This is a genomic window from Butyrivibrio sp. VCB2006 (genome assembly GCF_000420945.1).
Classification (GTDB): domain Bacteria; phylum Bacillota; class Clostridia; order Lachnospirales; family Lachnospiraceae; genus Butyrivibrio.
The window spans coordinates 115,344-230,686 of record NZ_ATVX01000001.1 but is presented as its reverse complement, the minus strand read 5'-3'; the positions used below and the strand labels follow the sequence as shown (position 1 = coordinate 230,686).

Annotated in this window: 99 protein-coding genes and 1 tRNA gene (2 of these 100 cut by a window edge); 9 read left to right on the top strand and 91 right to left on the bottom strand. The window is 41.6% G+C overall.

Annotated elements, in window-relative coordinates; all coding sequences use genetic code 11:
• Both G613_RS0100995 and glyA read right to left on the bottom strand, forming a co-directional pair.
• Window positions 1-110, bottom strand: the start of a protein-coding gene (locus tag G613_RS0100995; RefSeq protein ID WP_029230870.1) for a glycoside hydrolase family 3 N-terminal domain-containing protein. It extends 1,171 nt beyond the left edge of the window; the window shows 110 of its 1,281 coding nt (coding positions 1-110); it begins with the start codon at window positions 108-110; its stop codon lies beyond the left edge, outside the window.
• A 996-nt stretch (window positions 111-1,106) separates the two neighbouring features.
• Window positions 1,107-2,345 carry a serine hydroxymethyltransferase gene (gene glyA / locus G613_RS0100990; RefSeq protein ID WP_029230869.1) on the bottom strand — a complete coding sequence of 413 codons (1,239 nt, stop codon included), beginning with the start codon at window positions 2,343-2,345 and terminating at the stop codon, window positions 1,107-1,109.
• A gap of 211 nt (window positions 2,346-2,556) precedes the next feature.
• On the opposite strand from glyA, the gene G613_RS0100985 reads away from it, so the two are divergent.
• Window positions 2,557-3,546 carry a diacylglycerol/lipid kinase family protein gene (locus G613_RS0100985; RefSeq protein ID WP_029230868.1) on the top strand — a complete coding sequence of 330 codons (990 nt, stop codon included), beginning with the start codon at window positions 2,557-2,559 and terminating at the stop codon, window positions 3,544-3,546.
• A 66-nt stretch (window positions 3,547-3,612) separates the two neighbouring features.
• Here G613_RS0100985 and G613_RS0100980 read toward each other — a convergent pair whose 3' ends face one another.
• The 15 genes from G613_RS0100980 to argC all read right to left on the bottom strand — a co-directional run bounded on the left by G613_RS0100980 (window position 3,613) and on the right by argC (window position 19,885).
• Entirely contained in the window at window positions 3,613-4,326 is a 714-nt protein-coding gene (locus tag G613_RS0100980) for a phosphatase PAP2 family protein (protein WP_029230867.1), read from the bottom strand.
• A gap of 101 nt (window positions 4,327-4,427) precedes the next feature.
• Window positions 4,428-5,453: a glycosyltransferase family 2 protein gene (locus G613_RS0100975; RefSeq protein WP_029230866.1), complete on the bottom strand. Its 1,026-nt coding sequence runs from the start codon at window positions 5,451-5,453 to the stop codon at window positions 4,428-4,430.
• 32 nt (window positions 5,454-5,485) lie between these two features.
• Entirely contained in the window at window positions 5,486-6,103 is a 618-nt protein-coding gene (locus G613_RS0100970; RefSeq protein ID WP_029230865.1) for a DUF1653 domain-containing protein, read from the bottom strand.
• Between the two features lie 122 nt (window positions 6,104-6,225).
• The gene (holA, locus tag G613_RS0100965; RefSeq protein WP_029230864.1) at window positions 6,226-7,236 is read right to left on the bottom strand and encodes a DNA polymerase III subunit delta; all 1,011 of its coding nucleotides are present in this window, start codon (window positions 7,234-7,236) and stop codon (window positions 6,226-6,228) included.
• 28 nt (window positions 7,237-7,264) lie between these two features.
• Entirely contained in the window at window positions 7,265-9,529 is a 2,265-nt protein-coding gene (locus G613_RS0100960; protein ID WP_029230863.1) for a DNA internalization-related competence protein ComEC/Rec2, read from the bottom strand.
• Window positions 9,530-9,574: 45 nt separating this feature from the next.
• A complete protein-coding gene (locus G613_RS0100955) occupies window positions 9,575-10,522 on the bottom strand; it encodes a GerMN domain-containing protein (protein WP_029230862.1) in 948 nt (315 codons plus the stop codon).
• Window positions 10,519-12,033, bottom strand: coding sequence for a sensor histidine kinase (locus G613_RS0100950; protein ID WP_029230861.1), 1,515 nt, complete (start codon window positions 12,031-12,033; stop codon window positions 10,519-10,521). Before G613_RS0100950 ends, G613_RS0100955 begins: the two co-directional genes overlap by 4 nt.
• Window positions 12,034-12,045: 12 nt before the next feature.
• Window positions 12,046-12,726 carry a response regulator transcription factor gene (locus G613_RS0100945; protein WP_029230860.1) on the bottom strand — a complete coding sequence of 227 codons (681 nt, stop codon included), beginning with the start codon at window positions 12,724-12,726 and terminating at the stop codon, window positions 12,046-12,048.
• Between the two features lie 14 nt (window positions 12,727-12,740).
• Window positions 12,741-13,382 (bottom strand): helix-hairpin-helix domain-containing protein, encoded by a 642-nt coding sequence (locus G613_RS0100940; RefSeq protein WP_029674348.1) that lies wholly within the window; start codon window positions 13,380-13,382, stop codon window positions 12,741-12,743.
• A 97-nt stretch (window positions 13,383-13,479) separates the two neighbouring features.
• Entirely contained in the window at window positions 13,480-14,979 is a 1,500-nt protein-coding gene (locus G613_RS0100935) for a sugar ABC transporter substrate-binding protein (RefSeq protein WP_029230858.1), read from the bottom strand.
• A complete protein-coding gene (locus G613_RS0100930) occupies window positions 14,976-16,175 on the bottom strand; it encodes an aspartate aminotransferase family protein (protein WP_330361432.1) in 1,200 nt (399 codons plus the stop codon). Before G613_RS0100930 ends, G613_RS0100935 begins: the two co-directional genes overlap by 4 nt.
• Window positions 16,175-17,065: an acetylglutamate kinase gene (gene argB, locus G613_RS0100925; protein ID WP_029230856.1), complete on the bottom strand. Its 891-nt coding sequence runs from the start codon at window positions 17,063-17,065 to the stop codon at window positions 16,175-16,177. Before argB ends, G613_RS0100930 begins: the two co-directional genes overlap by 1 nt.
• 66 nt (window positions 17,066-17,131) lie before the next feature.
• Window positions 17,132-18,355 (bottom strand): bifunctional ornithine acetyltransferase/N-acetylglutamate synthase, encoded by a 1,224-nt coding sequence (gene argJ, locus G613_RS0100920; protein WP_029230855.1) that lies wholly within the window; start codon window positions 18,353-18,355, stop codon window positions 17,132-17,134.
• A gap of 23 nt (window positions 18,356-18,378) precedes the next feature.
• The gene (locus G613_RS0100915; protein ID WP_029230854.1) at window positions 18,379-18,822 is read right to left on the bottom strand and encodes a GNAT family N-acetyltransferase; all 444 of its coding nucleotides are present in this window, start codon (window positions 18,820-18,822) and stop codon (window positions 18,379-18,381) included.
• Between the two features lie 10 nt (window positions 18,823-18,832).
• Window positions 18,833-19,885: an N-acetyl-gamma-glutamyl-phosphate reductase gene (gene argC / locus G613_RS0100910; RefSeq protein WP_029230853.1), complete on the bottom strand. Its 1,053-nt coding sequence runs from the start codon at window positions 19,883-19,885 to the stop codon at window positions 18,833-18,835.
• 328 nt (window positions 19,886-20,213) lie between these two features.
• Here argC and G613_RS0100905 point away from each other — a divergent pair, with 328 nt between their 5' ends.
• Genes G613_RS0100905 through G613_RS0100895 form a run of 3 tightly spaced genes read left to right on the top strand, consistent with a single transcriptional unit; the run spans window position 20,214 to window position 22,522 of the window.
• Window positions 20,214-21,437, top strand: a complete 1,224-nt coding sequence (locus G613_RS0100905) for an argininosuccinate synthase (protein WP_029230852.1) — start codon at window positions 20,214-20,216, stop codon at window positions 21,435-21,437.
• A 3-nt stretch (window positions 21,438-21,440) separates the two neighbouring features.
• The gene (locus G613_RS0100900) at window positions 21,441-21,734 is read left to right on the top strand and encodes a DUF1294 domain-containing protein (RefSeq protein ID WP_029230851.1); all 294 of its coding nucleotides are present in this window, start codon (window positions 21,441-21,443) and stop codon (window positions 21,732-21,734) included.
• Between the two features lie 50 nt (window positions 21,735-21,784).
• Entirely contained in the window at window positions 21,785-22,522 is a 738-nt protein-coding gene (locus G613_RS0100895; protein ID WP_029230850.1) for a LytR/AlgR family response regulator transcription factor, read from the top strand.
• 28 nt (window positions 22,523-22,550) lie between these two features.
• Here G613_RS0100895 and G613_RS0100890 read toward each other — a convergent pair whose 3' ends face one another.
• A complete protein-coding gene (locus G613_RS0100890) occupies window positions 22,551-23,573 on the bottom strand; it encodes a substrate-binding domain-containing protein (RefSeq protein ID WP_029230849.1) in 1,023 nt (340 codons plus the stop codon).
• A 225-nt stretch (window positions 23,574-23,798) separates the two neighbouring features.
• Between G613_RS0100890 and G613_RS0100885 the strand changes: the two genes are divergently transcribed.
• Window positions 23,799-24,302: a DUF5721 family protein gene (locus G613_RS0100885; RefSeq protein WP_029230848.1), complete on the top strand. Its 504-nt coding sequence runs from the start codon at window positions 23,799-23,801 to the stop codon at window positions 24,300-24,302.
• On the opposite strand, the gene G613_RS0100880 is transcribed toward G613_RS0100885, so the two are convergent.
• The 29 genes from G613_RS0100880 to G613_RS0100730 form a co-directional block, all read right to left on the bottom strand.
• On the bottom strand, window positions 24,293-24,652 hold the full coding sequence (locus tag G613_RS0100880) for an Hpt domain-containing protein (RefSeq protein WP_029230847.1): 360 nt from the start codon (window positions 24,650-24,652) through the stop codon (window positions 24,293-24,295). The two genes, G613_RS0100885 and G613_RS0100880, sit on opposite strands and share 10 nt — an antisense overlap.
• 124 nt (window positions 24,653-24,776) lie before the next feature.
• Entirely contained in the window at window positions 24,777-25,844 is a 1,068-nt protein-coding gene (gene prfA / locus G613_RS0100875) for a peptide chain release factor 1 (RefSeq protein ID WP_029230846.1), read from the bottom strand.
• Between the two features lie 64 nt (window positions 25,845-25,908).
• Window positions 25,909-26,754, bottom strand: a complete 846-nt coding sequence (prmC, locus tag G613_RS0100870; RefSeq protein WP_029230845.1) for a peptide chain release factor N(5)-glutamine methyltransferase — start codon at window positions 26,752-26,754, stop codon at window positions 25,909-25,911.
• Window positions 26,747-27,739, bottom strand: coding sequence for a DUF1385 domain-containing protein (locus G613_RS0100865; protein ID WP_029230844.1), 993 nt, complete (start codon window positions 27,737-27,739; stop codon window positions 26,747-26,749). Before G613_RS0100865 ends, prmC begins: the two co-directional genes overlap by 8 nt.
• A gap of 75 nt (window positions 27,740-27,814) precedes the next feature.
• Window positions 27,815-28,021, bottom strand: coding sequence for a 50S ribosomal protein L31 (gene rpmE / locus G613_RS0100860; protein ID WP_026488091.1), 207 nt, complete (start codon window positions 28,019-28,021; stop codon window positions 27,815-27,817).
• A 157-nt stretch (window positions 28,022-28,178) separates the two neighbouring features.
• A complete protein-coding gene (locus G613_RS0100855; protein ID WP_029230843.1) occupies window positions 28,179-28,919 on the bottom strand; it encodes an amino acid ABC transporter ATP-binding protein in 741 nt (246 codons plus the stop codon).
• 22 nt (window positions 28,920-28,941) lie between these two features.
• Window positions 28,942-29,643, bottom strand: coding sequence for an amino acid ABC transporter permease (locus G613_RS0100850; RefSeq protein WP_029230842.1), 702 nt, complete (start codon window positions 29,641-29,643; stop codon window positions 28,942-28,944).
• A gap of 3 nt (window positions 29,644-29,646) precedes the next feature.
• Window positions 29,647-30,498 (bottom strand): transporter substrate-binding domain-containing protein, encoded by an 852-nt coding sequence (locus tag G613_RS0100845; RefSeq protein ID WP_155827999.1) that lies wholly within the window; start codon window positions 30,496-30,498, stop codon window positions 29,647-29,649.
• A gap of 179 nt (window positions 30,499-30,677) precedes the next feature.
• Complete coding sequence (sigH, locus tag G613_RS0100840; protein WP_029230840.1) at window positions 30,678-31,301, bottom strand: RNA polymerase sporulation sigma factor SigH; 624 nt, start codon at window positions 31,299-31,301, stop codon at window positions 30,678-30,680.
• Window positions 31,302-31,345: 44 nt separating this feature from the next.
• Window positions 31,346-32,095 (bottom strand): 23S rRNA (guanosine(2251)-2'-O)-methyltransferase RlmB, encoded by a 750-nt coding sequence (rlmB, locus tag G613_RS0100835; RefSeq protein ID WP_029230839.1) that lies wholly within the window; start codon window positions 32,093-32,095, stop codon window positions 31,346-31,348.
• Window positions 32,096-32,111: 16 nt separating this feature from the next.
• Window positions 32,112-32,552, bottom strand: coding sequence for a Mini-ribonuclease 3 (locus tag G613_RS0100830; RefSeq protein WP_029230838.1), 441 nt, complete (start codon window positions 32,550-32,552; stop codon window positions 32,112-32,114).
• Entirely contained in the window at window positions 32,537-33,961 is a 1,425-nt protein-coding gene (gene cysS / locus G613_RS0100825) for a cysteine--tRNA ligase (RefSeq protein ID WP_029230837.1), read from the bottom strand. Before cysS ends, G613_RS0100830 begins: the two co-directional genes overlap by 16 nt.
• An 88-nt stretch (window positions 33,962-34,049) precedes the next feature.
• The gene (gene ispF / locus G613_RS0100820; protein ID WP_029230836.1) at window positions 34,050-34,598 is read right to left on the bottom strand and encodes a 2-C-methyl-D-erythritol 2,4-cyclodiphosphate synthase; all 549 of its coding nucleotides are present in this window, start codon (window positions 34,596-34,598) and stop codon (window positions 34,050-34,052) included.
• Between the two features lie 46 nt (window positions 34,599-34,644).
• A complete protein-coding gene (locus G613_RS0100815) occupies window positions 34,645-34,953 on the bottom strand; it encodes an AzlD domain-containing protein (RefSeq protein ID WP_029230835.1) in 309 nt (102 codons plus the stop codon).
• Window positions 34,946-35,662, bottom strand: coding sequence for an AzlC family ABC transporter permease (locus G613_RS0100810; protein ID WP_029230834.1), 717 nt, complete (start codon window positions 35,660-35,662; stop codon window positions 34,946-34,948). The genes G613_RS0100815 and G613_RS0100810 overlap by 8 nt, the downstream gene beginning before the upstream one ends.
• 103 nt (window positions 35,663-35,765) lie before the next feature.
• Window positions 35,766-37,070 carry an alanyl-tRNA editing protein gene (locus G613_RS0100805; protein WP_029230833.1) on the bottom strand — a complete coding sequence of 435 codons (1,305 nt, stop codon included), beginning with the start codon at window positions 37,068-37,070 and terminating at the stop codon, window positions 35,766-35,768.
• A gap of 143 nt (window positions 37,071-37,213) precedes the next feature.
• Entirely contained in the window at window positions 37,214-37,984 is a 771-nt protein-coding gene (locus tag G613_RS0100800) for a response regulator (protein ID WP_029230832.1), read from the bottom strand.
• Between the two features lie 13 nt (window positions 37,985-37,997).
• Window positions 37,998-39,029, bottom strand: coding sequence for a response regulator (locus G613_RS18290; protein ID WP_029230831.1), 1,032 nt, complete (start codon window positions 39,027-39,029; stop codon window positions 37,998-38,000).
• Window positions 39,004-40,929: an EAL domain-containing protein gene (locus G613_RS0100790; protein WP_029230830.1), complete on the bottom strand. Its 1,926-nt coding sequence runs from the start codon at window positions 40,927-40,929 to the stop codon at window positions 39,004-39,006. The genes G613_RS18290 and G613_RS0100790 overlap by 26 nt, the downstream gene beginning before the upstream one ends.
• Window positions 40,930-40,932: 3 nt before the next feature.
• A complete protein-coding gene (locus G613_RS0100785; protein WP_029230829.1) occupies window positions 40,933-43,608 on the bottom strand; it encodes a DegV family protein in 2,676 nt (891 codons plus the stop codon).
• Window positions 43,609-43,664: 56 nt separating this feature from the next.
• Window positions 43,665-46,139 carry a response regulator gene (locus G613_RS18285; protein ID WP_051151009.1) on the bottom strand — a complete coding sequence of 825 codons (2,475 nt, stop codon included), beginning with the start codon at window positions 46,137-46,139 and terminating at the stop codon, window positions 43,665-43,667.
• Window positions 46,140-46,283: 144 nt separating this feature from the next.
• Window positions 46,284-48,005 (bottom strand): methyl-accepting chemotaxis protein, encoded by a 1,722-nt coding sequence (locus tag G613_RS0100765; protein ID WP_029230825.1) that lies wholly within the window; start codon window positions 48,003-48,005, stop codon window positions 46,284-46,286.
• Window positions 48,006-48,142: 137 nt separating this feature from the next.
• Window positions 48,143-48,661 carry a CarD family transcriptional regulator gene (locus G613_RS0100760; RefSeq protein ID WP_029230824.1) on the bottom strand — a complete coding sequence of 173 codons (519 nt, stop codon included), beginning with the start codon at window positions 48,659-48,661 and terminating at the stop codon, window positions 48,143-48,145.
• 223 nt (window positions 48,662-48,884) lie between these two features.
• A complete protein-coding gene (locus G613_RS0100755) occupies window positions 48,885-49,436 on the bottom strand; it encodes a GNAT family N-acetyltransferase (protein WP_081647716.1) in 552 nt (183 codons plus the stop codon).
• Window position 49,437: 1 nt separating this feature from the next.
• Window positions 49,438-49,875, bottom strand: coding sequence for a hypothetical protein (locus G613_RS0100750; protein ID WP_029230822.1), 438 nt, complete (start codon window positions 49,873-49,875; stop codon window positions 49,438-49,440).
• Window positions 49,876-49,888: 13 nt separating this feature from the next.
• The gene (locus G613_RS0100745; RefSeq protein ID WP_029230821.1) at window positions 49,889-51,742 is read right to left on the bottom strand and encodes an EAL domain-containing protein; all 1,854 of its coding nucleotides are present in this window, start codon (window positions 51,740-51,742) and stop codon (window positions 49,889-49,891) included.
• A gap of 95 nt (window positions 51,743-51,837) precedes the next feature.
• The gene (locus G613_RS0100740; RefSeq protein WP_029230820.1) at window positions 51,838-54,141 is read right to left on the bottom strand and encodes a hypothetical protein; all 2,304 of its coding nucleotides are present in this window, start codon (window positions 54,139-54,141) and stop codon (window positions 51,838-51,840) included.
• Between the two features lie 56 nt (window positions 54,142-54,197).
• Window positions 54,198-55,502 carry an alpha-amylase family glycosyl hydrolase gene (locus tag G613_RS0100735; RefSeq protein WP_029230819.1) on the bottom strand — a complete coding sequence of 435 codons (1,305 nt, stop codon included), beginning with the start codon at window positions 55,500-55,502 and terminating at the stop codon, window positions 54,198-54,200.
• Between the two features lie 29 nt (window positions 55,503-55,531).
• A complete protein-coding gene (locus tag G613_RS0100730) occupies window positions 55,532-56,473 on the bottom strand; it encodes a phosphatase PAP2 family protein (RefSeq protein ID WP_029230818.1) in 942 nt (313 codons plus the stop codon).
• Between the two features lie 201 nt (window positions 56,474-56,674).
• Between G613_RS0100730 and G613_RS0100725 the strand changes: the two genes are divergently transcribed.
• Window positions 56,675-56,748 (top strand) — tRNA-Met (locus tag G613_RS0100725).
• 110 nt (window positions 56,749-56,858) lie between these two features.
• Here the strand turns inward: G613_RS0100725 and G613_RS0100720 are convergent.
• The 29 genes from G613_RS0100720 to G613_RS0100580 all read right to left on the bottom strand — a co-directional run bounded on the left by G613_RS0100720 (window position 56,859) and on the right by G613_RS0100580 (window position 88,736).
• A complete protein-coding gene (locus G613_RS0100720) occupies window positions 56,859-57,491 on the bottom strand; it encodes a L,D-transpeptidase (RefSeq protein WP_029230817.1) in 633 nt (210 codons plus the stop codon).
• Window positions 57,492-57,537: 46 nt separating this feature from the next.
• The gene (locus tag G613_RS0100715; protein ID WP_196805021.1) at window positions 57,538-60,042 is read right to left on the bottom strand and encodes an EAL domain-containing protein; all 2,505 of its coding nucleotides are present in this window, start codon (window positions 60,040-60,042) and stop codon (window positions 57,538-57,540) included.
• A gap of 134 nt (window positions 60,043-60,176) precedes the next feature.
• Entirely contained in the window at window positions 60,177-61,517 is a 1,341-nt protein-coding gene (locus G613_RS0100710; protein ID WP_029230815.1) for an MATE family efflux transporter, read from the bottom strand.
• A gap of 178 nt (window positions 61,518-61,695) precedes the next feature.
• On the bottom strand, window positions 61,696-63,465 hold the full coding sequence (argS, locus tag G613_RS0100705; RefSeq protein WP_029230814.1) for an arginine--tRNA ligase: 1,770 nt from the start codon (window positions 63,463-63,465) through the stop codon (window positions 61,696-61,698).
• A 112-nt stretch (window positions 63,466-63,577) separates the two neighbouring features.
• On the bottom strand, window positions 63,578-64,078 hold the full coding sequence (locus G613_RS0100700; protein ID WP_029230813.1) for a hypothetical protein: 501 nt from the start codon (window positions 64,076-64,078) through the stop codon (window positions 63,578-63,580).
• 1 nt (window position 64,079) lies between these two features.
• Window positions 64,080-64,778, bottom strand: a complete 699-nt coding sequence (locus tag G613_RS0100695) for an epoxyqueuosine reductase QueH (RefSeq protein ID WP_029230812.1) — start codon at window positions 64,776-64,778, stop codon at window positions 64,080-64,082.
• On the bottom strand, window positions 64,778-66,268 hold the full coding sequence (locus G613_RS18960) for a shikimate kinase (protein ID WP_029230811.1): 1,491 nt from the start codon (window positions 66,266-66,268) through the stop codon (window positions 64,778-64,780). The genes G613_RS0100695 and G613_RS18960 overlap by 1 nt, the downstream gene beginning before the upstream one ends.
• A 101-nt stretch (window positions 66,269-66,369) precedes the next feature.
• A complete protein-coding gene (locus G613_RS0100685) occupies window positions 66,370-66,798 on the bottom strand; it encodes a hypothetical protein (protein ID WP_029230810.1) in 429 nt (142 codons plus the stop codon).
• Between the two features lie 144 nt (window positions 66,799-66,942).
• Window positions 66,943-67,701 carry an ABC transporter ATP-binding protein gene (locus G613_RS0100680; RefSeq protein WP_029230809.1) on the bottom strand — a complete coding sequence of 253 codons (759 nt, stop codon included), beginning with the start codon at window positions 67,699-67,701 and terminating at the stop codon, window positions 66,943-66,945.
• 16 nt (window positions 67,702-67,717) lie between these two features.
• Window positions 67,718-68,518 (bottom strand): ABC transporter ATP-binding protein, encoded by an 801-nt coding sequence (locus G613_RS0100675; RefSeq protein WP_029230808.1) that lies wholly within the window; start codon window positions 68,516-68,518, stop codon window positions 67,718-67,720.
• Complete coding sequence (locus G613_RS0100670; RefSeq protein WP_029230807.1) at window positions 68,509-69,324, bottom strand: ABC transporter permease; 816 nt, start codon at window positions 69,322-69,324, stop codon at window positions 68,509-68,511. The genes G613_RS0100675 and G613_RS0100670 overlap by 10 nt, the downstream gene beginning before the upstream one ends.
• Before the next feature lie 9 nt (window positions 69,325-69,333).
• A complete protein-coding gene (locus G613_RS0100665) occupies window positions 69,334-70,278 on the bottom strand; it encodes an ABC transporter permease (protein WP_029230806.1) in 945 nt (314 codons plus the stop codon).
• A gap of 33 nt (window positions 70,279-70,311) precedes the next feature.
• Window positions 70,312-71,916 carry an ABC transporter substrate-binding protein gene (locus tag G613_RS0100660; protein ID WP_051151008.1) on the bottom strand — a complete coding sequence of 535 codons (1,605 nt, stop codon included), beginning with the start codon at window positions 71,914-71,916 and terminating at the stop codon, window positions 70,312-70,314.
• A gap of 321 nt (window positions 71,917-72,237) precedes the next feature.
• Window positions 72,238-72,750 carry a transcriptional regulator NrdR gene (gene nrdR / locus G613_RS0100655; RefSeq protein ID WP_029230804.1) on the bottom strand — a complete coding sequence of 171 codons (513 nt, stop codon included), beginning with the start codon at window positions 72,748-72,750 and terminating at the stop codon, window positions 72,238-72,240.
• A gap of 143 nt (window positions 72,751-72,893) precedes the next feature.
• Complete coding sequence (locus tag G613_RS0100650; protein WP_196805020.1) at window positions 72,894-73,664, bottom strand: HD domain-containing protein; 771 nt, start codon at window positions 73,662-73,664, stop codon at window positions 72,894-72,896.
• 81 nt (window positions 73,665-73,745) lie between these two features.
• Entirely contained in the window at window positions 73,746-74,987 is a 1,242-nt protein-coding gene (gene ftsZ / locus G613_RS0100645) for a cell division protein FtsZ (protein WP_029230802.1), read from the bottom strand.
• Between the two features lie 111 nt (window positions 74,988-75,098).
• Window positions 75,099-75,956, bottom strand: coding sequence for a cell division protein FtsQ/DivIB (locus G613_RS0100640; protein ID WP_029230801.1), 858 nt, complete (start codon window positions 75,954-75,956; stop codon window positions 75,099-75,101).
• A gap of 30 nt (window positions 75,957-75,986) precedes the next feature.
• A complete protein-coding gene (locus tag G613_RS0100635; protein WP_155827998.1) occupies window positions 75,987-77,159 on the bottom strand; it encodes a peptidoglycan glycosyltransferase FtsW in 1,173 nt (390 codons plus the stop codon).
• A gap of 50 nt (window positions 77,160-77,209) precedes the next feature.
• On the bottom strand, window positions 77,210-78,583 hold the full coding sequence (gene murD / locus G613_RS0100630) for a UDP-N-acetylmuramoyl-L-alanine--D-glutamate ligase (protein ID WP_029230799.1): 1,374 nt from the start codon (window positions 78,581-78,583) through the stop codon (window positions 77,210-77,212).
• Between the two features lie 49 nt (window positions 78,584-78,632).
• Window positions 78,633-79,601, bottom strand: a complete 969-nt coding sequence (gene mraY, locus G613_RS0100625) for a phospho-N-acetylmuramoyl-pentapeptide-transferase (protein WP_029230798.1) — start codon at window positions 79,599-79,601, stop codon at window positions 78,633-78,635.
• A 50-nt stretch (window positions 79,602-79,651) separates the two neighbouring features.
• Window positions 79,652-81,940 carry a penicillin-binding transpeptidase domain-containing protein gene (locus G613_RS0100620; protein ID WP_029230797.1) on the bottom strand — a complete coding sequence of 763 codons (2,289 nt, stop codon included), beginning with the start codon at window positions 81,938-81,940 and terminating at the stop codon, window positions 79,652-79,654.
• Window positions 81,941-81,949: 9 nt separating this feature from the next.
• A complete protein-coding gene (locus G613_RS0100615; RefSeq protein WP_029230796.1) occupies window positions 81,950-82,390 on the bottom strand; it encodes a cell division protein FtsL in 441 nt (146 codons plus the stop codon).
• An 89-nt stretch (window positions 82,391-82,479) separates the two neighbouring features.
• A complete protein-coding gene (gene rsmH / locus G613_RS0100610; RefSeq protein WP_029230795.1) occupies window positions 82,480-83,421 on the bottom strand; it encodes a 16S rRNA (cytosine(1402)-N(4))-methyltransferase RsmH in 942 nt (313 codons plus the stop codon).
• An 18-nt stretch (window positions 83,422-83,439) separates the two neighbouring features.
• On the bottom strand, window positions 83,440-83,880 hold the full coding sequence (gene mraZ, locus G613_RS0100605) for a division/cell wall cluster transcriptional repressor MraZ (RefSeq protein WP_029230794.1): 441 nt from the start codon (window positions 83,878-83,880) through the stop codon (window positions 83,440-83,442).
• Window positions 83,881-84,112: 232 nt separating this feature from the next.
• Complete coding sequence (gene lgt, locus G613_RS0100600; RefSeq protein WP_155827997.1) at window positions 84,113-85,003, bottom strand: prolipoprotein diacylglyceryl transferase; 891 nt, start codon at window positions 85,001-85,003, stop codon at window positions 84,113-84,115.
• Window positions 85,004-85,167: 164 nt separating this feature from the next.
• Window positions 85,168-86,265 (bottom strand): redox-regulated ATPase YchF, encoded by a 1,098-nt coding sequence (ychF, locus tag G613_RS0100595; protein WP_029230792.1) that lies wholly within the window; start codon window positions 86,263-86,265, stop codon window positions 85,168-85,170.
• Window positions 86,266-86,430: 165 nt separating this feature from the next.
• Window positions 86,431-87,105 carry a DUF3800 domain-containing protein gene (locus tag G613_RS0100590; protein WP_029230791.1) on the bottom strand — a complete coding sequence of 225 codons (675 nt, stop codon included), beginning with the start codon at window positions 87,103-87,105 and terminating at the stop codon, window positions 86,431-86,433.
• Window positions 87,106-87,264: 159 nt separating this feature from the next.
• Entirely contained in the window at window positions 87,265-87,978 is a 714-nt protein-coding gene (locus G613_RS0100585; RefSeq protein ID WP_029230790.1) for a metallophosphoesterase, read from the bottom strand.
• Between the two features lie 26 nt (window positions 87,979-88,004).
• A complete protein-coding gene (locus G613_RS0100580) occupies window positions 88,005-88,736 on the bottom strand; it encodes a hypothetical protein (protein ID WP_029230789.1) in 732 nt (243 codons plus the stop codon).
• 119 nt (window positions 88,737-88,855) lie between these two features.
• On the opposite strand from G613_RS0100580, the gene G613_RS0100575 reads away from it, so the two are divergent.
• On the top strand, window positions 88,856-89,170 hold the full coding sequence (locus G613_RS0100575; protein ID WP_029674335.1) for a helix-turn-helix domain-containing protein: 315 nt from the start codon (window positions 88,856-88,858) through the stop codon (window positions 89,168-89,170).
• A gap of 295 nt (window positions 89,171-89,465) precedes the next feature.
• On the opposite strand, the gene G613_RS0100570 is transcribed toward G613_RS0100575, so the two are convergent.
• From G613_RS0100570 to G613_RS0100535, 8 genes are all read right to left on the bottom strand, one after another.
• Window positions 89,466-91,001 carry a methyl-accepting chemotaxis protein gene (locus G613_RS0100570; RefSeq protein WP_026651618.1) on the bottom strand — a complete coding sequence of 512 codons (1,536 nt, stop codon included), beginning with the start codon at window positions 90,999-91,001 and terminating at the stop codon, window positions 89,466-89,468.
• 176 nt (window positions 91,002-91,177) lie between these two features.
• Window positions 91,178-91,819: a beta-phosphoglucomutase gene (gene pgmB, locus G613_RS0100565; RefSeq protein WP_196805019.1), complete on the bottom strand. Its 642-nt coding sequence runs from the start codon at window positions 91,817-91,819 to the stop codon at window positions 91,178-91,180.
• A gap of 17 nt (window positions 91,820-91,836) precedes the next feature.
• Window positions 91,837-93,597, bottom strand: coding sequence for a glycoside hydrolase family 3 protein (locus G613_RS0100560; RefSeq protein ID WP_029674331.1), 1,761 nt, complete (start codon window positions 93,595-93,597; stop codon window positions 91,837-91,839).
• Entirely contained in the window at window positions 93,598-95,139 is a 1,542-nt protein-coding gene (locus tag G613_RS0100555) for an alpha-L-rhamnosidase-related protein (RefSeq protein WP_029230785.1), read from the bottom strand.
• Entirely contained in the window at window positions 95,132-96,115 is a 984-nt protein-coding gene (locus G613_RS0100550) for an ABC transporter permease (protein WP_029230784.1), read from the bottom strand. Before G613_RS0100550 ends, G613_RS0100555 begins: the two co-directional genes overlap by 8 nt.
• Before the next feature lie 16 nt (window positions 96,116-96,131).
• Window positions 96,132-97,334, bottom strand: a complete 1,203-nt coding sequence (locus G613_RS0100545) for a substrate-binding domain-containing protein (RefSeq protein WP_029230783.1) — start codon at window positions 97,332-97,334, stop codon at window positions 96,132-96,134.
• A gap of 29 nt (window positions 97,335-97,363) precedes the next feature.
• Window positions 97,364-98,341 (bottom strand): ABC transporter permease, encoded by a 978-nt coding sequence (locus G613_RS0100540; RefSeq protein WP_024867012.1) that lies wholly within the window; start codon window positions 98,339-98,341, stop codon window positions 97,364-97,366.
• A 12-nt stretch (window positions 98,342-98,353) separates the two neighbouring features.
• Window positions 98,354-99,802 (bottom strand): sugar ABC transporter ATP-binding protein, encoded by a 1,449-nt coding sequence (locus G613_RS0100535; RefSeq protein WP_242826113.1) that lies wholly within the window; start codon window positions 99,800-99,802, stop codon window positions 98,354-98,356.
• A 278-nt stretch (window positions 99,803-100,080) separates the two neighbouring features.
• Here G613_RS0100535 and G613_RS0100530 point away from each other — a divergent pair, with 278 nt between their 5' ends.
• Window positions 100,081-101,136, top strand: a complete 1,056-nt coding sequence (locus G613_RS0100530; RefSeq protein ID WP_029230781.1) for an AraC family transcriptional regulator — start codon at window positions 100,081-100,083, stop codon at window positions 101,134-101,136.
• 119 nt (window positions 101,137-101,255) lie between these two features.
• On the opposite strand, the gene G613_RS0100525 is transcribed toward G613_RS0100530, so the two are convergent.
• Both G613_RS0100525 and G613_RS0100520 read right to left on the bottom strand, forming a co-directional pair.
• Window positions 101,256-106,319 carry a hypothetical protein gene (locus G613_RS0100525; RefSeq protein WP_029230780.1) on the bottom strand — a complete coding sequence of 1,688 codons (5,064 nt, stop codon included), beginning with the start codon at window positions 106,317-106,319 and terminating at the stop codon, window positions 101,256-101,258.
• A 17-nt stretch (window positions 106,320-106,336) separates the two neighbouring features.
• Complete coding sequence (locus G613_RS0100520) at window positions 106,337-107,875, bottom strand: glycoside hydrolase family 32 protein (RefSeq protein WP_029230779.1); 1,539 nt, start codon at window positions 107,873-107,875, stop codon at window positions 106,337-106,339.
• A 246-nt stretch (window positions 107,876-108,121) separates the two neighbouring features.
• On the opposite strand from G613_RS0100520, the gene G613_RS0100515 reads away from it, so the two are divergent.
• Window positions 108,122-109,180, top strand: a complete 1,059-nt coding sequence (locus G613_RS0100515; RefSeq protein ID WP_029230778.1) for a LacI family DNA-binding transcriptional regulator — start codon at window positions 108,122-108,124, stop codon at window positions 109,178-109,180.
• Window positions 109,181-109,515: 335 nt separating this feature from the next.
• Here G613_RS0100515 and G613_RS0100510 read toward each other — a convergent pair whose 3' ends face one another.
• The 5 genes from G613_RS0100510 to G613_RS0100490 all read right to left on the bottom strand — a co-directional run.
• Window positions 109,516-111,420, bottom strand: coding sequence for a M13-type metalloendopeptidase (locus tag G613_RS0100510; RefSeq protein WP_029230777.1), 1,905 nt, complete (start codon window positions 111,418-111,420; stop codon window positions 109,516-109,518).
• 216 nt (window positions 111,421-111,636) lie between these two features.
• Window positions 111,637-113,043, bottom strand: a complete 1,407-nt coding sequence (locus tag G613_RS0100505) for an MATE family efflux transporter (protein ID WP_029230776.1) — start codon at window positions 113,041-113,043, stop codon at window positions 111,637-111,639.
• Window positions 113,044-113,253: 210 nt separating this feature from the next.
• Window positions 113,254-114,378, bottom strand: a complete 1,125-nt coding sequence (locus G613_RS0100500; RefSeq protein ID WP_029230775.1) for a DUF362 domain-containing protein — start codon at window positions 114,376-114,378, stop codon at window positions 113,254-113,256.
• A gap of 67 nt (window positions 114,379-114,445) precedes the next feature.
• Entirely contained in the window at window positions 114,446-114,943 is a 498-nt protein-coding gene (locus G613_RS0100495; RefSeq protein WP_029230774.1) for a hypothetical protein, read from the bottom strand.
• A gap of 18 nt (window positions 114,944-114,961) precedes the next feature.
• Window positions 114,962-115,343 carry the end of a sodium-dependent transporter gene (locus G613_RS0100490; protein ID WP_029230773.1) on the bottom strand. 989 nt of this gene lie beyond the right edge of the window, so only the last 382 of its 1,371 coding nucleotides appear in the window; its start codon lies off the right edge, out of view; the stop codon is at window positions 114,962-114,964.

Genomic DNA, 115,343 nt, shown 5'->3' with positions numbered 1-115,343 from the left:
AGTACTAAAGTGGTAACAAGTATAATAAAGGCCATGAGCTGACTCTTTTTCCTGCGCTGTCTCCTGGCCAGTCTCTTCTCATCAAAATCCTGTTCTTCTAATCTTCCCATTCTCCCCTGAAAACTCCCTGTAAACTATATTCGTAAACCAGATGACTTCAATGTAAAAACCATGTCTTATGGTCATCTGAAAATGTGCATACTATGATTTAATTTTAACATAGTTTCCATACGGAGTACAATTTTGTAAAAATGCGCAAAACGAAAGGGCAGAAGCTTCATCGATAAAACCTGCTTCTGCCCTATGCCGAGTACTTATTAACTTCCTTTATTTCGTCCAACGGACTGATCCTCCAGTTTCTCAGCTCATTCTTTCCATTAACTTTTGCATTCATATGCTGTGGCTGTAAGATGTTTATATTACAATTACCACTTATCATGTACTCGATAGCTGTCGTTCTAATACTTTAAATCCTAACAAACAAAACTTTAAATCTTTAATACTTTTTATAATACTAACTTCTTAGTTTGGTGGTCCGTACCATCCTTTCTCTGAATATTTTAACTAACTATCCCTTTGGACTGTACCTGCCTTTCTTTCTCCGGTGGATCTGAATATCTTTGGAGAAGTATTTTGTTTCTTTAGATGCTTTTATTATATGCATGAGGTTTTAAATTGTCAATACATATTTTGTTTTTTATTTGATTAATTTGATAATTGCATGTAAATTGTTTAATTATCTGCTAATTATTATAATTGTATATTCATTATATACAATTCGTGCATATCATCTTCCCTGACTCAATCCTGTTTCAGATGCCATTACGTGGCATAGGACTTTTTTATCATTTCACACGTAATTACTATTAGACAATTATCAATATTCCAAACAATGCACTTGGTTATTTACATCGAGTAGTGAGATTTGTCAGACTTTTTGACTTCAATATCCCCATCAAAATCACCGTAAAAAGAAAAAACTACGTGTAAATCGAAGAAAATTCCGATTTACCCGTAGTTTCTTTTTCCTATGTTCTATATACAGTCAATTCCAGTCAACCATATATTGGATTTGTTACCGGAGACTGCTATCCTTAATTTTAAAATTACTTCAAAGGATACTTAGCTGTAAGCTCTGCAATAATTGCTCTGGCCTCGTCGTTCTTCTCGCCCTTGCTCTTAATAACAATAGCGATGGCCTCAGCAATCTTGTCCATATCCTCTTCATTCATTCCGCGAGTTGTTACAGCAGGAGTTCCAAGGCGAATACCGCTAGTAACAAATGGTGACTGCTGCTCATTTGGAATAGTGTTCTTGTTAGCTGTGATATGAGCATCGTCAAGCCAAGCTTCTACTTCTTTTCCTGTAAGTCCAAAGTTTGTAAGATCAACCAGCATAAGGTGATTATCTGTACCACCTGATACAATCTTGATGCCTCTGTCCATAAGTCCCTTGCAAAGAGCCTTGGCATTCTTAACAACATTCTGTCCGTAGGTTGTAAACTCTGGAGAAAGAGCTTCCTTGAAGCATACAGCCTTGGCAGCAACAACATGCTCAAGAGGGCCACCCTGAATTCCAGGGAATACTGCCTTATTGAACTTGTACTTGTCCTGAGCTGCCTGATTCCAAAGGATAAGTCCTCCTCTTGGTCCACGAAGAGTCTTATGCGTAGTAGTAGTAACTACATCAGCATATGGGAATGGGCTAGGATGAACACCTGCAGCCACAAGTCCGGCAATATGAGCCATATCTACCATGAGAACTGCTCCGCATGCATCAGCAGCTTCTCTGAATTTCTTGAAATCAATTGTTCTGCAGTAAGCTGAAGCACCGGCAATAATAAGCTTAGGCTTGTGCTCTACTGCAAGTCTGTACATTTCCTCATAGTCAAGAACGCCGTTCTCGTCAACGCCATAAGGAATTACTTTATAATAAGTTCCTGAGATATTAGCTGAGCTTCCATGTGTAAGATGTCCGCCCTGGCTAAGGTTCATACCCATAATTGTATCGCCGGGCTGAAGCAGTGCAAACTGTACTGCAAGATTTGCCTGAGCTCCTGAGTGAGGCTGAACATTTGCATAGTCGCAGTGGAACAGCTCTTTAGCTCTTTCTATAGCGATCTTCTCTACTTCATCAACAACATAGCATCCGCCGTAATATCTTTTCCCCGGGAGTCCTTCTGCATATTTGTTGGTCAGCGGGCTACCCATAGCTGACATTACTGCCTTACTGGTCCAGTTCTCTGATGCAATAAGTTCAATGTGATCGTTCTGACGATCTACCTCTTTCTCAATAAGAGATGCAATCTCCGGGTCTACTGCCCGCAGTTCTTCCAATGAATACATACTTCGACTCCTCCTATTAACGCTTTTTATTCCTTCCCAGATTTTACTGTTAACGCATTTTTCTTTTACAATGCAATGCGTTAAAGCAACATCTTGCATATCGTAACATACCAGAGAAAAAAATGCTATAATTATTACATTAATTTATTATTTAACAAGATTTTTCCTGTTTCATAATAGATTATAATTACATAACTGAAAGGCCAAAGAGATGTACTACTGCATTGTTAACCCATCTGCCAGATCCGGTAAGGGAAAAGAGATTTGGGAGAAGCTTGAAAGGAAATTCGACGAAAAAGGATTGGAATACAGAGCTGTATTCACAAAGGGACCGGGCCATGCAACAAGGCTTGCCAAAAACCTCACATCAAAAGCCGCATTAGCTGATGAAACCGGCAGCAATGTTGATGATACCATAAAACTTGTTGTTCTTGGTGGAGACGGAACACTTAATGAAGTAATAAACGGAATCCAGGATTTTAATAACACTCTTGTAGGTTATATTCCAATGGGTTCAAGTAATGATTTTGCAAGAGATCTTTCATATCCCAAAAAGATTGACGATCTTATCGACCAGATAACAGAAGGCCAAAATGTAAGAACTCTGGATCTTGGAAAACTGACCTACGGTTCCATGTCAAGAGAGACCTCCAGACTTCATGATGACAAGATCTCAGTCACAAGACTGTTTGATGTAAGCTCAGGAATAGGTTTTGACGCAGCTGTATGTGAGCAGGCTTTATCTTCAGGTACCAAGAATTTTCTCAACAAACTTGGGCTTGGTAAACTTACCTACGGTTCAATTGCGCTCAGACAGCTCCTTGGCGCAGAGCGTGTACCTTGCGATATTATTCTCGACAACAAAGAGACCATTCATTTAAAGCGATTTATCTTCATTGCTGCTATGGTCCATCACTATGAAGGCGGCGGCTTTAACTTTGCTCCCAAGGCAGATCTTACTGACGGAAAGTTTGATCTTGTTTATGCCGGTGATATGCCAAAAGCAAGAATGTTTCTGGCACTCCCCATGTCTTTTATCGGAAACTATTATTGGATAAAGGGAGTAGGACATCACGTGGTACAAAAGGTCACTATCAAAACTGATAAACCTATGTGGGTACACACCGACGGAGAAGTATCTGTTAAATCAGATCACATAACCTGGGAATGCCTTGCACAAAAGCTTCGAATGATGAACTAAATTTTCCTCACACATAAAAAGCCTTGCCAAATATCAAATCTGGCAGGGCTTAAAATATGCAATAAATTAACTGTTGTAATGTACTGCCACCTTCTCCTCCTGTCTGATACAGAAGCTGTCCAGAAGTGATGTGTGGTAGAACATAATATAGAATATGATCGCCATGATGAAGGCTGTTGTTACATCATAGAATGAATGCTGCTTAACAAATACTGTAGACAGAATAATGAGCCAACCAATGATGTCCATTATTATTGTACCCTTTTTGTTAAAGCGCTTGCTGTGATGAACTGCTATCATGGTGCCAATTGAATTATATACATGAATACTTGGCCAAAGATTAGACGGAGTATCCGAGCTGTATATAAACTTCACAAGATCAGTAAATACGTTGTCCCTTGGCATAACTGCAGGTCTCAGGTTATGCATATTAGGGAAAAGAGTAGATATAACTAGGAAAATCGTCATTCCTGTTGCCAGGAAGAAGAAATTCTTGTAATAATCCTCTACGTCAAATGAAAACATAAAGAACATTAGTGTTAGTGAAACATAAGCAAACCACATAAAATATGGGATGATAAAGACTTCGCAAAATGGAATGTAATCATCTACTGCTGTGTGGATCACTGCATAATGCGAAAACTTATGTTTCTCAATCATGATGAACCATGACAAGTAAATGGGAGCATAGATAAAGATTGGCATGGCAAGCTTTAAGAGGTCCATGCGAGTTTCTTTACCCACCTTACGCCCAGTCCACTCTTCATAAAACTTTTTCATAATTTTTCCTCATATACATCAAAATACATACCGTCTATTCGGATTCATATCCTGATGGCAAAACAAATAACTCTTTCACTTACTTTACCACTTTAATCGTTTTAGTTAAAGTGGAAGATTTTCTGAAGAAGCTTATAGCCGGCCAGAGTGATCTTTCTGCCGCCCTTTCCCGGAAGGTAGATATATGTACCTTCGATACTGTATCTTATCTTCAGATATAAAAGATAGTTCTTTTCCTTGATATATTCAAGCAGCTCTTTTCTCTTGGCAAGATTCTCAGGTGTATCCTCTGTAATAAGAAGAACAGATGATATAGCTGTGATAATCTCAAGATAGTTGAACATGTATTTATGACGCTCTCTCTGAGAACGAATCATACCATAGTTCTCAACATAGTAGTCAACCATAAGCTTATTAACACGAAGCTGCTGATCAATTCTGGAAAGCATGATCTTCTGGTTAACTGACTGATCCTCTCTTCCAATGTAGTAATAATAGAAGTTAATATCCAGATAATACATGGTCTTAACAAATGGAAGTGGATTAAATACGTAAATATTATCAACGTAGAAGGTGTGCTCAGGTAACTTAAGGCCGCACTGCTTAAGGAGCTTAGTCCTAAATATTACTGAGTGCATCAAAAGATAATGTCCTTTAGGAGTTCTCTTGATATCCTTCCAGGTAAAGAGCTGTTCAATAGGGAACATCCTGTTGTAGCGCATTACCTTATGTCTTTTTTCGCCAACCTTGTTATATACGAAATTGCTGATGAGAAGATCGAGCTGTGTCTCTCCTCCTGCAAGTTCTGACAGTGTAGATAAAATCTTTCTGTAAGCTATCTCTTTTACCCAGTCGTCTGAATCAACTACCTTAAAGAAAAGGCCTGTTGCATTCTCGATACCGGCATTAACTGCGCTTCCGTGACCTCCGTTTGGCTTGTGGATTGCCTTACAAATAGTTGGATACTTGGCTGCATACGCATCAGCGATCTCAGCTGTTTTATCCTTGGAGCCATCATCTACAATAAGTATCTCAACGTCCTCTCCTCCTACGAGCAGAGAATCAATACACTTCTCCATATAGCTCTCAGAATTGTAGCATGGCACTGCAATTGAAAGTAATTTCATTTCTGGTAAAACTCCTTAAACCTCATAATTATTTATCTTAATCTAGTACTCTCAAATTTCTCCATAGTACTAAGACAAGTTCTCAGATCATTAAATCTGTCGTATACGTCTCCCTCGTTAACAACAACACCAAGAGACATGGCCATAATATCAATCATATCATTAGTTATTGTAGGACGAAGCTTGGACAAAATGTCGTTTTTATCAGCCGCAAGATCTGCGTCCATAAACTGAATAACCAGCGGATCAAGCTTAAGCTCTTCCGCTTCCTCATCAACGCTCTTCTCCATAACCTTGGAAGGCTTATATGGCTCCTTGCGGAAATTCTCGCGCTGCTGTTCCATACTTGGAGTAGACAAAGATGCCTCAGGCTCTGATACTTTAATCTTGGCTCTTTCAGGCTCTGCCGCCTTATTATCTGTGGCAGATACTCTTTCAAATCTCATTTTCTGTGTCACGTCGGGATACTTAGCTCTGTCAACCTCAGACATGAACATATCAAGCGGTCTTACGTAAACCTTGTAGTCTCCGTAAAGTGCCTGATAAACCACCATTTCCTCTCTGGTCTCGGAGTGGGTAGCTATAGTAACTATCTGGTATAGGTTCCCCTTAAAATGTCTGTAAAGTTCTTGTGGTCTTGGTCTATCCAAAGCTGTTCCTCCTCAAGCATACAATATCTAGATTAATCTAGTATTAAAAAACCTTTGTCTAGTATAATCCTTAAATGAATATATTTCAAATTCTGTAACAAATGCCCGGCAAAAGAACTCCATCAGGCTGTGCATTTGATTATGACCATTTCTACACTTATGATGTAGTCAAGCTTACCTTTTTTGACTGCTTCGTCATTGGCAGCACACAGCTCAAGCGCATCCATCAGTTCCTGCTTGGAATATCCTTTAGCCCAATTGATATATTTTCCCACAAGGAACGGTGCCAGCTTAACAGCACTTGCTATGGAGCCATTGTCCTTGTGATTTTCATTCATCTCTTTGACCTGAAGCATAAGATTAAACTGCCTTGTTATCAAAGCCAGTATCTTGGCCGGCGGTTCTTTTAACGCCAAAAGATCGTAATACAGATTTATAGCTCTCTTCTGATTCTTTTCAACTATGGCATCTGTCATGGCGAAAATTCTGTTGGTAAGCCAGTTAGCACAGACCGCTTCAATATCATCTTCCGTGATCTCATCTCGATCAAGACAATAGCAGATAAGCTTTTCAAGCTCTGTGCTGATATTGGACATATCTGTACCAACTCTGTCTATCATAAAGGCCAGAGCTCTGGGCGAAATATTCTTGCCCTCAGACTTAACCTTACTTGCTATCCAGTTCTTGAGAGTATTCTCATCCTGCTCATCGCAGCAGATTTCAAAGCCCGTCTTGGAAACAGTCTTATAAATATCTTTACGCTTATCAACTTCCTTTTCTGCAAATATAAAGAAAGTTGTCTCTGAAGGGCTTTTCAGGTACTCCGAAAGCTCCGGACATCCCCCCTTAAAAAAGCCACTGTTTTCTACCAGGATAACCCTTTTATCAGATAAAAACGGCATTGTCTCTGCCATATCTATTATTTCCCCGGGATTAAGGCCATCTCCCTCGTACCTGGAAAAATTCATTGATGTACCTTCTCCGGCAAGAGCCTTTACAAGCTTGTCCCTGTTCTGGTTACGAAGATATGCCTCTTCTCCATATACAAGATAGCACTGCTTAAAGTTGCCCTGTTTAATATCTTCATTCAGTTGTCTTTGTTTTGCCGGAAAATCCGTTGTTTTAGCTGCCATGTATTTTTACGCTCCAATCTATATGTTATCACAGGGGAGGCAAAAATTCATCAATACTGATACTGTTTCCATTCATAATGACTGTTATCTCTCCCATTTCATCCGTTCTGTAAATTTTGGTTTTGTACTTGCCAAGCCTTTTTAAAACCTCCTTGTGGGGATGCCCATACTTATTGTCTTGTCCCGCACTTATAAGAGCAACCTTAGGTTTCAAAATATCTATCAGTTTCTCGTTGCTTGTATACCTGGACCCATGATGGGCAACCTTGAGTACTGTAATTCCGGAGAACTCATCTTCATTAGCAGCAATATCCTTTATGATATGGGCCTCCCCTTCCTGTTCCACATCTCCTGTAAAAAGAGCTGTAAAAGAGCCCTTTTTAAGATATAGCACCGTGGAATAGGCATTGGCACCTTCCGTTTGCATATTTTCTACGGGATTAAGGCAGTAAAGATCAAAAGAGGCCTTTATCTTATCGCCGCACTTTATGTAATTTACAGGTATCCCAAGGTCTTTAGCCCGTTGTTCCAGTCTGATATAATTATCTCCCCTGGAGGGCTTTGCCACATCAGGTAAAATCAAGGTTTTTATCCTTATTCCCCCCTTTTCCATATCATCCATTATTTCAAATATCCCTGAAATATGGTCCTCGTCCTCATGGGTTACAATGACAGCATCAAGGCTACCTACGCCCTCATAGTAAAGGTATGGAATAATAGTATATTTTCCGACCTGATTCTTATCGGTACTACCACCATCTATGAGAAAGCTCTCTTTACCGGTTCTTATCAAGATGCCATCTCCCTGGCCCACATCCATAACCGATATTTTTAGATCAGGGGCCGGATTAAATAACAGCATAAAAAGAGCCGCCATATAAGCAAAGCCAAAGATATACTTAGTCTTGTCCTTCTTTTTGGTTTGGGCAGTGATTGCGAAAACCAAAAGAGCTGTAATATATACAATGATCTTCCATTTTGGCGCAGTCCCCAAATACCATTTACCCCCAGGTAACTTGCTAAAGAACCGGCTTAAAACATTGTAGAAATCAAGTATAATATGTATCATAACGCCTGGTATTACAATTCCAAAACTCGTAACACATCCTATTGTCATGCACAAAATTCCAAGAAGCATTAAAGGGGCCATCAGAGGCAAAATTATCAAATTCAGAAAAATTGAATAAATAGGATACACATAGTAATAACTCATGTACACAGGAAGTGTAACCATCAGTATGGATATGCTGACTATTATTCCCGACAGAAGGTGGTCATTTATTTTTTGGACAAATGTGCTTTCCCTGTCATCCGAAAATTTCATCCGGTTACTCTTTTTATCCGGGATAAATGATGCTATTGAAGGCATTATGAATCCAATAGCTAAAACTGCTCCAAAAGAAAATAAAAAGCCGCTGTTATATAAATATAACGGTTGTTCTATCAAAAGCGTGATTTCCACCAGAGAAAGTGCTGATAACAAATCATAGGTTCTCCCCAGTACCGGAGCCAGAAGTCTTAAAGAAAACATCAAAATAGCTCTCACAGAGGAGGCACTCATTCCGCACATCTGCCCATAAACAAACATAAACATAATAGGTAAAACTACTGAGGGAAGCAGTGGAAGGCGGACTTTTCGCAGAAGCTTATAAAGCCCCATACCAAGAATTGATATGTGAAGACCACTTACCGCCATAATATGGATTATCCCCGCATCCTTATAAAGCTGCTTGGTTTCCTCATCCATAAAAGCTTTATCTCCGAGAACTATTGCTTTCATAATAGCCGCATCTCCCGGTTCCAGGCATTTATCAAATACTGATTCCAGCTGATATTTAATTCTGTATAGTTCTTCGGAAAAAAGATCTGTACTGCAGGAAGTGTAACCAATTTGGGCATTTTTTATTCTGTATGCAATTTTTAAAGTTGAATAATAAAGGCGGGAGTCAAATTCACCGTAATTTCTCGGCGACTGAAAAGACTTCTTAGTACCTGAAACAGATATTTTCTGACCTATTTCCGGTTCTTTGTAGTCTTCTTTAGACATATAACATTGAATATATTTATTATTTCCTAAATCTCTTTTTCCAATTGGAATAATATAGATCACCGGAGATGTTTCACCATTGTAGTCGACTCTGTATTCTTTTTTGTCCACAAAGCCGACTACCTGGATATTTTTCCCATCTTCAGTATCAGAATAATCAGTAAGATGTTCAGATACAAACAATTCAAGATATAAATAGACAATCGCCGTTATTATCAATGCTGCCAGACATAACGGTCGTTTCATAATTCATTTCTTTCTAAATTTTTATTAACACGTATTTCATTCTGCTCATTCTACAAGATCAAGATTTCTCTCATAGGATCCGCTTATAAGATAATCCATAAAAGTAAAGGCTGACTCTCCGTTAACAGAGAAAACCACCTTATTGATATTAGGAAGCTCAGTAAGAGTATTTACAATAGAGTAGATTGCAGTCTCAGCTGAAACAGATCCGGTCTGGTTAAGGAAAGCAGAATCAAAATCAATATAGCAGACACCGTCCTTGGTATTTGTACTCCTGATCTTTGTTTCTTTGTTAAGCGTCGGATACGCAATATCCGTGTTTGGACCGCTTATAATCTGCTCTACAGCAAGTTTCTCCATAGAAATATTACTGTTGTAAACAACTGACCTGTAAACAGGAATCAGTTTTTTACCGTCGTCGCTGGCAAAGTACAGCTTGAGCTCAACCTTCTCATAGGTATTGATCTCGTTACCCGCATTGTAAATAAAGGTATCAGCCGACATATTGCCGATTACATTTCCATAGTGGTCAGTTATCGGTGTTCCTTCTATCTGGAAGGAAACATAATCAATATCATCAAGCTGTGTAAAGGTCCTGACTATTGCTGCTCTGTCCAGAATCTCTATCGTTCTTCCAAGATTGCTGTAATTGGGGCTAAAGTTCATGGTCAAAAGCTTGTCATTGAGAGTATATCCGATCAGATGGATATCACCTGATATTGGCGCCTCGTACTGCATCCTGTCAGGCATCTGACCAAGCACTTCGATAAGCTCTACTATAGCAGAATCCGTATCATTTATCGGTGTAACCAGCTCGTAGTCCTTGGAAATAATACCTGTTTCCGAACTGTTAACGTAGTACACCTTTATCAGCTGCTCGGAAACCTCTTTCTCCTTGCCGCATCCTGAAAGCGAGGGCAAAAGAAATGTCAAAGCCAGTATGACGCTTAGATTCCTTATGAAATTTGTATGTCTCATAACTTTTTTCATCATTTCGTTCCCACCGCTGATAACGGAATCTTAACTGTAAAGGTTGTTCCTTCTCCCAGGGTACTCTTTACATCTATTGAGCCTCTGTGCATGATAACAACATTTCTCGCAATAGAAAGTCCAAGACCGGTTCCACCGATTTCTCTGGATCTGGATTTATCTACTCTGTAGAATCTCTCATAGATGTGATCCAGCGATGATTCAGGAATACCCATTCCCGAGTCTGCCACCTCCACAAAGAAATATTGGTGATCAGCGTCAAGGGTTACTCTTACCCAGCCATTGTCCTTGTTATATTTAATAGCATTCTCAACCAGGTTCATTATAAGAAGTGAAATCTTAACCTCATCAATTGCAGCTGTTATTGCTCTTTTGCTTTCCAGTGTGAGTTCAATATTATGCTTCCTTGCTATAGGTCTCATTCTCTTAAGAACGCTCTCTGTTAAAGCAACTACATCCACCTCAGTGATAGAAAGCCCCGCTGAAGTCTTATCCATCTTAACAAGAGCAAGAAGGTCGTTAATAATCTTATCTTCCCTGTCTATCTCACTTCCAATATCCTGCATAAACTCCCTGTAAACCTCGTTAGGAACATCCTCCTGAGCAAGAAGTGAATCCGCAAGAATTTTGATAGAAGTAATAGGAGTCTTAAGCTCATGGGACACATTTGAAACAAATTCCTGTCTGGAATCATCCAGAACCTTCATTCTTCTAAGAAGAGCGTTGAAAGCCTTGATGATCTGCTCAGTCTCCATATAGTTAGGGCCTACGATCGGCTTATCTGTATATCCTTCCTTTATATCATTGATAGCAGCCGTAATTCTATCAAAGGGCTTAAGAAGCGCATATGCAACCAAAGCTGCAGACACAAGAATAACCATAGCTATCAAGAGTTCGATTGTTGTAGCTCTTCTGTCTAGAATTTCCATGGTGGTTGCAATGGTGTCAGTTGATACACTTGTTAAAAGAACTCCTCTGACCACCTCGTTCTTGTCACCACTTTCATATACGTCCTGCTCCTCAATAACCTGAGTCTCAACAATCGGAGTAAGAAGCTCAATATAACCATTAGCCTGATCATAACTGGACATCGTTCCCTTTGTTCCGGTCTTAAGGCAGTTAACTACTTCTTCAGAAATAATAGTTTTACCCTGGCTAATGCTATAGGTATCCTTAACAACCTTAAGGTCATCATTGATTACCATAACACGTCCGTCATAAAGATTTGCAAGCATATCAAGCTCAGCATTAATCACATCTGAGGACGGGTCTTGTAAATAATTGTATATAATAAGGTGATTTGCCAAAATCTTAAGCTGAGTCTGTACCTCAGTAGATTTGACGCTGACAGCACGATTCTCGTAGCTATCAAGAATCATCAGATGCACAGAAATGCATGATAACAATCCTGTAATAGCTACAACAAAGAAAAAACGTACTCTTAGACTTTTTAGAAGGTCTCTTATTTTTAATTGTTTAAAGAATTCAATAATTCCATCTACAAACTTATTCATATTACCATGTTGTTATGGCTGGAAAAAATAGCCACTACCCCATTTTGTTCTGACATATCTGGGTTCACTTGGGTTAGACTCAAGCTTCTCACGAAGTCTCCTTATGTGAACATCAACAGTTCTAACATCACCGGGATACTCTGTTCCCCAAATAGTAGTAAGCAGTTCTTCCCTTGAATAAACCTTGCCGGGATTTGAAGCTAGTAGCTCCAAAAGCTCATACTCACGGCTGGTAACATTTATCTCTTTATTGCCGACAAAAACTCTTCTGTACTCTTCGTTGAGTTTCAGATCGCCATAGGTAATAACATCCTTATTGTCCGTATTCTTGGATGCTCTACGCATAATAGCCTTGATTCTTGCCTTAACCTCAAGAATATTGAAAGGTTTGGTTATATAGTCATCTGCACCGTACTCAAGGCCCAGAATCTTGTCCATATCATCTCCCTTTGCTGTGAGCATGATAATCGGAACATTTGAAAACTCTCTGATTTGCTGGCAAACTTCAAAACCTGTAAGCACAGGAAGCATAACATCAAGAAGAATTATGTCATACTCATTAGCTCTTGCCTTATCGAGAGCTTCCTGACCATCATAAGCACAGTCAACTACTATGTCATCCTGTTCCAGGCTGTACTTGATTCCCTTAACAATTACTTTTTCATCGTCTACCACAAGTGCTTTCTTACTCATCTAAACCACCATTTCTAAACAGTAATATGATCCTTAATTTTGGAAAATAGCTTATCTTTTATTCCGGAAACCTTCATGATATCTTCGATACTTGAAAACTTTCCGTTCTCACTGCGATAATCAATTATCCTCCCGGCAATGCCGTCTCCGATTCCCGGAAGCGTCTTAAGCTGCTCAAGAGAAGCTGTATTGATATTAACAAGTCCGTTTTGATTATCTGTGTCAGATACATCAGAGCTCTTTACTGTGTCAAAGCTCTCTATCTGAGATTTTGATTCCTGCTCCACAGATTCTGCTATTGTCGGAATCTGTAGTTTAAGACCATCCTGAATCTGAGCTGCAAGATTAACATAAGTTTTATCGGCATTCTCAGTAAAACCTCCGGCTGCCTCAACCACATCTACTATCCTGCACTGTCCGTCAAGATAATAGACTCCCGGATTAGTGACCGCACCGCAAACAAAGACCGCGCATGTCACAGGCTCTGTCTCTGCAGGGCTTTCCGGACTCTCTAAAGGTAAAGTCTCCTCTTCTGCCGCATCCAGCACAAGCTTCTGATCATATCCTTCATCAGATAAAACCATTTCCTGTGAGTCTGCCCTTTGGCATCCCACAAGCATAACCATGATCATTAGTACTACTAGTATATTTCGCATGTTTCCTCCTAAAATAGAGGACCCCGCCATGCATTTTTAATTTTATAAAAGTTAATGGCATAACGCAATAGCATTTATTAATATTGCGTTTCTGTCATCAATCGCTATCTTCAGTAAGACCAGCAGTAATAGCCTCGTCATCCGGATCAGGAATAAGCTCTTCCGTATAGGAATCTCCCGTAACCTGCGTCATGATACTCTCAGAGACTGCTTTAAGTATTGCGTTACAGTCCTCTCCATTCCAAATCTTGGTAAAGGCTATTTCAAGTTCCATCCAAAGGTTACTGGTCTCAATAGTCTTGGGCATAGGAACTGAGTCTTTATAAACATCAACAAAGGTATATATATTGCTGTCGCTGTACTTAACACCGTAATGAGCTGCCACCTTGCCGCTACTTACGTAAATATCACCTGAATTATCATTGCAAAGATATCTTGCTACTGCATTGGCCTCTTGAATGTGCTCTGTATATCCGTTTACAACAATACAGTTTGTAACTGACATTGTCCTTGTTCCAAAATCACTTGTAAGTCCGGGCATATCGGCAACCGCAAACTCGTAAGGACACTCTCCCGCATCCTGAGCCTCTTTTATCTTGCCAAGAATGTCTGTTGTAGCTACTGTAAATACAATCTTGCCATCAATAAAGTCCGAAACAATCTTGTCATAGTCAATCTCATCGGCATCAATAGCAAAGAACTGATTAAGCTGCTGATAAATCTTCATACAGCTGATTGTATTGGTATTATAAATGTCGATCTGGTTCACATCATCACCGGCTTTGCCACCGACATTCATATAGTTTCCAACAAAGAAGTAATTGTAAAAGATATCAGTTACATCCCACTTAAATACGGCTTCAACCTGCTCCGGAGCGTTGTAGCTTTGGGCAAATTTAAGGATATCAGATATAGAAAGCGGAAGGCTGTTTGCAATCTCCTGCTCAATCATAACCTGAGTGATCTCAGTAGAAACCTCTGTTGAAGCTGCATCCTCACTAGAATCCGAAGAAGCCTCGGATGCGTTATCAATTTCTGCCTGAGCAGCTTCACCCTCCGCAGCATCTATCTCCGACTGCATATTTGCTACAGCCATTTCTTCAAGATAGGTCTTGTTATATACAAGGCTGCTTGTCTCGAAATACATAGGGTAAGCAATATATCTTCCGTTATAGGAAACAGAATTGATTGCTGCATCAGGAAACATCTCATCGGAAAGATAATCCTCGCCATCGGTAATTTCCATGGCAAGACCTGCTAAATAAGCCTTTTCCAATGAATCGTTAGTTAGAATAAAGAGGTCAGGGTAATTGTCATTTTCAAGAGAAGCCTTGTTAATAGCTTCCAGATATTCCGTACCAGACACTAAAACCGGTTCGATACGGACATTCTGATTATTCTCTGAATAAGCTACCGCCTTGCTCTGAAGGTAGCTTGTAAGCGAATCATCAGTGTACCACAATCTTACTGTTGTTCTGGTTTTGGGAAACAATGAACGATTTTCAAAAATGCTCTGTCCCGAGCGGGCGTACACTATGGTGCCCGCAAGGGTACATGCAATAAGTATAATAGAAAAAATTCTGATTCTTAATTTCATACAGACTCCAGGCATGACCGTAAAATACTGATCATGTCATCCACATTCTCTTTAGTTATAATGAGAGGTGGAACGAATCTGATAATCTCAGTCCCGGCATTAATTAATATAAGTCCATTTTCAAGAGCTTTATTTATTATCTCTGAAACAGGCCTGTTAAACACAAGTCCCTGCATCAAGCCCGCACCTCTTCTATCGATTATGAAGTCATACTCATCCTTAAGCTCGTCTAAACGCTTCTCTAAATAAGGAGCTACTTCTTTCACATTCTCTATTATATTGTCCTGTTTAAATAAATCAAGTACTTTGGAAACTGCTGCACACGCAAATGGATTTCCACCGTAGGTTGTACCATGGTCTCCTGCCACCAAAGAATTTGCGCCGACTTTCTCTGTCATAAGGAAGGCACCCACCGGAACTCCGCATCCAAGAGCCTTAGCCGTAGTCATGATGTCCGGCTTGATACCATATTTCTGCCAGGCATACATGTAGCCTGTTCTGCCCATGCCGCATTGAATTTCATCAAGGATCATGAGAATGTCCTTTTCATCACAAAGCTCCCTTATCTTGGTAAGGAACTCTTCTGTAGCCGGGAATATTCCGCCTTCTCCCTGAACAGTCTCCAGAATAATAGCGCAGGTCTTGTCTGTAACCAACGCTTCAACGCTTCCAAAATCATTGAGATCAGCAAACTTTACATTTCCGATCATTGGCTCAAAAGCTTCTCTATAATGAGGATTTCCCGTTACAGATAAAGCTCCGAAGGTTCTACCATGGAAGGAATGGTTCATGGCTATGATCTCACCATCACTCTTTCCGGTCTTTAGGTAGTGATACTTCCTTGCAGCCTTTAAGGCACCTTCAATTGCCTCTGCTCCGCTATTGGTAAAAAATACCCTGTCCATACCGGATACTTCCTTCATCTTTATGGCAGCCTCTATAGCCGGAACATTGTAATAATAATTGGAAGTATGAAGAAGCTTATCAATCTGCGCTTTTAGAGCATCATTGTATTCCTTGTTATTGTATCCAAGGGCAAAAACCGCTATTCCTGAAACGAAGTCGAGATATTTTTTACCATCAAGGTCGTAAAGATATACTCCATCGCCCCTGTCCAGAACTATCTGATATCTGTTATAGGTATGCAGAAGCGCTTTCTCGGCTTCTTCAATATAGTTTTTCATCATCTCACTCATCACGCTATCTCCTCGGCATTATCAGCCATGAACATGGTTCCGACACCCATATTTGTGAATATCTCAAGAAGCAGACAATGGGGAATTCTTCCGTCAAGGATATGCACCTTATCAACGCCTTCACGGATAGCGTTAGTGCAGTTATTAAGCTTAGGCAGCATGCCTCCACCGATATTTCCGCTTGCTATAAGAGCATCGGCCTCAGAGCAGGTGAGACGGGAAATAAATGTGGAAGGATCATTGATATCCTTGTAAACGCCCTCTATGTCTGTCAAAAAAGCCAGCTTATCAGCTCCAACCGCCTTGGCAATGGCGCAGGCAGCATCATCAGCATTGATATTATAAGTGTCAAAATTATCATCGAAACCAATAGGAGCTACAATCGGAAGATAGTCATTATCCATCATGTCAAAAAGGACCTTTGGATCCACCTTGTCAACTTCGCCCACAAAGCCTATATCCTTGCCATCGGAATACTTTTTGGATACATGCAAAAGCCCTGAATCCTTGCCGCTTATACCGATTGCCTTAACTCCCAGCTCCTGAACCATAGACACAAGCTGCTTATTAACTCTGCCAAGTACCATTTCAGCAATTTCCATGGTCTCTTCATCTGTTACTCTAAGGCCATTGACAAACTCAGCTTCTTTACCCACTTTGGAAACCCAGGTACTGATTGCCTTACCGCCGCCATGCACGATAATAGGCTTTAGTCCTACAAGTTTAAGAAGAGTAATGTCAGTAATTACGCTTTTTTGAAGCTCAGGATTACTCATTGCACTTCCACCGTATTTCACAACAATAACTTTTCTATTGAACTTCTGAATATACGGAAGTGCTTCTACAAGTACCTCCGCCTTCTTTAATACTTCCTGCATGTCCTTATCCATGGTAATATCCTCCCTAATTCCAGGTATAAATAGCTAATGATATGCGATATGTTCAGTGATTAGTTATCAAGATCTGTAATCCGCATTTATTTTTACATAATCATATGTCAGATCACAGCCCCAAGCTGTAGCACTGGCCTGTCCTTCATTCATATTCACAAAAACTGTTACAGTGTCTGCCTTCATGATTTCAAGTGCCTTGTCTTCATCAAAAACAATTGGTGTACCCTTATCAAATACCTTGAGCTTACCATTAACACTTTCAAAGAACAGCTCCACATCGTTCTGATCAAACTCTGCTCCGGAATAGCCCATAGCGCAAAGGAATCTTCCGAAATTTGCATCACATCCGTAGATAGCAGCCTTGGAAAGATTCGAACCAACTATTGATCTTGCAAGAATTCTGGCATCCTGCTTGTCCTTGGCTCCTATAACCTTTGCTTCAAAAAGCTTACTTGCGCCCTCTCCGTCAGCTGCCATCTTCTTGGCCAAAAACTCACAAACAAATCCAAGGGCTTCCTTGAAGGTTTCATAGTCCTGATTTTTCTCTGTGATCTTGTCGTTCTCAGCAAGGCCATTTGCCATGCACAAAAGCGTATCATTTGTTGAGGTATCCCCATCAACTGTTATCATATTGAAGGTGTCCTTAACCACCTCACTTACTGCCTCCTGCAAAAGAGCTTTCTCGATTGCAAGGTCTGTAGTCAGAAAAGCCAGCATTGTGCACATGTTGGGATGGATCATTCCTGAACCTTTGCTCATTCCTCCAAGTGTTACAGTCTTTCCGCCTATTTCAAAAGAAACAGCTGTTTCTTTATTGACAGTATCTGTTGTCATAATAGCCTTGGAAGCATCAGTTCCTGCCTTTATGCTATCATCCAAGGTCTTGCTCATCATATTTACTCCTGCAACAAGTTTGTCCACAGGAAGCTGCATTCCGATTACACCAGTAGAAGCCACAGCAACAGAATTAAATGGGACACCAAGGCTCTTTTCTACCGCATCAGCAGTTGCCTTGCAGGCATCAAAGCCCTCTTTTCCGGTACAAGCATTGGCTATTCCAGAATTGACAACAACCGCCTGCAGAAAATCCCCGGATTCTACAATCTGCTTATCCCACATAACACAAGCAGCCTTAACCACATTGGAAGTAAAGGTTCCGGCACACACACACGGCACTTCGGAATACAAAAGAGCCATATCTGTTCTGTCCTTATACTTGATATTAGCCTCACAACAAGCTGCTTTAAAACCCTTAGAAGCGGTAACTCCGCCCTCAATTATATTCATATTTCTCACCATCCCTTTATTTATCATGGTACAAATACAGTTTTATTGTCCTCATTAAGTGGAAGATCATAATAATTCATATCATCTCTGAGGTTCCAATTCATTTTCTGCCAGAATTTGTTTCCAACTTCATTTGTAACAAACGCATTTAAACAAACCTTGTTGATATGCTCCTTTTTAAGCTGCTCACAGCAAAAGTTCACCATCTTTTTGCCAATACCATGCATTCTGTACTTCTCATTAACACAGACATGATAAAGGCAGGCTCTTCTTCCGTCATGGCCACATAAAATAGCGCCCACTATTTTTCCATCCTCAATATCTACTACGCTGGTGGTGGGATTTCTTTTTAAAAATCTATCTATTCCCTCCAGAGAATCATCAAGACTTCTAAGTCCAAAACCATGGATGGAATTCCAAAGCTCCCATACCTCATCGTAGTCATCAATTGTCATTACACGAACCATACCTGTCTCCTCATGGACATTTGGGAACAATCCTAAGTCCCATTGTTTCATCAAGTCCAAACATAATATTCATATTCTGTACAGCCTGTCCTGCTGCGCCCTTAACAAGATTATCAATTGCCCCCATCATGATAACCCTGCCGGTTCTTTCGTCCACCTTAAAGCCGATATCCACAAAATTACTGCCCTGGACAAATCTTGTTTCAGGATATACCCCATCCTTAAGAAGCCTTATGAATATCTCATTTCCGTAATACTTCTCATAGGCAGCTCTAATATCCTGGGCTGTAGGAAGCTTTCCATCCTTCTTAACCAATGTAGCGTACTCAGTAGCAAGGATACCTCTGTTCATAGGAACAAGGTGTGGTGTGAAGTTAAGCACAAGCTTCTTGCCGGCAGCATATCCAAGCTGTTCCTCGATTTCAGGAGTATGTCTGTGGTTAGCAACACCGTAGGGTTTTACACTCTCATTTACTTCACAATAGAGATTGGCTACCTTAGCGCCTCTTCCTGCTCCTGTGACTCCACTGAGAGCATCTATAATAAGAGTATCAGGATCAATAAGCCCCTCTTTTACAAGCGGATATGCAGTCAGAATCGAGCAGGTTGTATAACAGCCCGGGTTTGCAACAAGTCTCGCACTTGCCACCTTATCTCTGTTGATCTCGCACAATCCGTAAACAGCTTCTTCTATATAAGAAGGAGCTTTATGCTCAATCTTGTACCATTTCTCGTATTCAGTTACATCTTTTAATCTGAAATCAGCAGAAAGATCAATTACCTTGACCTTGCCAAGAATATCTTCATTTATAAGAGAAGCGCAAAGCCCTTGGGGTGTCGCAGTAAAAACAACGTCCACTTCATTAGCCAGTTCTTCCATATTATCATCAAGACATTTGTCGTCTATTATTTTGAAAAAGTTTCCATATATGCTTGAAAACTCCTCGCCCACATAGCTCTTAGATCCGTACCATACAACCTCAGCTTCAGGGTGTCCCAATAGAATCCTTGCAATCTCTGCACCCGCATACCCTGTCGCACCAATAATGCCAACTTTAATCATAATATGCATCCTCTTTCCATTAAAAATGTAAGATCACTAATTGTATTGTATACAAGCTACAAATTGCCGATACAGATAAATAGCACATCGGAGCAGCTTGAAATATTTTTTTCAGTATACGACGTCAAAAAAAATAATGCAACAAAAATTTAATATTTATGCATATTTTTATATCTTTTTAAATATTTATGCAAAAATGTGTTGCATTTTATGCATTGATGATTTATATTGAACTAGTAGGCGGTTTTCCTGATTAAAAATAATCAAAAAGCCGTACAATATTAATGATAATCGAAATAAGAATATAAAGAAAGACGAGGTTATGAAAATGGCAAAAGAAAAAGTAATTCTTGCATATTCCGGCGGACTTGATACTACAGCTATCATTCCATGGCTCAAGGAAAATTACGACTACGAAGTTGTTTGCGTATGTATCGACTGTGGTCAGGAAGAAGAACTGGATGGTCTTGAGGAAAGAGCAATCAGCTGCGGCGCAAGCAAGCTCTATATTCTTGATGTAGTAGATGAATTTTGTGATGAGTACATTGTTCCATGTGTTCAGGCACACGCTGTATACGAGAACAAGTATCTTCTGGGAACTTCCATGGCTCGTCCTCTTATCGCCAAGAAACTTGTTGAAGTAGCAAGAAAAGAAGGCGCTGTTGCCATCTGCCATGGTGCTACCGGTAAGGGCAATGACCAGATCAGATTCGAGCTTGGAATCAAGGCTCTTGCACCTGATATCAAGATCATTGCTGCCTGGAGAAATGACAAGTGGACAATGGATTCCCGTGAATCAGAAATCGAATACTGCAAAGCTCATGGAATCAATCTTCCATTCTCTGCAGATTCAAGCTATAGCCGCGATCGTAATCTCTGGCATATATCACATGAGGGCCTTGAGCTTGAGGATCCTTCACTTGAACCCAATTACAAACATCTCTTAGTCCTGGGCAAAACTCCTGAGGATGCACCTGATACTCCAACTACTGTTACTATGACTTTTGAAGCTGGAGTTCCTAAGTCAGTTAACGGCAAGGAAATGAAGGTTTCAGATATCATCCGTACTCTCAACAAGCTCGGCGGCGAGAACGGTATTGGTATCGTAGATATTGTAGAGAACCGTGTAGTAGGCATGAAGAGCCGCGGCGTTTATGAAACTCCCGGCGGAACTATCCTCTACGAAGCTCATCAGCAGCTTGAAGAGTTGATTTTGGACCGCGATACCTATACAATGAAAAAAGATATGGGCAACAAGTTTGCAGATATAGTATATGAAGGGAAATGGTTCACTCCTTTAAGAGAAGCTGAGCAGGCTTTCATCCAGTCCACTCAGAAATATGTAACAGGTGAAGTTACATTCAAGCTCTACAAGGGCAATATCATTAAGGCAGGCACCAAGTCTCCTTATTCTCTCTACAATGAGAGCATTGCCTCCTTCAAGACAGGTGATCTCTACGACCACCATGATGCAGAGGGCTTTATCAATCTCTTTGGACTTTCATGCAAGGTTCGTGCTATGAAAATGCAGGAAGTAGAATCTAATAAGTAATTAATGAATTCTTTGGTTCTTCTAATAGGTTACTTAGTTTTAACAAATATAGTAGGGTTTGCCTTAATGGGAATTGATAAGCGGAGGGCGAAACGAAACGCCTTCCGTGTTCCTGAGGCAACCCTATTTTCTGTGGCAATCGTAGGCGGAAGCATTGGTTCCATTCTGGGAATGCTTGTTTTCAGACACAAGACCAAGCACTGGTATTTCACCGTTGGTCTTCCGCTTATTCTTTTAGTTCAAATTTTACTGATTGCATTACTAATTTGGCTTCCTATCTCCTTTAGCTTCATATAAAATAATGGAGAAGTATGAAAAAGTTTTAAGTTTTGTCAGAGGGAAAAGAAATGCATATAGCGGTTTGTGATGACAATATAGCTGACAGGAAGCAGACGGAAAGGCTCCTGGGCAGACAGTCTGATCGTTTCTTTAAAGAAATGGGGGAAAGACTCTACATTGATTCCTATGGAAATGTAGAGGCATTTTTGCGCTATCCTCAAATGTACGATGGGCTTTTTGTGGATATGACCCTTGAAGAGCCAACAGGCTTTGAAATCGTCAAGCTCCTTTTAAAAGATGGTGTTGTTAGGCCCATTATCCTATGTGTTTCCAAGATAGATTACAGAAAGCAGTATGAAGAATCCGGACTTGATATCCCTAATCTCATGTTCATAGATAAGCCCCTTAAAGTTGCAGAGCTTTCTGCTATGATGGACAAGATCAGAGAAATCAAAGGTGACCCTATTCCCACTCTGGAAATTCGTGGCAAGGACGGCACCTTCTATGCCAAGGAAGATGATATAGTATTTGTCAAAAAGCACGGATCCGAACTTCTCATACACATCGCTGATGGTCAGGTTATTTCCCTGATTGATGAAATCTATAATTTCTACAGTCAGTGTGAAGTTTTTCCACAGATTTGCCCTATAAGTGATTACACCCTTATAAATGTTAATCACGTTAAAAAAACAAGCTTTGGAAAAGTAACTTTGGATAACGGCGAAACTTTTGGTGTTTCTTTTGCCTACAGAAACTCTATAGCACAAGCAAGAGAAATCATAAGTAATAAGTCCAAAGAATCATAAACAAAAGAAAAATCAACTAGCCCTTAGGTTAGTTGATTTTTTTAACGCTTTCGCCTTCTATCATATGACCTTCAAGAATCATGATACCCTGTCTGTATCTCTCTCCGCTTATCTTACGTATAAGGTTAAGAATAGCATTTCTGCCCATTTCATAGCTGTCTACCCCGTATGTTGTAAGCCTTATATCGCATAGTCCCGGGAACAAATAGTTATCGTAGCCCACAACGGAAATATCATCAGGAACCTTATAGCCGTTCTCGTTCAGCTTTTTAATAAGCATACTGGCTGCCAGATCGCAGTTACAAACAAAGGCTGTAGGCATCTCCTTGGGAAGCTTAAAATATTTGTTATAATCCATAACTCCCGAATCAAGATCCCTGTCATAAATGATCCAGTCACCTCTGTAGGGCTGGCCATGCTCCATAAGAGACTTGGTATATCCAAGGTATCTGTCTGTAATTGTTCCCGATGCCAGAATTGTACCAACAAAGGCAATATCCTTGTGTCCCATATCGAAAAGATAATTTGTAAGGCAATAAGCTCCGTTATAACTGTCAGAAACAACGGCGTCCTCGTCTCCCGTATGATTGCAGAAATCCAGGTAGACCATAGGTATTCCGCTTCCATCCTTTATTGCCTTCAAATATTCCTGATCAAGTCTTCCCACCACAACGATTCCATCTATCTTATTATCCTCAACCAGTCTTGGTGTGACCTTATTTTTTTCGTTTTCAACGGAAATAACCTCCAGCATGGTAAAGCAGCCTTTATCCATAGCAATCTGGGATACCTGCTGATGCATCCTTGTATAAAAAGAACTATATTCACTCATGAAGTTCTCTGAAATAAGAACCCCAATGGTATAACTCTTACTTGTGAAATCCTGTTTCCTTGATACCGAAGGAACATACCCCATATCATTTGCCAAGGCATGAATCTTTTCTCTGAGTTCTTCGCTCATTCCCTTTTGTCCGGATAGAGCCTTGGAAACAGTAACTGTGCTTACGCCTATTCTGTCTGCAATATCTTTAAGTCTTACTGTCTTAGCCATAAACATTCCTCTCAAAAGTGTACTAGAAATAGTATAAACTAATTTTAATCTAAAATACACTAATTAATTTATCTGATTTTGTGAACTAATATTCACAATAATTGTTCAAATTGGCCTATTGAAAAGTTGCAAAGATATAAGTTTTTCATGATATACTAATCAGGTAGTGCCAATTAACCTGCACTTTGCATAAAAAATACAAATAATTGTCAGATAGGAATAGCAATGATCGCACTTAAGATATCAAATAAAAAAAACTTTATGGCCAAGCTTCTTGCCAGTGAATTATTTGAAGAATTTCTTGTGGAAGAGGCTACAGTTGAGACCTTTAATACCTTCCACATTGACGGTCACATACATAAAGATTTTTACAAAAACGATGACACAGTGCCTGAGAGTACACTTTCCGAGGATTTCTCCAAATGGAAGGACCTTCGTCCTCTTTGCCTTGATTTGATCAAAGGTAAAAGAACTCCCCTTGGTTTTAAGTTTATCTTTCACCCGGATAATGCTACCAAAAACGCCGTTGTTGAAAGTGCCGATGCAGGAATCAACCCTGACGAGGTTCTTCTTGGCATAAACATACGCTTTACCGGAGATACAATTCTGATTACTACAGGATGTACCTTTAAGATTTTTTCTATGGATAAAACAATAGAAAAAGCCTGGGATGAATACATCCCAAGCTTTCTTGTCAAAGCAAACATAGAAACAATCGATTACGAATGATATTTGTTAAGTATTACAATCAAGGACTCGTACTTTGGCTTGATCTGATTATAAAGAGGCTCGTAACCTTCCATGGACCCTGCCCTCAGAATTTCTGTCAGTTCGCATACCGGAGTAAGGAATCCCTTTAACCCCAGGTTTGCGCCTACACCTTTAAGTGTATGGACAGCTTTAAAAGCTTCCGACACATTTCCCTCTGCCAAATACTTGGTCAGATCGCTCATGCTCTGGTCATTGAGAAACTTGAACATAAACTTGGCAATAAGGTCTTCATTTCCCATGAATCTGTCTAATATCTCGTCCCAGTCGACACCCCATTCAATTAACTCGCTCTTGAATCCTGCGTCCATAAGCCACCAAATACCTTTCACGAAAAAAAGTATATAATATAACTCATAAATTGATTATACATCCTTTACAAGTAGGCTTCAACTTTAGGACACTTTCTTTATTATAATTTAAGACTTAACAGAATTACTCCATTTTACTGAGCTTCTCAGCCTGATCAGCAGCAATCAGAGAATCAATGATCTCATCTATATCACCGTCCATGATCTGGTCGATTTTGTAAAGAGTAAGCCCGATTCTATGATCCGTAACTCTTCCCTGATGGAAATTATAGGTTCTTATCTTCTCGGATCTGTCTCCGCTTCCTACCTGGCTTCTTCGAAGCGCAGCCTCATCGTTATGTTGTCTTTCCTGCTCAAGCTCATAGAGCTTGGCTCTAAGTACTCTAAGAGCCTTAGCCTTGTTCTGCTGCTGGCTCTTCTCATCCTGACAGGAAATAACAATTCCTGTTGGGAAATGAGTTAGTCTTACCGCAGAGTCTGTGGTATTGACACACTGACCGCCGTTTCCTGATGCTCTGAACACATCAAACTTGCAGTCATTCATATCAATCTCAACTTCCACATCCTCAACTTCCGGCATAATAGCCACCGTTATAGCGGAGGTATGAATTCTGCCTCCTGACTCTGTAGCCGGAATTCTCTGTACTCTGTGAACACCACTTTCAAACTTAAGTCTGGAATATGCTCCATTTCCCTTGATCATGAAGCTGACAGTCTTAATACCGCCAATGCCGATATCTTCAACGCTCATTGTCTCTACGCGCCAGTTCTGTCTCTCAGCATATCTGGTATAAAGCCTATACATATCAGCAGCAAATAAAGCTGCCTCATCACCGCCAACTCCAGCTCTGATCTCAACGATTACGTTCTTATCATCATTGGGGTCCTTGGGAAGAAGCAATATTTTAAGTTGATTCTCCAACTCAGGAATTCTGTCCTTGGCAGCCTGGAGTTCCTCTTTAAGCATTTCCTTCATATCCGGATCTGATTCTTCATCCAGCATCTGAAGGCTCTCTTCTATGGTATCATTGCATTTCTTGTACTCACTGTAGCATTCAACAAGTGGTTCCAGATTCTTTTGCTCCTTCATGAGCTTTCTAAATCTCTCCTGGTCTGCAGCAACAGTAGGTTCATTTAGTTCCATTGTGATATCTTCGAACTTGCGAATGATATCTTCTATCCTATCAAACATGTTTCTATCTCCATTATTCTATAAGCTTTCATTACATTACAAAGAAAACACTCCGTCTAAATAGCTAATAGAAGCACGCTGATACTACTCTGTCATTTCCTCCAAGGTCCTTAATAACCTGAATATCGTGATATACCTTTTTATCCTCAAGCATTTCCACAAGAGCCTGTCCCTGGTCATACCCTATTTCCAGGAAAAGATATCCGTTTGAATTAAGGAACCTTGGAGTTGTCTCCACAATTCTTCTGTAAAAAACAAGACCATCCTCTGCACCGTCAAGGGCAAGTCTTGGCTCGTATTCCTTAACCTCAGGAGCTAGGCTATCGATCACGCTGCTGGCAATATATGGCGGATTCGAAACAATAATATCAAACTTTCCCATATCTTCATCCGGGAAAAGATCTGTCTCTACAAATATAGCTCTGTCTGAAAGTCCCAGCCCCTTGGCATTACTTCTTGCCACTTCAAGGGCTCCGGCAGAAATATCTGTGCACACTGCAGTTGTATTATTGGAATAATTAAGGAGACTTAGAGCTATACATCCTGATCCTGTGCAAAGGTCCATGATTCTCATGCCATCTTCCTGAAATCTCATAACTTCTTCAACCAGTGTTTCTGTGTCCTGCTCAGGAATAAGGACATTCTTATCAACCTTAAAATCAAGGCCCATAAAGCTCCAGCTACCAATAATATAGGCAACAGGCTCTCTCTTAGCTCTCCTGTCTATCATAGCAAGGTATCTATCCTCTTCCTCTGCAGTTACCTTTCTGTCAGGATGCGCTAAAAGAGTGTTATGATCTGTTCCACATGCGCATTCTAAAAGAAGCCGGGCATCAAGCATAGCTTCTGTGATTCCGGCTTTCTTTAGGTTTTCTGATCCAGTTAAATAAATATCTCTGTAATTACTCATTTACTTCTTCGTCATCTTTTAACCAGCTGTCGTCTATTTCATAACCGAAAGAATCCTTAAGAAACTCCTTCCAGTCAAATACAGCCTCAACAGACTTAATTGCAACTTCTATCATATCTTCATCCGGTTCCTTGGTTGTAAGCTTCTGAAGCCATAACCCTGGAGCGGAAAGAACCTTTATAAGGAAAAAGTCATATCTTCCTGCAAGGCTGATAAGCTCGTAGGAAATACCTGCAATAACAGGAATAAGCAGTATTCTTACAAGAATTCTAAGAGCATAGGAGTCAACTCTTATAAAGAAAAACAGGATAATACTTACAAGCATTACAAAAAGAATAAAGCTGCTTCCACATCTCTTATGAAGTCTTGAACTTCCCTTAACATTCTTGGCTGTAAGAGGTCTGCCTTTTTCAATACAGTTAATGCACTTATGCTCTGCACCGTGATATTGGAAAAGACGCCTGATATCCTTCATGCATGAAATCAAAAGGATATACAGAATGAAAATCACGATTCTAAGAACGCCCTCAATAATGGCAATCATAGAATCATTTCTGATATATTTGCTAAGTATCTCAGAAAGTGCATAAGGCAGGACCATAAAAAGGCCTATCGCAAACAGGAAGGAAATTGCTGTAGTCACAACCATAAGGAAGGTGTCCTCATGTCCACCTGATACAGCCTCAATTTCTTCATCAAGCTTAGTAGGCTTCTCATTACCCTCTTCGTAAAAAGAAGAAGAATAATTGAGAGACTTAAGTCCTAAGATAAGTGAATCTATGAATACAAATATACCTCTGACAAATGGAATGTTGAGAAGCTTACTTCCGTAAGCAATTCCGTGGTATTCGTCAATCTCAACCTCTATCTCACCATTAGGCTTTCTGACTGCAACAGCGTACATGTCCTTGTTCTTCATCATTACGCCCTCAAGTACAGCCTGTCCGCCTATTCCTGAGTAATGTCTTACTTTTCTTTTCCTCATACTACACCTCAAAAATCGTAAATGTAAAAAAGAGGTCGAGGCTAATGCCTCAACCTCTTTATTTTACTAAATAGATTACTGGTTGTTCATGCCGTATTTCTTGTTGAACTTATCAATACGTCCACGAGCACTTGTAGCCTTCTGCTGGCCAGTATAGAATGGATGGCACTTTGAGCAAATTTCTACGTGAATCTCACTCTTTGTTGATCCAACTGTGAATGTGTTACCGCAGTTGCAAGTAACAGTGGCCTGATGGAATTCTGGCTGAATGTCCTGTCTCATCTCTTCTCACCTCTCTATATACAAAAAATCTTCTAATTAACTATAGTTACCGCTGTTCTTCACAACAGCTATATCAATATAACATAATTAAATGTCAAGCGCAAGTATTTTTTCATTAAAATTGGCATAAAAAACTATAACACGCCCTTGTCCCCTATCAGAGCTTATGCAGCGCTCTGTTAAGGAATTGCCTTGTTCTTTCTTCTTTGGGATTACCAAAGATTTCTTTAGGCGAACCCTGTTCTACCACTACACCGCCATCCATGAAAACTACCCTTGATGCCACTTCCTTGGCAAATGACATCTCGTGAGTAACAACGACCATAGTAGTGCCCTCAAGTGCAAGCTTTTTCATAGTCTCAAGTACCTCACCGGTAAGCTCGGGATCAAGAGCACTTGTAGGTTCGTCAAACAGAATAACCTTAGGTTCCGGGGCAATTGCCCTTGCTATTGCTACTCTCTGCTGCTGTCCTCCGGATAGCTCTCCCGGATAATAATATGCTCTGTTCAGCATTCCAACCTTGGCAAGAACCTCCAGAGATATCTCTTTTGCCTTATCCTTAGGTATTTTTCTGGCTGTCACAAGGCCTTCCATAACATTTTCCAAGGCCGTCATATTATTAAACAGATTAAAACTTTGGAATACAAAGCCCATTTCCATTCTGAGCATCTTTATGTCCTTGGAGGACATTCTGGCCATATCACCCTTGTAATCATCAAAAATGATCTCACCGATATCAGCCTTTTCCAGAAAACTCATGCATCTTAGAAGTGTTGTTTTACCTGATCCGGATTGTCCGATTATAGCAACAACTTCCCCCTTATCAACTTTAAAGTCCATTCCCGACAAAACTCCGGTACCGGAAAAAGACTTATGCAAATTATGTATCTCCAGCATTTTCTTCACCACCTGCAATTATTCAGACTATAGCCTTATAACCGGCGTCTGCCTTCTTTCCATCACTCTTCCAGACAAGCTTCTTTTCAAGATATCTCTGAAGCCAGGTAAGAGCCGTCGAAAAGATAAGATAAATAAATGCTGCCTCCAGATACAAAGCAAAGGGCTCATAGGTTCTTGCTGCAATCTGCTGAGCTGTGGTAAACAGGTCAATGACTGTAATACTTGAGGCCAGAGCGGTATCTTTTAACAAACTGATAAGGTTATTAAAAAGATTAGGAAAAGCTACCGGGAATGACTGGGGTAAAATAATCCTTGCCATTGCCTGAGGATAGTTAAGTCCAATCATATAAGCCGCTTCCAGCTGTCCCTTAGGAATAGCAAGAATAGCTGATCTGAAAACCTCGGCATTATAAGCTCCCAGGTTAAGGCCAAAGGCCAAAACTGCTGATGGAAACGCATCCAGCGTAATACCAATATTGGGAAGTCCGAAGAATATGATAAAAAGCTGAACTATAAGAGGCGTTCCCCTGAATACCCAAATATAAAACCTTGCCACCTGTCTAAGGACCTTGATATTGGCCACCTGGATAAGTGCCAAAAGAAGGCCCACCGCAAGACTCAGTGCAAAAGACAAAAGTGTTAAAGGTATTGTAACCTTGATTCCGGGTACAAGAATCTTAAAAAATGAACTTGTTAATATTCCAATAAGTCTTTCACTCATATATTACTTAGTAATATCCTGTCCAAAGTATTTATTTGAAAGGGCTGTAAGAGTTCCGTCCTCAGCCATTTCCTTAATTGCCTTATCAATGGCACCGCGGAGCTTCTCAGTCTCTTCTCCCTTTCTGAGAGGAATGGAAACCTCTGATGCTTCTTCTGTAAGAGCAATGATCTTGATAGGAGCATCAGGATGCTCACCGAGATAATCATAGAAAGAAACTTCTGCATTTAAAGTAGCATCAACTCTTCCTGACAGCACCATATCAATGGTCTCTGAAAGTGTATCAACGTTCTGAACCTCAGCGCCAAGAGCTGCCGCCATGTCAGCATAGGTTGAGCCAAGTGAATTGCTGGTCTTCTTACCCTTAAGATCATCAAAAGATGTAATGTCGCTGTTATCATTCTTAACTACCAGCGCTGTTCTGATAAATGCATAAGGTTCTGTGAAGTCGTACTTTTCTTTTCTTTCATCTGTAATCTCAACGCCGTTTATGATAAGATCGTATCTTCCGCCGTCAAGGCCTGTAAAGAGGCCGTCCCACTCGCCTTCTACAAACTCAGCTTCAACACCGATTCTCTTAGCAATCTCTTTACCAACCTCTGTATCAAAGCCAACCAGTTCTCCTGACTCATCATGATAAGTCCAGGGAGCCCACTGGCCTTCCATGGCGATTATAATCTTACCTCTCTGAGTGATAGTGTCCAAAAGATCACCGGAAGCATTTACTTCAACATTATTTCCTGCGTTACCTGACGCACTTTCTGTACCTGATGAAGAGCAACCTGTAAGAGCACCTGCTAAAAGTGTTGCTGCCAAAGTTAGTCCAAGAACTTTTTTGCTTTCAAATAACATCATATTCATCTCTCCTCTTATGTTTTACGCAATCAAATTGCATTTGTATCACTCATTTTACATAATAAAATTCATTCTGTCAAAATCCTATCATTCCACTAGGAAATAAGGTAAAAAGAGCGCCGATTGACAATTTCAGCGCTTTTTCATTTATTTTTTAATAGGAATTTAACAGCTTTGAACTATCTGTTCAGATATTTCTTTAATTTGTTTCTGATTCTCTGCATGGCATTATCTGTAGACTTCTCATCTCTGGATAATACTGCTGAGATTTGTTTGATACTCATACCGGTAATATAAAGGTCAAGAACCTGAGTTTCAAGAGGACTAAGCTCGCTGTCAATGGCTTCTTCCAGGGCCTTTAAGTTCTCCTGGTCGATAACATGCTGCTCAGGAATCATGCCGGGATCAGATTCCAGAAGTTCTTCCAAGGCTGCAGAAGAGTCTTCTCCCATGTCCTCTCTTTTGGCATATATAGAGATATAGCTGTTAAGAGGACCATGCTTTTTCCTGGCCATGGTCTTAATGGCTGAATACATCTGCCTCGAAATGCAAAGATCTGCAAAGGTAGCAAAACTGGCATCTCTTCCGCAGTCATAATCCCTTACAGCCTTAAAAAGACCTATCATGCCCTCCTGAATAAGATCGTCCTTGTCAGCTCCAAGTACAAACATGGAAGCAGCTTTTTTCCTGACAAGATTCTTGTACTTGTTCATGATATGGTCTACACCGGCTGGATCATCGCCATCACGTATAGAAAGGATGAGTTCTTCATCCGTCATTTCCTTGTACCTGTTATCACTCATATTCTCACAGTCATGCCTCTTATAGAAATCGGCATCCATCTATATTATGATAATCTCTGTCTTACAACTTCAAATGCAAGAACGCCGCAGGCTACAGAAGCGTTAAGTGAATCAATATCTCCCTTCATAGGGATAGATGCGATCATATCGCACTTTTCTCTTACAAGTCTTGAAACTCCGCTGCCCTCATTGCCGATTACAAGTCCGATGGGCCCCTTTAAATTAAGCTGATACATTGTTGTGCCGCCCATATCAGCGCAGGCAAACCAAAGTCCCTTATCCTTAAGTTCCTCTATGGTATTGGCAATATTTGTAACCTTGGCTACTGGTGTGTAGTTAATAGCACCGGCTGAAGCCTTGGCAACAGTTGCTGTAAGAGAAGCTGCCCTATGCTTGGGAATAATAACTCCATGAGCACCGGCAAGGTTAGCTGTACGAATGATAGCTCCCAGGTTGTGAGGATCCTCAATATTGTCAAGAATGATCACAAAAGGATCTTCACCCTTCTGCCTGGCTCTTTCAAGGATGTCGTCAACCTCTGCATAGTTATAAGATGCGCCATAGGCAATTACACCCTGGTGCTTACCTGTCTCAGAGAGCTGGTCAAGACGCTCTTTTTTGACAAAAGAAATAACGGTATCCTTGTGTTTCTTGGCTTCTCTAAGGATTGTCTGAACAGGACCATCCTTGCAACCATCAAGGATAAATACTCTATCGATGGTCTTGCCTGAACGGAATGCCTCAAGTACGGCATTTCTTCCTTCTATAATTCTGCTCTCAAAATTTTCTTCCATATATACCTCGTTTTCGTTACTCCAGGACATCAAGTCCAAGCCTCTCGATTCCCATATTCACAAGTTCCATGGCCCTATCCAGATCCCCAGTCAGGTAAAGAAATCCCATGACCGCTTCAAACCCTGTCGCATCAAGATACTCAATAGTTGAAGCATTTTTGGCCTTGGTATGGGGTTTGGAATTACGCCCCCTTCTATAGTAGTCCTGTTCTTCCTGTGTAAGGTCATCCATAAGAGCCTTGACCATAGCAGACTGAGTCTGTGCCTTAACTATACTGCTAGCCCTCTTGTGAAGATTATTAACCGCAGTGTTGCCCTTATTGACCAGTATTGATCTGATAATAATGTCAAAAAAGGCATCACCTATATAGGCCAGTGTAAGAGGCGAATATGTCCTGATATCCTGTGGCTGTATTCCAAATTTCTCATTTATAAACGCATTCAAATCAGCTGCCATTTAACTCCCTCACGAGTATCCTTGATCTCTACGCCCTTCTCTAAGAGCTCTGCTCTTATAGCATCAGCTGTTGCAAAGTCCTTGGCTTTCTTGGCATTTGCTCTTCTCTCAATAGCATCAAGGATGAACTTCTCAAGCTCAGGATCAACACTTTGACCCTCAGAAAGGCTCTTGGCATGTCCAACAAGATCAAGTGAAAGAACCTTATCAAAGCTCTCAACAAGTGCAAGCTTGGTTGCATCGTTAGTGTCAGCCTTAAGAGCATCATACAGAACTGTAACTGCCATTGATGTATTAAGATCGCTGCATACAGCATCAGCAAATTTGCCTTCAAACTCAGCCTTTACTGTCTCATCTACTGCGCCATCTTCCTTAAGCTCAGATACTCTTTTTACAAGCTTATTAAAGGCCTGAGCTGCCTGATCAAGAGCCTCATAGGAGAACTCAAGTGGCTTACGATAATGTGACTGGAGGCAGAAGAATCTGTAAACCAGTGGATCATAGCCTTTTTCCTTGAGAACAGAAACTGTAAGGACTGCTCCCTTGGACTTACTCATCTTGCCTGATTTGTCATTAAGGTGGTTGGAATGGAACCAGTATTTGCACCATTCATGGCCAAGATAGCTCTCTGACTGGGCAATCTCATTTGTGTGGTGAGGGAAGATATTATCTACACCACCGCAGTGGATATCGATAAATTCCCCAAGGTGCTTCATTGAAATGCATGAGCACTCAATGTGCCATCCGGGATAACCTACTCCCCATGGACTCTCCCACTTAAGAGCCTGATCTTCAAACTTGGACTTTGTAAACCAGAGAACAAAGTCTGTCTTATTTTTCTTGTTAGTATCCTCTTCTACGTCGTCACGAACACCCACCTGGAGCTGCTCTTTTTCTACCTCTGAAGAGAAAACATAGTAATCTTTGAGCTTACTTGTATCAAAATATACGTTTCCGCCTGCAACATAGGCATAGCCCTTCTCGAGAAGAACTTCTACCATATGAATAAACTCAGGAATGCAGTTTGTAGCTGGTTCTACCACGTCAGGACGCTTATTTCCAACAGCATCAAAGTCATTAAAGAACGCATCAGTATAGAACTTTGCGATTTCCATTACAGTCTTGTGCTCTCTCTTTGCGCCTGAAAGCATTTTATCTTCGCCGGTATCGGCATCTGAAGAAAGATGACCTACATCTGTGATGTTCATAACTCTTTTTACATCGTATCCTGCATACTCAAGGGATTTGATGAGAGCATCCTGCATGATATAAGTTCTGATATTACCGATGTGAGCAAAATGATAAACTGTAGGTCCGCAGGTATAAATTGAAACCTTGCCCTCCTCGCGAGGATTAAACTCTTCTACAGTTCTATCGAGGGTATTATAAAATGTAAATTTGTGTGCCATGTTATTGTATTCTCCTGATTATTATCTTTTATTATATAAATCTCTGTGGTAAAAGATATTTCTTTTGCCAAGTGTAATTCTCTAAAACTTACTGCTTCTGACATCCCGGACAACTGCTACATCGCTCAGCGTTGTCACTGTCAAACACAGACATTCCACTGTCAAAGAAACTGCTCAGCATACAGATTGCCTGGGAGGATATTCCCTCACCGGTTCCTGTAAAGCCAAGGCCTTCCTCAGTAGTAGCCTTAACATTAACCTGTGAAATGTCGATGCCAAGATCCTCTGCAATATTCTGTCTCATTGTATCGATATGGGGTCTCATCTTGGGTGCCTGGGCAATTATAGTTGCATCGATATTCTCAACCATATAGTTTGCCTCTTCCAAAAGCCTTGCAACTTCGCGAAGAAGCGCTCTCGAATCAGCTCCCTTATACTTGGGATCCGTATCAGGGAAGTGCTTGCCTATATCTCCAAGAGCCGCTGCGCCCAAAAGTGCATCCATTATAGCGTGCAAAAGAACATCCGCATCCGAATGTCCTAGAAGTCCCTTTTCATATGGAATCTTGACGCCGCCAATGATAAGGTCTCTGCCTTCCACAAGCCGGTGCACATCATATCCCATTCCAACTCTCATGTCAATTTCCTCTTATTATTAATCTGTTTATACTTCCAAACCTGTCTTACGGAATAAGGAACAGCTCCACGATAAATGCCGCAAAGCAGGAAGCTCCTGCCACCGTAAGAAGGCTCTTTTTATTTAATGCAAGAAAAAGTGCCACTGCAAATCCAACAATAGATGATATCATATAATCCGTCGCTGACAATATTGCAGGAAAAGTCATGGCTGCCAAAGTAGCATAGGGAACATAATGCAAAAAAGATTTGATCAGGTTGCTCTTTATCTCCCTCCGGATAAGCGTAAGCGGCAATGCCCTTATAAGATAAGTAACTCCCGCCATAAGAAGGATGTACAAATATACTTTATTCATGACTTTCCTCCTTGACCGGTGCTATTATGGCTGCCCCTAACGCAACAACTACTGTTACTATTATAATCCTAAAGCCCGAAGAAATCATTTTTAATACCGGAGCATATGTAAATACTGCGCTCATGGCCATAGCTATTATGACAACCGCTGCTATAACCTTGTTGGTTCTTGTATCAGGAACAATTATAGCTATGAACATTCCGTAAATAGCAAGTCCCAGGCAGCTTATAAAAATCTGAGGAAGAATTTGTCCCGCAACTGCTCCGAGAACAGTTCCGAAAACCCATCCGAAAACGGAAGTAGCTATTAATCCATAGGAAAACATTGGATAGAGCTTACCTCTTTTAAATATGCTGACAGCGAATATCTCATCTGTAACACCGTAGGATATCCCCATTCTCTGAAGAGTATTAACCTCAGGTCCAAGCCTCTGTGAAAGAGCTGTAGACATCAGCATATATCGCAGGTTAATTATAAACTGCAAAATTGCCAGTTCAACAAAGCTGCCATTTCTGGCTATAAGCTCAAGTGCAGAAAACTGTCCGGCACTGGTCACATTAAGAAGCGATGTCATTGCTGCCTGGAATGTGGTCATTCCAATCTTGGATGCCTCAATTCCAAAGGCAAAAGAAACTGCTATATATCCCAAACATATAGGGATGGCATTTTGACAGCCCTCCAAAAAATCCCGAAAACTTCCTCTTTTCATAGACTCCTCATTTCTCCTCGTCCGAATGTTCAAGTCATTAGATCTAAGCCCAGCATCAGTATCTCAATATTTCAATATCTCAATATCTCAATATTTCAATATATCAATTCACCATTTTCCTAATAACTTCCGTAATGCTGACAGGTCCTATACTTCCCTGCACCATGACCGGCTGTCCGCCGCCCTTAGCACCAAATTCTGTTCTCATTACATTGCAAAGTTCTCTGCAGTCTTTACCAGCACTTCCAGAACCGATAATGAATCTATATCCCTCTTTTGCAGAACCCGCAAACACTCCGCAGTAGCCTTCTTTTTTCTCTGCAAGAGCATTTACGAACTTACGCATCATGTTAGAATCGAAGCCATCATCCTTTATAAGAAAGATATCGCTTTTGTCCGTGCTCTCAAAAACATCACTACCATTCTTATCAGAATTACTGTTTTCGTTTGAATCTTCCCCTAAAAGCTTCTCAATTTCATAGCTTATAAGCTCTTCTTTTGTTCTAGTCAGCTGAGTTTTAAGCTCTGTATTGTCCTCGAAAGCTCTTTTAACAGACGTAATGATCTTATCAGAAGAAGTTGTAAGCATTCCGGAAAGCTCGGATACAATAGCATGTTCAGAATTTATATATTCAAGAGCTCTTTTCCCGCATAAGATATTAACTCTTACGCCACCCTTATAGTTCTGGAGATTTGTAACCTTAAGTAGTCCGATCTCGCCTGTTCTGTCAACATGAGGCGCACAGCAGGCACAGATATCAACTCCCGGAATTGTCACAATCCTGACATCTCCCTCCAGCTCTTTTTTGCTGCGATATGGGATATCTTTTAACCTGTCAGCCTCGGGAAACTCACACAATACTTCAATATTGCTCCAGATCACTTCGTTAGCTCTTTTCTCAAGCTCTAAAGCTTCCTCCAAGGTGATCGGTCCGTCATAGTCCATAGTCACCTCACTGTCACTTAGATGAAAGCCCACATTATTGTAACCAAACTTACCATGGACAAGCCCTGAGAAAATGTGCTCTCCGGTGTGCTGCTGCATATTACTGAATCTGTGGTGCCAGTCTATACATCCACGGACCTTGGAGCCAACAGGAATTTCCTTATCTACCACATGAGTAATGATTGAGCCCTCTTCACTGTCCTCTATGCTAACATCAATAACCCTGGCCTGTTCCAAAGAAGGATCTGTTCCTTCCTGATCATCCGTAACTGCCACAACTTCCAAAAAGCCGCCATCACAGCCCTGTCCGCCCTGCTCAGGGAAAAAAGCTGTTCTATCAAGAATTACTGCATACTCAGATTTCTTTTCGCCATCAGATTTTGTTGAAATTCTCTCGCAGCTTATAACCTGCGCAAAAAACTCTGATATATATGCACTGTCATAATACAATTCTTTTGTCATTTAACTTATTCCAATCACGCATGTTTTTGTATTTTTATTCATCAAATACACTAAGGCTTATTCTATCATATTTCGCACCTATATTGTTACAAAAAAAGCCCCTAATCAGTATGCGCTACTGATCAGGGGTGAATTATCAAGGTTTACAGCTTGCCCTTTTGGATTGCAAAGTATTGATCAAGCTTTTCTTTGAGCTGGGCCTTGTTGATGGTCTTTAAAAGATAATCCACAGGCTTGAGCTTCATGGCGGTCAGGACGCTTTCCTTGCTCTGCTGCCCCGTAAGGAACATAACAGGAATAACACCAGTGTCCGAGTCGCTCTTAAGCATTTCGAAAATCTGTGGCCCGTTAGTTATCGGCATCTCGTAGTCCAGTAGCACCAGATCGGCTTTATTGATGGCAAGCCACTTGATTGCCTTAACACCGGAGTCAACCATAGCCACCTGATAAGACTCCTTGAGCCACTCTCTTATGGTCTGCATGTAAGCCACATCATCGTCGATTATAAGGATTGTCTTACGAAGAAGAGTTTCAGCCATACTGTCAAACTGCTTTTCCACTGCCTGAAGGAACTTCCTCATATCAAGCGGGCGCTCAAACCAGGCAGATACGCAGTCAAGAGGCACTGTCTTAACCACTACATTGTATTCTTCCTTGGCGCCTATGAGAATAAGCCCCTTATCCTTCTCCATGCACAGATCCTTGAGAAAGACCAAAAAGGCAGGATCATCAGAAACCGTCTCATCCATGTAATAAACAATAAGTTCCCCTTTATCAGCATGCTCCTGAAGCTGCTTGATCTCAAGCGGCACGTACAGACTGGTATAACCCATCTCCTTAAGCTTGGTCTCCATACCGTGAACAGAGAAGGTTTCCTGTGAACTTATGAAAAGGACATTTCGATTGCTTACCATTGGTTCCTCCTAATCACTCTATATCCATAATAACACGAATTTGGTCCCAATCCAGCTTTAAAAGATGATGCTTTATATTTAAAACCGTTTTTTCTATATCGTCTGGCAGTTTATATTCATTGAGGGAGTCCATGGCCATCTTGGTCAGAGTGAAATCCTCTGCCTGAACATATTCCTTAAGGGCCACCATTATATCCTGTAAGACAGCTTGTGGGATTGGCTCCTTGTCACTTGTTTCCATGTGGCTAAGGAAAACCTGCTCATATTTTCTGTAAAGTGAAATGAATTCCTCATGCTCTTTTGAAATAAACTTAAAGTTCCTTACTTTCCCGGCTCTCTCCATGGCTGCTGCCATCGTAGAAAGAACCATGGCACCTATGATCCTTGAGGTGCTCTTAAGAGCATGGGCTTTGATAGTGTAATTCTCGATATCCCCGTCCTCAAGGCATCTTTTTAATACCTCCACATTGTCATCTACGTGCTCCAAAAAAATCTTAATGGCAGAAATATAACTCTCTGCATCCTCGCTGTTTTTAAGGCCCTCCGTGGTATCTATCAAAGGCTCAAGAACAAGCCATTCTGGAAGCTTCTCCTCTTCCTTTTTAAAATTCAAGGAATCATCCAAAGCATTTTTACCACCGGCTCCTTCATCCACCTTGCTTTCCTCACCGTCTCCGGCAATAAGAGCTTCTCCTGACAAAAGACTCGTAACCAGTTCGCTAAGGACCTGTGCCTTTATAGGTTTACTGATGTACCCTGAGGCACCTTGCTTGATCATCTCTTCACTACTGACTTCTCCGTCATCAGCAGACATGAAGACCACCAGAATATCAGGGTCCTTAACTCTCATTTTCAGCATCAGATCAAGTCCGGACATGGATGGCATCTTAACATCAGACAGTACCAGGTCAAAAGAGCTGCTGTCAAAATAATCCAAAGCTTCCTCGCCGGAAAGAGCAGTTACAGTCTCATAATTATCCTTAAGTGCCCTCTCTGCTATTTTAAGCATCATAGGTTCATCATCTACTATCAGAATTCTTTTCATTGTCCTTCTCCTCAAATGCATCAAAGAACTTACCCTGCATCAGGTCACATCCCATATTAAACAGCATATCTCTTGTCTTCTTGTCATCCACACCGCTGGCAACTACCGCAAGAGGAATACTTGTAAGTGTCCTGATAGTTCCACTTAAGACTGCTCTTCCGCCTGCCGAATCCACCTGGGCCAGCATGCTCTTATCAAGCCTTACTGAGCTTATAGGCAACTCAGCAATACGCTTAACATTGGAGTAGCCATTTCCATAGCCATCAATTGCAATTCTGTAGCCCTGCAAGGACAGCTTTTTAATATTCTCATCAAAGGTTCCGGATGTGGATGCTCCTGACTCTTTTATTGAAAAACAAACCTGCTCCGGGTGAACATTATACTTCCCCCTAAGATTCCATATTCTATCCGTGAAGTTTGTCTGCATACCAAGAGATCTGGAAAGCTTAACAACAACGTAGGACATACCCTCTTTTGCAAGATTTCCTGCCCCAATATAGTCAAATACCCTTTCAATAACGTACTCATCCATAAGTACTTCCGAGCCCCTTGCTATGAGCGCTTCTTCCAAGGTATCCGTATCGATTTCTCCAAAAGCTTCGTTTCTAACCTTTGGCGCTGCCGCATAGAACATCTTTCTTTCCAGGGAAGCTGACCAGATAGGGAAGAAATCCACCTCCAGGGACTGATTGTCAATAGCGTTTCCCAATATCTCATCCAGTTTGCTGGCTATCTGATAGTTTCTTTGACCAAGGATCTGATCCGCATGGCAGAATATCTTACCTGAGGTATATCTGACAAAATCATGACCGAATCTTATAAGCTCGTTTGCACTGTTGATATCCTCAGGAAAAAGAACTGACACGATCCTAAGGTCCGCTTTAACTCCCATGGCTGAAATGCTGCCGTTTAAGTTTCTTATCTTATCTCTAACCTCCGGAATAGCCTGGGCCGGATTGTAGTCCTTGTCCTCAACAATAAAATAAAAGTTTCCGGGAGTCTCAAAATACAGATCGAAATCTACTTTTTCTTTTTTGCCATAGGCCACTACAGCCCTGTTCATGTTGTAAATATATTCGTAATAGGCTTTCTCACCAAGGTAGTTATTAAGTTCCTCTGCATTGGCGATACTGGCTATGATAATCTCAACCTTCTGTCCGGTACTCTCAATCTTGCCTATTTCTTCCTTGTAGGCGAAATATCCGGGAAGTGACGTATTCATATCAATCTTTTTCTCAGGCTTCTGAACAAAAATAACAATGAAAAGAAGCGTCATACTGGTAAAATAGCATTCCACCAGCATATTTGAATAAAAGTACTGGATAATAACACCCACCACATTAAATACATATAGTGTGGCGATTGACAGGCACTCGGATAAACTAAGCAGATGCCTTTTAAGTACCAGATATATTATTCCAAAGACCATATACAAAGCGGCAAGTCCATACACCACAAGGATAAGGCTGCCCCTTTCATAGCCCACTTCTTTGGTAACCTTGAAAACATAATGTGTCTTTTTATTGAAAAGAAGCATCCATAATGTGATCAGGTACGGAAGCAGGATTATGAGTCTTTTCCAAAACTGTCTTATCTGATACCAGGTTCTGGTTACCGAAAACAGATAGTATGTATAAACCGCATTCATACCGCTTCTGGCTGTGAAATAAACGTAGTTAGACACTGTTATGCCGATAACTCCAGCTTCATTAAGGGGAAAATGTTTACCGATAACATTTCCCACAGTGTCGCTGAATGTAGCCACAAAGGCAAAGATAATGATCAGGAACAAAAGAAAATTCGTCCTGCCCTTAACCATTTTCCTGGTAATAGTTGCTATCATCAGAACGACAAAGATCGGAAGCGATGCAATTTCAAAGTAAATAACGTTATTTACCATATCTTACTTCCTCGCATAAATAAGACCAAAGGTTCCGTATCCGCACTTGATTGATACTGCTGCAGAAGCCTTCTGCAGATAAATATTTTCAAATGGCACAATCTTTTTTACATCATCGCAGATCTGCTCAGCATCTCCGCGTTTAAGTCCCACATAGGTAATGATAAGAGTGTCTGTATCGATCTTACTTGGCTGACCAAGAGCAGATTTGATGTACTTATCCTTTACTCTGCCAAAATTTCCCACCCACATTCTGGATATTTTGATAGAGGAGTTTCTGGCTTCAAGAGCAGGATGAAACATAAGAGCCTCACAAATCTTGCTTACCCTTCCTGAAATAAAGCCGCCTCTATACAGGTACTCAGTCTTATCAATGATACAGGTGGTTCTGATTTTGTTCTTTTTCTTTTCAAGCTCATGTATTATCTGATCCGTATCTAAAAGGCCTGCCTCTGCCAGTTCCTTGGCATATAGAACCAGTAGTCCCGTACCGCTGGATATCTGTCCGGATTCAAAAACGTTAACATTATAGAAGGTAAGAGCCGCCTCACAGGCGTTAACATAGCCCTTGCTGACGCGCTTGGCAGAAGAGATATGGATAATATGCTGCGCTCTTGTAAGCTGCTCAGAGAAAAACTCTTCGTACTCCGCCACAGTAGGTGCCTCACTGTTAACCATCACCTTGTTGCCATCCATAGTTCTTATTACGCTATCGCTTCCTGCCTCTGCTCCATCGTAAAAGACGCCTTCGTTCACACGAACCTTGTAGGAAATAACAGGAATATTCAACTTGGCAATAAGCTCATGAGGAATGTCCGCCACTGAATCTGTAGTGATAAGGATCGGGATCTTTTTTTTCATTTCCCTGACGATCATATCAGACTCGTAGCTTTCACCCTCTTCGGCTATCTGCATAACCTTATCCTTAGGAAGTAGAGTTAGCACAGTATGCTCAAGTTCCACGGCATCTACAGGCTTAACCAGATATTCATCAAATCCCTCTCTCCTATAAAGGGCTTGATTTTCGCTTCCTGCATTAGCTGTAAGAGCAACCACAGGAATATCCTTACAAAGGCCTCCTGCCTGCTCTCTTATCGCATGAAGACATTCTATGCCATCCATCTGTGGCATAAGGTGGTCCATAAGGATAATGTCGTATCTCTTTTTCAGAGTCATCTCAAGGCACTTCATACCGCTATCGGCAGTATCAATTGTAAGCCTTGTATCCTTAAGAAGCTTTTTTACAACAAGGAGATTCGTCGAATTATCATCTACTACAAGAACACTACATTCAGGAGCTTCAAAGCTCTGGTGATACTTAAAGCGGTCTCCTTCCGCCCTGATCTTGCCAATATCAAAGTCTCCAATAATCGATTCCTCAGCAATCTCCTGCTCCAGATATACAATAAAGCTTGATCCCTTACTATAAACACTATTAACAGAGATGGTGCCTCCCATCAGATCCACAAGCTGTTTAACGATAGAAAGACCAAGGCCGGTTCCCTCAATATGCCTGTTTTTTTCCTCATCCTCACGGCGGAAAGCATCAAAAAGATACGGGATATTTTCCTTACTGATACCAATTCCCGTGTCATCAACAGAGTACGTAACCGCAGCTTTTCCGTCTGAAGTCTTGCTACAATGCACAGAAAGAGACACACTGCCCCTTTCCGTATACTTAATGGCATTGTTAAGGAGATTGATAAGAATCTGCTTGAGCCTCACCTCATCGGAAAAAAGAGCTGATGGCATACTGGGGTCAACATAAATACTAAATTTAAGGCCCTTTTCATTTGCCTTAACCCATACAATATTTACTATTTCCGAGAGCATCTTGCCCACATCATACTGGGCCTTAATGATCTCCATTTTGCCGGATTCAATCTTGGACATATCCAGAATGTCGTTTATTACCGAAAGAAGCATCTTAGACGCAGTCTGGATATTTCTGGCATTTTCGGCAACCTCACCGCTGACCTGGTCTCTTAGGATCATCTCATTTAATCCGATTATGGTATTGATAGGAGTTCTGATCTCATGACTCATACTGGAAAAGAATCTGTTCTGAGCCTTATTGAGTTCATCAATCTTCTGTGCCTGCTCGATGGCGTGCTGGTTCTCATCAAAAAGCAGTCTGTACTGTATTCTGACCATAAAATAAACAGCAAGGCCAACCGAAATTATGGCCGCAATAGAATCTGCATACCACATGCTTCTGTCATGGTTTTCAATCTGATTAGGGAAGTAGAAAGTAAATATGCACATAGATACAACAAAAGTAGACAAAAGAGCAATCATAACAGCTCTAAGCTTGCCCTCAAGAATAAGTCCAATGTACAGATAGGCAAAGCAGTACCAGATAATTCCGCCTCCTGTTAAGCCGCCCCCAAACAAGAATGCAACAGGAACGACCACAAAAACTACTCCGGAAGCAAGTACAGCAGCTCCAAGCTGAATTTTGTCCTTCTTAATGGCAAAATAAGTAATTAAAGGAGCCAGGACAGTAGTCAGGATAAGGGTAATGATCTCAATTAGATTTTCTCCAAATACCACATCCACTGCCACAGAAAGAAGCATAGCAGCAACACCAATAATGGTCAGCAATATGAATATCCTTGCCCTGATATTCCTCTCCGAATTAAGGATGTTCAGGATAAAAGCTCTTACCCTCTTATACATACAGTAAGACTCCCTTCACTTCTCTTTGCGCCAAAAAATTTCGTTTCAAATCAAAGTCAGGTAAACAGCGCCGCTATGGTGTTCATAAGTTCCTCATACTCATCGATAAAGGCCTTGTGATTGTCTTTTATGTAGCCTTCATCGCTGCTCTTGGCTGCCATTTCAAGAAGGCGGGCCTTCTCGGAAAGCTCCAGGGCACCAATCAGTTTGGAGGTACTCTTAACTCCGTGTACTCTTACTTCATAGTCCTTTATGTTGGATGTTTCCAGCAGATTATTTATTACCTCTATCTTCTCTTCCTTTTTGTCCACATACTCCTGCAGCAGTTCAAAATAAAACTCCTTGTCACCTCCGCAGTAATCGATTCCATAGTCTGTATCCACGTTCTTTTCCTTAAGAACAGCTATTGGATCAACTTCCTTTTGCGGGGCCTGTGTTTCTTTTGCCTTTTTTACTCTCTTAGGCTTTTCCTTGGAGTAAGAAATCTTATTTTTAGGAAGAACGCTCTTAAGAACGCGCTCAAGTTCTGCAATATCAATAGGCTTGGGAGCAAATCCATCAAACCCTTCTGCCATGAACATCTCTCTTGCAGAGCTAATGGCATTGGCTGTAAGAGCTATGATGCATAGCTCCTTACTCTGTCTTGAGGCGTTCTGTCTGATTCTTTTCATTGCTTCTACGCCGTCCATGCCCGGCATCATGTGATCCATAAATATCACATCAAAGTCCTGGGTATCGCAAAGCTCAATGGCTTCTTCTCCGCTTGAAGCAGTTGTTATATCCATTCCGTAGGCTTCAAAGATTTCCCTTGCAACCACCAGATTCATATGTTCATCATCCACAACCAGTGCTTTAACTCCTGGGAAACTCACCTGCTCTGAATCTGCTGGCTTGTCTTCCTCTGTTCCCTGGCTAAGGAATCTTGCAACCTGCTCCAGCAAAAGCGGTTTAAGAATAAGTGTTATATCCGGGCCCACTTCCCCCGTAAAATCTCTTTCAGCTAAAAGAGCTACCTTCTTTTCTTTAGCCAGTTTGTCTATGTAGTCTTTATTTGGTACATACTCATCTGTACCAATAAAAATATGGGTGATGGTGGTTGTATCCAGAAGTTTTTCAAGTTCCTGTCTGGTCTGAAGTCTGTAAAACGGAACCTGAAGCCCCTCAGCCATATGAGTCATCATGTCAGTATAAAACTCACGCATCTTGGGAATATCTTTTTCCAAATAGCTGATGAAACCGGCCACAGAAATCCATTGCTTGGTAGCCATACTGACATAAGGCTTCCTGTCAGCCACCATCTGAGGAATGCTGACTGTGACTGTAGTGCCTTCTCCGGGGGCACTCTCGATAGACAATACTCCATCCATGGCAGCGGTAAAACCATTTGCAATCGGGATTCCAAGTCCGAGACCGCCCATGGATCTGGATCTTCCGGAATCTACCTGATAGAACTTTTCATAGGCATTTTCAATCTCATCTTCACTCATTCCTATTCCGGAATCCTTAACTTCCATGACAAGGTTTATTCCGTAATCCCTTTTTATAGGATAAATGTGCAGATAAACGCCACCGATTTTCGTGAATTTTAGGCCATTTCTGATAAGGTGCCACAAAATCCTCTTTATTTTTCCATCATCCCCCACAAGAACCGATGGAATACTTGAGTCCACGTCAACAACCAGCTCAACCTCGTAATTTTGAGTCTGATAGAGCTTGGTCAAAAGATCGTTAATTACAGAGCTGATAGTATAGTTTTCACTTCTTACCGCAATCTTCTGCATATCTATTTCTGTGAAATCAAGAATATCAGTGATCTGCTCAGCCACTCTGTGGCCCGCATCCGAAATAGCCTCTACCTTACTCATGGTCTGCTCGGGAAGTTCTTCCTTTTCAAGGACATATGACAGGCCTATAACCGCACTTATAGGTGTACGTACTTCATGAGAAACATTGGCAAGGAAATTATTGGCTCTTGTATTTTCTTCCTGTAAAACCTCAATCTGTTGAAGGTAATTACTCTCAGCAGTGGACCAGGCCTTAATGATCCTGTCCATCAAAAAGGCACTTATAGGCACCAAAATAAAGATCACGGTGGTCCTTACAACGCTGTAAAGATCTACCGTCAGATTATTTTCACTATATCTAACTACCAAATGGAAAATAAGGCTGAAAACTGCACTAACAGTGCCTACCCAGGTCAAAATCTTTTCTCTGGTGAAAGAAAAGATAAGAATCATTATTACCAGGACAGTTCCGCAGTCATAGACCGCACTGATTTTCATGCAGTAATAGAAAACCAAAAAAACAAAGAAGCATCCGCTAAAGTAAAGCTGCATTTTGGTGGAAATCTGATTTATTACATATGTGGTCCAGGCCAGTCCGACTCCCACCACAATAACAGGAATAATCCATAATTCCCAATTAAGAATTCTGTTGAGTACTATGATCAGAGCAGCAAGAATAGTCATTGCCAATATTAAAAGAAGGTACGAAACCTTTTTTAGTTCATTGTCTACTCGGCCATTTTCCACCGCATTTTCCTCCATTATTTGTATATAAAGTATACTATATTTCGTTAATGGTTTTAATTAAATTTGCATAAAAAAAGCAGCCAGAAACAATGTTCTGACCACTTTTTTTGAGTAACACTTATATATTTCAGGAGAAAACAATTATCAAGGTTTGAAATAGCTGATAGTCTCTGTAAGTCCTTCAGCCAGCTCCTGAAGTTTGCCTGCCGACTCAGTAATGATTGAGAAGGTAGCATTGAGCTCCTGCATAGAAGCATTGGTTTCTTCTGTTGAAGCTGCATTTTCCTCTGAAATTGCGGACAAGTCAGAGATGATTTCAAGGAGCTTATCCTTGGCGGTATTAAGCTTATCAATATGATGTGAAATGCTGTCAGCGCTTCCTGATACGTTAGAAACATTATCAGCCATGCTCTGCATGTTGGTCTTGGTATCATCAAGCTGCTGTGACTGTTGTTCAAAGCTCTCATTAAGTCTCTGCATTACTTCTACAGAAGCTTCTGAATCTGCAAGAAGCTGATCAACAATCTTCTTGATTTCTTCTGCGCTGTTGCTACTCTGAATAGCAAGCTGTCCAATCTCAGTTGCAACTACCGCAAATCCCTTACCTGCATCACCGGCTCTTGCAGCCTCAATACTTGCATTAAGTGAAAGAAGGTTTGTCTGTGATGCAATTTCTGTAATAGCCTGAGAGAATTTGGAAATCTCTTTAGCTGAATCGTTTGTTGAATTAATGGTCTGTCCGATATCACTAACTGAGGACTGAACCTGCTGGCTCTGATCAATAAGCTTGCCGAGAGCTGACATAGCTGCTTCGCAGGATGTCTTCATCTCGCTTGCATATCCGTTAAGCTGCTGTACATTATCAGCAACTTCATCAATATCTTTTCCGATATCCTGTGTATTACCTGCAGCAGTCTCTACGCTGTCTGCCTGTGATACAGCACCTCTTGAGATTTCATCCACGGCCTGTGAAACCTGAGTGGAAGCTACCGATGCCTGATTAGCAGAATCTGCAAGTTCGGTTCCGGAAGTTTTAAGCTCATTGGACATATCCATTGTGGTTCTGATTACTTCGCTAAGCTTCTCACTAAGAGTCTTGGCTCCGTCAGCAAGAAGACCAATCTCATCGTTTCTGTCGATGGAGGACTGATCAATGTTTAGCTTAAGTTCACCTCTTGAAAGGCTTCCAAGCTCATCAGCGATGGCTCGCATCTTACCTGATGACTTATTAGCGATAATAATACCTACTGAAGATACAACTATAGTAAGTATCAAAGAAATCACTACCATCTGAAGAACAATATTGGTTATAGTCCTTTTTACGGAATCACTTTCTCTTCCTGCAAATACCATACCTACAGCTGTTCCGTCGGCCTGCTTAAGAGGAATATAGTAGCAGTAATACGGCTTTGCTGCGCCGGCAGGAGTGGTCTGAATAAAGAACTCCTGCTTATTGGTTACAACCGTACCATATACTGTATCTGAAATATTGTAGCCGGTGGCCTTTTTTCCTGAAGAGTCCATCATGGTGGTGATAACACGCTCTTTACCGTAGAAAATTGAGTATTCTATACCGGTCTTGTTTTTAAGAGCATCCATGATATTCTCGTACTCTTCCATGACATTTTCTTCGCCCTTATAGACAATTCCGTCCTGGAAACTCCAATCTCCATCCCATACGTTGTTCATTTCACTGTCCAGCTGCTCAACGGCCACAAGAAGTTCTTCTGTTACCAAATTCTTGTAGGTCTTTGAGATTTCAACACCACTAAGAACAGTGAGGGCTGTTGCAACAGCTACGATTGCTGCTACTGCTGCGAAAATAAGCTTTTGGATAAGTTTACCGTTACGCACTCTCGTTTCCATATAAGGGCCTCCAATACTCTTACAACAAAAAGAAAACTTTTTGACAATTGGGCATTTATATTATAAACGAAAATCCGATATTTTAGTTGTTTTATATTATTAAGTTTATATAAACTCAAGACAAATAGAGACTGCAATCATGCAGTCTCCATTGGTAGCTCTGAAAGCATTTCTATTACCCTTCTCTTGACGATATCTTTTTCAGTCTCAAGAGAATAAGCAAGTTCGGTGTAAAGAAGCTTTTCAGCCATATTCAGATATCTTTCATTAAGTGTCGCAAACTTCTTGCCTTCTGCTTCGCGAGTAGCTTTGATCCTGCGCAAGGACTTCACAAGACCCATCATTTCTTCCGCAACATTTCTCTTAACAATTTCCAATACAACGGGTTCGGCCTTTTTGCCCTCCGGAAGTTCAACTTCTTCTACTTCCTCGATGTCGTCTATCAAATCTTCAGCATAGTCAGCGCTAATGACTTCTCGAATCTTGTCTTCGGCTCCCTCTACAGGTACGTAGAGGACGCTTCCGGCATCCACTGCGGAAATCATCATGTAATACTGTTTCTCTTTGCCCCTCTCAAGAAACGATGGTACAAGTATTTCTCGTACCTGGCATAAACCATGACTACCGTAAATAACGCACTCTCCAATATTTAACATTCTGTTCCTCCTTAGTCTGAAACAAAAACTCCTGTTAACTCTGAAAGCGCTTTCATGGCTGAAGATTAAAAAAACATGGACGTAGGAATGTCCTTGGTCCCCACTCACCATGTTCTCACTCGCATGGCCTTATTATATCACGATATTACAAATTTTGTAATACTTTCTCACGTAAAATTTACGTCTTTTTTGTGAAATTTTTTAGGTCAGATTCCAAGTGATTTTACAAGATATCATAGTAGTCTTTTCTAGTAATTACGCTCATGTGCTCAACCCTCACTTCTCCAAGCATAGTTACTTTCGACTTTTCATTAGTGATCATGTACTTAAATCCGCATTTTTCCTGGACTCTCTTAGACCTTAGATTACCATCAAAGTACCCGCAAAGGATTCTGGTAAGCCCCAGGTCATCAAACCCATGCCTGATCACTTCTTTTACAGCTTCTGTAACAAATCCCCTATTCCAATAGGGGTATCCGATCCAGTACCCAAGCTCCGCTTCATTATCCCCAAGCGGCCTTTCCGGGCTACCCTCCAGAGTAAGTCCTATGCTGCCTACAGGTTCGCCTCCCTGCCCTTTAAGGCAGATGGCATACACCTCATCCCTGGCAAATATTGTACGAATAACAGCTCTTGAATAGTTTACATCCCTATGTGGAAGCCACCCGGCGGCAGGACCAATCCGGTCATCGCTGGCATATTTAAAGAGGCTGGGAGCATCTTCATCTCTCCAGCCTCTAAGAATCAATCTATCAGTTTCCAAAATCATTCCCATATCACATACTCATATACTGGAAGCCTGTTTTCGCAGTAAAGGCGTCGAAAGATTTTTTGAAGATAGTAAAGTATGCCTCCTCCTTGTGCATAGCCTCGTGGGAAAGGAAGAAGATAACTTTGCCGCTCTTAATATCCCACTCGATATCGTGCTGTGGATCAAGAGCAACAATGTCCTTGAAGGAAAGTCCGTATTTCTCTCTGCAGAAGTCATCCTTATTATCTAGGTCCATAGTCTCCTCAATAATCTTGCTCTTGGTCTTAAGGAGATTATCAAGCTGTTCAAGCATGATCTGATGAACAATATTAAGAGAGTTGATTTCGTAGCCAACTAGCTTCATGTCTCCGATAATCCTGTCGAAATCCACCGCTGTCAGCTCAAATGGATCCACCTTGTTCTCACCATAGCAAAATACAGCATTATAAAGCCCTTCGTTCATAACTGATCTCCTTTCAGTTTTGCTCACCTTTAGCAAACAAACCCTTTTGTGATTTCAAAAAATCGATGTATTCATCTTCCGGTATCGGCCTTGAATAATAGAATCCCTGAAGATATTCAACGCCCTTATCGATAAGGATTTTGGCCTGTTCAAGAGTTTCTACGCCTTCTGCCAGAATATGAAGTCCAAAGTCCTTGAGGAAATTGATGGTATAATCCATCATTCTCATATTTTCAGGTTTGTCCTTATCAAGACAGTTCCATACGAACTCTTTATCCATCTTAACAAGTGCATAATCCATTTTAAGAATTTCCAAAAGATTGGAATATCCTGAGCCAAAATCGTCCATGGAAATTGTACTTCCGCTCTCACGAAGCCTTGCAACATTTTCTTTGAACACCTCATCATTGTTGATGTATGAGGTCTCGGTAATTTCAAAATTGATGAACTTAGGTGGAATGTGATACTTATTCATCTTGTTGATGAGTCTTGTATGGGTCTGTTCATCCACCACTTCATTTCCGGAAAGATTTACCTCTATGGTCCTTATTCCATAGCTTGAAAGGTTCTCTTTTGCAATAAACGAGCAAACCTTCTCAAAAACAAGATCGTCTATTTCCTGAATAAGTCCGCATTTCTCGGCTATAGGAATAAAATCTTCCGGTGAAATATAGTTCTCTGTATCCGGTCTTTTTAGTCTTACCAGAGCCTCCGCCGATGAAAAGCTTCCATCTGCAACGCAGAGGATAGGCTGATAATATACTTCAAATGCTTTTTCTTTTACAGCCGTTCTCACCACATCCTCAATGGAATTTCTATAGGTCATCTTGTCCACAACGCTCTGGTCGATTACAAGATTAGGTGTGGACTGTGTATAGGCATATTCGCCGGAAACATAGGTCAGAATCTGAAGCGCTTTGTCAACTTCCTTCGCATACTTGGGAAGTTCCAGAATACTAAAGGTAAGCCTGTAGTTCTTGCCTTCGTTGTCCTTAAGGTTGTTGACTATATTCATAAAGGTCTCAACCTTCTCAGGATTTCTGACTATAGAACACAGCGTATTCCAGTTAAAAAGATATGCCGGCGCCCCAACATAGCTTTCTGAAATCTTACCTACAATCTTCATCAGATCAGTCATTTCACTTCTCTCCGAGTTGGACATGACTGCAGTTTTTCCGGTAAAGATAACTGATACTACAAAGAAATCTTTTTTTAGACCTATCTTCTCAAAAAGAGCCATCTCAAATGCATCTCTGTTTCTGATACCCTCAATGGATCTTTCGAAATACTCTCTTGGATTTTCCATGGACAGGAAAAGAATCAGCGCCATCAGCATCATTGCTATGGCAGAAACCTGCATTCCTCTGTCAATAAACTGATAAAGTGACAATACAGTCCAAATAATAAGTCCAAAGAATATGGCAAAGAAGCTTTCCTTGGGAATACGCCCCCTTAGTACTATTACTCTAAGAAGCGACAAAAAGATATAAATAAAGCCAACCATATAGCAGACCTGAGCGGCAGGTCCGTAGTTATAGTAATATCCGTAGGAGTTTATTCCCGCCTTAATTCCCAAAATAATTGAGGTAATTACCGCAAAGATAACAGGAAGCCCCGTTATCACCACCATTTTATTTGAAAGAGTTCTTTTTAAGGTTGTCTTGGTATAGACGTAAATGCACATGATAAATGTGCAAAACAGCAGAGATCCCACATATAAAATCTGGGTTACTCCCCTAATAGAAGCCGCGTTATCCTTCTCTCCTATAAGCAAAAACGCAGCACATTCCAGGATTTCGCACAGATTGTTAAAAAAGACCGACACTAAGAAAATGAAGAAAACTCTCGCAGAAATAAGCTGCGACAAATTCCTTCTCAGGTATATAACAAGCAGTATGATTGATACTAATATTGCGATTATAGGTGTTCGTATTTCCATAAATAAATTATAATATAAAACTCCTATTGCAACAACTTATTTGCTTGTACCGCTTTGACATAAAACAGTGTCAATGGCAGGAATGACTGCGCAAAATTCTTGGTTGGTCCCGTTCCGACCATCACTGTATCTTCCACTATTTTCTTATTACCGATAGCTCCGCTTGAAGATACTATCTGCTTTCTAAAAGTCTTTATGCCGTAATCCAGATATCTGTCCTCTCCCGTAAGTTCATAGGCAATTGCCATGGACTCAAGAAGAAGTGTGTTATTACCGTTTCGTGACAGGCTGGGAAGCTCTTTGTAGTAAAAGAGTCCGTGAGGAGTCCTGCAATTATCAACGATATCGTCGATTGCCTTCATGATAAGCTTTCTGACTCTTTCACTTGAAAAAACTCTGTAGTAACGCATCAGGGACCCCACAGCCACAGATATCATGAAACCCACACGGATAGTAGTGTTATCCGTGTAGGGTGAAAGCCAGTTGCCGTACCTGTCGTTCCACTGCTCAAACTGTCCTACAATCCAGTCTGCCTTTCCAAGCCACTTTTTATCATGTGTCTCCACAAAAAGAGCTGTCAGGCTCCTAAGAGCCCATCCGGTTTCTCTGGCACTTATCTCTCCGGGCTTTTGATACTCGGGAGTATCAAGAAGCGCAAGAACATTTTCTCCTATGCCAAGAGCCGCCTCCATGGCTCTCTCATCCCCGGTAAAATGATAATGATCAATCAAGCCTTCAACCCACTCATGAGAGCAGGCCATAATACCCTTAGAGCCCTTCCCGTCCTCAGAACCGCCTGTGTGTCTTCTTTGATGCTCCCACTGTCCATTTACGAAAAGAGGATCCGTATTATAGTGACAAATATCCACATCCATCCAGTGCCAGCAGGCTACATTTGCATAGTCCAGCATTCTTCGAATGCCGCTTCTTGCGTACATCTGATACATGGCATGAGGATAATCATACTCATTGTTGGTCCAGACCAGATCTCCGCCGCCTCTTCCCTGGGCAGTATACCCAGGATCCGGAGCATCTCCCCAGCACAGCATCCCGTAGCATCTGGCATGGGAATCGGCCTTATCTATCAGCGCTATCTCCACATCATCTATCTGTTTGTCCGAAGGCAGGAAAATATCAGGAAATACTCCCGCTTCTTCAAATACCTCAGGATCCACATAGCCTGTATCAGGCATCTGATAAATAATGCTCCTGTTATTAAGCTCGTACAGGTCCTCCCCAGACTCATGGAAATGCAAAAGAAATCTCTGCTCCCTTGCCATTCCTGACTCGAATCTCACGGGAGAAGCCTTGGACACTTCCGCAACTTCATGCTTATTTGGCAAAAGATATATCTTAATGCCATCGCTGCCGGCGCTTATGGCCTTGGGGAAATTCTGCTGAGCCTGGAATACCGTGGCACAGACTCCGTATCCATCGCCAAAATCAGAAACATCCGCAAGGAATGTTCCGTATATAACTTCCGCAAAGTGTTCATTTGCTTCTTTTTCCAGCTTTTCCGCAGTAATAAGCTGTGATACAAAAGCTCCGTCATCACTGCTGTCAAAAGCCGTCTTATAATTGGATATTCCCACTGTAGTTCTTGGAGTCACCTTTTCTTTTCCCAGATTTCTGATCTCAAATACCAGCTGATCCGGTTCTATGGTCTCCTGAGTACAGTTGATGATCTTGATTGCCACATCAATCCAGGGTTTATCACTTGTCAGAGAAAGCCGCAGGGTAAACTTAATCCCCTCACCGCTAAGATTCTTATCCCTGTCATCAAAATGACCTGTAGCCTCCAAAATGGTAAAAATTGGTCCGTTTTCCACTACATTCCACAGCTCAAAAATCGGGGGAAGGGTGCATCCATCCAGCTTAAGATTAGGACCTACGAATTGCTTTTTCTCAAACACATGCCCATCCACGGAAAGACCTTCAAAGATATTGGACTGAAAGTCCGAAACTCTGAAATTTATTATTCCATTGGAAAAAGAAATCGTGCTCTGAGTCTTAGTCACCAGATTATTATCAATCTGATCTGCAAAAGCATTACTGCTGTCGATAAAGCTGGACGTGGTAACAAGCACAAAATCTTTGGCTGCATTTCCCGGCAAAGACCCAAGAAACCTTGCATAGACAAAGCGAATAGATCCATCATCCCAGGTGCTGGTAACCTTAAACTGCGACGGAATAATGCTTCCGCTATCCAGCACCGCCAGCCTTTCAAAGTCTTTTTTGCTAAGTTCACCCTTGGGAAAAGGCACGCCAATACCCAGAAGTTCGTCTTTTCTGTCGTCTTTGTATAGTTTGTCGAAATGGATTTTCATATATGTTTATGCCTTTCCTGTGGGTAAATTGCTATGTATCACGATAAATTCCTGTGCTAAATCTGCAAAAGATATGCTGTATACGACGGAATATCAAGGCCTCCGCCAAAATCAATCTCAGCTCCTGAAATCAGATCAGTGGCCTTTCCTGCTCTTGCATTAAAGTCAGCATGGAACTGATTCTCATCGGCGTTAATTACCACCAGCACTCTGTCGCCCTCTGTTTCTCTTTCAAATATGCACTGCCTGTTGGTCAAAAGAAGTGATTTAAAATCGCCATAAGACAAGGCTTTGGAGCCTTCTCTTGCGTGGCAAAGTTTACTGATAACATCTGTAAGTTCGTTCCACTGTGGCTCATCAAAACATGGGCGAAGCGCCGGATCCCCCTGGGATTTGTCTGCTTTTTCACCCCACTCACTTCCGTAGTAGATTGTAGGAATTCCGGGCATTCCAAACATCAAGGTATAAATAAGAGGAAGATGCTGAGGTCTTTGCAAAATGCTGGCAATTCGGCTGACATCATGGTTATCCACGAAAGAAAGCAGGTGCTTACCTCTATACAGAGTCCAATTCTCCGGTCCAAACTGACGAAGCAGAGAATGAACAATTTCAAACAAATTCATACTGTTGAGAGCTGAGTGCATGCCCTTGTAACACTCATAGTTAGTTGCACTGTGGCAAAGATCATCGCCCATAATGCGGTTGTAGTCACCGCCTATCATCTCTCCCATCAAGAAAAAGTCTTCTTTCCAGCCGGGAGTTTCTCTGCGAAGCCTTCTGATAAAATCAGGATCAACACAGTAAGCAACGTCGAGCCTCAGGCCGTCTATTCCGAATTCGTCGATCCAGAATTTAACGCTTTCCATTAGATAATCAGTGACAGCCGGGTTACGAAGGTTCAGCTTAACCAGATCGTAGTTGCCTTCCCAGCCCTCATACCAAAGACCGTCATTGTAGTTACTATTTCCGTCAAAGCTTATGTTGAACCAGTCCTTGTAGGGAGAATCCCACTTTTTTTCAAGAACGTCTGCAAATCCAAAGAACCCTCTTCCTGCATGGTTGAAAACGCCGTCTAGAACAACCTTGATGCCTTCCTTGTGAAGGGCATCGCATACCTTTTTAAAATCAGCGTTTGTTCCAAGGCGCACATCAATCTTTTTGTAATCCCTGGTATTGTAGCCGTGAGTATCTGACTCAAATACAGGATTAAACATGATAGCCCCTATTCCAAGTTTTTTGAAATGAGGAATCCAGTCGATTACCTTGAGAATTCTGTGCTCCAACTTGCCATCATTTTCAAAAGGGGCTCCGCAAAAGCCCAAGGGATATATCTGATAAAAGCTCGTTTCATAAGCCCACATATTAAGCCTCCTGTTATCACATGTAATACTTATTTTTTGGAGAACACCTTCTCTACCTTAAACAGCAAAGGATATACGCCGATAGTAACAAAAGATACAACCAGGTATCTTATAAATCTCACTATTCCCGCAAGGAAAGTTCCCGAATCAAGGAATGCCTTGTCAAAGGGAAGTTTTAGCACTTTATTAAGTGCAAAGTATACGATAAGTCCGCCAAGGAGCCTTAAAATCCATATAAGTGGTTTTCTTGTATTTTCAAATTTAACCACCCTTTGCTCAAACTCAGCAGCCATAAAGAATCCGCCCATAAGTCCAAGACCGGAAAAATAATCTGATGTCTTACAGTAAAACAGTCCAATTGCTGAAATCAGGAAAATCACCAGGAATACTATCCATCTCTTTTCATCACCGACCTTATTCATAACCCATGGAATAAAGAAGATGATAAGTACACCTGAAAGCCATCCAAACATAACATCAGTAGGATAATGACAGCCCACAACCATACGGGAGAAGCCTACCAATAAGGGAAGTACAAAGGCAAGGACCGTAAACACAGGCTTTTTGTAGAATCTGGCCAGTGAACCATAAACTATGGAAGAATTGGTGGAATGTCCACTGGGAAAAGAAAAGCCCTGGGCAGCTATATCATATTGATCAGCGCTACTGTCCACAAGCCTGTAACATCTAATTGATTCATGATCAAAGTAGGGCCTTCTTCTCCAGAAAATGTTCTTGATCAAAGGATTAAACACCAGACCCACCATTACATTTATTCCTACGTAAGTAGCAGCTTTCTTGTCATAGCACCAGAACAGGAATCCCAGTATCAAAATAAGTATCATCTCCTCACCAAAAGCTGAGAAGAAGGAAACAATGTTAATACCTGTCTGTCCCAAAGTCCTCTGCAAGAACTCCATAAACTTAACTTCAAAATCAAACCAAAATGAGTTTCCAACAACTACTCCCATTCCCATCTCCTTTTCACCGCAATTTTACTGAGTTTCTCTCAGAAAAGATATACATCTTTATTTTATCACATAGGTGCACTACGAATTATTGATAATTTCAAAACGTATAAGTAATTTTTTATAAAAATGCTAAAATCTTGGTTGACAACAATGCTCTCACGCGGTATAGTATACAAGTCGGCTGCGGCAGACAACAAATATGGCGAGATAGCTCAGCTGGCTAGAGCACGCGGTTCATACCCGCGGTGTCGAGGGTTCGAATCCCCCTCTCGCTACTAAAGAAGGAATGGTTTTCACCATTCCTTTTTTGTGTCTCAACATTTGATCTGTAAAAATAAAGAGTAACCACTATATCTAGTAGTTACTCTTTATATATTGTTTATGATTAGTGAACAACAACCATCGTTCCTACGCTTACCAGATCATATAGCGCATTGGCTACATCGGTAGGAAGATTCACGCATCCATGGGATCCGTTGTGGGTATAGACGTCTCCGCCAAACTCACTTCTCCAGCTGGAATCATGAAGACCAACATTTCCTGTAAATCTCATCCACCTGTTTACCCATACATTCCAGGTTGGCCCTACAAGGTACTTACCCGGAATCTTCGTATCAATAAAGAACACTCCTTTAGGGGTTCCATTTCCGCTTTTCACATTTCCCGTTACAACCGGCGACGACAGCACTGACACTCCGTCCACGTAGTAGTTCATAACCTGATTAGCGATATCTACATCCACATATGTTGAGGGAACATCACTATTATCAACGTTCTGAGCATTTGCTGAAGCCTCCTCTGCGTTTTTGAAGCGATGCTCATTTTTACCAAATGTCAGGTAATGGCTATAGAGCGCATTTGGATCATTTCCGTAGGCTGCCACCACATCAGGATAAGAAGCTGCGTAAAAAGCCGGGTCAAAGTCACTGGCATTTGCCCTAACATAGCTGATACCCATTACGCTCACAACCAGCAGTAAAGCCGCAAATCCTTTGCATAAATACTTTTTTCCATACATAAAAACTTCACTTCCTTTCCTCAACAATATTTACAGTTACATATTTCTAAACATTTGCTTTAAAATCAATTGCCTCGTCTGCTTCCAGCGGCCGGCTAAAGAAAAATCCCTGAACGGCGTCTGCATTGAACTCACATAGCCTTTCGTACTGCCATCTTTCTTCAACGCCCTCAATGATGATGGTCTTGTTCATATCGTGCACTAGTTTGATCACATCACCTATAAAGCTGTCCTTACCCGGGACCAGATAAGCATCTACAAGTGATTTATCCAGCTTAATCTCATCTATTGGTATGTAGATCAGATAACCCAGTGATGAGTAACCCGTTCCAAAATCATCCATCAGAATGCGGAAGCCCATATCCTGAAAGTCTTCAAACAACTTTTTTGTCTGAATGTTCTGCTCTATCAAAAGAGATTCCGTAATCTCTATCTGAAGATACCTGTTAGGTATCTCGTATTTTTCCAATAATTCCTTCAAGAAGTTCATAAATCCGATATCATTAACCTGCTTGGAGGAAAAATTGATTGAGATTGGAAGTAGTTCTTTTCCCTGTTCTCTCCAATCTGCCAGCTGTTTAACAACCTGCTCTGTTATAATTCTTCCAAGTCGTATGATCCAGCCGTTCTTCTCAATAACGGGTATAAATACACTTGGACCCTTATCTATATTTCTGGCTCTTACCAGAGCTTCAAATCCAATGGTCTTATTAGTTGCGGTCTCAATTTTGGGCTGATACAGCATATAGAAAAGGTCCTTGTCAAAGGCTTCTGTAACCTGAGCCTTGAGCTTATTTTCTTCCTGAATCTTGCGCTGCATCTCATCTGCATAGACAAATGCTGTATTCTTGCCGTGATCCTTGGCTTCATACATGGCGATTTCAGCGTTGATGATGTGTTGTTCCGGGAAGCTCGCTCCATCAGAGTTTGACACGCCTATGCTGGCAGAAAGAACTATTGTCTCCTCACCTGCTATAATAGGCTTTCTAAAGGTCTCCAGAACCATTTGGACTTCCTTAGAATCCACATCCAGATTTGCCTCCGGAATCATGATAATGAATTCATCTCCGCCGTATCTTCCCACCTGCCACTTATACTCATCGGCCATTTTCTTAAGTTCACCTGACAGATGTTTGATAATAAAGTCAGCCATGCTATGACCATAGTTTTCGTTAACATCCTTAAAGCCATCTATGTCAATCATCATGACAGAGTATATTTCGTCACTTTTTATTACTTTATTTAGTGTTTCAACGATAGTCCTTCTGTTTAGCAGATCCGAGAGTTCATCATGTTCTGCCTGATACCGTAGCTTGTTTCTTGATTTTTCAAGGTTGCCTTTCGATAGCAGCAGCTGTTCATTATCCTCCCTCTGCTGGTTAACTGCTATATTGGAAGCAATAATAAAGCTTAGCATCGCCAACACTATCATCACGGAGCTTGGAATAATATCTTTGTAATACTCCAAAGGATTAACCGGCTTATCCACATAAATTGTAGTGGATGGGAGCATATCTTCCTTGATATCGTATTTCTGCATGAGCTTGTAATTAAACTCTGTCTTGCTTGGGGTATCAAGATCCAGAGGATACATTGAAATATCCGTGCCATTTTCAAGAACATCAACTACAATCAGGGCCGCATCCCTAGTTTGAATGGCAAAGTCCATATAGCTTCCGCCCAGAACTCCCTGGTCTCTTCCGCCGGAATAATTTCTGATAATAGGAACGTCCGCGTACCTGACTACCGTATTGGTTCTATCCAGCATAGAATATGTATTTCCTTCGCAGTCACTATAGCAGGTCATGTAGAAGAGAACTGCATCCTTAGGAATTCTTTCAAGGACACTGATCAGCTGTTTTTGAGTGAGCTTTGCTGTATCTATGTCAGTAAAAACATAGTCCGGATATTTCTGATCGTAGGAATAAAAAACATCCATATCAGCTGTTCCGGCTGCAGACTCATCATGAAGTGCCACAAAGGTTTTTCTGTAAGGCATAGCTTCAATCGCCATCTCTATACAGTCCCTTAAGTAGTCTTTTTCATAAAAGCCTGTGATCATAGGGTTTTCCGCAGCCTCAATGGCAAAATTCGCATCATTTATACCAAAGAACACCATAGGAAGTCCGTCAAAGAGTTCCTCCTGATATTCAAGGGCAAAAGAAAGAGCGTCATCATCTCCCAAAAGAACTGCCTCATAGCCTCTGTCTTTCTTTAGCCTTTCCTTTAGGAAATCATGAAATACCAGCTTATCCTGGTCTGTACCATAGTTTTTGGCGTCCATATACACAACGTCAAACTCAATGCCATTAGGGTAGAGGGCTTGTTTTAAACCCTCTACCTGAGAATCATATGTAAAATAAAGTGGATTATATGCGCACAGGAATAGTACGCGGTGAGTGACCATAGTAGGTCTTTGGATATCTGCTTCTTCTCTGTCGGAGCGAACCAGGAGCACAAGCATAATAACAGCTGCAATCAGGAGAAAAACTCCGATTACAGTCAAGGTGTAGCGAATATATGTTAATAGTTTTCGCCTACTTTGTTCCATACGCTCCGCCATAACAAAATATACGTAAAATAGCTACACCATAATTATATTTTAGATAAGTTTTTAATTTAATTAAAAAAGAATTAAAAGACTAATAACTATTCGATACCACATAATATAGCGATTTATACAAATTAGTCCACAACCTTATGTATCCATTTACCACTCTTAAATCTGATGGTAAATATCACACCTCGGATTGCCCAATCGGCAAACATACCGATCCATACACCCATAGCTCCGATACCCACTGCGCGAATAAGGAAGGTTGCCAGAGTTACTCTGCAAAGCCACATGGTAAGTGTTGCAATGATCATTGAGAACTTAACATCTCCTGCCGCCCTCATAGCATAAGGGGTAACAAAGGAAGGTGCCCAAAGAAGCGGCTTGGCAATAGTGATCCAGCCCAGCATGTAGATGCATAATGAGGCACTTTCAGGTTCCATACCCGCAAGAAATGTAACAGGTCTTGCAATTGCATAGGTAAAAAGACAGCTGACCAGAATTGCAATATATCCCCAGCCTATCATCTTTTTTGTGTAATAGATTGCTTCGTCTTTTCTTCCGGCTCCAAGACACTGTCCGGTTATAGTCATAAGTCCTATTCCAACGCCTATTCCCGCAACGCCGTTAACATTCTCAAAGATATTCGTCATTGCCTGGGCTGCAATTGCCATAGTTCCAAGGGTTGAAACCGAGGACTGAATGGCAAGCTTACCAAACTGGAACATGGAGTTCTCAATTCCATTTGGAATACCCATACCAAGAATGCGCCTGATCTTACCAAAATCAGGTCTGATGGTATGGTACTGTCTTATAAATATCTGCTGGTTATCACGTCTAAGAAGCCACAGGAGTACTACGGCTGAAAAGAGTCTTGAAGACAAGGTCGCTATAGCTGCTCCGTATACTCCAAGCTTAAAGACATAGATAAGAACAGCGTTACCGATAACATTCAAGATATTAGACACAATAGCCACGTTCATAGGAAGCTTTGTGTTGGACTGCGCTCTGAAAATAGCACTTCCTGCAGCTGCCAGAGCTATTCCCGGATAAGATAATATGGTCAGGATAAAATATATGCTGGCTGCCTGATAGACATCTGCATCAATCTGTCCGAATATGACTCTGAGGAGATGTCCTCTGAAAACAAGGCAAATAGCCATCACTAAAAAAGATATAAATGCAGATACCAGAATAACCTGTCTTGCGGCCTCTGTAGCTCTTTTTATATCTTTCTGACCAACATATGTGGAACAAATAATAACTCCGCCTGTAGCCAAAGCATTAAAAGCCTGTACCACCAGGTTATTGATGGAATCCACCAGTGATACACCTGACAGTGCTGCTGCGCCCACATTGCTGACCATCATGGAATCAGCCATGCCCATCAGGGAGTTAAGAAATTGTTCGGCTATAATAGGAATCAGCAACAGGAGAAGTTTCCTGTTGCTGAACATGTGATTTTGATTCATTATATATCCCCACTACTTATGAGCGATATTACGGATTGCTCACGCAATCCTACGTCCATTCGGAAATCGACCTACTCACTTCGTTCGTATGTCTTCTTTCCTCATGTCCGTTCAGTCATTTCATAAACACAGTTTTTCGTGCCAGCACGAAACTGTGTTTACTCATTCCTTATATCGCTCACATCCTCTCAGGAGCACTAAATCCAAGAAGGTCTATACCTGTCTCGAGTACCTTGAGTGTTGTGCTAAGAAGTGCAATGTAGCTGCTCTTCTTGTCTGCATCTTCTTCTACAAGGATCTTGGTTCCATGATAGAAGCTGTTAAATGCATTACTAAGGTCATAGATATATGCGCAGATTCTGTTAGGTGAAAGGTCCTTGGCTGCGCTTTCTACTGCATCCGCAAATCTTGTAAGCTGAAGCATAAGATCCTTCATAGCAGGGCTGTCAGGATTTCCAAGCTTGGCCTCCTTGACGTTTCCGCCCTCTGCTGCATACTTACCAAGAATAGACTTGATACGAACCATGGTGTAAAGAATGTATGGGCCTGTATCTCCCTCGAAGGAAGTGAATTTATCAATGTCAAAGATATAATCCTTGGATGGCTGGTTGGAAAGATCGCCATACTTAAGAGCAGAAAGAGCAATCTTATGGGATGTATCCCTTGCTTCCTCTTCACTTATTTCAGGATTACCTTCTTTGATTCTGTTGTACATCTTGTCATCTATCTCTCCGATGAGTTTCTCAAGACGCATTACACCGCCTTCTCTTGTCTTGAAAGGCTTGCCGTCTGAACCGTTCATTGTGCCAAAGCCAACGAAATGAAGCTCTGTCTCAGGCATAACGAGCTTGGTCTTGCGAGCACAACGGAATACCTGTGTGAAGTACAGTTCCTGTCTCTTATCAACAACATAGATGATGCCCTGTGGGTGATCACCGTCCATACGCTGCTTGATAGTAGCAAGATCAGTTGTGTTATAAAGAGATGCTCCATCTGACTTAAGGATCATGCATGGAGGAATCTCCTTGGTATCTGTTTCTTCTGCTACATCAACAACAAGGGCTCCCTGACTCTCATGAGCATAGCCATGGGACTTCATGTAATCAACCATTCCGGGAATAGTCTCGTGAGCATCTGACTCACCCTTCCAGAGGTCAAAGCTTACGTTTAACTTGTCGTAGTTCTTCTTAAGGTCATTAACTGATACATTAAGGATGTGGTGCCAAAGTGCTCTGTATGGCTTGTAACCATCCTGAAGAAGCTTGGTTGCTTCCATTGCTTCTGCCTTGAAAGCCTCGTCCTCCTTGGACTTCTTGCTGGCAGCAGGATAAATCTCCTCAAGCTCAGTAACTGTGAAAGGTGCCTCCTTAGGATATGCACCTGTATAGTCAGGATCGAAGTAACAAAGATCAGGCTTTCTCTCCTTGAGACCTGTGATAACAAGACCCATCTGAAGGCCCCAGTCTCCAAGGTGAACGTCACCGATTACCTTATTACCCGTATATTTAAGAATTCTCTTAAGGCTCTCACCAATAACTGCAGAACGAAGATGTCCTACGTGAAGAGGCTTAGCTACGTTTGGTCCGCCGTAATCAATAATAAATGTTGGCTCATGACCGGGCATTGTAACACCCATGTGCTTCTCATGAAGCATTCTTACTATGTAGCTTCTTGCAAAGTCTCCGCTTACTGTAATATTCAAGAATCCAGGCTTAACAGAATCAACCTTCTCAAACATATCGTTATCCTGAAGTCTTGCAGCAACGTCATCAGCGATCATAAAGGGAGCCTTGCCGTACTTCTTGGCACCAGCCATTGCACCATTACACTGATACTCACACAGATCAGGTCTGTTAGAAATAGTAACTCGTCCGAGTTCCCTATCATAACCTGCTGCTTCAAATGCATCTCCTACTTCCTTAGAAATTAGCTCAAGTACCTTTTCCAAAATCTAACCTTCTTTCTCTAACTGATAGTAAATCAGCAATAACTTAATAGCTGTGAAAACATAATCTACAAGATTTTATCAAAGAATTTAATTAACTTCAACCAACATATTTTTACATAAACTCTTCAAAGATTTCCATAATCTCATATATCAGATCTGAAAATCCCACAAAAGTAAAGCCATCCATGATCAATACAACTAAAATAAAGACTACTCCCACCAGAACAATAGACATTATAAAATTGGCCAGATAGCCTATTAGCAGACCTTTGCTCAGGGAATTTTTGGGATACATTACTCTTACAATTATGAGCATGACAATCGCTGCAATAATCAGCAAAATGTTGAAGCTTGGAAAATAGATATGTGTATCAAACATTTCACCAATTGCGCCGAGCACCAGGCTGAAAGTCGGTACAAATTTAGTAGCAACAAGGCAGATAACTGCTGCAATGCAAAGCTTTTTGGCCGTAGGATTATGATTATCATCCATTGGATCCATATAGGGTGTAACCATTATGGTTGTAGGCCTTGGCTGTACCTGCTGGGGCGCAACCTGAGGTGTTACCTGCTGTGTGTTCTGATTCGTATTATCATTCATATTGTAGTCCATCTTACCTTTTCTCCTCTTTTTCTTTCTCCCTCTGAGCCTTTGAAAAACTACATCCGCAGAAGTCCTGCCTGTATAGTCCAAACTTGTGTGACAGCTCTATTGAGCGCTTATAGCCATTCTTTTTCTTGAAATCCGACGGAAGGAAAGTTACCCTGCCGCCTGACGCATTTATCTTCCGGGCCGCCTCTTCTCCCACTTCATTGAGCACATCTGCATTCTTGAGTGGGCTTATAGTCAAAGTGGTTGTAAAGAATTCAAAGCCATTATCACTGGCGATCTTGGCAGTTTCTTCAAGTCTAAGTTCAAAGCACTTTCTGCATCTGTCGCCTCCCTCAGGGCAATCCTCAAGGCCCTTTACTGCCTCAAGATAATCTCCCGGAATATAATCCCCTTCCATTATCTCAATGCGCCTTGCCTTTGAATCGGAATTCATTCCCTCAAAACGCCCCTCATCAACCTGCCTGTTATACTCGGCGATAAGTCTTTTCTCCTCTTCAACTCTTTTCCTATATTCCTGTTCCTGAGTAATGTTGGGATTATAGAAAAAAACTGTCACATCAAAGTACTCTCTCAAAAACTCCAGACAATAGGAGGAGCAGGGAGCACAGCAGGCATGTAAAAGAAGCTGCGGCGTCCTTCCTTCTTTTTCAAATTCCGCTATTTTGTTTTCAAGTTCTTTGGAATAGTTTCGCTTATTCATCAAATATCGATTCCCAGTTCCTGTATTATCCTATCTGCAATCTGAGACGGGGTAAGCTCATCGGTATCTATTATATAATCAGCTGAAAGCTCATAAATGTCCCCGCGTTCCTCCTGCATTTTTTTAATTTTTTCAAGAGGATTGTCTGATTTAAGAAGTGGTCTTGAATCATCAAACTTAACTCTCTCATAAACGGTCTCAGGTTTTGTCCTAAGATATATAACCTTGCCCATTTGGCCAAGAAGCTGCCTGTTCTCTTCCCTAAGTGGAAGGCCTCCTCCAAGGGAGATGACCATGTCTCTGAAATGCTCAGAAACAGCGGTCTCCAAAAGAGCTGTCTCCATATCTCTGAAGGCTTCTTCCCCATCTACGGCAAATATATCATTGATGCTTCTTCCTTCTGCCTCCACAATAGCTGCATCCGTATCAAGAAGCTCAAGTTCAAGCTTATCTGCAAGAATCTCGGAAACAGTTGTCTTACCGCTTCCCATAAATCCCTCAAGAATGATATTTCTGGCTCCTGTAACTTCCATCACAAGAGATCTGTAGATTTCCTCAGCCTGCTCCTTGGTTATATTTATCTTCTCTGAAGGAGCATCTTCGTCGTTGTTAAACCATAATTCATAGGCATCAATCGCCTGATAAAGCAGCATCTTAAGGCCGGAAACAGCCTTACCTCCGGACTCTTTAACAAGTTTCATAAACTTAGTTTCAATGGGCCTGTAAACCATGTCAACGCCCACATTGACATGCTCATAAAACTCTTTATCCTCTACTACAGCGCTGTTGACATCAGGGAAAAGACCTACTGACGTACACTGAAGAGAAACAAACTTCTCTTTTAACTCAAAAAGATTCCTGTAATCCTCTATCCTCATCGGAACAACTATGCTTGGAATATCTGTAGGTTCACCCTCAGCACTAAGTCCGTCTGCAGTCATAGGTTCGTTATTATTATATTCGTACAGTGCTCTATTTACCTCTTCAGCCACATCTTTGGCCCTCTCAAAGGTTCTGTTCAAAATATAAACCTTAGAGGCTCCTTTGCTTCCGCAAAGAAAAGCTGCAGGTCTTGCCACTCCGCCGGCTCCAAGGATTACAACAATTTTACCCTTAAGCTCAACTCCCTCATCCAGAAGTGAACGATAGAGTCCTGTCATATCTGTGTTATATCCCTTAAATCCGCCATTTGAGGTTCTAACAAGAGTATTAACTGCGCCAATCCCCTTGGCCAAAGGATCAATATCCTCCAGATAAGGAATTACATCGCTCTTATATGGAATCGTAACATTAAGGCCTCTGACACCCAGTGCAAGCGCTCCCTTAACAGCCTCCGGGACATTTCCCTGAGGAACCTCAAAAGGTACATAAACCATATTTATTCCGGTGATCTCCGCAAGCATGTTATGAATAAGCGGAGATAATGTATGTCTCACAGGATTTCCTATAAGTCCGCAAACACTTGTATTTCCATCAGTATAATTAGCCATGTCTTCCTCCCAACCCAAAGTGCGATACTAGTTTATTATACTAAAAAGGATGCCGCTTTACTACGGCATCCCTGTAAATACACATATTAAGTTAAGCATCATCACAGTCTTATTACGAGACCATCCTCAGTTCCTGTAATGATGTTGCTTGGCTTGCCTGTAAGATCTTTGCCTCCGACAAAGTACTGATACTCATGAAGGATTTTGTCCCTCTGCATGCCGGATATTGCCTGTTTCATATCTTCTGAAGCAAGTCCCTTCTCCCCAAAGAGATCTATTGATGAACTGTCGTACGTACCAAAGGAAATCGCCACATTCTCTATGGAAGCATTTTCTCTGGCCGGGAGCTCTTCTACGGTAAGATCCATCCCCTTCTTGGTCTCTTCCTTAGGAGCTTCCACAGGCTGTTCCTGAACCTGACTTGGCTGTGCCGAAGGCGCCTGTGTACCAACCTTGATGTTGTTATCTACAGCTGGGGGAATGTTATACGCATTATAATTACTAAAACCACCAATTCTATCTAATGCCATTCTCCTCATCCTTTCCAATAAAACATTTTTCTTTGCAATGATTATATCGGAAAAATAAATCTATACTTAATACTATTATACTAAAAAAGCCTTAAAAAGCACGTCTTTTTGTGAATTTTAAGGCCTTTTATATATATTTTATAGTTATTTGGTTATTCCGGCGGCTGTAAGGAGCTGCTTGGTGTAGGAAGCCTTAGGATTTCTGTAAACTTCCCTTGTTGCTCCATACTCAACAACCTGACCATTCTTCATGATCATGACATGATCGCTTATCTGATAAACCACCCTAAGATCATGGGAAATAAAGATTATTGAAATTCCATGTTTCTTGTGAAGATTCGTAAGTAGCTCCATGATCTGAGCCTGAATGGTTACATCAAGGGCTGAGACCGGCTCGTCTGCGATAAGAAGCTTGGGCTCCCTCATCAGTGCAATACCGATACACACTCTCTGCCTCTGGCCTCCTGATAATTGCGAGGGATACCTGTCCAGCATACTAACAGGAAGTTCAACCTCCTGCATAATCTCTTCAGCTCTTTTACGCCTCTCTTCCTTGGTCCAGTGCCTCTCCTTATCAACCTTAAGAGGCTCCTCCAAAAGCCATCCGATCTTCTTGGCAGGATTAAGTGAGTTGTAGGGATCCTGGAAAACCATCTGTGGCCTTCCATACTTTTGCCAGATTTCTCCCTGATAGTCCTTGTTGATACCGACTATAGCCCTTGCCAGCGTAGACTTACCGCATCCCGATTCCCCTGCTATAGCAAGAACTTCTCCCTCCTCCATGTCAAAAGAAACATCGAAAAGAGCCTGTATTTTTTTGTTTTTCTTTGAAAAGAGTTTGCGCTTTCTGTTCTTGTAAAAGACATTAAGCCCACTTACTCTTAATACTTTTTCTTTTTCCATCCGTGTTATACCACCATCAGTTATCCAGATCAATCTTGGGAATAGCTGCTATAAGTTTCTTGGTGTAGGAATGCCTTGGTCTTGAAAAAACAGTCTTGGTATCCCCTGACTCAACGATGTTGCCCTTTTGCATTACTATTACTCTCTGGCACAGCTGACTTACAAGACTTAGGTCATGGGAAATAAAGATAATTGACGTTCCCTTCTCCCTGTTAAGCTTTTTAAGGAGTTCAACAATCTGAGCCTGAACTGTTACATCAAGGGCTGTGGTAGGCTCGTCCGCAATAAGTATCTGCGGATTTCCAATCATGGCTGCAGCTATCATAACTCTCTGTCTCATACCGCCTGAAAGCTCATGTGGATACATGTAATAAACTTCGTTAGCATTCTCAAGTCCCACATCAAGCAGCATATCTATTGCCATTTTCTTGCGCTCATTCTTTTTGATCTCAGGGTGGTGAATGCGAAGAGACTCCTCCACCTGCCAGCCAATGCGCTTAACCGGATTAAGACTGGTCATAGGTTCCTGGAATATAATGGAAATCTCATCTCCCTGAAAGGACCTTAATGTCTTTCTATCGCAGGTAAGAAGGTCATGTCCTTCAAACATAATTCTCCCTGTCTTCTTAATGGCATGTCTGTTTAAAAGGCCTGCTATTGCCAGGGCGCTCATACTCTTTCCGGAGCCTGATTCGCCTACTATTCCCACAATCTCTCCTGCCCCCAGCATCAGATCAAAATCTTCCACTGCAGTTTCCGGAGTATCGGAGTCATGAAATTCTATATGGAGATCAGTAACATCAAGAATTATTTCCATCTCTTAATCCCCTCTCCCAGAAATGCAAAACCAAGTACCATCAAAACTATGACGATACCGGGGCATAAAACGTAGCTTGGTCTTGTAAACATATACTGCTGAGCATCTGAAAGCATACGTCCAAGGCTTGCATAAGGAGGCTGTGAACCAACTCCCAGATATGAAAGCCCGGCTTCTGCCAAAACCGCATTATTAAATCCGATAAGAATTGATGAAGCAAGAACTCCCTTTATGTTAGGCAGGATATGCAAAAAGATCATTCTAAAATCCGAAACACCCTGAAGCCTTGCATTCTCTATATAATCCATATTCTTGCATCTAAGCACTTCACCCCTTACAATTCTGGCAAAGCTTGGCACAAAGGCTATTCCCAAAGATATTACAAGCTGTGGCCAGCCCACACCAAAAACGCTGACAATTACCAGGGCCAGAAGAATACTTGGAAATGCAAAAAGCGCATCGATTACTCTCATGGTAACTTCGTCTATCATTCCGCCAAAATAGCCTGTGATAGATCCGATAATTGTGCCTACTCCGGCACCGATAATGATGGTTCCTATGGCAATCATCAAAGTCACTCTGCTTCCGTACATAACTCTGCTGAATACGTCCCGGCCCATATTATCAGTTCCCATAATGTGCCTAAGAGAAATCCCCTGGAGCTTTTCTGAAGCACTCATCTTGGTGGGTTCATAAGGCATCCAAAAGCAGCCCACAATTATCATTAGGAGAATGACTCCCATGATAATACCGCCTATCAAAACATATGGATTTTTCAGTAATTTCTTAAACCTGTTATTTTTCATAATCACTCTTTAATCGTCTATATCAATACGTGGATCGATAATTCTATATATAATATCAACCAGGAAATTAACCCCGATAACAATCATAGCTATTCCCATGATAATGGCTTCTACCACGGGATAATCTCTGTTACTTATACTGGATAACAGAATTCTGCTGATTCCCGGTATATTGAACACCTGCTCAATAACAATACTGCCTGCCACCATGTCAGCCAGCGCCATTCCAAGGAATGTGATAACCGGAATCATAGCATTTTTCAAAACGTGTCTGTATAAAACTCCGTTTGTATTATTGCCTCTTGAATATGCGGTTCTCGCATAGTCTTTTCCTGCTTCATCAATAAGATTGCCTCTTAGCATCTTGACTGTCATGGCAATCTTGGGAAATGCAATTGCAATTGAAGGGAAAAAGAGATATCTAAGAAAGCCCTTTATATCCTGGGTATAGGAAACAAATCCTCCCGGTGTAAAGAGTCTTAGGATCATTCCGAATATAAATGTAATAAGAATACCTGAAAAGAAAGGTGGTATTGCCATTATCACCTGATTGATAACAGTAATACTCCTGTCCAAAATACCATTTTCATATTTTGCTGTGGCGATGCCCACAGGGATTGAAATAACAACTGTGAAAAAGAATGCAAGAAGTCCCAGGGTAAGTGTAATAGGGATCTTGCTGAGAATAAGGCTTGATACCGGAACGCTGTAGGTATAAGAGGTTCCGAAATCTCCCTGAAGAAAAGCAACAAACCATCTGAAATAGCGAACTAAAAGCGGATCGTTAAGTCCCATTTTTTCTCTTGTCTGGGCTACAAGTTCAGGAGATGCCTCAAGGCCAAGCATTCTGATGGCAGGGTCTCCCGGAAGTACATTAAAAGCGAGGAATACGCATAGCGAAACCACTATCAAAGTAACTATCGTAGATGAAAGCTTTTTGAGTGTGTATTTCATATGCATATTCCCCGCATGTCTTTTCTTATAATATTACTGTGCCGGTCTTATCTTGGCAATATCCTGCACATAAAGAGGATAGAAAACATATCCTGTGAACTTCTTGTTCAGTACCACAAACTCAGGAAGGTCCTGAATATATACGCTTGCAGCTTCCTTAGAGAGTATTGTTTCACACTCTTTGTAATACTTGGTCTTCTCAGCGTCGTCTGTAGCTGCAGTTGCGTTGGCATAAGCAGCGTCATAGTCAGCACTGTTAAAGTTAACAAAGTTCTTACCATTGTCAGAAACATATCTGTTAAGAAGAGCTGAAGCTGAAAGTGTTGAAGCATCAATACCAACTACTGTTGCCTCAAACTGTCTGCCTGAGTATACATCGCTAACCCATGAGTTCCACTCGATTTCCTGAATATTGGCAGTAACACCGATTTCCTTGAGCTGCTCTGAAATAACCTGAGCAGTGTCAACGTGCTGTCCATAGTTGGATGGAACTGTGATTGTAAACTCAAAGCCGTTTGGATAACCAGCCTCAGAAAGGAGCTCTTTAGCCTTATCCACGTCTAAATTGTAGGTATCGTTAAGTTCCGGCATAAAGTACTTGCTAAATGCAGGAAACATAGCGCTTCCGATCTCTGTTCCGGCGCCCTCTGATACGAAATCCATAATTTTCTGAGGATCAACTGCGTAGCAAAGTGCCTGACGAACTCTCACATCATCAAAAGGTTTAACTGCATTGTTGAGGTAAAGAGCCTGTACAAGGTTCATTGTTCCCTCATAAACCTGGAATTTATCTGAAAGCTGGCTAACCTGAGTAGGTGTAACACGAGCCATCATGTCAATTGAACCGCCTTCAAGGTCAAGTACGATAGCATCCATGTTAGCTTCAATCTTGAATACTACGTCCTTGATGTATGCCTTCTCTCCCCAGTAATCATCGAATCTTGTAACAATGAAATTCTCCTGTGGTGAGTTGCTGACATACTTGTATGGGCCTGTTCCGATAGGTGTTGTCTCCGGATGCTCATTGGCCTCTGGAATAATAGCTACAGTAAGCTGTGTAAGGAAATCTGAATCAGAATCCTTAAGTACTACCTCAACGTGGCTGTCATCAACAATATTAACACTGTCAATTGCCTTGTAAGCCTTGATAAGTGGCTCACTTCCGTCCACACCCATATTACGTTCAAGGGAATATTTGATATCCTCTACTGTAACATTAGATCCGTCATGGAACTTGATACCATCTCTCAAAGTAAAGGTGTAAACCTTACTATCCTCTGAAATCGTATACTCGCTGGCTACAGCAGGGTTAAGATTACCTTCTGAATCAGCCTTAACAAGGCCTTCAAAAATGTTGTAGAATACTTCTCTTGTTCCTGCTCCTGTTGAATTGTGAGGGTCAAGACCATCAATATCCTGAGGTATTCCTACGGTAAGCTTAGAAAGATCATCCGCTACATCTGTAGACTGAGCCGCATCTGTGCCGGTCACTGCTTCAGTGCCTGCTTCCTGGCTATTTGCTACGCTTGCGGAATCTCCTGCCTTGTCACTTGAGCATCCACTCAATGCAACAGTCAGTGTTGTTAACACGACCATCAGAAGAGAACTTCCAATCCTTCCAATTTTCTTTCTCATCATGTTAAAATCTTCCTCCTATTAAATTATATGAATTGGCGCCACACAGAAAAAAGCGCCGACTGTGGTACACTCCTCTAGCACCACATTGCAAATATAAGACTTTGTCAAGAATTTGTCAACTCTGTATCATCTTAAGAATACTGCAAACCCACAAAAAGATAATGTCGGCAACCATGCTGGCGTACAAGTATCATAATTACAAGATCTCCAACATTTCTTTTATTCCAAAATTAGCAAAGAAAAAGAGCTACCAGATCTAAACCTGACAGCCCGTAATAGCTTATCCTTATCTAATATGCGTTTCCTATTATATCAAAGGTCTCACTCTTTTTTAAGTAGTGGAGTGTTCTTATCTGTAGAATCTGTGATGGTTCCATCAGCTTCCTTGCGAAGTACTGACTTGAGCTCATCCATAAAGGTATTAACATCCTTGAATTCTCTATATACAGACGCAAAACGTACATAGGCAACAGGATCCAGATTTTTCATCTTGTCCATTACAATCTCTCCGATTGCACGGCTCTGAATCTCTTTCTGTTCCATATTGAAAACTTCTGTCTCAACAGAATCCACAAGCTTGGTGATCTGCTCAGCACTTACAGGGCGCTTATGGCATGCTCTGAAAACACCTGCCTCAATCTTGGCTCTGTCATAAGGTTCACGCACATCCCCTTTCTTGATGACAATAAGAGGTATAGTCTCAACTTTCTCATAGGTAGTAAAACGTTTACCACAGGAGTCACATACTCTTCTTCTCCTGATAGAAGTATTCTCATCTGCTGGTCTAGAATCGATTACTCTTGTGTCATCTTTTCCACAGAAAGGGCATTTCATAGCGTTTCCTCCGTTTTACGCACATTTTCTCACGTTTTCAAGTTTCCACACTATATTGTATGAAAACTCCATCACTCCACAAACTATTGTATCATCAATTGTCGCGCTTTTCTACACTAAATTTCGAAGAAACCACGATACTTTCACACTTTTTTGGCGAGGAAGGAGGTTAGTTCGGCCTGGGTGTCTTTGACGGCGCGGAGGGCGCTGTCGTTGCGGCTTGGGAACTTGAACATTTTGTAGAGCCAGCCCTGCGCTTTGGCGAGCTCGATGCTCTTTGGGTAGACGAGCTCAAAGACGAGGGCGATGTGGCCTATGAGGTGCTCTGCAGGAGAAACCATGATGTCGCGGTTTACAGCCTTGTGCTCACGGACTTGAGCCATTACGTCATCGGACACGCCGGAGGTAAGAAGAACTTCTTCAGATACGTTGTAGATCTCCTCCATGGGAGTTTCTACGTTGACTCTGAGGATGTCTACTTTGTCGGCATCACGAAGGATATTGCAAAAGGTAAGGGCCTTACCGGTTACATCTTCTCTGATACGATATTTGTTGTGCTGCCTAATGACAAGTTCCATCATTGCATCAATACTTCTATCGTCTATATAGCCGAGAATAAGCTTTTCAGCCCCAAAGAGCAGGTCTGCCCCAAACTCTGCATGATCAACAGATTCAGAATCAATAAAGGTATTATAGCGTTTAACCTGCTCAAATCGTCCCACATCATGAAGCATACCGGATAACCATGCAAAATCCACCTCTTCCTCAGAAAGGCCGATAGATCTTGCGATTTGCTCACAGTTATCAGCTACTCTGTAGGTATGAGCGATTTTAAGAGCTATCTTAGGATCTGAAGGATCATATTTCCTTGTATATTCCGCAAAGTTTTCTCGTACACGCTTTCTGTCTAGCATTATCTTATCTCCTAAATATAAATGTCCTAAGAAAAAATGAAGCCCCTTGCATTAAGCAAGGGGCCATAAAAAACTATCTAATTATTTCCTCTGAAGGAAATCAGGTATCTTAAGTGACTTAGGCTCAACTGTGCTCTTAATCTCTGATGGCTTGTTAAGAGTAAGTGGCTGAGCAGGTCTTGAGATATTAACTGTACTTACTGTCTCAGCTGTTGGCTGAATAGGTGTAACAACTGTCTGAAGAGGTGTTACAGGTGATATAGGTGTCTGAACAACAGTAGGCTGTGGTGCTACTGCCTGGGCTGCTACGTGTGGAGCAGCTGCTACAGCTGAAGCAGTTGTAGCTGGTCTTGGTGTAGGTGCCACATTAACCTTGTCCTCAATACCTGTAGCAATAACAGTAATTGTACATGTATCTGTCTTGCTCTCGTCGTACATTGCGCCAAAGATAACATTAACATCATCTCCTGCAAGATTACGAACATACTCAGAAGCATCAGATGCATCAGCAAGAGTGATATCACCGGAAATATTGATGATAACATTAGATGCGCCATTAATCTTGGTCTCAAGAAGTGGAGACTCAACAGCCATCTTAACAGCATCTGTAGCCTTGTCATCGCCCTTACCGCTACCAATACCGATATGAGCAATTCCTCTATCCTTCATAACTGTCTGGACGTCAGCAAAGTCAAGATTGATAACTGCAGGTACATTGATAAGATCAGTGATTCCCTGTACAGCCTGCTGAAGAACTTCATCAGCCTTCTTGAGTGCATCCGGCATTGTTGTACGTCTGTCAACAATCTGAAGAAGCTTATCGTTAGGAATAACGATAAGAGTATCAACATTAGATTTAATATTCTGTATACCAAGCATAGCGTTCTGCATACGAACACGAGCTTCAAAGCTGAAAGGCTTGGTAACTACGCCAACTGTAAGGATTCCCATATCCTTAGCAAGCTTGGCAACAACAGGAGCAGCACCTGTACCGGTTCCGCCACCCATACCACAGGTAACGAATACCATGTCTGCACCCTTGAGTGCTGCAGAAATCTCTTCTGCGCTTTCCTCTGCAGCCTTCTGTCCGATCTCAGGCTTAGCGCCTGCACCAAGTCCCTTAGTAAGCTTTTCACCAATCTGTAAAAGCTTAGGTGCTTTACAGAGCTGAAGAGCCTGCTTATCAGTGTTAATACCGATGAATTCTACACCGGTAATATTTTCATCTACCATTCTATTTACAGCATTATTACCTGCGCCGCCAACCCCAACAACGATGATTTTGCAGCCAGATTCAGCCTCATTTGACTTAATCTCCAGCAAGACAACTCCTCCTTCACAAACCTCATAAACTCCTAATAGCTATGATACGATTTTTTGTTTCAATTATCAACCAGTTTTTTTAATCTAAATTTTTGTTTTTACGAAAACAATTTACTGATTTTTCTCTTCAAATGTTATGTTTTTGGTATCTTCGTCAAAATCTTTCATCTCCAGAATGCCTTTTTTCCCTTCCAGATTAGGCAGTATATACTGAAGTTGTATAATTTTTTCGTCAATGTAGGAACTTGTACCTACGCTCACTTCGATATCACCGAAATATAAGTATACATTATATTCGTTATCAAAGAAAATCTTATTTGCATGAAGATTGTATTTGTCCAAAAGCTGCGTTATATCAAGGATTTCAGCAAATACTGCTTCATTATCAACTGGAAGCTTCTCATGAAGAATAACGTAATTAAATTCCAGTCCCATTACCTGAGGTACCACATCGGAACTTTCCATGGAACTCTCAACCACTATTCCGTCCCTGTCAAAGTACATATAGTGTCCAAGATATGCAATGTATCCGGCAACTGCCTTCTCGTACACATTGATTCTTATTGTGTCCGGTGAAAGAATATCCACGTCCATTTTTTCTACAAAGGGAACGCCTTGAATACTCTTATCCCTGTATTTAAAAGATAAATAAAGGGAATTGTGGCTCAAAGTATCCGTCATGACCATATCTATGATCTGTTCGTTGGTATAGTGGGTATTTCCGCTAACATACACGTTGGTAACCTTGTAATTATCAACTATGTAGTTAAGGGCCACCACCAGAACAATCAGTACAGTAAGCACAATGCCAAGGATAATATACAGGCTTTTGCTGTATCGCAGGGATCTCACAAAGCCTTCAAGAGGATGAAAATCCTCTATTCTTTCCTTAAAGCTTGGACGGTAGCCATCGTACTCATATTCTCTTTTTCGTCTTTTAACCGCTTTTTTTCGTCGTTTCTTAACCATCCGTACTTATAATCTCAACTAAAAGTCTATTTATTCCCTTCCTATATTTCTTGCAACGTTAAGGGCAATTCCGACTTCTGCAAGCTGAACCATAACCGCCGAACCTCCGTAACTGATAAACGGAAGTGTGATACCTGTATTAGGAATAGTATTGGTTACAACAGCAATGTTCAGAATTACCTGAATGGAAATATGAGCCATAACTCCGATTACAAGAAGCGCGCCAAACATATCATTGGCATTATTGGCAATTATCATAAGTCTCCAGATAAGCAAAAGAAACATAAGCATAACCGCAATAGCACCAAAAAGTCCAAGTTCCTCGCATATAATGGAGAAAATCATATCATTCTGAGCTTCAGGAAGCTTCATTTTCTGCATGCTCTCCCCAAGGCCTTTTCCAAAGATTCCACCGGATCCGATTGCATAAAGAGCCTGAAGAGTCTGGAAACTTTCATCACTGGCATAGGCAGTAGGATCAAGCCAGGCAAGAACTCGTTTAAATCTGTAGTTCATGCCGCTGCTGTCCTCAGCGTTGGCTATTATAAGAATGATAATAGCAACAAAAGCTGCAAGCCCCAGGGCAACAATTATGTATCTCTTATATCCGGGAGTCGCTACAAACAACATGATAACAGCAATTCCCATAACGATAATGGCTGAACTAAGGTTCTGAGAAATCCTATATACCATAAGTGCCAGTATAAGAGGAAACACCAACGCGACACAGTAGCCTTTGAGTGTAACAAGACTACTTCGCATCTTGATTATTATTGTTGCTGTAAATATAATAACCGCAACCTTGGCAACTTCAGCAGGCTGAATAGAAACTCCGTGGAAATAGATCCATCTTCTGGCACCGTTAACAACTTTTCCGAAAGGATACAGAAGGAACAACAATACCACTGCCAGCGCATATATAGGAACCGTAAGTTTCTGCAAAAACTTATATGGGAAAAAAGACATAAAAATCATACCGGCAACACCCAAAAGTGTAGGTCCCAGCTGATGCTTGAAATAATAAGCAGAATCACCGGTGCTGACTCCCGCCTCGTATGAGCTTGTAGAATATAACATTATAAGACCAAAGGACAACAGAAACAGGACTACAAATATCAAACTGTAGTCCACATAAGTTTCTCCCTTTGGTTTTTGAAAACGAACTGCTTTTGCCAATTTTCCCCCCGTATAGATGCATAGCATCTATATATAACACAATAAAATCTATTATACCGGTTCATTCCGGCCAAAAATCAATCAGAAAGTTTATTAACGTAGTCCTTGAATCTCTTTCCTCTTGTCTCATAGTTAGGGAACATATCCCAGCTTGCACAGGCTGGAGATAAAAGAACTGCATCTCCGGGATTTGCACTCTCTGTGCAGAACTCCAGCGCTTCCTCATAGGTATCTTTAAATACGTAGTTTTCAAAGCCGTGCTTTTTAGCGCACTCAGCTATTTTTTCCTTGGTCTGGCCGATGAGAACAAGAAGCTTGATTTTATCGCCAAAGCTCTCAATCCACTCATCGTATTCACTGCCCTTGTCATAGCCACCTCCGATAAGAATTGTAGGCTTACACATAGCTCTTACTCCCTGAATAGCTGCATCAGGGTTAGTTCCCTTGGAGTCGTTGTAATAGTCAACTCCGCGCTTTGTGGCGACAAACTCTATTCTGTGTTCAACAGCCTTAAAGCCTCTGATAACCTCCAGAATTGTTGCAAGAGGCACATCCATTGCAAGGCTCATTGCTATTGCAGCCATAACATTTTCTACATTACAGATTCCAACAAGATTCATATCATGGATATTCATGATCTTCATGGCATTTCCTGCTGTAGCCATGAAAATATCCTCTCCATCAAGGAAAAGACCGTTAGAAAGCTTTTCATGACTTGAGAAGAAAACAACCTTTGCAGGGCATCTGTCACCGAATGCTCTTGTGTACTCGTTATCATAGTTAAGGACACAGGTATCATCCTTAGTCTGATTGTGTGTAATATTTTCCTTCATCTCCACATAGCACTCCATAGTATGGTGTCTGTTAAGATGATCAGGAGTAATGTTAAGGATTGCTGATACGTTAGCATGGAAATTATCAACAGCTTCCAGCTGGAATGAACTGATCTCTCCAACTGTAACAGAAGAATCCGTCATCTCCAGGGCTGCCTCAGCGTAGGAAACACCAATATTACCAACAACATAAGCTTTTCCAAAGTGAGCCTTCATGATTTCGCCAACAAGAGTTGTTGTTGTGGTCTTACCATTTGTTCCGGTAATAGCCACCATTTTGCCCTTCGCGAAATTGAAAGCAAGCTCTATTTCACTCCAAATAGGTATGTTCTTTTCTTTGATACGCATTACTGTAGGTGCATCAAGAGGAACACCGGGGCTTGGAACTGTAAGTGAAATCTCATCAAGTTCCTCGTCAGAGATAGCCCCTACAATGATCTTAGTAGCTTTTCTATCCTCTTCCTTTAACTTGTTTCTAATATCATTCTCTGTGACTTTAGTATTTTCCTCAAGAACTACAGGAAGGGCTCCCACCTTGTTAAGAAGATTAACTGAGCCTACTCCGGATAATCCTGAACCGATTACTAAAACTTTTTTACCCTTTAAATCTGCTGTCATATCACTAGCACCTTCATTTCATCAAACTTCAATTGTAATTATTCTTAGTTTATCTAAGTCCCGCATAAGCAATCAGGCACATAAGAATTGTAATTGTTGTAAATACATTAACGACCTTGGTTTCAGACCAGCCACCCTTTTCAAAATGATGATGAATAGGCGCCATTCTGAAAATTCTTTTACCATGGGTTGCTTTGAAATAGGAAACCTGCATGATTACTGATACAGCCTCAAGTAAGTAGATAAATCCAAAGATAACAATAAAGATAGGCATCTTCATCATGTAAGCCATACTGGTCACAAAACCGCCGATAGCAAGGGAGCCCAAATCTCCCATCATTACTTTGCCGGGATAAACGTTATATACAAGATATCCCAAAAGAGCTCCAAACATAGCAGCTGCCATAACTTCAGCTCCGGTTGCATTGTAGTGCATTGCTGCAATAACAAAGAAAGCTGCAACAACTGCTGTAACTGAAGCACAAAGGCCATCTACACCGTCAGTAAGATTTGTTCCATTACCTGTTCCCAAAGCAATAAAGAAAAGAATCGGATAATTTATAATTCCAAAATCCAGAGTTATGTCTGTAAACGGAATTGTCATTGCAAGAGAAATATCTGTAAACAGAGTTACATACAAAGCAAAGAGCACAACCACCACAAGCTGTCCAAAGAGCTTCTGCAGAGGCTTAAGGCCCTCATTATGTTTTCTTACAACCTTGATGTAGTCATCAAGAAATCCTACAACTCCAAATCCAAAGGTCAAAATCAGTACAGGGATTATTTCTTTATGATGTGCACCATAAAAGATACCTATAACAAGAAAAGGAATCAGAAAAATAATACCGCCCATTGTAGGGGTTCCTGTCTTTTTCTTGTGGGACTCAAGGCCCTCTTCTCTTTCAGTCTGCTTGGCCTTAAGTGATTTCAATAGTTCAATCACCTTGGGGCCTATAAGAACTGCAATAACAAAAGAAACCAATGTTGGTATCAAAATTCTAAGAACATAATCACTCACTGTTTTTTCCTCACTAACAACTATAGGCAACGATAACAATCAACCGGTCATTACTGATTACCTGTTTCTATACTTTCTAAATCTCCGGCAGTTCCTGTTCCATCAAAATCCGGAAGTGTATCTTCTCCTGCCGGACTTCCATTGTTTGGATCAAGAAGTTTTCCTGTCTCCGGGTCAATATAATACCCCGTCTCAGGGTCAACGTCAAACGACTGCCAGATAGACGATTTTTCTTTTCGTTCTGCATTGGCGGCATCCATTTCTTCCTGACTTATAGTGCCGTCATCACTCTGTCCCTCGCTTGCGCCTTCTGCTGTCTCTGTACCGTTTTCACTGCTATCACCTTCAGCAGCAGCCTCCGGAATAACAGGTGTAACCATCTTTTCACGAAGTTCTTCAAGTTCCTGCCTTTCTTTATCTGAAAGTTCTTCAGTCATAGGAATATTGAGATAAGGAAGAGCTTCTGTCAGGATCTTACGCACAAGAACTGTCGCAAGTCTTGCCTGGTCCTGCTGAGCTATATTGGGTCTGTCTACAACCACATAAATTGCTACCTTGGGGTCATTAGCCGGAGCTGCTCCCATAAAGGATACAACGTACTGTCTGTTACCACGGGGAAGAGTCTGGGCAGTTCCTGTTTTACCAATGATACGATATCCCGCAGGTCTTGCAGTTCTACCTGTACCTTCATCTCCCATAACAACCGCTTCGCAGTACTGTCTGATCTTATCGGAAGTACTCTGGGAAACTGTCTGTCTAAGAACTCTTGGTTCAATATTTTTAACAGTAGCTCCTGATGAGTTAACAATCTTTTTTACCACATGGGGTTCGTAGTAATAGCCACCATTTATAAGTGAGCAGTATCCTGTGATCATCTCGATCATATCTACATTAAAGCCCTGTCCGAAAGTGTTGACCGCAAGATCTGTTGGTCCCATGTCTGTTGCAGAATAAGTAAGTCCTTCAGTTCTGGCTTCTCCTGCAAGGTCAATGTTTGTCTTAAGTCCAAAGCCAAACTGCTTCTGGAACTTGGCAAAAGTGTTAACACCTATAGACTGGCCAATGTACATCATGGCAACGTTACAAGAAATCTCGATTCCTCTTTCTACAGATACATAGCCATCGCCGTAAGTGTTATGACATTTGATATCCCAACCACCTACGTTCAAAAATCCCGGGCAGTTATACACTTCGTTACCTGTAATTGTTCCTGACTCAAGTCCTGTAGCGACAGTAAATGGCTTGGCTACTGATCCCGGTTCATAGGTATCGGTAATACAGAAATTTTTCCATAGAGCATTGTAATTCTGGTAGAGCTCTTCATCTGTGAATCCGTCAATCATTTCCTGAGTGATATACACTCCTGAATCAAATACAGATTCTCCCTTAACCTTGTTGCCCTTTTCATCTACTGAAGGCATTCCGATAAGTCTGGAAGTATCTCTTGGATTATTGAGATCGTAAAAGGGATAGCTTGCCATAGCAAGTATCTCTCCGGAATTAACATCCATCATGATACAGCCCACGTTATTGGCACCATTTGCCTGTCTGACGTTATTGGCGTATTGATCATTAAATTCCTGAAGGTATTTCTCTACTATATTCTGAAGATTGCCATCGATGGTTGTTACAATGCTATCTCCATCTGTGGGAGCAATTGTAGTTCTCTCAAGCTTGGAATCATCATCAAGATATCCGTATTCTCTTCCTGCAGTACCTGACAGAACATCATTGTAGTATTCTTCCAGACCGTACATTCCGTAGTTATCACCGGAGGTAAAACCAATAACATCACAAGCAAGCTGTCCGTTTGGATACTTACGAACATATCCTGACTCAAACCATATTCCCTGGATATCTTCATTATACTTGTCTGTTCCGGGAGTTATCATTTCCTGAAATTCGGCAATCTGGTCAAAAGAAAGCTTTTTGGCCAGGACATAGTACTGAGAAGTTGGATGTTCACTGAGATATTTCCTAATTTCAGAAGCATCCACATCAAAATTTGTCACAAGAGCCTTAAGTGTCGGCTCCAGGTACTTCTCATCACGTAAAAGGAGCTTGGCATCAAGAATGAGATTGTAAACTTTCTCACTGTATGCAAGGATGGTTCCGTTTGCATCCAGTATTTCTCCTCTTCTGAAAGGAAGGGTTGTTGAGTCATATTGCTGCTGTGAAAGAACCTGCTTTTCGTATTCTTCGCCCTTGTTCATAGTAATATGGATAAGTCTGGCCCCTAACCCAACGAAAGCCAGTAGTACTAATACGAACAGTACTACCAGCTTTTTCTTCATTCCAATGGTAAATTTATAGGCATTCTTAGCTTTCTTTTTCTTCATTACTCTGTATCACTTTCCATCACTTTGGGGAATTGGAGCCACCTGACGTACATAGTCATTGCCGCCTCCATCAGAGTATGTTACAATCTGCCCCTCAGTTGCATAAGTCATTCCGTATTCCTGGATAGCGATCCTCTTAACTTCATCCAGATCAACATTTCCATTCGCTCTATTATACGCCTCATCATTCTCCTGTTTCAATGTGTTAAGCTGACTCTCTAGTGTAGCAATGTTTTTAACACTATTTGTGATCTGAGACTGAAGTGAGATATACCAGGCCAATGTAACAACCATAAGCATAACAGCCAGGGACAGGAATAACAAATATCCAAGGCTCATGTGATGTCTCTTTTTCTTCTGCTGAGGTTCATGAACATGGTATGGTCTTCTCTCACGAACCGGGTCTGCTACTCTTCGAACTGTATTACCGTAAACATATCTAGTTGCCATGCTCACACCTCCTTCCGACTTACTTAGCATGTTTTTCAGGATCAGGAGCAATATTACAAATTGCTCCTTTCTCCCGAAATATGATCATTTCAATTTGAGGTCTTCTCAAAAACGCGCAGCTTCGCGCTCTGTGATCTCTTATTCTCTGCAAGCTCTTCGTTGCTTGGCAGAATTGGTTTTCTTGTAATTACTTTGCCCTTAGATATCTTGCCGCATACGCAAACCGGGAAATTTGATGGGCAGGTACAAGGATTTTCGTTGGTTCGGAAATTATTCTTGGTAATTCGATCCTCAAGGGAATGGAAAGTTATTACACATAATCTTCCGCCCGGATTAAGGAAATCAATGAATCCGTCCAATGAGTTCTGTAAAACATCAAGTTCTCTGTTAAGCGCAATTCTGATTGCCTGATAGGTTCTCTTACTTGGGTGTCCGCCCTTTTCCCTCATCTTGGCAGGTATTGCAGCCTTTATAATGTCATTTAGCTGAAAGGTAGTCTCTATAGGAGCCTTAGCCCTTTCTATGCAAATGTGTTTGGCTATATTTTTGGCAAACTTATCCTCGCCGTAGTCTCTTATGATATGAAAGATCTCAGTCTCGGAATAATCATTTATGATATCTCTGGCAGTTAATGTCTGTCGCTGGTCCATTCTCATATCAAGAGGTACATCTTCTTTATAAGTAAAGCCCCTCTCAGCGTTATCAAGCTGATAAGAAGAAACTCCAAGATCAAGCAGTATTCCGTCAACTCCGGTAACTCCCAGGTTCTTAAGTCTAACCACTGCATTCTCGTAGTTATCTCTTATGATGGTTACTCTGTCAGCGAAGGGCTCAAGCCTCTTAGTTGCTGCAGCAATGGCATCTTCATCCTGATCTGTCCCATAGAGGTGACCTCCGGCGATAAGTCTTTCTGCTATGTGAAAAGAGTGACCGGCTCCGCCCAGTGTACCATCAAGATAAATTCCATCAGGCTTAATATTCAGATTGTCCAGGCACTCATCAAGGAGTACCGAATAATGTTTAAACTCCATATTCCAGCCCTATTTTAATCAGATACTAAGTCCGTACTCACTCATCTTGGCAGCAATACTATTGATGTCATCAAAGGTGCTTGCCTTCTCCCACTCATCCTTACTCCAAATTTCAACTCTGTTACCTACACCGGCAACAACAGCCTCCTTGGTAATCTTGGAATGGGTCAAAAGGTTGGCAGGAATCAGTATTCTGCCCTGTTTATCCACTTCAGCATCAATAGCTCCCGCAAGGAAGAATCTGCTGAGCATACGGGCTTCCGGCTTATCCATTGGAAGAGCCTGAAGTTTTTCTTCAAAATTCTCCCAGCCATCTTCTGAGAACACAAAAAGACATCCGTCGAATCCTCTGGTCACCACAAACTGTTCACCAAGGATTTCGCGGAATTTAGCAGGCATTATGAGTCTTCCCTTAGCGTCTATGGAATGACTGTATTCACCTTTAAATGCTGTTCCCAAATTATTTTACCACTTTTTCTACCACTTTTTACCACTTTGTGACACTTTTTACCACCTAAATGCATTATAAAGTATTATTTTTCATAAAACAACCCTTTGAAATAGCAAATTTCCCTTCTCTAATTTGCTGAAACGTTTAAAAAGCATAAAAAAATCTCCGCCCAACACAATAAGTTGGGTGGAGACTGATGTTTGAAACTATATTTAGTTTTTCTAAATAAATATTATTTTTTTATAAACCCGGCCAGGTTTCTACTTTTTTACCCTTAAGTCTGATTCTGACTATAATATCTGTCGCCACTGCAAATACTACAAGGCAGATAGCCAGCATCTGTGATACAGGAAGTCCTGTTGAATGCATAATGAGCTGATCTGTGCGGAGGTTCTCTATCCATGCTCTTCCAAGGCCATAACCGCCAAGGTACAAAAGAACTATTTCTCCGTTAAATCTCTTGTGCTTGCAATAAATCAGAAGAATAATCAGAAGGCACAGGTTCCACAAGCTCTCATAGAGGAATGTGGGACTTACCTGAATATAATTGGTAGCTTCGCTCATGTGCTCCTGCATAAGAGCTGTTATCTCACCACTTCTGACCATTTCTACAGGAAGTCTCATGGCAAGAAGTCCATCAGTGTATTCACCAAAAGCCTCTCTGTTAGTGAAGTTCCCCCATCTACCCAGCACCTGTCCAAGAACAAGGCCGTACATAATGGTATCTGTCATCATCAGAAAACTCTTTTTCTTGACTTTAGCGTAGATAAAGGCTGTTAAAAAACCTGCTATAACGCCGCCGTAAATTGCAAGGCCACCATTTCTGAGATACAGGATGCTTATGGGATCATCCTTGTAATAATCCCAGGCAAAAAATACATAGTAAAGTCTGGCTCCGATTATAGAAAAGATAATGATATAAACCGCAATATCCCAGTAATCATCAGATTTCTGTCCTGTCTTTGCTGCAATCTTGGAAATAAGAAGCAGTGCCAGGAAAAATCCGCATCCAATGATCACGCCATACAAAGCAATAGTAAAGCCCAAAATTGAAAAATCCTTAGGCACATTTTTTAGATAGACATTTATATTAGGAAACGCAATGTCCATCTTCCCCATTATGTCTGGCATTTTCATACCCTCCCGTTAATTGTATGTATAACCACAGACTCGAAAATGCTTCGCATTTTCTCGTTGAGGCGCTGCGCGCCTCATACTAAAAAGTATAAGTAAGCCAATTTGCAAGTAAACTTGCATTGTCTTCCTTTCACTTTTTACTGCGATTCTTTACAGTATCACACGTTGAAACGGAATAAGATTACGTCGCCGTCCTGAACCACGTACTCTTTACCTTCCATACGAACAAGTCCCTTATCTCTTGCTGCAGAAAGTGAACCCTCGCGAAGAAGATCCTCGTAGTTAATAACCTCTGCCTTGATGAAGCCTCTCTCAAAGTCTGTGTGAATCTTACCTGCTGCCTGTGGAGCCTTAGTTCCAATCTTGATTGTCCAGGCTCTTGTCTCATCCTCACCTGATGTAAGGAAGCTCATAAGTCCAAGAGTTCTGTAACTTGCTGCGATAAGCTTATCAAGTCCTGATTCTGTAAGTCCAAGGCTATCAAGGAACTCAGCCTTCTCATCTTCGTCAAGCTCTGAAATCTCAGCTTCAATCTGAGCACTGATTACAAATACTTCACTACCTGACTTAGCAGCCAGCTCTCTTACAGACTGAACATACTGGTTAGATGCACCGTCGTCTGCAAGATCATCATCCTTAACATTGGCAGCATAAATAACAGGCTTCCATGTAAGAAGGTCCATTGTATTCATAAGAGCCTTCTCATCCTCGTCCTCGATTTCAAGCTCTCTTGCCATCTTGTTGTCCTCAAGAGTTGCCTTGATCTTATTAAGAAGTTCAAGCTCTTTGGCTGCTGTCTTGTCCATTCTTGCTGTCTTGGTAACCTTGGCAATTCTACGCTCAAGAACCTCAAGGTCTGCAAAGATAAGCTCAAGATTGATTGTCTCAATATCTCTTGCAGGATCTACAGATCCGTCAACATGAACAACGTTAGGATTCTCAAAGCATCTTACAACATGAACAATTGCATCTGTCTCACGAATGTTAGCAAGGAACTGGTTACCAAGTCCCTCACCCTTAGATGCGCCCTTAACAAGTCCTGCAATATCAACGAACTCGATTGTAGCCGGTGTAACCTTCTTGGAATGATAAAGATCTCCAAGTGCCTTAAGTCTCTTATCCGGTACAGCTACAACTCCTACGTTAGGATCGATTGTTGCGAAAGGATAGTTTGCAGCAAGCGCTCCGGCATTTGTAAGTGAATTAAAAAGTGTTGATTTACCTACGTTTGGTAAACCTACGATTCCTAGTTTCATATTTGTATATTTCTCCTTTAAAAAAGCTTGATTTTCCAGTATGTTTCAACATGAACTACAGGTCGAGCGACGCAACGAGTACCACGGCACAGAAACCCATGACATAATATCACATTTCAGCTCAATAATAAAGGTTGTCCATTTTGGACAACCTCATTAAATATTTCATATCCTCTTTTTGCTTATGCCCTTAATAAACGTCTTTTTAAGTTCATTCGGTTTATAAAAGAATTGTTGTTCTCCTTTACTCAATCTTTTTTCATCCCTTTTAATCTGAAGGAGATCGATAGTACACAGAAAATCTGCAGCCTGAAGGAGACGATATTTCTGTGGTTCAGCTTTTCTAAATTCAACATTTGATAACTGAATAGAGAATATAGCATTAAGAATCGAACCAAGCTCTCTCTGCCCATTATCATAATATACAATCACCTTATCATATTCTTTAAGATAATCCATATGCTCTTTAAGCATTGCATTTATAGCTTTTCCCAGTTTGCCAGAAAGCTGAACTCTGTCGTTTGCCTCTTTTCTCTTGATGGCAACAGTGCAAAAATTTATAGGACATTTCATTACAAAATTGAACATCTTATAAAGCAACTGTCTTCTTTCGTCTAAAGAATGCTCTTTAAAAATTCCTTCCTTACGAATAACAGGGCCCGCATGAATATACTCGATGTCCAGACCGGATTCTTTAACGCTTTTTTCTAGTTGCATAGTTTTTTCAGTGATATCATTACTTTGATCATGAAAAACAAAAGTCACTAAATAGTAATCTCTTACATCCCTTGTTTCTCCAAAATCACCTGACTCATCTATAAAAATGCTAAGTTCTCTCATCGTGGTTAACTCCAAAAAAAATGACGGGAAATTCTTCCCGTCTGCGGTGATCCAAAGAGCTCTCGCTCAGATCAACATTATAATAACATAAATGAGCTATTTTTTCAACATTTCAAACATCTCATTGTTGATTTTCAGCCCGCAAACAACTTATTGTTCTTATACTTTCTTGCACTTAGCTTCTTTATATTTTCTTGTTATCGTATCTACAATGTACAATTTTTGATTTCCATATGCCGTTCCATCTGGATATGTAGAAAAAAGATCCAACGTCAACACTCCGCATGCTTCAAGAGGTTCCTCCACAGGCGTATGTCCAACCACCTGATAAAATAGATCATCCCTGAACATCCTTATGAAAGAATGCTGAGGTCTTACCCAAATCGGTGAGCTGTTTCTCCATAAATCACGCATTCCCATGCGATTAACCTTGGAAAGTATATCTTCAATTTCTTTCATATGATATCCACACTCATGTAGAACAAATCGTTCAGAAAGCCCTGCATGGCTAAACAGAACATCATCTATCTTATGAACAAACTTATACCGTTCCCCAACAGTTCTTTCAAGCTTGGTAATACCATCAATCACTGTTTCTCTTGCAACGATTGAATAGCCGGATTCCATCTGATCCCACAAGTACGAAACATCGTGATTTCCATAGCACCACAAAGAATTCGGATGCTCCAAGCCAAACAATGCCGCCCTATCCAATGTTTTCTTATATAACTCCAGATTATTTCCCTGTTCCCAGTCATCTACCAAATCACCAAGAACAACAATGGTGTCATATGATTGTCTGCCCACTTTATCAGCATTATCAAATATCCAAGGCTTTAAATGCACATCAGGAATCACTAATACTCTGCTCACTTTTTCCCTTTCTTTATCTAACAGAATTACTCTTTATTGCTATTTCCCAAAAACATTTCCTCAGCGGTCTTCCCAGGATAAAAAGCTCGTTCCTCTTCTCTACTTGAATCCCTTAATCTCAAAAAATGCTCATTCATTGATCTGAAAACTTTTTCTACTAAATCATTCTTTCCTTGTTTTAATAAACCCTCGATCAGCGGCTCATAATCCTCATAAACTCTTAATTCTTCACCATCTTCATATCTCAGCTCAATATGCGTATCCTTAAACAAATGATTGTTGACTACATATTTATACTCGATATCACATGCATTGGCAGTATCAATCCAATGATGGATTCCATCCCATCGTACTTTTGTATAGAGATTTGCTGGAGGTTGATCATCATACGCATCATACTCATATGATACGCAATAGTTCTCGTCATCATAGCTCTCATCATTATCGTAGTAATACAGATTACCCTGATAATTTGGAGCTCCTGCTCTAGCTAGAATCCCCTTTTGGCCTTCCCAAGTAAGTCCAAAAAAATCAGTCCATTCAACATGCCTTAATTCAAATTGAACAGCATCTCGTTCTATTGAATAAAAATCTGGTTTTAAATCTTTATCCTGACCATAAAAGCCCGCACTTCTCCTAGCCCTAGTCTGCAGATATCTTTCGCTCTGTTCATCAGAGTTCTTCAATGACCACCGCCATCTCTCTGGATAATATTTGATATAATCATCAAAATACTCTCTTATAGCTTTTCCGCTCATTACATTCCCCCACTTTCAAAAATATATTATTAGAATATTTATTATACTAATCAAATGCTTCCATTATTGTCAATACCAATAGTATAATTACTATATTATTACTAAATAAGGACAAAATTATGAACGAAAACTATGGCGAACAAATAAAGAACTATCGCGTAAATCTTGGCATGACACAAAATCAGGTAGCAAAAGAGCTAGATGTTACCCCCGGCTATATAAGCAATGTTGAAAAAGGGCGTACTGCCATGTCCCTTAGGCTTCTTATTTATTATTCCAAGCTCATGGGAATAACCTTAGACGAGCTTGTAGGAAATATAGAGCCAAGCTATAAAAAATCGGCTATCGACAACGCTCTCTGGACTGAAATAAAAAAACTAGATAACATGCAAAAAGAAAAGCTTCTTGAAACTATCAAAATATGGCAAAAATAATAGAAAAAGAGCCGTCATTCTGTTTAAGAACAACCGCTCTTTACTCTCAACAGTGTTGAGAGTTTTTAGATTCTTATGTAATATTTTCCACTGTAATTAGTAGCCCTAGGACTACCCGCGTGATGATGCCGAATTTTTAGTTTCTACGCCCCAAAAACGCCTATATTACACCAATTGGTGTAAATCTATGTGATTTTATGTAAAATTACGTGAAATAGGCAATTTCCTCGTATTAAATAAAAAAAGACTGTGCCCTCTTTTTTAGAAAGCACAGTCTTTTGACACTCACATCTTTTTAATTATTTAGAAGACGATTAATCTCATCAACCATGTCATTGATTGCACTAGCCTGCTGTGCAACATGCTCAGTATTTGTAGCATTATTTCCAGCCATGGTACTGATAGCCACAAACTGCTCGTTCTCACTTCTGATACTCTCTGCGATATTCTGGTTAATCTCAACAGTTTTTTTGATGATTTCTGACTGGCGTTTATGTGCCTCATTCATCTCTTCAATTGCATTAACCGAATCATTCAGCATTGTAGTCATTTCACTTATGTCGCCAAATACTGTCTTAAACTGTTCATTCTGTTCAGCAAGCTTATTGGCATTTATCTCAACCTGTCCTGTAATCTCTTCTACGTTCTTCTGAACTCTTTCAATTATTGCACCAACGTCCTTAAGTGAGCTCTGCGTGTTTTCTGCAAGCTTACCAACTTCAGTTGCTACAACAGCAAATCCCTTTCCAGCATCACCCGCTCTTGCGGCCTCAATTGAAGCATTAAGAGCAAGAAGGCTTGTTGATGACGAAATTCCCTGAATAAGTTCAAGCGTTGTTCCTATTTCTTCTACTGCCTTTAGAAGTCTGTCTGCAATATCTGTTGTAACTGCCATAGAATCAGAAACTTCAGAATTTATTCCCTGAAGATCATTTAATGATTTCTCATTTTCTTTTGACTTCTTAAGAAGGTTGTCAGATGTCTTCTCAACAGTCTCAACATTTTCTTCTACAATGCTTGCGCAATCATTAAGCTCTGACAAGTTTGCCATACTCTCATCTGCTTTATTACCAAGAATATTACTGTTTTTAACAAGCTCATCACTTGTTGCTGATAGCTCTTCTGCTGAAGCGCTCTCACTTGATGAGATATCCAAAAGAGTTGTTCCTGCAGTTACCATCTTAGAAGATATTGAACGAACAGCATCCATAACACCTGTAACACGCCTGTTGTTCTCTTCAAGCTCATCCTTTTTGGCAGTAATCAAAAAGTGTGAAACAAAGAATAAGAACATTACAAGGCCGGCTAACGAAAGCACAAGGCCTACAACACACATGATTACATCTGTAATAAAGAGTTCGTCTTTTACCGGCAAAAGAGCTGTGCCTCTGACAAACCATGCAATAAACATAGAAACAATACAAATACTGCCGGTAACGGACAGTAGCTTAATATCCATAAAGAATCCGATAAGTATCAGGAAGAAACATAAAAATCCCCAGAATGTTCTGGTCGGAACCATGTAAATAATGTAGTTCCACTGAATGATAAGAACAACTGAGCAGAAAATCTTTCCTATTTGAAGTTTTCCATCTTTTAAATATCCATCTTCATCAAATGAAGACTTAAGAATCAGCATTCCTGTAATAAAGAAACACACATCCATGATACCGAAAATTATTACTGCGATCCAAGGGATAACCTGATAAAAGCCAATTGTCTTTTCTACTATGAACATTGCTGTAGCAAACATACAGGCCGATACCAGTGCAGTAATACCCCATTTAAAAACCGCAGACAGGTATACTTCAAAAGCAGATTTTTTATTCATTGATAATTTCCTCCTGAGATAAATGGTTTATGTTAACTAGATTGCCACAACTATTTTACTAAATTTCGCAAATTCTCATAAGTAAATATCTCTGAAATTATTATTAAAAAACTCTGCGTTGAAATGAATTATTTATTTCACCTTGTATTACCTGTCTTTCCAGCATTTTTTTGAAACTAAATATCCAGTATTTCGGAAAAAAAACTTATTTTCAACTCTGCTTCGTCACACTCCGCGGCAGGGCCTATTCCGACGCTGTGAAACCCCGCTGCATTTGCCGCGTTTATACCCGAGATTGCATCTTCTATCACAAGGCACTCCTCGTTTTTAAGCCCAAGAATTCCCGCAGCCTTGATGAACACCTCAGGGTCGGGCTTGGACCTGGAGATCATGTTGCCGTCGCTGATACCGTCAAAGGCATCAGTAAGGGCTGTCCTCTCCAGGATGAACCGGGTATTCTTTGAGGAAGAGCCAATGGCAAGACCATATCCTCTTTCCTTAAGCTCCCTTAAGGTGCTTCTTACCTCCTCAGTGACATCCCCGGGGCACATATTCTTCAGAAGTTCTCTGTAGATATTGTTCTTTTTTTCCATGAGATCAGCCTTTTCCTCCGGGCTGTATACAGCTGCTGCCCTCTCAAGTATGATCTCAAGGCTTTCTGCCCTTGAGACTCCACGGAGTCTTTCATTTATCTTTCTGTCAAAATATATCCCCTCATCGTCCGCGATGGATTTCCACGCCTGATAGTGATACTCATCGGTGCTGCAGATGACTCCATCCAGGTCAAAGATTATCCCTTTTATATTCATCTTGCCCATCCTTTTTCTCCCTCTCTTTATATGTAATCCTTTCCGCAGAAAGGATCTATGGGGCTTACACCCTCAAACTTCGATCTTCCCATGAGTTTTTCAATCACAGCATTGCAGAAGTCTTCATTACCGCTGTAAGCATTGATATAGGTTCCGATCATGGGTGCATCAAAAAGATGATAGGGGTATGCAGTGGAGACCATTATCATCGGTATCTCTTTTGCATGCCAGGGAGCATCATCACCGAGGCCAAAGAGCACATTCCAGTTAAGACGCAGGGTGGTGTTATTGGATGCATTCTCCATGTTGCAGACATAGATATACAGATCGTAATCCTTCTTCATCTCGGAAACGCTTCTGTACATTTCATTCAAAAGAGCCTTCTTCTTGTCCGGGAGGTTTTCAACATCCATGAAATCCATGGGCGTTATCCGCGTTCTCCTGTCCCTTACGGTAACTTCGAACCCTTCCTTCTCAAGCTTTTCCTTCCACATCAGCGCAAAATCGCTGCAGGGATCCATCTCTTTGTCTATAACATTAAGGTATATCCTCTTATACTTACCCGGATTTACAGGCAAAAGAGCCTTCTCATCCCTGACAAGAGTGATGGCCTTATCGGCAACCTCTTTTGCAAAGGCTCTATGCTCACTGCAGCCAACAATGTCTATGGCATCCTCCGGGGGAACAAGTCTTCCTTCCCGCTGCTTTACATGAAGCCCCAGTGAGGCCTTTGTGGCAAGGATGCGAAGAACCGCCTCATCCAGGCGCTCATTTGTAAGAAGACCGCTTTTCAGTCCATCTTTCAAAAAGCCGATGTCCTCGGAAAGATCCTTGTTAAAGAGGATCATATCGCAGCCGCTCATAATTGCCGTAGGGATGGCCCTGCTCCTTGGCATTGCCGAGGTAAAGCCCACCATCGGAGTCGCATCAGTGATGATAAGACCGTTAAAGCCAAGTTTTCCTCTAAGCAGTCCCTGCAGGAGCTCCTTAGAAAGAGAGGCGGGGCGGAGCATCTCCTCTTTTGTGGCATCCTTGTTAATCTCCTTTACATAGGCAGGCTGAGCGATATGTCCAACCATCACGGTCTTTGCTCCCTTGCCTATAAGCGATCCGTAGATATAGCCAAAGCTTTCATCCCACTCCCTGACGCCAAGTGAGTTAACACTTGTAACGATGTGCTGGTCCCTCTCATCTATGCCGTCTCCGGGAAAGTGCTTGATTGATACCGCTACGCCGCATTCATCGGCTCCATCCATGTATCTTGAGGCAAAGGCTTCGATTTTCTTCGGGTCATCTCCGAAGGTCCTTACATTGGTTATGGGATTGTGAAATTCCCTGTTGATATCCACGATAGGGGCAAAGGACCAGTTAAGCCCAAGCGCTGCGCCTTCTTTGCAGGCAACATATCCCATCCGGTATCCGTTTTCCGGATCGTTTGTTGCAGCTACCGCCATTGGTTTTCCAAAACTCGTCCCCTCAAAGGAGAGTCCGTCTCCTCCGGCCTCTGTATTGGCAGCGATAAGAAGAGGAATCCTGGCCATGTCCTGTATCTTCCTGTGGGTGGCTCTCAGTTCTTTTGCCGGGCCGCTTCTGTACATCATTCCTCCCACAGCTGCGCCTTCAACTATGCCCTGAAGAACATTATCGTCATTGGAAAATCCCATGGGGCAGAATACCTGCCCACACTTCTCATCTTCCGTCATTGAGGCAAAGGTATCCTCTACCCACTTTATCGCCTCATCATCAAGGCAGAACGGGTTTGCTTTATAATCAATCTTTATGCTCATTTACGGTTCATCCTTCGTATCATTAAAATAGGTTCTCAGAAAATATGCCGGTCCGCAGCTCCATGCATGGCAATAGCTGTTCACAATGGTCCCACCGTAGGGCGACTCGTTGGGATTTTCCGGATTGTACAGTTCCCAGAAGGTATCGGCGGAATTTGCCACCATTCCTCCCCAGTACTTTGACATTTTCCTGTGAGCCACATCTTTTTTTCCAATTTTAATAAGCGCATCTATGTAGTTATGGTACATGTAGGGAGTCACCATGGTCACTGCTTCAGGGCAGGTCTCCATTCTGTCAAAGAGCCGCTCTGCTGCCTTTCCCTCCATTGCTCCTCCAAGCACCATCCATATCTGCGAGGCAAAAGAGATCTGGCTTTCCGCTCCGCTTACATAGAGTTTCTTCTCAACATCATAAAGGAATCTGTTGGAAGCTTCCTTGAGCTTGAGATAAAGCTGCGCATATTCCTCCTCCGCAAGAACGTCTCCGACGCACTGGGCAAGCTCGATGGCTGCCTCAAGGGCATACATGAAGATTCCCTGAGCAGAGGCCTGTTTGTTGAGGGCAAGATTCCAGTCCACAAAACACCAGCCAAGAACATCCGAGTCCCTTACCACATGCCGCTCATCGAGGCTGTTACTTGCCAGCTGGATCTGTCTTTTGCAGACGTCGAAAAGGTCCAGCACAGCTTTTTTATCCCCGGTCCTTTTGTAGTAATCTCGAAGTATCACAATAAAGAACAGGGAATAGTCAAACATATTCGTGTCATCAACTTCAGGCTTCGGATCAAGGAAGATACAGGCTCCCACCCGTCCGTCTTCCTGGGTCAGAGCCCCGAACAGATAAAGATTTGACTTTACCATGTCATTCATATTGTAGGTGACATAGTTCACCAGAGCCTGAATTCGCAGGTCTCCGATCCAAAGCCTTCTGTCCCTTTTGGGTCCATCCTCAAAGACCGTCTGCATACAGTCATGGAGTGTTTTTACAGCCACCCTGTCAATCTCCCTGTCCAGCTCATTACTGCTGTAGTAGGGCAAAAGAGCTTCATCCGGGGCAGAGGATACTGCTGTGAGGGATGCATCATTTACCCTTAAGGAGAATCTGGAGCTGATATCAACCACCTCTATCCTCACGTATCTGAAGGAGTATCTCCTGTCCAGTTCCACAACAGACGGAACTATGTCCACATGGATAAGCTCCTCCTCAATCCAGGCCGGTGAGACCCAGCCCTTATATTCTGAGGCATCCTCAAAAAGCTCGATCTCTCTTTCCGCAAAACGGATTCTCAGAAGAACCGGTGAATCGGGGTGTGCCCCCTCATAGCCAAGGTCCAGGGACAGGTACCCCACATAGTGGTCCTCAAAATCCAGGATGATGGAGTCGTCTTTTTTCAGTGCGATAGACTCATATGCCGGACGGGGATCTCTTTTTATGACATCCCCATCCTTCTTTAAGTCAATACACTTGCATTTGTTTATCTTGTTTTTCTTTATTTCAGGGAAAAGAGCTGTCGCTTCCCGTAATAATTTTTCGTTATACATGTGCAAATATTCTCTTGATCAAATGATTATTGTTTAAATAGATTAAGAAGATCACCAGCAGTACTGCGTTTATGATCGACTGAGTTGTGGCATTTATCCGGTTTGAGAAAACCGCAAAGGTGGAATTCAGAAGGGACATACACAGGGCAGAGAGCAGAAAGCCCACCTTCTCGTTTCCGAACCTTCCGATATAGCCTGCAATGAACATCGGAAGGAAGGCCGTGAACATAATGGCTATACTTCCGAAATTCAGCTGTCCTCCGTTTATAGTGGTATTTCTTGCGGCATTCAGCATACCCACAAGTCCCATAAGGCCGCCGCAGATCGTGTAACAGATAAGGGCGTTTTTAACCTCATTGATACCGGTGGCTACAGCTACCTTCTGCCCTGACTTAAGGGCGTTGTAATCATAGCCGAAGGAGGTCCGCTCAAAGACAATGATCATAAAGATAAGAACCGCCGCAATGATAACAGCTGCGTAAAGCCAGGTTCCAACAAAGCCTGACATGGATCTGTTCTGAACCTCACTCATAAGGTATTTGCCGCCTGTTATGGTATACATTATTCCCTCGTATACCAGGGTCACACCAAGAGAGATGATAATGGGCGGAAGCCTCAAAGCGCAGTACACAGCTCCCGATATAAGTCCCAGCAGTGCTCCCGCAAGAACCGTTATTATCAGCATAAGAAGTGCAGAACCAGAGCCCCCTTTAAGAAAACCGTATGTGATCTTCGCACCTATCACAGATGAAAGTCCTGCCATTGCCCCCAGGGAAAAATCAAATCGTCCGCTGTTTAAGTTTATGGAGAGCGCCATGGTGGTGATCATAACGATGGCTGTATACACCACAAAGTTATCAAAGCTCTTTGCTCCCGATATGATGGTCTGCCCGTTTGCAAGGCAGATTCCTTCCAATACCACTGCCACAGCCGCAGGGATTGCCAATGTCTTTAAAATCTTCTTAAGGGTGCTCATGAACTGCCTCCATTCATCACTTACTCTCGATAAGTGCCTTAACATCATCATAGGTAACATCCTGACCGATAATGCCATCAAGACTTGCCTTGTCAAAAATAGGTGTATCACCGTTGTCGTTTACATAGTACTGGTCAAAGGATTCTGCATCTGTTGCCACAAGATAGCTCTGAGTAAAGGAGACCGCATTTCCTTCGGGATCTCTTATAACATTTCCGTTAATCGCATCCATTACCAGAGCAAATACAGGTCCGATGGAAGAAGAGTACTTGCCTGCAAGATACTCAAGAGAGCCGTTCTTCATTGATTCGCTGTTCATGGCTGTAAAGGAGTCGATATCGGAGAAAGGGATGTTCTCCTGGCTAAGTGTCTGAGCAAAGAAAGTTGTTGCCATTCCCACTGAGATAAATGCCTCAGGAGCTTTCTGGATTGCTGCATTGAGCTCATCGGTGGTTGTGTCGCCATATCCCTGGAGGTAAGCTACCACTTCAACATCTCCCGAAACCTTTGTAAGATCAACACCCTGATCCTGGAATATCTGTCCGATCATACCGTTCATATCATCTATTCCGCCGTAGGTATCACCAAGTCCGGCGATCACACCTGCTGCACGGTATACGTGCATGGGATTGGGGATAAACGCTCCGTAGATGGCAACGCTCTTTACTCCCTTATCCTTAAAGTACTTTCCCATCTCCTTGCCGGCTTCAAACTCTGTCTCGTTTGAAGGTCCAACCTGGCCGACAAAATGCTCATAAGTCTTGTAGGTCTCATACTGACTCTCATCAAGCACGCCGGATGCAACCGCATAGTAGATGCCATACTCTTCACAGGTCTCGATCTGCTGAGCTCTGTCACTGCTGGAGAGCGAGATAACGGCGTCATATCCCTTTGATGCAAACTTCTCGATGGCTGCCTTCTCATCCTCAGCACTGGCAAGAGCATCTGTATAATCAAAGGTTACGTTATAGTTGTTCTGTATATATTTTTCGTAGTAGTTTCTGAATCCAAGTGCCTCCTCGCCGCTGACGTCGGCCACAAGAACACCGATCTTACGAGTTTCACCCTGATCCGCGGAAGCTTCACTTACAACCGCATTATCAGTGCTGTTATCTGTTGTGTCTGAAGCCGCAGCAGGTGCACTGTTACCGCATCCTGTCATTACGGTCATGGCTGCTGCCATGGCAAGTCCGAGTACCTTTGTTACTTTCCTGTTCATAATCTTTCCTCCGTTTTTTCTAAAGTTCTTTATCTTGGCAACAGTGCGGTTTTGTAATTCATTCCCGTGATATATACCACTATCAGGAAGAAAACTGCGCTGATCACCTGTGTTATTCCGTATGCTGCACTGGAATCAATCACTATCTCCAGAATGTCGTTCAGCAACATATATGAGAAGCCTCCAACCAGTGCGGCGTATATCCTGGATCTTGCGCCTCCCGATATTGGCATTCCTCCGAATACTATAGCTATAAAGATATTCATTCCTATACTTGAAGCCGTTGTCGTAGTGACCGAAGGGGTATACACAAGAGTAAGGAATGCTCCGAGTCCTATACCGATACCCGCCATAACAAAAGCCAGTATCGTGTATTTGTCAGCTTTGATGCCTGTAAGATATGCACAGAGGGGATTTCCTCCCACGAACTTCATCCTTCTTCCCGCCTTTGTGAACTCAAATACAAAGACTGAGACTGCAAAGAACAGCAAAAGAGTTGCTATCTTGAAGGGCATATTGTCAAAGGGCTTTACTACGCTGCTGGGAATGCTTATCCCACCCAGCGCTCCTCCGTTTACCGTAATTATCTGCGCAGATACAGCTGACAGTACGGACATCATCGCGACCGTGGTTACAAAGGCCGGTATGTGGAAGATTGAGGCCAGCACCGAATTGAGCAGTGAACACACAATTCCCGTAAGCAGTATCACCGCCATCATCAGCGCTATATTCTCTGTTCTGTTGTAGACCATTACTCCGAGAGTTGCCGAAAACAGTGTGGAAGCGCCAAGGCTGATATCAAAGGTTCCAAGGGTATAGATGAAGGTTGCTCCCGTTGCTACGATTGCCAGAACCAGCGCCTCATTGAACACAATCTTCAGATACATATCAAGTCTGTAACCCTTTGCATTAACCACTGTGCAGAAAACAAGAAAGAGCACCGCCAGCGCCGCCATGGGCAAAAGAGCTATGATATTCTGCCTGTTTATGATTTTCTTTATATTCATTTCTTTTGCCTCCTAGATCATGCATCCTATGATGTCGCTCTCGGACAGGTCTTTACTCCGCTGAAATTCTCCTGTTATTTCACCGTTCTTCATGATAAGAACCCTGTCGCTCATCCCGATGAGTTCAGGAAGCTCTTCACTTATCATGAGAATGGCCTTCCCTTCGCTCTTAAGCTGTGACATAAGCTGATACATTGCCTGCTTGACACCGATGTCCACACCTCTCGTGGGGCAATCCAGTATCAGGATCTTACTGTCGCAACCTATCCATTTTCCAAAGACTACCTTTTGCTTGTTGCCGCCGGAGAGCTGGGCTACTGTCTGATCTCTTCCCGAGCATTTGATCCTCAGGGCATCTATCTGCGCGTCTACATATTTTCTTTCCGCGGACCTGGTTATAAGTCCCGCCCCGGATTTGAATATGTTCATTCCCGCAATCGCGATATTGTCCTTGATGCTGGCCTCAAGGCACAGGGATTTTCTGTCTCTGTCCTTGGATACATATCCTATCTTGTCAGTCATTGCGTTGTGGGGAGACTTTATCTGCCGCCCTTTCGGGGATATGACTACGCCGCTCTCGGGTTTAAGCGCTCCGAACATAGCTTCTCCAAGTTCATGCATTCCGCAGTCCGCAAGTCCTCCAATTCCCAGGATCTCTCCGCAGTGAAGTGTCAGGGACACGTCCTTAAGTTTGTCCTTAAAGCACAGATTCTTTACCACAATGGCTTCTTCATCAAGGAAGCTGCAGCTAAAGTCCGGTCTGTAGTAATCGCCCTCTATCTCTCTTCCTATCATGCTGGTCCTTATAAGTTCTTCATCAAATTCCTCTTTAGCGAAAGTTCTTATAAGATTCCCGTCCCTTAGGACTGTCAGGGTGTCGCAGACCTCCATTATTTCCTCCAGATCATGGGAGATAAAAAGTACTGAACCGCCCTCTTTTTTCATCTTTTTCATGATGCCGTACATGATCTGTCTTCCGTCATGAGATAGTGCCGTGCTGGTTTCATCTATCACCAGGATCTTCGGCTTTTTAAGTATGACCTTGGCGATTTCCACCAGCTTCCTGTCCTGGAAGGAAAGGCTGTCCATCATATTCTTTCCGGAAATGGAGGTTATTCCTATATTGGAAAGGGCTCTGTCTGCTTCCTCGAAGAGTCTTTTTCTATCCACAAGGAGCCCCTTCTTAAACTTCTTCATCTCTGCCAGAAATATATTCTCCGCAACGGTGATCCCCGTTATTGTTCCACTCTCCTGAACCACCATTCCTATACCTTTATTCAAAGCATCGATCATGCTCTCGGGTTCCCAGGCGTTTCCTTCATAAAACATCTGCCCCGAGGTTGCTTTCTGCATTCCCGCCGCTATGGATGATATGGTGGATTTTCCAGAACCGTTCTCACCTATGAGACCTCTTATCTCACCGGGGTAAACCTCAAGGTCTACTCCGTTTAGAGCAGTCACACTTCCGAATTTTTTTGTTATGTTTTTCATTTCCAGAATCGGAGTATTCATAACCAATGAATCCTTTCTGTCTGAGGTATTGCTTGTTTATGGATTCATTATATTGAGCAAACGTCTTTTACATAATTCACATAATCGCTCAATTATATTGACTTATTATGATGTAAATCTATTATTTCTGATATTAAAATGAACTATTTTGACATTTACCTCAGTTAGGGGTATTATTTACCTGTTTTAACCGGACGTTCAATTAAGATAATAAGGAAATTAAAGATATGGATCACGCAGCGGTAAAGCAGCACATATACGACATTACCGAAACTGAGAAATTTTACAGAGACTACTATCTTGCCGGAAAGGACGAAGACAGTCTGAGGGCTTTTCTTGATGGTCTTGATATGAAGCTTGTTCTTGACAGACACCTTCTGATTACCGAAAAGCCCGAGACAATCCCCGAGGTATTCGAAGATTCTTTCTTTTTCGACCTGTCAAATAACGACAGTATAGTGGTACAGAAGCACGAGAGATATTCACCGGCCATCGAGCACAGCCATACTTTTTTTGAGCTGAGCTATGTCTATGACGGCAAGTGCTCCCAGACCATCTCCGGAAGGACCATCGAGATGCGTACGGGAGATTTCTGTGTTATTCCTCCCGGGATCAAACACTCCATCAGCGTGTTTGACGACACCATAGTCATAAACATAATGCTCAGAAGGGATACTTTACATTCCATGTTCTATTCCTTCCTGAACACCCCGAATATACTCAGTTCTTTTTTCCTGAATAATATATATGCCAAGAAGGCCAACGACTACATCATGTTCCACACAGGCTCCGATGATGGCATAGCCACTTCCTTTATCTGGATGCTGACAGAATCCCTCAACAGACAGGAGTACCATTACCAGGCCATTACAAATACCCTGCTTCTTGATTTTTATCTGATAATAAGGAACTACTCGGAATCCGTTCAGATGCCGCTGTTTGACAGCCGCATAGATGTACAGCGATATGCCCTTATCCAGTATATTCAGGAGAATTACAAGGAGGTAACTCTCTCGGACCTCTCCGAGAAATTCCATTATTCCAACGAGTACACCTCAAGACTGATAAAAGAGCTTACGGGAATGACCTACACCGAAATCCTCAGGACCGTGCGAATAGAGCGAAGTCAGGATCTTCTTGCAAACTCCACCATGAGTGTTGCCACCATAGCTGAAGCTGTGGGATATGACACCACGGAGCACTATATCCGTCAGTTTAAAAAGCACACAAAAATGACTCCTTCCGCTTATCGAAAGGAGTCTGCATCCAATAGGAACAGGTAAAGACCTTACAGGAAAGTCTTGGTCTATATATCAATGATCATTATGCAGACCATTTTAACAACAGCATCTTTGTCAAAGATTGCCTGCATGGGCACCACCAAGCTCAAATCAACATTTCCTTACTCCACAGGCTCGATACTTACAGAAAGTCTTCCGCCATCGTAGCTGTCGTTTCCGTCAGGATCCACAGCAAATATGATCTCGTCACCCTTTTTCACTTCATATTCCTGATAAAAATCTTTTTTGATCTCTGAGCTGAAATTGCCCTGCGTATCTCCGCCAATCCAAAGCTTCTCATCCCCGTTAAGGAATATTCTCATACAGGTTCCGTTGGCATCAGGATCTTCGCTGTTAGGAAACTTCACATATTCTCCGCTGATCCTGATACTTCCATCGTTTGCTGCGATCCAGAGATAAGCAGCATTTCTGCCATTTCCCGGCTCTACAAAGTCCCTTTTAAGCTCAGGTTTTCCGCTATTATAGTATCTTTCATTATCAGAATCATAGGAAAGCTCTGTAAAATTCTTGCCGTTCCAGTCGCACATTCCGTAGTGCCAGCCATCTGAGCCCTGTTCGCCGAAAGCGCCAGCAATACTTGTGCTATTGCTCCTGCCTTCGCTATCAGAGTCATCTTCTCCGGGATTCAAAGGGTCTTCACCGGGTTCGGGCTTATCTCCATTTTCATTTTCATCAGAACCCTTGTCAGCATCTTTGATAACTACAGAAAGTCTTCCGCCATCGTAGCTGTCGTTTCCGTCAGGATCTACGGCAAACATTACGATGTCACCTTCGTGAACGATATACTCTTCATCGAATGTTATCTCTTTTTCAGAATCAAAGTTGCCCTGGGTAATTCCACCAAACCACTTCTTTTCTTCGCCGTTTACGAAAATTCTCATGCAAATGCCGTTGGCATCAGGGTCTTCATTATTGGCAAACTTGGTGTAGCTTCCGCAAACCTTTATTTTACCTGTATTAGCTGCCTCCCATCTGTATGCAGCGTTTCTGCCATTTCCGGGCTCTACAAAATCCCTTTTCAGCTCAGGTTTTCCGTTATTATAGTATCTTTCATTATCAGGATCATAGGAAAGCTCTTCAAAGTTCTTTCCATCCCAGTCGCACATTCCATAGGTCCAGCCATCTGTGCCCTGCTCACCAAATGATTCAAAGAGATTAGTGTTGTTAGTCCGCAGCTTTTCACCTTCAGTCTTCTCTTTTGCCGCATAAACACTCACAGACAATCTACCTGCGTCATAGGCTGTATTATTCTTTCCGTCAATAACAAATGAAAGCTTATCACCTCTCCTGACGTCAAGCTGAGTAAACATGAAGTCTGCCTTGTTATCATTGCCATCTCCCTGCAAAACCGCTATATCTTTTTCCTCAATAAGCTCTTCATTTAAGAACACCTTAAGTCCCACACCATCCGGATAATCAGGATTTGCGTCAGTCTGCCCGAATTTGGTATAGTCGCCAAGCACATCGATTTTTCCATCTTCGTACACTACCCATTGATATATTGCTGCCTTCTTCTCTCCGGGATGAACAAAGTCTTTCTTCATTTCGAGATTCTTATTGGAAGGAGAAATAAAAGCAGTCTTATCCTCATTAGCATATACAAGGACTTTTGCACTGTTTAAGTCTTTTCCTTCAAGGAACCACCATCCGTCCTTACCCTGCTCGAATGATTCAAGATTACCGAGTACAGTGTTGTTGGTCCTGACTTCATCGCCTACTGAAACCTTGATTCCTTCAGAATCAGCAATATCAATTTCAAGCCTTCCTCCGTCCCAGGCATTATTCCTGTTGCAGCCTATGTCAAAAGTAAGGATGTCTCCCTTCTTAACCTGCAGTTTTTCGATGTTTACAGCTCTTGCATTATCGTTTCCTTCACCTTTCGAGCAGTTGCAAACAGTGTTATACAGTCTGGAGTTATTCTTGAAGATCTCGATAATTACGCCGTCAGGCCAGTCTGCATTGGGATCTTCATGGCCAAACTTCACATACTGACCGGTTATATCTATTTCTCCGTCAACTGCCACAACCCATTTGTACATTGCATCGGCATTGAGCCTTGGCTGCACAAAGTCCTTCTTCACTTCGAGGCCGCTTAATTTTCTTGAAATAAACCCTGTTCCATCAGCAGTCTTCTTTGACAAAACCTCTGCTTTGTCTATTCTTCTGCCTTCAAGATAGTACCAACCGTTACTGCCCTGCTCCCCAAAATCATTAGAAAGATTTGCATAGTTCCTCCCGCTGTTATTGACCATCTTCATGGTCCTAAGCTCTGCATCTTCGATCACAAAAGTGAAGTTTCCGCCGTCATAAGCGGTATTTGCCTTTCCATCTACCAAAAGAGTAATGCAATCTCCGGCACGTACCTCAACATCCTCTACTGACAGATCTTTCGTGATCTTCTCATCGGTAAGTGGCGCGAAATCCTCTTTTTTCAGGACTTCTCTGTTCTTGAAAAGATACACTGTCACGCCGTCCGGCCAATCCGGATTTTTATCTTCATTAAGAAGTTTTGTATAGGATGCCATTATGTCGATCTTGCCGTTTTCAGCTGCAACCCACTTCACATTTGCAGATCTTCCCTTGTTAGCAGGCATGATGAAATCACGTTTTATCTCTATTCCGTCAAGAGTCGTGTATTTCTCGCCATTTTCTTCAAGTCGCTCAACGTTCACAGCAAAGTATGGATCCTGATAGTATCCTGACTGGAAGCACCAGCCGTTTTCTCCATGCTTTCCAAAATCATCCTGGAGTGATGCGTTGTTTGAACGGCCTTTATCCCAATTTATAACGTCTCTCTCTGTCTGTCCCGTAAGCGCAGACAATCCCTTTATGGAAAACTCATAAAGACCTGCATCATAGGCATTGTTTTCCTTACAATTGATGACCATTGATATATAGTCATCCTTGGCAACATCAAGTCCTGCAACATCAAGTCTTTTGGTAATTTCATTGAGTTCAGCATCAAAATCCTGCTGAACTAAAACTGTGCCGTTATGATACAGTGTCACCCTTGTTCCATCCGGCCAATCCGGATTTTTATCCTCGTTCTTAAGCTTTGTATATGAAGCATCAATCCTGATCGTTCCATTCTGGGCCACTTTCCACTTGATAACTGCAGACTTGCCCTTTCCGGGATTCACAAAATCTCTCTTTATCTCCAGATCGCGTGAATCAAAGTATCGCTCTTCATCAGGGCTGTATTTTCGCATATTGTAGGCGACGAACGGAGCATCTCCTATGCTTTCCTGGTAGAACCAACCATTTTTCCCCTGCTCACCAAAATCATATTTAACATCAGCAAAGTTCTGCCTTGTCTCGCATTCGTTGATCGATATATCATTTTCTGTGGTAACATCGGTGAGGTCAAAAACGGAAAACTCGTATTTTCCCGCGTCATAGGCGTTGTTTTCCTTACAATTGATGACCATGGAAATATAGTCATCCTTATTTACTTTTAAGGACTCAACATCCATGCGCTTAGATATTTCCTGCTTGGTGTCTGGCACAAATTCCTCCTGTGCAAGAACAGTATTGTTATGATAAAGTGTTACCCTGGTTCCGTCCGGCCAGCTTGGATTCTTATCCTCGTTCTTAAACTTGGTATAGGAAGTATTAAGCCTGATTGTTCCTGTTTTTGCGACCTTCCATTTGATCACAGCAGATTTTCCTTTTCCGGGACTTACAAAATCGCTCTTTATCTCCAGGTAGCTGCTGTCAAAATATCTGTACTCCTTTTCGTCAAAGATGCGCATATTGCATACGTCATTTGGGTCATCTCCATAACCTTCCTGGTAGAACCAGCCGTTTTCTCCCTGTTTGCCAAAGTCATATTTAACGTCTGCGTAGTTTTCTCTTGTATCATCTCCGGCAATAACAACGTCTTTTTCGGTTGTGGCGCCGGTCCTGTCAAGGATTGCAATATCGAATGCGCCGCCATCGTAAGACGCATTTCCCCCTGCATCAACCACAAAGTATAATCTGTCTGACGTGCTTACGCTTACATTCTTTTCCCTGAAAGAAATCTCATTCTTGCCCTTCTTTGGTGCTGCAACTTTTTGGGAAAAAAGCTTTTCTCTGTTCCTGTAGACAGAGACAGTTACACCATCCGGCCAGTCAGGATTTCCGTCGTTTTGCTCAAACTTGGTGTAAGTTCCTCTTATTTCAACGGCACCATCGACTGCAGGCTGCCAGCATAGCATTGCCTCATCATTTATTGATGGATGAATAAAGAACTGGCTGATTGAAAGATTTGGAGATGTAGAATTCATGTACTCTCCGTTCTTTTCTGTTGATACAAGTTTTGCATCAGCGATGCTTTTTCCACACATATAAGTCCAGCCATTATTTCCCTGGTGGCCGAAATCATCAATGGAATAAGCATTATTATCAATTCTGTCTGTATCCTTTTTCGCTGTAGGACCGCCGGCATTTACATCGGAAATGGCAACATATAATGAACCACCGTCGTAAGCGTTGTTCATGTTCGGATCCACAACAAAGTACAGGCTTTCCAGCTCATCGACATGTATATCTTTTAAGGACTCTTCTACAACTTCTTCCTTGTCTGTCTTTGCATCGACCTTGTATCTTCCGATAGGTTCATCCCCCTTGTAAACATACAGTGTTACGCCATCAGGATACATGGGATTTTTATCATTATTTACGTTTTTGACATATGCAAGGTCAATATTTATATCTCCGCCCTTTGCAGCTCGCCACTCCAGTATTGATGCGACTTCCTCCGCGGTATGAATAAAATTGGACTTTATCTCTAATCCCTTTTGTCCGGGCTGAAAGTATCTCTCTCCATCATAGGATTCAAGTCTCTTAGACCTTGCAGGGTCCTGTGATGATCCATATCTGTAAAACCATCCGTTATTTCCCTGCTCTCCAAAATCTGCAACGTTAAAAGCATTATTGGTGCGGTTTTCATCATCAACAAATTCCGGTTCGATATAGTCATGCGAAAAAAAAGATGAAGGCCATGAACTCGCAAGCGCAACAATCTCATCCTCGATTGTTACTATAGCTGACTGCTGAAGTGCTCCTTCCTTAGTTCCGCATGCCGCAATTCCTGTGCAGGTTGCAACGATTGCGAGCATTCCCCCGAGTGCAACTTTATATTTTGATGCAACTGCCACTACTTTTTTTAAATCTACCCCCATAACATTCCACTCTTTCCTTACTTAAATGCCTTCAAATCTTCAAAACTTACCTTTGATTCAACACTAAACACCCCAAAATCAGAGCCCTGTGACATGTACATTCTTGTTGTGAAAGCAATCTCATCGTTGACATACATGCACACAACGCCGTCTGCAACAAGCAGTGAAACATTCAGCTCATTTTTATCTGCTAAATTGAAATCAACATATGACTGAGCAGTTCTTTCCATAATATTGCTGCCGTTGTAGAACTCAATCCTGTTGTTGGCGCCGTTAAACACAATGTTCAGGTTTCCGACACTTTCTTCGTTTGTATCAAAGCAGAACCCAAACATACCGTCTTTATCAAAACCCCTGATCGTGGTCTTAATAAGGTAACTGCCAAGAAGTTCCTTAAATCCCGCCATCTCATATTTTTCACCGGCAAAAGATATAACGCCCTCCGAAAGAGAAGCTGAATCAGTCATCTTGACCGGTGTAAGCGAAAGCTCATTAGATAAAAGCTTTTCAAGCTCAGGGTTTAAAACAGGTGTGAGGCTTCCATCTTCATGCTGCACAAGCTTATGAGTGACCATATTTCCGCCCCAGTCGTAGTCCTCACTGTCTGTATGCTGTTTCTTCGTTCCGTTCCATCCGACAACATATAAGTTCTCTCCGTCTGTCTCCATTCTTCCTGCATAGAAGCCGTTGCAGTCAAAGATGTCCTGTGAAGGGATCTCAAACGGGCCCTCAAAATTGTCTGCTATCCTGTAATGAACAAGCCTGTGAGGCCACTGATCAGAGAATGACAAGTACCACTTGCCTTTATAAGAAAGGAGTGTCGGGCATTCCAGATTTGAATCGGTTCCCATATCATTTTCAAAGAAAACACCGGCATCTTCCCAGCTCTTTAAGTCCTCTGAAGTGTATCTTGCAATGACTCCGATGTTGTTCTGTCTTGTTGCAACAAGCATTGAATAGCACTTTTCTGATTCAACATAGAAAACATACGGATCCCTGAAGTCGTTCTGTGCATAATTCTCGTTTGCATAAAGTGTATCTTCGGGAATCTTTTCCCAATTTATAAGATCGCTGCTGACAGCATGCATCACTGCTTCTTTTGGCTCAAACATATCGTTATGTCCTGTATAAAAAGCATGATACTTACCGTCATTTCCCTTTATTACACTTCCGGTTCCAAGAGCTATGTCCTGGTCTTCTACAGCGTCTCCATAATTCAAAACAACTCCCTTGTCATCATATGAGGCAAAGTCTGTAGTCTGCATCAGCCCCCAAGGGTGATATCCCTGCTTACCGTCTCTTAGGTCTGCCAGGTAAAAGACATTGTACTTTCCCTCGTCGTAAAACGGCATTGTATCGCCCACAAGTCCCTCCACTGATGCCGGAAAAACGATATGATCTTCAATGTTCTCTCCCAGATACTTTTCATCCGCTGACTGCACGGTTTCCTCTGTTGTTTCATCTAAAGCAATATCCGGTTCTGCGGCTTTGGATGAGCATCCAACACTGGCGATGGTCATAATGCCAATCAAAAGCAATGTTTTTATTCTATGCATAATTCCTCCCTTAGTGCTTTTGCACTATCACTTGACAAAAACAATATAGCATTATGTGTCATTTGTATCAATCTAAAAGTGCATATGACACAACTTTTCGTGAAATTCAGTGTTTTTATGGGTTTCTTTTTGTGAATTATGCACACTTGTCATACAGAAATTGGTGCATTTGACACATTGTTATTGCAGCGTTATGATATTTACCGAATATAAAAAGACTCAGAAAGTATTGAGGGGACATCCATTATGGGAAAAAGAGTAACATTACAGGAAATTGCAGACGCACTTGGAATGTCAAGAAATACTGTTTCCAGAGCACTTAACAACTCAGGAAGCGTATCTTCGGAAACCAGGAGTAAGATCTGTCAGATGGCTACAGCCATGGGCTACAAGCAGTTTAGTTTAGTTGATACCGCTGATACAGCAACAAGTAATCTCTTAGCATTAAAGGACGGCAAGGCAGAAATAGCCCTGTTCACTCATTCTTTTCCTGGTGCATCCCATTCAGGAACCAAGCTTCTTGAGGCATTTCAGAACAGAATAGATTCACTGGGCTACAAGCTTTCAATCAACATTATTAAAGATAATGATATTGAATCCTTAAGCCTCCCAACTAATTTTTCCATGGACAATATAGCAGGAATTCTCTGTATAGAGCTCTTTTCCGAAAAATACAGCAAATTCCTCTGCAGCCTGAATATTCCCATTCTCTTTGTAGATACCCCTGTTCTTCAGAAATTCGGATTGGCAGCTGATACTCTCTACATGGAGAATGTTACAAGCGTCTACCGCCTGATCAGTTCATTTATCCAAAGCGGAAAGAGAAACATCTCATTTGTTGGTGACAGATTCCATTGCCAGTCCTTCAATGAGAGGTGGCAGGCCTACGTTTCAGCCATGACAGATAGCGGGATTGGCATCGACACCGGATCCTGTATTCTTGATGACGACTCGAGTCCGTACAAAGATACAGATTATCTCGCAGCAAGGATCAGCGAGCTTGGGAAAATGCCTGAAGTTTTCTTTTGTGCCAACGATTACCTTGCAATCTGCACCATAAAGGCCCTTAGGCAGCTTGGTAAAAAAGTTCCGAAGGACGTTGCGGTCTGCGGATTTGATAATGCGCCCGAAGCCACCATCATCGAGCCAAGTCTTACCACGGTGAAGATCCATTCAAGCTCCATGGGCTTTATTGCTGCGGAAATTCTGCTTTCCAGGATCGCAAATCCAAATACTCCTTACAAAAAAACATATGTAGAAACAGATATCATAATAAGAGAATCAACCGGAAATACGATTAAATAAACTAAACGCCATAGAAAAATAAATGAAAAGACCAAGACTTCTATATCCCCAGCAGATGAGGAATTACTAAAAAGCCTTGGTCTATATATCAATGATCAATTTCTGATTTTCTCAGGCTTAATGACAACTCCAGAGAGAGCTGAAAACACTTTTAGGAAATCTTTTAGGGTTGCCGGTTTTGACAACCACATCACCCTTTGGAAGCATTTTGTCAAGAACAATATGGTATCAATTGCAAAAATCACACAAAAAAGGAACCGATTTTACTCGATTCCTTCAAGGTCATAGCCCGATTAACTTCGGATATAACGCTCCATGCCAATTTGAGTAATAAATCACCAAATACTAATCCTTTTATTAGGAGCAATATACATCTTATCCTTATCTGTTACACCAAAGGCCTCATACCACTCGCTAAAATTCCTTGGAGGAATATTTGCACGGATTGGTGCAGGAGCATGAACATCCCTGGCAAGAAGAAGCTGAATCATTTCCTCCTTGGCTTTCATACACCATATTCTACCCCAGTTTTCAAAATAGGCCTTAAAATCAGCATCAGGAAGAGTATGCATAATTTCCAGTGTTACGCCCATTCCTCCATTATCAGCTATATTTTCAGATACGGTAAGTTCACCATTTACTTTGCCACCATGATAAGGGATTCCATCAAACTGCTCTTTCATGTCATCTGCAAGTTTTTCAAATGCTTTGAAATCTTCTTCAAGCCACCAGTCCTTCAAATTTCCTTTTTCATCAAACTTAGCTCCGTTGGTGTCGAAAGCATGAGATATTTCGTGACCGATTACTGCACCTATACCACCAAGATTCTCACTTACACTCTGTGATAGGCTATAGAAAGGCTTCTGCAGGATTGCAGAAGGAAATGTAATATCGTTACAGCCAGGATTATAACAAGCGTTTACGAGGTGGCCTGGCATTACCCACTCTGAACGGTCTACTTCCTTATAGAGCTTATCAAACTGGTCTTTTCTTCGAATCTCGTTAATTTTATTTACTGCCGCATATAAAGAATCGCTCTCTTCAAACCTTAGCTTTGTCCAGATTTCCCTTATGGTATCAGGATAGCCCATTTTAACTACTATTGTAGATAGCTTTTTGATTGCCTCTTCTTTGGTAGAATCTGCAAGGAATGTGTTTTTCCTCATTCTAAGCTTATAGGTGTCAATTACTTTTTGAGCGATTGAGGCAATATCCTTTTTAGCCTCTTCTCCAAAATAGGTTCTACCGTAATACACACCCACCGGCTCTTTGTAAAACTCAGATGCCATCTGATAAGCTTCTTTTTCGATCTCTGGATCAGCCGCTATTCCCATAAGTGCTCTTCTATAGCTTGTTCCAATTGATTTAAGTTCCAGAGAAAGACATGGAGTAGCAGTCAAAAGAGTTTTCACATATAACCAGTGTGTGTAAAGTTTAAAATTCTCCTCTGAGAAATATCCATTCATCTCCTTAATGGCTTTAGGATCATAAACTATCAGCGTGTCAGGAATCTTGTCCCCATAAAGATTTTTAAGTACTTTCTTGATATCAAAAGGCGCTACATATTCAGCAACTTCATCTACGTCCATAGGGTTCTGATTCTTATAGTATTCAGACCATTCCAGTTGGCTTTTTACTTTCTTTGCAACAAGAGCATCAAAGGCAAGTGCATCCTCTATAAAGAGCTTCTTTTCTCCCTCAGAAAGAGGAGCAAATTCAAGAGCTTTCACAGCCATATCAGCATAAACAGCCAAAAGTTGTTTGCCAGATTCATTATCATCTGCATAATACGGAGTATCCGGGAGAATTATAGCTGGTCCTTGCACTATAAAGCAGTGCTTTGTAGTGTCAGCCATGTCTACATCTACAGCCATATCTATTGGAAGCTCGAGTCCTTTAAGAAGAAACTCCGTAGCTACATTATTAAGGTCTTCCACTGTTTCAAGTGCCTTGATCCTATTTAAAAGAGAAAGGACTGGCTCTAATCCTTCTTTATTTCTTCTTTCTGTATCAAGTACTTTCTTGTAAAGAGATATTGCATAGGCCATTTCAGGAATGTCAGAAGTCTTATCTCCTTCTGCAAAAGCCTTAAAATCAGCCATCATTGTTTTTTCAACATCCTCTGCCAACGTGCTAAATCCACCTGTCATAGGCTTATCATCCGGAATAATCGCCGTTTTAAGCCACTCTCCGTTAATCGCATGATAGAGGTCGTCTTGAATTCTCACTGTTTCACCCATAAAAATCCCTTTCTTTTATCGCTTTAAATCAATGAAGAGATTATAACAAAAAAGAAAGAGATAATGCTAGTATTTCCTGCATTTTCTCCTTCTTTTTTGTTTGATTTAAAGCGAAATATATTAGATGTAGTCAAAGATTCCCTGAATAGCATCTGTAATATTTATTAGGTCAGGATAATGAATCCTATCTATCTTCGAATATCCCTTATATTCAAATCAAGCCACTTGTGCTTCCATAGCGTCATCTTCATCGCTGTTGATTTTGGAGTCAAGCTCTTTTACAACATTTATGGACATCAGAACAACAGCTACTGTAGTTACTATGTCCGCTACAGGGGCTGATAAAAGAGCTCCTTCAACGCCAAAGAACATAGGAAGAACAATGGCAAGCGGAACACTTAATACAAAGTCCCTGAGTAATGATAGTCCCATAGCCATTACTGGCTTTCCAAGAGACTGAAGGAAAACACTAGTAGACTTCTGAATACATGTCAGAATGATCATTGAAAGGAAAATCCTGAATGAAAGAACCGCAAATTCATTATAAAGACCGTCCTCACTTCCAAATATTGATGTAATCTGAAGAGGGAAAAGTTCAAATAAAAGCATTGAAACCAGTCCCACAATTGCTTCAGCTTTGATGATTGTTGTAAACAGCTCTTTTACCCTTCTGTATTCTCCTGCTCCGTAGTTATAGCCCACGATAGGCTGAGAACCTGCGGCAATTCCGATACATACCGATACTACTATCTGGAATACCTTCATAACAATTCCTACTACTGTAAGTGGGATATCAGCGCCATACTTACTCATTGCTCCATATTTAACGAGGACATTGTTCATTACGCCCATGATCACTACGATAGAGAGCTGTGTTAAGAAACTGCTTATTCCAAGAGGAACAAACTTACCAATTACGGCCATATCAGGAATCATGTTTTTCAAAGTGAGCTTAAAGGTCTTTGCCCTGAAGAGAATGTACACAATTCCACAGATTGCTGTAACAATCTGACCGGCTATAGTCGCGATAGCAGCTCCCTTCATTCCCATATGAAGAGTGAAGATTGCAACAGGGTCAAGAATCACATTGATGATACATCCTGCAAAAGTAGTAATCATGGCAAATTTAGGGCTTCCATCAGCCCTGATAATGGAATTAAGGCCATTACCGACAACAAAGAAAGGAATTCCCAAAATTATATAATCAAAGTACTCATTTGCATATGGAAGATTGTTCTTGGTAGCTCCAAACGCTGTAAGAATCTGTGACTTAAATACAGCAAAAAGAACTGCCATTATAACTCCGGATGCTACAAGAAGCATTACAACATTGCCCATGCTCTTATTTCCTGACTTCACATCTTTTTTACCCTGGCAAAGACTAAGATATGCTGCAGCTCCATCACCAAGCATCAGAGCAATCGCAAGTGATATAACTGTGATTGGAAAAACAACATTTGTTGCACCATTTCCAAGATATCCTACGCCTCTTCCAATGAAAATCTGGTCCACTATGTTATAAAGAGACGATACAAGCAGCGACATAATGCAGGGAATTGAAAACTTGAGAAGAAGCTTTCCTATCCTCTCTTCTGCTAGATAGTTATTTGTGTTCTGATTCATTTTTACCTCCTTAAAATCCGTAAAAAAAGAACACGGTAAGCGAGTCTTCACTTACACGTGTTCGGTTACAACCCAGTATTCATAAATCGTCAGCCCGTCGGGCGACATTCAATTACTTGATTATGATACAGATTTTTTTGAGCTCTCGTAATAGTCAGATTTAACAAAAAAACAATCGTTTTTTACAATTTCATGCGCCGATAAGTTTATTTATTTCATGGTGATAAGTTCGTATTCGCGGCTTCCTACACCAATCTTCTGAGCATGTTCAAGAGTTTCTGCCCAGGAAACATTTGGATTTGAGTTGTGCCAAACGTCGCCATGGTCGTGGAAATGCTCTTTGGCCATGTTGTCACCAAGCTGGCTGTTACGGATTGGCTCAGCCTTCTGGCACAGGTCAACGCAGGCCTGATCAAGAGCTACAGGGTCGAAGGATGCCAGCATTCCGATATCAGGAAGAATAGGCGCATCGTTTTCACCATGGCAGTCACAGTTTGGAGATACATCAGTGATAAGGCTGATGTGGAAGGTAGGCCTTCCGCTGACTACAGCTGCAGTATATTCCGCCATCTTTCTTCCAAGAAGTGCCGGTGCATCCCAGTTATCATTTTCAATTGCGTCAAAGGCACAGGCACCAATACATCTTCCGCAACCCTTGCACTTATCAGGATCGATAAAAGCCTTGTTGCCGTTATAGCTTATAGCATCAGATCCACATTCCTTGGCGCATCTGTGACATCCTCTGCACAGATCTCCGATTACATGCGGATGTCCGCTGTTGTGCTGCTGCATCTTACCAGCTCGGCTTCCGCAGCCCATTCCAAGATTCTTGATGGCACCGCCAAAGCCTGCCTGCTCATGCCCTTTGAAGTGATTTAAAGATATTACGATATCAGCGTCCATTACAGCACGGCCAATGTAAGCTTCCTTGCAGTACTCACCATTTGGAACAGGCACTGCTATATCGTCAGTCCCTCTAAGGCCGTCTGCAATAATAATCTGACAGCCTGTTGTAATTGTATTAAAACCATTTATATTGGCGCAGTCCATGTGCTCAAGAGCGTGCTTGCGGCTACCCGGATACAGAGTATTACAGTCTGTTAAAAACGGAAGACCACCCTGCTCTTTTACAACATCTGCAACTGCCTTGGCATAGTTGGGGCGCAGGTATGCAAGGTTTCCAAGTTCTCCGAAATGCATCTTGATTGCAACGAATTTACCATCCATATCTATCTGCCCGATTCCTGCCATCCGAATCAGCTTCTGAAGTTTGGCTGTCAGGCTCACGCCCAGAACAGTTCTGAAATCCGTGAAATATACTTTTGACTTCTCCATTAAAAGCCTCCTACCATTTATATGATATTAAATTGCCTACTGCTTATATTATACATGGCTTCCTCACTCAAAGTGAAGAAGCCATTATTACCATCATCATAAAGCTGCCCTGGCCAACAGTATTACATATCTGTTCAATCCAGTTGGCTTTAACATCAGCGCTGTTAAGTTTACGTCCGCAGTAGATCATACCGGTCATCGCAATAACAGTAAGTACCAGGAATATCATCGGAAGCGGATGCAACAGCCCTGCTGCAAAGGCGCTAAGATTTCCCTTAACTCCTGCAATGATCAGCCCAATAATAAGAAAAGCAAAGCCTATGGGCATTCCTATTCTCATCTGAAGAAACAGCGGCCAAACATTCTTTTTCTTAAGAACAACAATTATCTTCCATAAAACCTTGAGCATTCCTGATACGAAGCAGATAACGGCTCCAAGGAAAAGTACCACTCCACCAACGCTATTCCACAGAATCAGTGATGCGACCCCAAACAGGATAACCGGCACCATATCAAACAGCGCAAGTTCCAGGGTAAAATGCTCAGGTACAATATCTTTATTCATACAAACAAATCCTTCCGGTTAAGCAAAGTAGCTCCAAAGTCCGTAAACACCAAGAAATACCAGTATTATCGGAAGCACTATCTTAAAGTACCACTTAAGGGCAGGACTAACTTTGATTCCCTCTCCCGCATTAACCTCTTCAATGTACTTATCAAATCCCCAGCCGTACTTGCAGGTACAGAACAGACAGCTTATCAGTGCTCCTATAGGAAGCAGCAGGTTACTTACAAAGAAGTCCTCCAGATCCATAACTGTGTTTCCTGCCTTAAGGGGCTGGAAAAAGCTAAGAACATTAAAGCCAAGGGCACATGGTACAGAACCCAGTGTGATAATAAGTCCTGCTATCAGTGACGCTTTTTTCCTGTTGTGACCAAAAAGATCTATTGAAAAGCTTACGTCG

Coding starts and splice junctions, on each gene's coding strand:
- G613_RS0100895 (WP_029230850.1), top strand. CDS start 21,785: ATGCATATAGCGGTTTGTGATGACAATATAGCTGACAGGAAGCAGACG.
- G613_RS0100935 (WP_029230858.1), bottom strand. CDS start 14,979: ATGAAATTAAGAATCAGAATTTTTTCTATTATACTTATTGCATGTACC.
- G613_RS0100980 (WP_029230867.1), bottom strand. CDS start 4,326: ATGAAAAAGTTTTATGAAGAGTGGACTGGGCGTAAGGTGGGTAAAGAA.
- cysS (WP_029230837.1), bottom strand. CDS start 33,961: ATGGCACACAAATTTACATTTTATAATACCCTCGATAGAACTGTAGAA.
- G613_RS0100515 (WP_029230778.1), top strand. CDS start 108,122: ATGGGAAAAAGAGTAACATTACAGGAAATTGCAGACGCACTTGGAATG.
- G613_RS0100930 (WP_330361432.1), bottom strand. CDS start 16,175: ATGAGTGAGATGATGAAAAACTATATTGAAGAAGCCGAGAAAGCGCTT.
- G613_RS0100670 (WP_029230807.1), bottom strand. CDS start 69,324: ATGAAAAATAACAGGTTTAAGAAATTACTGAAAAATCCATATGTTTTG.
- G613_RS0100545 (WP_029230783.1), bottom strand. CDS start 97,334: ATGAACAGGAAAGTAACAAAGGTACTCGGACTTGCCATGGCAGCAGCC.
- prmC (WP_029230845.1), bottom strand. CDS start 26,754: ATGAGTAATTACAGAGATATTTATTTAACTGGATCAGAAAACCTAAAG.
- G613_RS0100675 (WP_029230808.1), bottom strand. CDS start 68,518: ATGGAAATAATTCTTGATGTTACTGATCTCCATATAGAATTTCATGAC.
- G613_RS0100765 (WP_029230825.1), bottom strand. CDS start 48,005: ATGGAAACGAGAGTGCGTAACGGTAAACTTATCCAAAAGCTTATTTTC.
- G613_RS0100815 (WP_029230835.1), bottom strand. CDS start 34,953: ATGAATAAAGTATATTTGTACATCCTTCTTATGGCGGGAGTTACTTAT.
- G613_RS0100790 (WP_029230830.1), bottom strand. CDS start 40,929: ATGGTAAATAACGTTATTTACTTTGAAATTGCATCGCTTCCGATCTTT.
- G613_RS0100570 (WP_026651618.1), bottom strand. CDS start 91,001: ATGAATAAAAAATCTGCTTTTGAAGTATACCTGTCTGCGGTTTTTAAA.
- rsmH (WP_029230795.1), bottom strand. CDS start 83,421: ATGGAGTTTAAACATTATTCGGTACTCCTTGATGAGTGCCTGGACAAT.
- argB (WP_029230856.1), bottom strand. CDS start 17,065: ATGGATAAGGACATGCAGGAAGTATTAAAGAAGGCGGAGGTACTTGTA.
- sigH (WP_029230840.1), bottom strand. CDS start 31,301: ATGAGTGATAACAGGTACAAGGAAATGACGGATGAAGAACTCATCCTT.
- G613_RS0100650 (WP_196805020.1), bottom strand. CDS start 73,664: ATGCTAGACAGAAAGCGTGTACGAGAAAACTTTGCGGAATATACAAGG.
- G613_RS0100800 (WP_029230832.1), bottom strand. CDS start 37,984: ATGGTAAGCAATCGAAATGTCCTTTTCATAAGTTCACAGGAAACCTTC.
- G613_RS0100785 (WP_029230829.1), bottom strand. CDS start 43,608: ATGTATAAGAGGGTAAGAGCTTTTATCCTGAACATCCTTAATTCGGAG.
- prfA (WP_029230846.1), bottom strand. CDS start 25,844: ATGTTTGATAGGATAGAAGATATCATTCGCAAGTTCGAAGATATCACA.
- G613_RS0100525 (WP_029230780.1), bottom strand. CDS start 106,319: ATGGGGGTAGATTTAAAAAAAGTAGTGGCAGTTGCATCAAAATATAAA.
- G613_RS0100730 (WP_029230818.1), bottom strand. CDS start 56,473: ATGGGAGTAGTTGTTGGAAACTCATTTTGGTTTGATTTTGAAGTTAAG.
- G613_RS0100680 (WP_029230809.1), bottom strand. CDS start 67,701: ATGGAAAAAGAAAAAGTATTAAGAGTAAGTGGGCTTAATGTCTTTTAC.
- ychF (WP_029230792.1), bottom strand. CDS start 86,265: ATGAAACTAGGAATCGTAGGTTTACCAAACGTAGGTAAATCAACACTT.
- G613_RS0100665 (WP_029230806.1), bottom strand. CDS start 70,278: ATGAAATACACACTCAAAAAGCTTTCATCTACGATAGTTACTTTGATA.
- G613_RS18960 (WP_029230811.1), bottom strand. CDS start 66,268: ATGGCTAATTATACTGATGGAAATACAAGTGTTTGCGGACTTATAGGA.
- G613_RS18290 (WP_029230831.1), bottom strand. CDS start 39,029: ATGAAAAGAATTCTGATAGTAGATGATGAACCTATGATGCTTAAAATA.
- G613_RS0100615 (WP_029230796.1), bottom strand. CDS start 82,390: ATGGCAACTAGATATGTTTACGGTAATACAGTTCGAAGAGTAGCAGAC.
- G613_RS0100985 (WP_029230868.1), top strand. CDS start 2,557: ATGTACTACTGCATTGTTAACCCATCTGCCAGATCCGGTAAGGGAAAA.
- glyA (WP_029230869.1), bottom strand. CDS start 2,345: ATGTATTCATTGGAAGAACTGCGGGCAGTAGACCCGGAGATTGCATCT.
- G613_RS0100700 (WP_029230813.1), bottom strand. CDS start 64,078: ATGGACTACAATATGAATGATAATACGAATCAGAACACACAGCAGGTA.
- G613_RS0100740 (WP_029230820.1), bottom strand. CDS start 54,141: ATGAAAATCCATTTCGACAAACTATACAAAGACGACAGAAAAGACGAA.
- G613_RS0100530 (WP_029230781.1), top strand. CDS start 100,081: ATGGATCACGCAGCGGTAAAGCAGCACATATACGACATTACCGAAACT.
- G613_RS0100720 (WP_029230817.1), bottom strand. CDS start 57,491: ATGTATGGAAAAAAGTATTTATGCAAAGGATTTGCGGCTTTACTGCTG.
- G613_RS0100640 (WP_029230801.1), bottom strand. CDS start 75,956: ATGGTTAAGAAACGACGAAAAAAAGCGGTTAAAAGACGAAAAAGAGAA.
- G613_RS0100715 (WP_196805021.1), bottom strand. CDS start 60,042: ATGGAACAAAGTAGGCGAAAACTATTAACATATATTCGCTACACCTTG.
- G613_RS0100685 (WP_029230810.1), bottom strand. CDS start 66,798: ATGGCATTAGATAGAATTGGTGGTTTTAGTAATTATAATGCGTATAAC.
- nrdR (WP_029230804.1), bottom strand. CDS start 72,750: ATGAAATGCCCTTTCTGTGGAAAAGATGACACAAGAGTAATCGATTCT.
- G613_RS0100975 (WP_029230866.1), bottom strand. CDS start 5,453: ATGAAATTACTTTCAATTGCAGTGCCATGCTACAATTCTGAGAGCTAT.
- G613_RS0100960 (WP_029230863.1), bottom strand. CDS start 9,529: ATGAAACGACCGTTATGTCTGGCAGCATTGATAATAACGGCGATTGTC.
- rpmE (WP_026488091.1), bottom strand. CDS start 28,021: ATGAGACAGGACATTCAGCCAGAATTCCATCAGGCCACTGTTACTTGC.
- G613_RS0100520 (WP_029230779.1), bottom strand. CDS start 107,875: ATGCATAGAATAAAAACATTGCTTTTGATTGGCATTATGACCATCGCC.
- G613_RS0100620 (WP_029230797.1), bottom strand. CDS start 81,940: ATGAAGAAAAAGAAAGCTAAGAATGCCTATAAATTTACCATTGGAATG.
- G613_RS0100865 (WP_029230844.1), bottom strand. CDS start 27,739: ATGAGGAAAAGAAAAGTAAGACATTACTCAGGAATAGGCGGACAGGCT.
- G613_RS0100885 (WP_029230848.1), top strand. CDS start 23,799: ATGATCGCACTTAAGATATCAAATAAAAAAAACTTTATGGCCAAGCTT.
- G613_RS0100945 (WP_029230860.1), bottom strand. CDS start 12,726: ATGAGTAAGAAAGCACTTGTGGTAGACGATGAAAAAGTAATTGTTAAG.
- G613_RS0100810 (WP_029230834.1), bottom strand. CDS start 35,662: ATGAAAAGAGGAAGTTTTCGGGATTTTTTGGAGGGCTGTCAAAATGCC.
- G613_RS0100940 (WP_029674348.1), bottom strand. CDS start 13,382: ATGCGAAATATACTAGTAGTACTAATGATCATGGTTATGCTTGTGGGA.
- G613_RS0100880 (WP_029230847.1), bottom strand. CDS start 24,652: ATGGACGCAGGATTCAAGAGCGAGTTAATTGAATGGGGTGTCGACTGG.
- G613_RS0100495 (WP_029230774.1), bottom strand. CDS start 114,943: ATGAATAAAGATATTGTACCTGAGCATTTTACCCTGGAACTTGCGCTG.
- G613_RS0100575 (WP_029674335.1), top strand. CDS start 88,856: ATGAACGAAAACTATGGCGAACAAATAAAGAACTATCGCGTAAATCTT.
- G613_RS0100660 (WP_051151008.1), bottom strand. CDS start 71,916: ATGATGAGAAAGAAAATTGGAAGGATTGGAAGTTCTCTTCTGATGGTC.
- G613_RS0100590 (WP_029230791.1), bottom strand. CDS start 87,105: ATGAGAGAACTTAGCATTTTTATAGATGAGTCAGGTGATTTTGGAGAA.
- G613_RS0100805 (WP_029230833.1), bottom strand. CDS start 37,070: ATGACAAAAGAATTGTATTATGACAGTGCATATATATCAGAGTTTTTT.
- G613_RS0100850 (WP_029230842.1), bottom strand. CDS start 29,643: ATGAGTGAAAGACTTATTGGAATATTAACAAGTTCATTTTTTAAGATT.
- G613_RS0100580 (WP_029230789.1), bottom strand. CDS start 88,736: ATGAGCGGAAAAGCTATAAGAGAGTATTTTGATGATTATATCAAATAT.
- G613_RS0100500 (WP_029230775.1), bottom strand. CDS start 114,378: ATGGAGAAGTCAAAAGTATATTTCACGGATTTCAGAACTGTTCTGGGC.
- G613_RS0100845 (WP_155827999.1), bottom strand. CDS start 30,498: ATGATGTTATTTGAAAGCAAAAAAGTTCTTGGACTAACTTTGGCAGCA.
- G613_RS0100510 (WP_029230777.1), bottom strand. CDS start 111,420: ATGGGTGAAACAGTGAGAATTCAAGACGACCTCTATCATGCGATTAAC.
- G613_RS0100890 (WP_029230849.1), bottom strand. CDS start 23,573: ATGGCTAAGACAGTAAGACTTAAAGATATTGCAGACAGAATAGGCGTA.
- G613_RS0100950 (WP_029230861.1), bottom strand. CDS start 12,033: ATGAATAAGTTTGTAGATGGAATTATTGAATTCTTTAAACAATTAAAA.
- G613_RS0100540 (WP_024867012.1), bottom strand. CDS start 98,341: ATGAATATAAAGAAAATCATAAACAGGCAGAATATCATAGCTCTTTTG.
- argC (WP_029230853.1), bottom strand. CDS start 19,885: ATGATTAAAGTTGGCATTATTGGTGCGACAGGGTATGCGGGTGCAGAG.
- G613_RS0100900 (WP_029230851.1), top strand. CDS start 21,441: ATGAATTCTTTGGTTCTTCTAATAGGTTACTTAGTTTTAACAAATATA.
- G613_RS0100710 (WP_029230815.1), bottom strand. CDS start 61,517: ATGAATCAAAATCACATGTTCAGCAACAGGAAACTTCTCCTGTTGCTG.
- G613_RS0100560 (WP_029674331.1), bottom strand. CDS start 93,597: ATGAGCATAAAGATTGATTATAAAGCAAACCCGTTCTGCCTTGATGAT.
- G613_RS0100695 (WP_029230812.1), bottom strand. CDS start 64,778: ATGAATAAGCGAAACTATTCCAAAGAACTTGAAAACAAAATAGCGGAA.
- G613_RS0100635 (WP_155827998.1), bottom strand. CDS start 77,159: ATGCTATGCATCTATACGGGGGGAAAATTGGCAAAAGCAGTTCGTTTT.
- rlmB (WP_029230839.1), bottom strand. CDS start 32,095: ATGGAAGAAAATTTTGAGAGCAGAATTATAGAAGGAAGAAATGCCGTA.
- argJ (WP_029230855.1), bottom strand. CDS start 18,355: ATGAATATAATTGAGGGCGGAGTTACCGCTTCTAAGGGTTTTAAAGCA.
- G613_RS0100750 (WP_029230822.1), bottom strand. CDS start 49,875: ATGAACGAAGGGCTTTATAATGCTGTATTTTGCTATGGTGAGAACAAG.
- G613_RS0100555 (WP_029230785.1), bottom strand. CDS start 95,139: ATGTATAACGAAAAATTATTACGGGAAGCGACAGCTCTTTTCCCTGAA.
- G613_RS0100905 (WP_029230852.1), top strand. CDS start 20,214: ATGGCAAAAGAAAAAGTAATTCTTGCATATTCCGGCGGACTTGATACT.
- murD (WP_029230799.1), bottom strand. CDS start 78,583: ATGACAGCAGATTTAAAGGGTAAAAAAGTTTTAGTAATCGGTTCAGGA.
- G613_RS0100505 (WP_029230776.1), bottom strand. CDS start 113,043: ATGAATCAGAACACAAATAACTATCTAGCAGAAGAGAGGATAGGAAAG.
- G613_RS0100735 (WP_029230819.1), bottom strand. CDS start 55,502: ATGTGGGCTTATGAAACGAGCTTTTATCAGATATATCCCTTGGGCTTT.
- holA (WP_029230864.1), bottom strand. CDS start 7,236: ATGGCAGCTAAAACAACGGATTTTCCGGCAAAACAAAGACAACTGAAT.
- pgmB (WP_196805019.1), bottom strand. CDS start 91,819: ATGGGCAAGATGAATATAAAAGGGATAATCTTTGACCTGGATGGAGTC.
- G613_RS0100760 (WP_029230824.1), bottom strand. CDS start 48,661: ATGTTAAATATTGGAGAGTGCGTTATTTACGGTAGTCATGGTTTATGC.
- G613_RS0100855 (WP_029230843.1), bottom strand. CDS start 28,919: ATGCTGGAGATACATAATTTGCATAAGTCTTTTTCCGGTACCGGAGTT.
- lgt (WP_155827997.1), bottom strand. CDS start 85,003: ATGCCAGACATAATGGGGAAGATGGACATTGCGTTTCCTAATATAAAT.
- G613_RS0100955 (WP_029230862.1), bottom strand. CDS start 10,522: ATGATGAAAAAAGTTATGAGACATACAAATTTCATAAGGAATCTAAGC.
- G613_RS0100915 (WP_029230854.1), bottom strand. CDS start 18,822: ATGGTTCGTGTAATGACAATTGATGACTACGATGAGGTATGGGAGCTT.
- ispF (WP_029230836.1), bottom strand. CDS start 34,598: ATGAGAGTTGGAATGGGATATGATGTGCACCGGCTTGTGGAAGGCAGA.
- G613_RS0100755 (WP_081647716.1), bottom strand. CDS start 49,436: ATGGGAATGATTTTGGAAACTGATAGATTGATTCTTAGAGGCTGGAGA.
- G613_RS0100830 (WP_029230838.1), bottom strand. CDS start 32,552: ATGGCAGCTGATTTGAATGCGTTTATAAATGAGAAATTTGGAATACAG.
- G613_RS0100550 (WP_029230784.1), bottom strand. CDS start 96,115: ATGAGCACCCTTAAGAAGATTTTAAAGACATTGGCAATCCCTGCGGCT.